The organism is Streptomyces sp. NPDC017940 (genome assembly GCF_044328435.1).
In the GTDB taxonomy this organism is placed as follows: Bacteria; Actinomycetota; Actinomycetes; order Streptomycetales; family Streptomycetaceae; genus Streptomyces.
Genome location: NZ_JBIRHJ010000005.1, coordinates 227,043 through 342,385 on the forward strand (window position 1 = coordinate 227,043; position 115,343 = coordinate 342,385).

General features: G+C 72.7%; 76 protein-coding genes and 1 pseudogene (2 of these 77 cut by a window edge). 32 read left to right on the top strand and 45 right to left on the bottom strand.

Features of this window, described 5'->3' with window-relative positions:
* The 9 genes from ACH4DX_RS19175 to ACH4DX_RS19215 form a co-directional block, all read right to left on the bottom strand.
* A protein-coding gene (locus ACH4DX_RS19175; protein ID WP_398155969.1) for a hypothetical protein crosses the window boundary here: on the bottom strand, positions 1 to 449 show its 5' end (the start). It extends 568 nt beyond the left edge of the window; 449 of the gene's 1,017 nt are visible here — the first part of the coding sequence; it begins with the start codon at positions 447 to 449; its stop codon lies off the left edge, out of view.
* Positions 450 to 1,323: 874 nt separating this feature from the next.
* Complete coding sequence (locus ACH4DX_RS19180) at positions 1,324 to 2,358, bottom strand: zinc-binding dehydrogenase (RefSeq protein ID WP_398155970.1); 1,035 nt, start codon at positions 2,356 to 2,358, stop codon at positions 1,324 to 1,326.
* Between the two features lie 108 nt (positions 2,359 to 2,466).
* Positions 2,467 to 3,834 carry a wax ester/triacylglycerol synthase family O-acyltransferase gene (locus ACH4DX_RS19185; RefSeq protein ID WP_398155971.1) on the bottom strand — a complete coding sequence of 456 codons (1,368 nt, stop codon included), beginning with the start codon at positions 3,832 to 3,834 and terminating at the stop codon, positions 2,467 to 2,469.
* Positions 3,831 to 4,985, bottom strand: a complete 1,155-nt coding sequence (locus ACH4DX_RS19190; RefSeq protein ID WP_398155972.1) for a Gfo/Idh/MocA family protein — start codon at positions 4,983 to 4,985, stop codon at positions 3,831 to 3,833. The genes ACH4DX_RS19185 and ACH4DX_RS19190 overlap by 4 nt, the downstream gene beginning before the upstream one ends.
* Positions 4,982 to 5,992 (bottom strand): hypothetical protein, encoded by a 1,011-nt coding sequence (locus ACH4DX_RS19195; RefSeq protein ID WP_398155973.1) that lies wholly within the window; start codon positions 5,990 to 5,992, stop codon positions 4,982 to 4,984. The genes ACH4DX_RS19190 and ACH4DX_RS19195 overlap by 4 nt, the downstream gene beginning before the upstream one ends.
* Positions 5,989 to 7,050 (bottom strand): hypothetical protein, encoded by a 1,062-nt coding sequence (locus ACH4DX_RS19200; RefSeq protein ID WP_398155974.1) that lies wholly within the window; start codon positions 7,048 to 7,050, stop codon positions 5,989 to 5,991. Before ACH4DX_RS19200 ends, ACH4DX_RS19195 begins: the two co-directional genes overlap by 4 nt.
* A gap of 57 nt (positions 7,051 to 7,107) precedes the next feature.
* Entirely contained in the window at positions 7,108 to 8,271 is a 1,164-nt protein-coding gene (locus ACH4DX_RS19205) for a type III PLP-dependent enzyme (RefSeq protein WP_398155975.1), read from the bottom strand.
* Positions 8,272 to 8,389: 118 nt separating this feature from the next.
* Positions 8,390 to 9,604 (bottom strand): CynX/NimT family MFS transporter, encoded by a 1,215-nt coding sequence (locus ACH4DX_RS19210; RefSeq protein ID WP_398155976.1) that lies wholly within the window; start codon positions 9,602 to 9,604, stop codon positions 8,390 to 8,392.
* Between the two features lie 285 nt (positions 9,605 to 9,889).
* Positions 9,890 to 10,813: an ABC transporter ATP-binding protein gene (locus tag ACH4DX_RS19215; protein ID WP_398155977.1), complete on the bottom strand. Its 924-nt coding sequence runs from the start codon at positions 10,811 to 10,813 to the stop codon at positions 9,890 to 9,892.
* A gap of 125 nt (positions 10,814 to 10,938) precedes the next feature.
* Between ACH4DX_RS19215 and ACH4DX_RS19220 the strand changes: the two genes are divergently transcribed.
* On the top strand, positions 10,939 to 12,024 hold the full coding sequence (locus ACH4DX_RS19220; RefSeq protein WP_398155978.1) for an ABC transporter permease: 1,086 nt from the start codon (positions 10,939 to 10,941) through the stop codon (positions 12,022 to 12,024).
* Positions 12,025 to 12,085: 61 nt separating this feature from the next.
* On the opposite strand, the gene ACH4DX_RS19225 is transcribed toward ACH4DX_RS19220, so the two are convergent.
* From ACH4DX_RS19225 to ACH4DX_RS19255, 7 genes are all read right to left on the bottom strand, one after another.
* Positions 12,086 to 13,585, bottom strand: coding sequence for a B12-binding domain-containing radical SAM protein (locus ACH4DX_RS19225; RefSeq protein WP_398155979.1), 1,500 nt, complete (start codon positions 13,583 to 13,585; stop codon positions 12,086 to 12,088).
* 123 nt (positions 13,586 to 13,708) lie between these two features.
* Positions 13,709 to 14,389, bottom strand: coding sequence for an HD family hydrolase (locus tag ACH4DX_RS19230; protein WP_398155980.1), 681 nt, complete (start codon positions 14,387 to 14,389; stop codon positions 13,709 to 13,711).
* A 72-nt stretch (positions 14,390 to 14,461) separates the two neighbouring features.
* Positions 14,462 to 15,007: a hypothetical protein gene (locus ACH4DX_RS19235; protein WP_398155981.1), complete on the bottom strand. Its 546-nt coding sequence runs from the start codon at positions 15,005 to 15,007 to the stop codon at positions 14,462 to 14,464.
* A gap of 105 nt (positions 15,008 to 15,112) precedes the next feature.
* Positions 15,113 to 15,742, bottom strand: a complete 630-nt coding sequence (locus ACH4DX_RS19240) for a hypothetical protein (RefSeq protein ID WP_398155982.1) — start codon at positions 15,740 to 15,742, stop codon at positions 15,113 to 15,115.
* A gap of 30 nt (positions 15,743 to 15,772) precedes the next feature.
* Positions 15,773 to 16,789 carry a hypothetical protein gene (locus ACH4DX_RS19245; protein ID WP_398155983.1) on the bottom strand — a complete coding sequence of 339 codons (1,017 nt, stop codon included), beginning with the start codon at positions 16,787 to 16,789 and terminating at the stop codon, positions 15,773 to 15,775.
* A 217-nt stretch (positions 16,790 to 17,006) separates the two neighbouring features.
* Positions 17,007 to 17,897: an alpha/beta fold hydrolase gene (locus ACH4DX_RS19250; protein WP_398155984.1), complete on the bottom strand. Its 891-nt coding sequence runs from the start codon at positions 17,895 to 17,897 to the stop codon at positions 17,007 to 17,009.
* A gap of 250 nt (positions 17,898 to 18,147) precedes the next feature.
* On the bottom strand, positions 18,148 to 19,284 hold the full coding sequence (locus tag ACH4DX_RS19255) for an amidase domain-containing protein (RefSeq protein WP_398155985.1): 1,137 nt from the start codon (positions 19,282 to 19,284) through the stop codon (positions 18,148 to 18,150).
* Between the two features lie 333 nt (positions 19,285 to 19,617).
* Here ACH4DX_RS19255 and ACH4DX_RS19260 point away from each other — a divergent pair, with 333 nt between their 5' ends.
* Positions 19,618 to 21,603, top strand: a complete 1,986-nt coding sequence (locus tag ACH4DX_RS19260) for a transglycosylase domain-containing protein (protein ID WP_398155986.1) — start codon at positions 19,618 to 19,620, stop codon at positions 21,601 to 21,603.
* Positions 21,604 to 21,696: 93 nt separating this feature from the next.
* Here ACH4DX_RS19260 and ACH4DX_RS19265 read toward each other — a convergent pair whose 3' ends face one another.
* The gene (locus tag ACH4DX_RS19265; RefSeq protein ID WP_398156219.1) at positions 21,697 to 23,004 is read right to left on the bottom strand and encodes a hypothetical protein; all 1,308 of its coding nucleotides are present in this window, start codon (positions 23,002 to 23,004) and stop codon (positions 21,697 to 21,699) included.
* Positions 23,005 to 23,248: 244 nt separating this feature from the next.
* Here ACH4DX_RS19265 and ACH4DX_RS19270 point away from each other — a divergent pair, with 244 nt between their 5' ends.
* On the top strand, positions 23,249 to 23,857 hold the full coding sequence (locus ACH4DX_RS19270) for a DUF6328 family protein (protein WP_398155987.1): 609 nt from the start codon (positions 23,249 to 23,251) through the stop codon (positions 23,855 to 23,857).
* 38 nt (positions 23,858 to 23,895) lie between these two features.
* Here the strand turns inward: ACH4DX_RS19270 and ACH4DX_RS19275 are convergent, their stop codons facing one another.
* The 3 genes from ACH4DX_RS19275 to ACH4DX_RS19285 form a co-directional block, all read right to left on the bottom strand.
* Positions 23,896 to 24,411 (bottom strand): lytic polysaccharide monooxygenase auxiliary activity family 9 protein, encoded by a 516-nt coding sequence (locus ACH4DX_RS19275; RefSeq protein ID WP_398123672.1) that lies wholly within the window; start codon positions 24,409 to 24,411, stop codon positions 23,896 to 23,898.
* Positions 24,412 to 24,711: 300 nt separating this feature from the next.
* Positions 24,712 to 25,443: a S1 family peptidase gene (locus ACH4DX_RS19280; RefSeq protein ID WP_398123673.1), complete on the bottom strand. Its 732-nt coding sequence runs from the start codon at positions 25,441 to 25,443 to the stop codon at positions 24,712 to 24,714.
* 301 nt (positions 25,444 to 25,744) lie between these two features.
* Positions 25,745 to 26,179 carry an SPW repeat protein gene (locus tag ACH4DX_RS19285; RefSeq protein WP_398123674.1) on the bottom strand — a complete coding sequence of 145 codons (435 nt, stop codon included), beginning with the start codon at positions 26,177 to 26,179 and terminating at the stop codon, positions 25,745 to 25,747.
* Positions 26,180 to 26,724: 545 nt separating this feature from the next.
* Here ACH4DX_RS19285 and ACH4DX_RS19290 point away from each other — a divergent pair.
* Entirely contained in the window at positions 26,725 to 27,261 is a 537-nt protein-coding gene (locus ACH4DX_RS19290; protein WP_398123675.1) for a nitroreductase family deazaflavin-dependent oxidoreductase, read from the top strand.
* Here the strand turns inward: ACH4DX_RS19290 and ACH4DX_RS19295 are convergent.
* Together ACH4DX_RS19295 and ACH4DX_RS19300 are read right to left on the bottom strand one after the other, a co-directional pair.
* The gene (locus ACH4DX_RS19295; RefSeq protein WP_398155988.1) at positions 27,225 to 30,389 is read right to left on the bottom strand and encodes an ATP-binding protein; all 3,165 of its coding nucleotides are present in this window, start codon (positions 30,387 to 30,389) and stop codon (positions 27,225 to 27,227) included. The two genes, ACH4DX_RS19290 and ACH4DX_RS19295, sit on opposite strands and share 37 nt — an antisense overlap.
* A 20-nt stretch (positions 30,390 to 30,409) precedes the next feature.
* Positions 30,410 to 30,889 carry a hypothetical protein gene (locus tag ACH4DX_RS19300; protein ID WP_398155989.1) on the bottom strand — a complete coding sequence of 160 codons (480 nt, stop codon included), beginning with the start codon at positions 30,887 to 30,889 and terminating at the stop codon, positions 30,410 to 30,412.
* Between the two features lie 378 nt (positions 30,890 to 31,267).
* On the opposite strand from ACH4DX_RS19300, the gene ACH4DX_RS19305 reads away from it, so the two are divergent.
* The 7 genes from ACH4DX_RS19305 (at position 31,268) to ACH4DX_RS19335 (ending at position 52,029) form a co-directional block, all read left to right on the top strand.
* Positions 31,268 to 32,434, top strand: coding sequence for an alkaline phosphatase PhoX (locus ACH4DX_RS19305; RefSeq protein ID WP_398155990.1), 1,167 nt, complete (start codon positions 31,268 to 31,270; stop codon positions 32,432 to 32,434).
* Between the two features lie 339 nt (positions 32,435 to 32,773).
* Positions 32,774 to 35,677: a S8 family serine peptidase gene (locus tag ACH4DX_RS19310; protein WP_398155991.1), complete on the top strand. Its 2,904-nt coding sequence runs from the start codon at positions 32,774 to 32,776 to the stop codon at positions 35,675 to 35,677.
* A gap of 1 nt (position 35,678) precedes the next feature.
* Positions 35,679 to 40,319, top strand: a complete 4,641-nt coding sequence (locus tag ACH4DX_RS19315; RefSeq protein ID WP_398155992.1) for a DUF6603 domain-containing protein — start codon at positions 35,679 to 35,681, stop codon at positions 40,317 to 40,319.
* Positions 40,320 to 40,373: 54 nt separating this feature from the next.
* On the top strand, positions 40,374 to 41,549 hold the full coding sequence (locus tag ACH4DX_RS19320; protein WP_398122422.1) for a kelch repeat-containing protein: 1,176 nt from the start codon (positions 40,374 to 40,376) through the stop codon (positions 41,547 to 41,549).
* A complete protein-coding gene (locus ACH4DX_RS19325; protein ID WP_398155993.1) occupies positions 41,546 to 44,917 on the top strand; it encodes a hypothetical protein in 3,372 nt (1,123 codons plus the stop codon). Before ACH4DX_RS19320 ends, ACH4DX_RS19325 begins: the two co-directional genes overlap by 4 nt.
* Entirely contained in the window at positions 44,904 to 50,165 is a 5,262-nt protein-coding gene (locus ACH4DX_RS19330; RefSeq protein WP_398155994.1) for a hypothetical protein, read from the top strand. The genes ACH4DX_RS19325 and ACH4DX_RS19330 overlap by 14 nt, the downstream gene beginning before the upstream one ends.
* Positions 50,158 to 52,029 (top strand): hypothetical protein, encoded by a 1,872-nt coding sequence (locus tag ACH4DX_RS19335; RefSeq protein WP_398155995.1) that lies wholly within the window; start codon positions 50,158 to 50,160, stop codon positions 52,027 to 52,029. The genes ACH4DX_RS19330 and ACH4DX_RS19335 overlap by 8 nt, the downstream gene beginning before the upstream one ends.
* A 33-nt stretch (positions 52,030 to 52,062) precedes the next feature.
* Here the strand turns inward: ACH4DX_RS19335 and ACH4DX_RS19340 are convergent, their stop codons facing one another.
* Positions 52,063 to 52,482 carry a CBS domain-containing protein gene (locus ACH4DX_RS19340; RefSeq protein ID WP_398122418.1) on the bottom strand — a complete coding sequence of 140 codons (420 nt, stop codon included), beginning with the start codon at positions 52,480 to 52,482 and terminating at the stop codon, positions 52,063 to 52,065.
* A 263-nt stretch (positions 52,483 to 52,745) separates the two neighbouring features.
* Here ACH4DX_RS19340 and ACH4DX_RS19345 point away from each other — a divergent pair.
* A pseudogene (locus ACH4DX_RS19345) lies at positions 52,746 to 52,850 on the top strand (ATP-binding protein); the annotation flags it as partial.
* A gap of 26 nt (positions 52,851 to 52,876) precedes the next feature.
* Here ACH4DX_RS19345 and ACH4DX_RS19350 read toward each other — a convergent pair.
* From ACH4DX_RS19350 to ACH4DX_RS19370, 5 genes are all read right to left on the bottom strand, one after another.
* Positions 52,877 to 54,316, bottom strand: a complete 1,440-nt coding sequence (locus ACH4DX_RS19350) for a DoxX family protein (protein WP_398155996.1) — start codon at positions 54,314 to 54,316, stop codon at positions 52,877 to 52,879.
* Between the two features lie 93 nt (positions 54,317 to 54,409).
* Complete coding sequence (locus tag ACH4DX_RS19355) at positions 54,410 to 55,126, bottom strand: class I SAM-dependent methyltransferase (protein WP_398155997.1); 717 nt, start codon at positions 55,124 to 55,126, stop codon at positions 54,410 to 54,412.
* Positions 55,127 to 55,203: 77 nt separating this feature from the next.
* Positions 55,204 to 56,892 carry a glycosyltransferase family 4 protein gene (locus ACH4DX_RS19360; RefSeq protein ID WP_398155998.1) on the bottom strand — a complete coding sequence of 563 codons (1,689 nt, stop codon included), beginning with the start codon at positions 56,890 to 56,892 and terminating at the stop codon, positions 55,204 to 55,206.
* Positions 56,889 to 58,685, bottom strand: a complete 1,797-nt coding sequence (locus ACH4DX_RS19365) for an asparagine synthase-related protein (RefSeq protein ID WP_398155999.1) — start codon at positions 58,683 to 58,685, stop codon at positions 56,889 to 56,891. The genes ACH4DX_RS19360 and ACH4DX_RS19365 overlap by 4 nt, the downstream gene beginning before the upstream one ends.
* 9 nt (positions 58,686 to 58,694) lie before the next feature.
* Complete coding sequence (locus ACH4DX_RS19370) at positions 58,695 to 59,009, bottom strand: hypothetical protein (protein ID WP_398156000.1); 315 nt, start codon at positions 59,007 to 59,009, stop codon at positions 58,695 to 58,697.
* 342 nt (positions 59,010 to 59,351) lie between these two features.
* Between ACH4DX_RS19370 and ACH4DX_RS19375 the strand changes: the two genes are divergently transcribed.
* Positions 59,352 to 60,317 (top strand): hypothetical protein, encoded by a 966-nt coding sequence (locus ACH4DX_RS19375; RefSeq protein ID WP_398122412.1) that lies wholly within the window; start codon positions 59,352 to 59,354, stop codon positions 60,315 to 60,317.
* A 55-nt stretch (positions 60,318 to 60,372) separates the two neighbouring features.
* Here the strand turns inward: ACH4DX_RS19375 and ACH4DX_RS19380 are convergent, their stop codons facing one another.
* Positions 60,373 to 61,335 (bottom strand): FAD-dependent oxidoreductase, encoded by a 963-nt coding sequence (locus ACH4DX_RS19380; protein ID WP_398122411.1) that lies wholly within the window; start codon positions 61,333 to 61,335, stop codon positions 60,373 to 60,375.
* A gap of 240 nt (positions 61,336 to 61,575) precedes the next feature.
* On the bottom strand, positions 61,576 to 63,966 hold the full coding sequence (locus ACH4DX_RS19385; protein WP_398156001.1) for an ATP-binding cassette domain-containing protein: 2,391 nt from the start codon (positions 63,964 to 63,966) through the stop codon (positions 61,576 to 61,578).
* A 173-nt stretch (positions 63,967 to 64,139) separates the two neighbouring features.
* On the opposite strand from ACH4DX_RS19385, the gene ACH4DX_RS19390 reads away from it, so the two are divergent.
* Together ACH4DX_RS19390 and ACH4DX_RS19395 are read left to right on the top strand one after the other, a co-directional pair.
* Positions 64,140 to 64,898 (top strand): TioE family transcriptional regulator, encoded by a 759-nt coding sequence (locus ACH4DX_RS19390; protein ID WP_398156002.1) that lies wholly within the window; start codon positions 64,140 to 64,142, stop codon positions 64,896 to 64,898.
* A 98-nt stretch (positions 64,899 to 64,996) separates the two neighbouring features.
* Positions 64,997 to 66,808 carry a non-ribosomal peptide synthetase gene (locus ACH4DX_RS19395; RefSeq protein ID WP_398156220.1) on the top strand — a complete coding sequence of 604 codons (1,812 nt, stop codon included), beginning with the start codon at positions 64,997 to 64,999 and terminating at the stop codon, positions 66,806 to 66,808.
* On the opposite strand, the gene ACH4DX_RS19400 is transcribed toward ACH4DX_RS19395, so the two are convergent.
* The gene (locus tag ACH4DX_RS19400; RefSeq protein WP_398122408.1) at positions 66,778 to 67,965 is read right to left on the bottom strand and encodes a cytochrome P450; all 1,188 of its coding nucleotides are present in this window, start codon (positions 67,963 to 67,965) and stop codon (positions 66,778 to 66,780) included. The two genes, ACH4DX_RS19395 and ACH4DX_RS19400, sit on opposite strands and share 31 nt — an antisense overlap.
* Positions 67,966 to 68,152: 187 nt before the next feature.
* Here ACH4DX_RS19400 and ACH4DX_RS19405 point away from each other — a divergent pair, with 187 nt between their 5' ends.
* On the top strand, positions 68,153 to 68,848 hold the full coding sequence (locus ACH4DX_RS19405) for a tryptophan 2,3-dioxygenase family protein (RefSeq protein ID WP_398122407.1): 696 nt from the start codon (positions 68,153 to 68,155) through the stop codon (positions 68,846 to 68,848).
* Positions 68,849 to 68,891: 43 nt separating this feature from the next.
* Here ACH4DX_RS19405 and ACH4DX_RS19410 read toward each other — a convergent pair whose 3' ends face one another.
* From ACH4DX_RS19410 to ACH4DX_RS19440, 7 genes are all read right to left on the bottom strand, one after another.
* The gene (locus ACH4DX_RS19410) at positions 68,892 to 69,299 is read right to left on the bottom strand and encodes a helix-turn-helix domain-containing protein (RefSeq protein ID WP_398122406.1); all 408 of its coding nucleotides are present in this window, start codon (positions 69,297 to 69,299) and stop codon (positions 68,892 to 68,894) included.
* A gap of 185 nt (positions 69,300 to 69,484) precedes the next feature.
* Positions 69,485 to 79,051 carry an amino acid adenylation domain-containing protein gene (locus ACH4DX_RS19415; protein ID WP_398156221.1) on the bottom strand — a complete coding sequence of 3,189 codons (9,567 nt, stop codon included), beginning with the start codon at positions 79,049 to 79,051 and terminating at the stop codon, positions 69,485 to 69,487.
* 8 nt (positions 79,052 to 79,059) lie between these two features.
* The gene (locus tag ACH4DX_RS19420) at positions 79,060 to 87,141 is read right to left on the bottom strand and encodes an amino acid adenylation domain-containing protein (protein ID WP_398156003.1); all 8,082 of its coding nucleotides are present in this window, start codon (positions 87,139 to 87,141) and stop codon (positions 79,060 to 79,062) included.
* Positions 87,142 to 87,416: 275 nt separating this feature from the next.
* Complete coding sequence (locus tag ACH4DX_RS19425) at positions 87,417 to 87,755, bottom strand: antibiotic biosynthesis monooxygenase family protein (RefSeq protein WP_398156004.1); 339 nt, start codon at positions 87,753 to 87,755, stop codon at positions 87,417 to 87,419.
* Positions 87,746 to 89,182, bottom strand: coding sequence for an FAD-dependent oxidoreductase (locus ACH4DX_RS19430; RefSeq protein ID WP_398156005.1), 1,437 nt, complete (start codon positions 89,180 to 89,182; stop codon positions 87,746 to 87,748). Before ACH4DX_RS19430 ends, ACH4DX_RS19425 begins: the two co-directional genes overlap by 10 nt.
* An 89-nt stretch (positions 89,183 to 89,271) precedes the next feature.
* Positions 89,272 to 90,306, bottom strand: a complete 1,035-nt coding sequence (locus ACH4DX_RS19435) for an isocitrate/isopropylmalate dehydrogenase family protein (protein ID WP_398156006.1) — start codon at positions 90,304 to 90,306, stop codon at positions 89,272 to 89,274.
* A 7-nt stretch (positions 90,307 to 90,313) separates the two neighbouring features.
* Entirely contained in the window at positions 90,314 to 91,060 is a 747-nt protein-coding gene (locus tag ACH4DX_RS19440; protein WP_398156007.1) for a thioesterase II family protein, read from the bottom strand.
* 185 nt (positions 91,061 to 91,245) lie between these two features.
* Here ACH4DX_RS19440 and ACH4DX_RS19445 point away from each other — a divergent pair, with 185 nt between their 5' ends.
* The gene (locus ACH4DX_RS19445) at positions 91,246 to 92,862 is read left to right on the top strand and encodes a (2,3-dihydroxybenzoyl)adenylate synthase (RefSeq protein WP_398156008.1); all 1,617 of its coding nucleotides are present in this window, start codon (positions 91,246 to 91,248) and stop codon (positions 92,860 to 92,862) included.
* A gap of 31 nt (positions 92,863 to 92,893) precedes the next feature.
* Here the strand turns inward: ACH4DX_RS19445 and ACH4DX_RS19450 are convergent, their stop codons facing one another.
* Positions 92,894 to 93,343, bottom strand: a complete 450-nt coding sequence (locus tag ACH4DX_RS19450) for a carboxymuconolactone decarboxylase family protein (RefSeq protein WP_398156009.1) — start codon at positions 93,341 to 93,343, stop codon at positions 92,894 to 92,896.
* 105 nt (positions 93,344 to 93,448) lie between these two features.
* Here ACH4DX_RS19450 and ACH4DX_RS19455 point away from each other — a divergent pair, with 105 nt between their 5' ends.
* Entirely contained in the window at positions 93,449 to 94,327 is an 879-nt protein-coding gene (locus ACH4DX_RS19455) for a sigma-70 family RNA polymerase sigma factor (protein ID WP_398156010.1), read from the top strand.
* 214 nt (positions 94,328 to 94,541) lie between these two features.
* On the opposite strand, the gene ACH4DX_RS19460 is transcribed toward ACH4DX_RS19455, so the two are convergent.
* The gene (locus tag ACH4DX_RS19460) at positions 94,542 to 94,745 is read right to left on the bottom strand and encodes a cold-shock protein (RefSeq protein WP_030559969.1); all 204 of its coding nucleotides are present in this window, start codon (positions 94,743 to 94,745) and stop codon (positions 94,542 to 94,544) included.
* A gap of 205 nt (positions 94,746 to 94,950) precedes the next feature.
* Positions 94,951 to 95,343, bottom strand: a complete 393-nt coding sequence (locus ACH4DX_RS19465; RefSeq protein WP_398122397.1) for a hypothetical protein — start codon at positions 95,341 to 95,343, stop codon at positions 94,951 to 94,953.
* Positions 95,344 to 95,649: 306 nt separating this feature from the next.
* Here ACH4DX_RS19465 and ACH4DX_RS19470 point away from each other — a divergent pair, with 306 nt between their 5' ends.
* Together ACH4DX_RS19470 and ACH4DX_RS19475 are read left to right on the top strand one after the other, a co-directional pair.
* Positions 95,650 to 96,873, top strand: coding sequence for a hypothetical protein (locus tag ACH4DX_RS19470; RefSeq protein WP_398156011.1), 1,224 nt, complete (start codon positions 95,650 to 95,652; stop codon positions 96,871 to 96,873).
* 165 nt (positions 96,874 to 97,038) lie between these two features.
* Positions 97,039 to 97,992, top strand: a complete 954-nt coding sequence (locus tag ACH4DX_RS19475; protein ID WP_398122395.1) for a YihY/virulence factor BrkB family protein — start codon at positions 97,039 to 97,041, stop codon at positions 97,990 to 97,992.
* 107 nt (positions 97,993 to 98,099) lie between these two features.
* On the opposite strand, the gene ACH4DX_RS19480 is transcribed toward ACH4DX_RS19475, so the two are convergent.
* Positions 98,100 to 98,339, bottom strand: a complete 240-nt coding sequence (locus ACH4DX_RS19480) for a DUF3253 domain-containing protein (protein WP_398156222.1) — start codon at positions 98,337 to 98,339, stop codon at positions 98,100 to 98,102.
* 501 nt (positions 98,340 to 98,840) lie between these two features.
* On the opposite strand from ACH4DX_RS19480, the gene dapB reads away from it, so the two are divergent.
* The 8 genes from dapB to ACH4DX_RS19520 all read left to right on the top strand — a co-directional run bounded on the left by dapB (position 98,841) and on the right by ACH4DX_RS19520 (position 104,958).
* Positions 98,841 to 99,590, top strand: coding sequence for a 4-hydroxy-tetrahydrodipicolinate reductase (gene dapB, locus ACH4DX_RS19485; protein WP_398156012.1), 750 nt, complete (start codon positions 98,841 to 98,843; stop codon positions 99,588 to 99,590).
* Between the two features lie 49 nt (positions 99,591 to 99,639).
* A complete protein-coding gene (locus tag ACH4DX_RS19490; protein ID WP_398156013.1) occupies positions 99,640 to 100,893 on the top strand; it encodes an isopropylmalate synthase in 1,254 nt (417 codons plus the stop codon).
* A gap of 27 nt (positions 100,894 to 100,920) precedes the next feature.
* A complete protein-coding gene (locus ACH4DX_RS19495) occupies positions 100,921 to 101,106 on the top strand; it encodes a lysine biosynthesis protein LysW (RefSeq protein WP_398156014.1) in 186 nt (61 codons plus the stop codon).
* Positions 101,107 to 101,172: 66 nt separating this feature from the next.
* Positions 101,173 to 101,967 carry a RimK family alpha-L-glutamate ligase gene (locus ACH4DX_RS19500; protein ID WP_398156223.1) on the top strand — a complete coding sequence of 265 codons (795 nt, stop codon included), beginning with the start codon at positions 101,173 to 101,175 and terminating at the stop codon, positions 101,965 to 101,967.
* Complete coding sequence (gene argC, locus ACH4DX_RS19505; protein WP_398156015.1) at positions 101,964 to 103,016, top strand: N-acetyl-gamma-glutamyl-phosphate reductase; 1,053 nt, start codon at positions 101,964 to 101,966, stop codon at positions 103,014 to 103,016. The genes ACH4DX_RS19500 and argC overlap by 4 nt, the downstream gene beginning before the upstream one ends.
* Complete coding sequence (locus ACH4DX_RS19510; protein WP_398156016.1) at positions 103,013 to 103,816, top strand: acetylglutamate kinase; 804 nt, start codon at positions 103,013 to 103,015, stop codon at positions 103,814 to 103,816. Before argC ends, ACH4DX_RS19510 begins: the two co-directional genes overlap by 4 nt.
* A gap of 11 nt (positions 103,817 to 103,827) precedes the next feature.
* Entirely contained in the window at positions 103,828 to 104,391 is a 564-nt protein-coding gene (locus ACH4DX_RS19515) for a type 1 glutamine amidotransferase (protein ID WP_398156017.1), read from the top strand.
* Positions 104,392 to 104,619: 228 nt separating this feature from the next.
* Positions 104,620 to 104,958 (top strand): hypothetical protein, encoded by a 339-nt coding sequence (locus ACH4DX_RS19520; RefSeq protein ID WP_398122388.1) that lies wholly within the window; start codon positions 104,620 to 104,622, stop codon positions 104,956 to 104,958.
* 225 nt (positions 104,959 to 105,183) lie between these two features.
* Here ACH4DX_RS19520 and ACH4DX_RS19525 read toward each other — a convergent pair whose 3' ends face one another.
* Positions 105,184 to 105,918, bottom strand: a complete 735-nt coding sequence (locus ACH4DX_RS19525) for a hypothetical protein (protein WP_398156018.1) — start codon at positions 105,916 to 105,918, stop codon at positions 105,184 to 105,186.
* Positions 105,919 to 106,477: 559 nt separating this feature from the next.
* Complete coding sequence (locus ACH4DX_RS19530; RefSeq protein WP_398156019.1) at positions 106,478 to 107,566, bottom strand: LuxR C-terminal-related transcriptional regulator; 1,089 nt, start codon at positions 107,564 to 107,566, stop codon at positions 106,478 to 106,480.
* A gap of 539 nt (positions 107,567 to 108,105) precedes the next feature.
* Between ACH4DX_RS19530 and ACH4DX_RS19535 the strand changes: the two genes are divergently transcribed.
* The gene (locus tag ACH4DX_RS19535) at positions 108,106 to 108,699 is read left to right on the top strand and encodes a helix-turn-helix domain-containing protein (protein ID WP_398156020.1); all 594 of its coding nucleotides are present in this window, start codon (positions 108,106 to 108,108) and stop codon (positions 108,697 to 108,699) included.
* 18 nt (positions 108,700 to 108,717) lie between these two features.
* Here ACH4DX_RS19535 and ACH4DX_RS19540 read toward each other — a convergent pair whose 3' ends face one another.
* Positions 108,718 to 111,750 (bottom strand): LuxR C-terminal-related transcriptional regulator, encoded by a 3,033-nt coding sequence (locus ACH4DX_RS19540; RefSeq protein ID WP_398156021.1) that lies wholly within the window; start codon positions 111,748 to 111,750, stop codon positions 108,718 to 108,720.
* Positions 111,751 to 112,001: 251 nt separating this feature from the next.
* Here ACH4DX_RS19540 and ACH4DX_RS19545 point away from each other — a divergent pair, with 251 nt between their 5' ends.
* From ACH4DX_RS19545 to ACH4DX_RS19555, 3 genes are all read left to right on the top strand, one after another.
* The gene (locus ACH4DX_RS19545) at positions 112,002 to 113,606 is read left to right on the top strand and encodes a S8 family serine peptidase (RefSeq protein WP_398156022.1); all 1,605 of its coding nucleotides are present in this window, start codon (positions 112,002 to 112,004) and stop codon (positions 113,604 to 113,606) included.
* A gap of 347 nt (positions 113,607 to 113,953) precedes the next feature.
* Positions 113,954 to 114,208 (top strand): peptidase inhibitor family I36 protein, encoded by a 255-nt coding sequence (locus tag ACH4DX_RS19550; protein ID WP_398156023.1) that lies wholly within the window; start codon positions 113,954 to 113,956, stop codon positions 114,206 to 114,208.
* 328 nt (positions 114,209 to 114,536) lie between these two features.
* Positions 114,537 to 115,343, top strand: the 5' portion of a protein-coding gene (locus tag ACH4DX_RS19555; protein ID WP_398156224.1) for a response regulator transcription factor. The gene runs 27 nt beyond the window's last position; 807 of the gene's 834 nt are visible here — the first part of the coding sequence; the start codon lies at positions 114,537 to 114,539; the stop codon falls past the right edge of the window.

Below are 115,343 nucleotides of genomic sequence, written 5' to 3' on the forward strand. Positions count from 1 at the left end.
GGTGGCGGAGCCATGTGATGCTCCGGGTGGCGTTCCGTCGTGTCCGTCTCGGCGAGGGCCAGGCGGCAGAGCCAGGGCACCGAGTCGTGGGGGTTGTCCTCCGCCGCCCTGTGGCAGGCCTGCCGGGCCCGGTCCGCCAGTTTCTCCAGGTCCCGCGCGTGCTGGGTGTCGTGGGTCCCGTGTCTGCGGTGGGCTTGCAGGACCCGCTCGGTGGCGACCCTGGCGTACATCACCCGGGCGGCGAGGCTCCCCGGTTCCTCCTTCAGCCACAGCTCCACGACGTTGGTCTGCGCGGCGGCGACGCCGAGGACCTGGGTGCGGGACGTCCACTGCGGCCAGCTCTCGGTCCGTGCCAGGACCTGACGCATCTGCATCCAGTAACCCGCCTGGATGTCCTGCACGGCCGCATAGAGGTCCCTGTCCCGGCCTGCGGGGCTCGCACCCGCCATCAGTGCCCCCTTCGGCCGGTCGGGCACGGGGCGGAACGCACCCGGCGGCGCACGGTACGGCGCGGCAGGCCGCGGAGGCTCACGCCGAAGGGCCGACCCTTCCGCGCGCGGCGTCTTGACGCCCTGGGCGCCTTCACTGAGCACGACACCGAACGGTGTGCGCTGGCGGCCATAGGTGGAGGACCCCTCGAACAGATGGGACAGGGTGGCACGGTCGTGCCAAGGACAGCTGCACGGGCTGACGGGCAGGTCGGAGACGACCGCCGGTGCAGCATCCGGCTGCGGCCGTCGCCCTTGGCTAGTGCGAATGCCTGACAGGTACTTAAGTGCCTGGAGAGGCGCATGACCAGAGAATCCCAAGATTGTCCCGTTGCTCGGGCGTGGGTTTCGGCCATGCGGCGGGCGAGCGTCGCCATCCGTGACCGGACCCCTCGGGCACAGCACTCGGACGGCGCGCCGCGGCGGCGCCGGATCCGCTCGGGCTGGCCGGACCGCGATTCCTCGGCACGGGTGAGGGCCGCGGGGTCGGGCGGCGAGATCGTGCGTCGGCGCCGTCGAGTTGGCGGGATGCCCTGCGGCGGTCCTCCTCGGGGCGGCGACGCCGCACCATCGCCCGGCGATACATCACCGTAACGCCCCTTCTGCGGTGGTCGAGTTGTGCACGTTGCGGTGTGCCGAGGGTGTGCAGGGTCGTACGGGACCTCTGTGTTCCGGCGTGCACCGGTACTGCGGTGACGGCTTCCGAGACGCTGGATCATTCGGCCAGTTCGGTGCGGTGGTCACTTTCTGTGATCACGTGACATCGTGGCGGAATCGCGAGGGGGTGTGGGAGGAGCGGGCGAGGCGGAGGGCTTGTCCGGCTCACGAACGGGGGTCACGGAGCGACGAGGACCTTCAGGGCCTCGCGGTCGGCCATCGCGCGGTAGCCTCCGGGTGTCCCGTCGAGGCCGGTGGTGTGGTCGAAGACCGTGCCGGGCTCGACGCGGCCCTCCAGGACGTCGGGGAGCAGTTCGTCGATGTAGGCACGGACAGGGGCGACACCGCCGGTGAGGGTGATGTTCCGGAAGAAGTCGCGGGCGCCCGACGCCACCTGCGCGTACTGGGGTACACCGACGCGGCTGACCACTCCGCCGTCGCGGACGACGGCGAGGGCCGTGTCGACGGCCTCGGTGAGGCCGACGCACTCCAGCACCGTGTGAGTGCCGTCGCCGCCGGTCAACTCGCGGACCCGCTCGACGCCTTCCGCGCCGCGTTCGGCGACCACGTCGGTGGCGCCGAAGGTGCGGCCGAGGCCCGTGCGGCCAAGGTGGCGCCCCATGAGGACGACACGCTCCGCGCCGAGCCGCCTCGCGGCAAGCACCGCGCAGAGACCGACCGCTCCGTCACCGATGACGGTCACCGTCGTACGGGGGCTCACGCCCGCGGTCACCGCGCAGTGGTGACCGGTGGGGAAGACGTCGGTGAGGGTCAGCAGGGAGGGCAGCAGCGCGGTGTCCGCGCCCGGCGGCAGCTTGACGAGTGTGCCCCGTGCCTGCGGCACCCGCACGGCTTCGCCCTGGCCGCCGTCGACGCCGTCCGCGGCCCACAGGCCGCCGTGACGGCAGGAGGTCTGTAGTCCTTCCTGGCAGAAGTCGCAGGTGTTGTCGCACCAGACGAAGGGCGCGACCACCAGGTCCCCTCGGCGCAGTCCGTCGGCCTCGGCCCCGGTCTCCTCGACGACGCCGAGGAACTCGTGGCCCATGCGCGTGCCTTCCTCGGAGACCGGCATGGAGCGGTACGGCCACAGATCGCTGCCGCAGACACTCGCGCGCAGCACCCGCACCACCGCGTCGCCCGGATGCTGGATCCTCGGGTCGGGCACCTCCTCGACGCGTACGTCACCGGCACCGTGCATCACGATCGCTCGCATGTCGTGTCATCTCCTCCGTCGCTACTCCCGCGCCTGCTCTCGGTGTTCCCTGTCGGTCCCTGGGGCGGGGGAAGGAACGAGCGCGGGCCTTCGGTCCGTGCTCGGCGGTCACCCCGCCCTGCGCATCAGCTCGTCCAGCGCTTCATCGGTATGGACGCGGAGCCTGCGCAGGTCCGGAAACGTGTCCCGGTCCGCGGTGATCGTCAGGTGGAGGCGGCCGTTGGAGGAGTACGCGGCCATGAAGAGCGCCGTTCCGTGGCAGAGGCTCCCGAGGGCGTAGACCGCCTTGAGGGGCGCGCCGAGGAAGTACGACGGCCGTCGGCGGCCCGGCACGTTGGACACCACCACGTTGTACGGGGGTGGGACCCGGCCCGCCAGACCGACGAGGTGCTGGAGGGCCAGGGGAACACTGATGTGTGCTCCGTGGCGCTCGGCCGCGGACCGCGACATGGCGCGCAGGTCCGACTTGGCCCTGTCGCTCGCCCCGGCTATCCGGCGCAGGCGTTCGACGGGGTCGGCCACGTCGGTCGCCAGGTCGATCACCATGAGGGTGAAGGCGTTGGCCGCGCGCAGGTCGGTCGGCTCGCGGACCGACATCGGGACACCGGCCGAGAGGCTGTGCCTGGGCAGGTCGCCCCGGCCGTCCAGGTAGGCACGCAGGCCGCTGCCGCACACCGCGAGGAGGACCTCGTTGACGGTCGCTCCGCCGGCCCCGGCCACGGTGTGCAGCCGGTCGAGGTCGTAGCTGCTCATCGCCACGGTCCTCGCGGGGCCGATACGGCCGTTCAGGACCGACGGTGTGGCGGCCGAGGGCAGGACGCGCCGCCGTCGCCGCCGTCGGCCGGGGCTCTCGTCCGGCTCGCCCGGGAGCGGGGCGGTGACCGTCCTTGGCGCCTCGTCCGGCAACCCGGCCGGTGCGGGCGTCGGGACCACACCCCACAAGGGACGCATCGCATCGTCCGCCGGGTCGGTGCTCAGCATGTACCGCAGCCTCCGCAAGCAGCCCTCGCCGTCCAGGAGCGCGTGGTGGAACTTGAAGTACAGGGCGAAGTGCTCGTCGGCCGACGCGTTCAGTCCGCCGATGAGGTGCAGTTCCCACAGGGGGCGCGCCGGATCGAGCGGGCTCGAGTGCAGCAGGGAGACGGCGCGTGCGAGTTCGTTCATGTCGCCCGGCGGGCGCAGTGTGTGGCACCGCACGTGGTGGCGGAGGTCGATCGCGCTGTCCGCCACCACTTCCCAGGCGCGTGCCAGCCACGGTGCGCGGCGGCGCGGGAGGCGGTAGTTGAAGGGCGGCGCGACGGCCTGTGCGGCACGCATCCGCCACAGTGTCCGTCCCAGGTGGCCGGGTTCGGCGCCGTGCGGCAGCCCGAGCGTGGCCACGAACGCGACGTGCTGGCGGGTGCGGGGCGTGTCGAAGGCGAGGAACATCCGGTCCCTGCCGCCGATGGTCGTGGCGATCCCGCTGCTCGTGGTCATGGCGCTCCCGGTGTCGCTGCCCTGATCATGTCGGTCATGAGGTGGATGTCCGCCAGCGCGTCCGCACCGCTGGTGACCGGTCGGGCGGCCGTGGTGACGCAGTCGTGGAAGTGCCGGAGCTGGGCCCGGAACGGCTCGTCGTAGGAACCGCTGACCGTCTGTTCGACGACGCTCCCGAGGGTCTCGGCCGCCGAGCTGCACGCCCGCCCCGCCGCGGCCGTGCCGTCGCTTGCGTCACGTACCGCCGCGGCCGTGTCGTCATGGGTGACGCGTACCGTCGACGGCGTGTGGCGGAGAAAGGGGTTGGAGACGTTCACCGCGACGATCCTGTCGGTCCCCCACACCGTGAGCTCCTCCTCGAACCGCCGTACGGACGTGGCCCCGCACTGGACCACGGTCCGGAAGCCGTCCTCGTACTGGAGCAGGGCGCCGAAGACGCTCCCGTCGGGCGAGACATGCGCCTTGATGGAGTCGGGAGAGCCGGGGAACGCCGCCCGGTAGAGGTTGATGTCGTGGCTCCACACGCCGAACATGTTCATGTACGCGGTGAAGACCGTGTCGCCGAGCGGGCCGAGTTCGCGCAGCACCTTCGGTCGCCGCCCGTCGGCTTCGGGAGTTGTTACGGGCTCCGCCGGGCGGTCGAAGGTCGCGACCTGCGGCACGATCCAGTTGCCGTGGTCCGGTCCGACGACGATGTGCACCCGCGCCATCAGGGGCTTCTCGATCCGCCCGATCTCCTCGAGACCCCGCCGCACGCCGCTGTCATGGCGCTTCATGTACCCGACCATCAGCTTCGCCCCGGTGCGCCGGGAGACGGCCACCAGTCGGCGGGCCTCCGCCTCGGTGTAGCACAGCGGCTTCTCCGTGAAGGTGTGCTTGCCGCGCTCCAGCGCTGTCAGCGCCACCTCGAAGTGGTCCCGGTCGAGTACGAGGACGGCGTCCATGTCGGGGTGGGCGTCGAGCATCCGCTCGCACGACCCGTAGGTGTGCGGCACCCCGAAACGCGCTGCGACGCGCCGCGCCAGGTCCTCCACCCGGTCGCACACGGCGACCGTCGTGAAGCGGTCCCGCAGTTCGGTCAGATACGGCAGGTGCATCAGCTGCGCGATCATGCCGCAGCCGACGACACCCACGCGGGCCCTTCGCGTCATCGCCCCTCCGTTCCGGATCGCTCGTCGCCGCCGCTGCTGTGGGCGCCGCCGCTGCTGGGGTCGTGGCCACTGCCCGTGTCGCGGCGGCCGCCCGTGTCGTGACGGCTCCCTGTGTCGTGGTGACTCCCCGTACCGCGGCGGCCGCCCGTGTCGCGGCGGCTCCCCGTGCCGTCGCCGCTGCCCGGCGGGCGCTCCTCCGTGGCCACGCGTCGCAGCACCTCCTCGGCTCCTGCCGCCCCCGGCCGGGCGGCGGCGTGCCAGCAGGCGCCACGTACGGCGGCGGGCACGTTCGCGTCCGCGACGAACGCGCAGCGGACCCCGGTGCCGGGCGGCACCCAGTCGGCCAGGGAGTCCCCGACCATCACGACCCGGTGCCCCGCACGGGCGAGTTCGGCCAGCACGCGGCGCTTGCCGGAGCGCAGCGGCACACAGGAGTGGACGCCGAGATAGGAGTGGCAGGGTGCCGCGTCGACGGTGAGGCGTGCCCCGGCACGGCGGCCCCAGCAGGTCAGGGACCGGGCCCAGGCGGTCACCGGGTCCGGTGGCGCGAAGACACTGACGGACGACCGCCGGTTCGCCCCGAAGGCCCACGCGTCCCCCGGCGGTCTGCCACCGCCGAATTCGGGCCCGACGACGTCCTCGCTCTGCCGCAGTCCCGCCACCCGCGCCCAGCGGGACACCACCGCGCGGACGGCCGCGCGGTGCGGGAAGGGCCGCGTCGGCCGAAGGCGCCCGTCCCAGGCGACGACGGCGCCGTTCTCCGCTACGACGGGGAACCGGCCGGGCGGGCCCAGACCGATGTGGTGGCCGAGGGCCAGCAACTGTTCCAGCGGCGAGTCCGAGCACAGTCCCACGCACACCCCCGCCCCGTGTGCGAGCGAGACGGCGCGGGCGAGGCGGTCGGCGGTGCGCGGCGGGGGCGGCCCGGGGGTGTCGTGCGGGACCAGGGTGCCGTTAACGTCGAGCAGGACGACGGTGCCGCCCGGTGTGCTCTCCGGGCCCGTCACGGCAGGAGCCTCCTCGCGGAGGCACGCGCGTGCGCGGCCTCCCAGGAGCGGGCGGTCTCGGTGTAGCGATCGAGACCGGCGCGCAGGGTGTCGACGGCTGTCAGGACGGGGGTGTCCGGCGAGGCCATGTCCAGGGAGCACAGCAGGCGGGCCACTGAGGGGTTCAGGTGGCGTACCCGTACGGGGACGCGGAGCTGTCGTTCGACGCGTGCGTAGAAGCGGGCGTTGGCCGTGAGCATCGCGAGGGCGAAGGGGCGGTCGTGGTGGGCGTCGCGCAGGCCGACACGCGCCGCGGTGCGCACGAAGGGCAGCCAGTAGGGGGCTCGCCCCCAGGTGCCGTCGGGGAGGAGTACGGCAAGTCCCGAGACGCCGAGCAGGAAGTTCCTCGGATCGGCGAGACTGATCCGGGCGGCGGCGCCCTCCCGTTCATCGGGGTACCGGTAGGCGATGACGGGGGTGACGGGCACTCCCGTGACGGCTCGCCGCAGCCGCTCCGTGGTACCGAACTGGATGCCCGAGACGATCCTGCTCACCGTGATGTCGGCCGTGTGCAGCAGCCGCACCGCCGCGCCGACGGTTTCCGCGGTGCAGATGTCGTCGTCGAGGAGCGTGCAGCTGCCACCGCCCCACCGGGCGCGCAGAGCGCCCAGTTGTTCGCCGATGGCGCGCGCTCCCGGTCTCGCCACGAGGCCGACGGAGCGTGTACCGCCGAGCAGGAAGCCGCGGGAGAGCCGCAGCGGGGCGACGGCGCGCCGCACCAGCGGGTCGAGGCTGATCACTCTCCCGCCGCCGCCCGCGCTGTGCCGCACGGCGCGTTCGAGCGCGGACGCGTCGACGAGGTGGAACTCGGCCCGCTCCGGCCGGTCGGCGGCCGCGTGCAGGGCGGCGCGTACCTCCGCCTGGAAGCGCTGGTAGCCCGTCGTCAGGGCGGCGGCGAGCGTGGCGGCGGCGCAGTCGGTGTCCCGGGCGATCCAGGCGGTGAGCCGGCGGACGCAGTAGTGCGTGTCGTCGCGCATGACGACGGTGAACGGCGCCGGTGCCGGTGCCGGCGGCGCCATCGTATGGAGTGATCCCGGGTCGGGGGCCAGGGAACGTACCCGCACGGCGGCCACGGTTCAGCACCGTTCCCTGTGCACGCCGATGCGGCTGCGCTCGAGCTCCCGGCCGCCGTCGACGACGATCTCCAGGGGCATCGGGTGCGCGTGGAACAGCGTGAGCGAGGCGTGCAGTCCGTACGCTCCCACGTTCTCGACCGCCAGCAGGTCGCCCTCCACGACCTCCGGCAGGCTGGTGCCGATCGCCCAGCGGTCCCGCGGATGGCAGAGGCGGCCGGCCACCAGGGTGGGCCCGGGGTGCGGCGGGCGGGAGCCCGTGGTCCGCAGTACCGGCTCGATTTCGTGCTCCCTGCTGAGCCCGGACATGCCGCCGAGGTGATGCACTCCGGAGTCCACGACCACGACGCGGCGGCCGTGGGACACCTTCACATCGAGGACCCTGGTCACCAGGCGTCCGCATGCGGCAGTGAGGTAGCGGCCGGATTCGAAGGCCACGCGCCGGTGCGGTGAGCGCCAGCCGGGCCGTCTGTCGTCGAGCAGACGCCGCAGGGGCTCCCGCAGTCCGCCGAAGTCACCGAGCGGTCCCGGCCGTGCGTAGGGAGCTCCGAACCCTCCGCCCAGGTCGGTGACGGGGAGGTCGCGCCGCAGTGCTTCGCGGACCTGCCGGGCTGTGTCCAGTGCGTACGAGAAGGTGGCGAGGAGGGCGCTCCGGCTCGTCAGATTGCTGCCCATGTACAGGTGGAGGCCCCGCACCCGGGCGTGTGCGTCGCCCTGGAACTGCTCGGGGCGCTCGCGGATCCATGCCAGGTCGGCGCCGAACTGGGAGGGTCCGCCGGTCATGGCCAGTCCCGCTCCTTCGGGCGGCAGCGGCTGGTTGACGCGCAGCAACGCGCGCGGCCGTACGTCGTGTCGGCGGGCGATCCCGGCGAGCTGGCGCAGGGCCACGGGCGAGTCGACGGAGAACTCGGCGACTCCCGCGTGGAGGGCTCCCGAGATGTCCGCATCGCGTTTGCCGGGGCCCGTGTAGAGGACCTCGCCGGGGCGGAAGCCCGCGTGGAGGGCCGCGTGCAGTTCGCCGGGTGAGCTCACCTCGGCGCGGCAGCCCAGTGCGGCGAGCTGGCGCAGCACCGCCGGGTGCGGGTTGGCCTTGAGGGAGTAGTACAGGACGCTGGGCTGCGGCAGGGCGGCGGTGAGCTGCCGGTGCGCCTTCCTGACCTCGGCCAAGTCGTAGACGTAGGCGGGGGTTTCCCCTGGGTGGGCGTCAGGGCCGGCGCGCGCCGGGGAACCGGTCTGTGCGCGGGGGTGCGGGCGGGGCCCGTGGGGGACGGGGGCGCGGCCCCTGTCATCTCCGGTCTTCATGGACGCCTCCGGGCGTGGGCCGTGGTGTGTCCTGCTGTCGGCGCTGGTGCTGGTGTTGCTGGAGGCCGGCGGTGCGGTCGGTGTGGGAGGACCGCCACAGCAGGGTGGCGCCCGCCGTGGTGAAGGCGAGCGTCGCCAGGGCCATGCCGGGCCAGCCGACGCCGGTGACGGCCGCTCCGAAGGCGGGCGGTCCGAGGAACGTGCCGAGGCTGCCCGTCTGGGCGACGAGGCCGTTGGCGACCTCCACGTCCCGGCTACGGCGGCAGACACCGGGTACGGCGGCGAACATCGCCGAGACCAGGAGGCCGTTGACGGCGAGCGCGCAGCACGCGAGGACCGTGCCGACCGCTGTCGGCACGGCGGCCGAGAAGGTCAGGAGGACCGCGACGGGCATGACCGCTGCCAGGGGCACCATCCGGGCGAGCGTGGCGCCTCTGCGCAGGGACCATCCGGCCAGGAGGCTGCCGACGGCGCTGCTCAACGAGACGGCCGCCGTGGCGGCGCCGCCGGCCGCGGAGGACACGTCCCGCTGCTCGGTCAGGTACGTCGGCAGGAGCACGACGACCGCGACGGCGATGAGGCTGACGCAGGCGAAGGCCACGGCCAGAGTCAGCGGCCCCTGCCAGGAGACCGCCGTGGGCCGCGGGTTCGGGGTGGGCGGCGCGGGTGCCAACCGGGGCAGCAGGAGCGCCACGGCCGGGGCGAGCGACAGCGGGGCGAGCGCCGTGACGGCAAGCCAGCCGCGTACCCCCAGATCCGGTGCCACGGCGCCGCCCAGGCCGCTCGCGACGGCGAGCCCGACCGGGATGCAGGTACCCCACAGGGCCAGCGCCACCGACCGGGTGTGCCCGCTGGTCGTGCGGGTCACGGCGATGGGCCCGCCGACGAAGACGAGGAGGTAGCCGAAGCCTTCGACGACGCGCGCGGTGAGGAGGCCGGGCCACACCCCGGCGAGGAGGGCACCGCCGAAGCCGGCGGACGCGATGACGACGAGACCCGCGCAGACCGCTCGGCGGGCGCCGACCCGCAGGATCCACCAGCCCGCGGGCACCCCGAGGACAGCGCTGACGGCGGTCATGCCGGAGGTCGCCCAGGCGACGGTGGCGAGGGACAGTCCCGTCTCGTCCCGCAGAACGGAGCTGATGGGCGCGACCGCGCCGAGGCGCACGGCCGCGAGGACGCCCGCGGCCCAGATCACGAGGACGTGGCGCCATGGGCGGACGTCGCCGTCCCGGCGACCGCGGCCGCTGCCTGCTTTCGCCCCGTACCTCAATGCCTCTCCCGGGCACGCGCCGCACGAGCCGGCCGGCCCGGGCGCCGCGCCGTGCGTATGGGTGCGCGCCTTCGGGCCACTGCTGCCAGACATGCTGCGGGACGCGCGCGAGAGGGTCAACGACGGGCCGGTGCCGGGCCTTCGCGGTCGGTGGATTCCGGCCTAGATCCGTGTCGGGTACGGGTACGGGCAGTTCGGCAGGGGAGCCCCTCAGTCGCGCAGCTGCCGACCGGTGAGGGCGAGGAAGACGTCTTCGAGGGTGCTCCGGCGGATCGACAGCGTGGAGGGTGGCGTCCCGGCGTCCTCCAGGCAGGCCAGTACGCGCTGGACGGTGGCCGGTACGTCCGCCGCGCGCAAGACACAGCCGTGGGGAGTGGCCCGCGCGGACCGGATGCCGGGCAGGGCGGCCAGCCGGTCGAGTGGCACCGGTCCGGGGGCGGAGAACTCGATCACTCCGTCGCTCGCCACCTCGCAGATCAGCTCCTCGGGTCGTCCCTGCGCGACGATCCTGCCGTGGTCGATGACCGCGAGGCCGTCGCAGAGGCGCTCGGCCTCGTCCATGTAGTGGGTGGTGAGCACGATGGTGCGGCCCTCCTCCGCGCGCAGCCGCCGCAGCAGTTCCCACAGCTGGAGGCGGGCCTGGGTGTCGAGCCCGGCGGTCGGCTCGTCGAGCAGCAGCAGCTCCGGCCTGCCCATCAGGGCGCAGCCGAGGGCGACCCGCTGCTGCTGGCCGCCGGAGAGACGGTCGTAGCGCACGGTGCGGCTCCCGGTGAGGGCCACGGCCTCCAGGGCCGTGTCGATGTCGGGGCCCTCGCGGTAGAAGGACCGGAACAGTCGCAGCAGTTCGACGACCGTCAGCTTCTCCGGCAGATGCGTCTGCTGGAACGCGACGCCGACGCGTTCCCTCAGCTCCCGCCGCTGTGAGGACCAGCTCCTGCCGAGCACCCGAACCTGTCCCGCCGTGGGCTCAAGGAGGCCTGCGACGATCTCCATCGTGGTCGTCTTGCCTGCCCCGTTGGGGCCGAGCAGGCCGAAACACGCGCCCCGGGGGATCGTCAGATCGACCCCGGCGACGGCACGGACCGCACCGTACTCCTTGACCAGGCCGCGCAGGGCCACCGCCATGCCTTCCATGCGCAGGGAAACTAGCAGCGGGCAGGCGTCGCCGCAGGGCCGCGGCGGACGCTTCTTGACCGGTGGCGGCCCAGCCTGCAAGCTGACCGGCGAGTTGTCCCCACGGCGGCGGGAGATCCCCAGTCATGCGCCAACGCCCCTCCCCCGCCGCGCAGTTGATGCTGACCAGGCTGCGTACGTACTATCGCGAACCCGGCAGTGTCTTCTGGACGTTCCTCTCGCCCGTGCTGCTCGCCCTGGTCCTCGGAGTGGCCTTCACGGACCGGCCCGCCGAGCCGATCGACGTCGCCGTACGGGATGCTCCCGGTGCCGGGCGGACCGTCTCCCTGCTCGACGCGGATCCGCAGTTGAAGGCGCGCACGCTCGACCGCACGGCGGCCGCCGCGGACCTGCGCAGCGGCGCGGTGGCCCTGGTGGTCGTCCCCGGCGACCCCCCGGAGTTCCACTACGACCCCCGGCGCACGGAGTCCCGCCTCGCGCGGGAGCTCGCCGGCACGGCGCTTGGCACCCGCCGCTCCGAGGCGCCCGCCACGGCGCCGGGAGAGACACCCACGGTACTTCCGGGCCCTGCGGTGGACATCGCGATCGATGTGGCGGAGCGCGCGCCCGGTTCACGGTACGTCGACTTCCTCATCCCCGGGCTCATCGGGATGGGGCTGATGTCGAGCGGGTTGTGGGGCGTGGGCTTCTCGATCGCCGAGATCCGGCTGCGCAAGGTCCTCAAGCGACTCGTGGCGACCCCCATGCGCCGGAGCCAGTTCCTGCTGAGCTTCGTCGTGGTGCGGGCGTCGTTCCTGCTCCTGGAGCTGCCGCTCCTGGTCGGCTTCGGTGCGCTCGTCTTCGACACTCCGGTGGTCGGGTCGTTCGCGCTGCTCGTGCTGCTCACGGCCCTGGGGGCGTTCGTCTTCGCCGGCATCGGCCTGCTGGCGGCCGCCAGGGCCACCAACTTCCAGACGGTCAGCGGCATCCTCAGTGTCGTCAGCATGCCGATGTACGTCGGTTCGGGGGTGTTCTTCTCCGCGTCCCGCTTCCCGGACCCGTTGCAAGGGCTCGTCCAGGCCCTGCCTCTGACGACGCTCAACGACGCGCTGCGCGGAGTGATGCTGGAGGGGCAGACCCTGGCGGACGTGGCTGTTCCCGTGGCCGTGCTCGCGCTGTGGGCGCTGGGGAGCTTCGCCGCGGCGCTGTGGCTCTTCCGCTGGTCCGACTAGCGATCGCCGGTTTCCGACCTGGCGGGGCCCTCAGGGTCGTCAGGCGGGGTGGGCAGGGTCGTCAGGCGGCTCCGTGCGCGGCCGAGGCGGCGACGGACGGCTTCAGGTGGCAGTTGCGTTCGACGTGCACGACCTCTCCGGTACGGTCGAAGCCGAGCATCCGGTCGTAGACGTCGAGCACCGCGGCGTAGTCGACGCCGAGCACGGGTCCCTGCCCGGTGCGCCGGACCTCGGCCGCCGTCCAGCTGTGGAAGTCGTCGGGGGCCCGCAGCGACCCGGGCGCCGCGCACTCGTCGTACAGCGCCGTGCCGGGCAGTGGGGTGAGGATGTTGGGGTTGGGGCTGTAGGGGCGTGCCTCGCTCAGGAAGCGCAACGTCAGTTCGTGGTCCTCCGGGGTCTCACCGGGAACGCCGATGAGGAGGTTCACGCCGAAGCGGATGCCCCGTTCGTTGCACATCCGGGCCGTGCGGCGGTTGCCGCGGGCATGGCCGGGTTTCCGCAGCCGCCGGGCCATGCGCGGTGAGGCGGTCTCCAGGCCGAACCACACCAGGCAGTTGGCGCCCTCCAGCAGGTCCGCCACTTCCCGGGTGAAGTGGACGGCTGTGGAGTTGAAGCTGAACTCGACGGCGGGAAACTCGGTCTTCATCAGTTCCACGAACCGGGGAAAGTGCGTGTAGGCCGGTGCGATGGAGTCGACGACGATCACATAGTTGGTGCCGAACCGTTCCACGTAGTGGCGTATCTCGTCACGCACGGCGTCGAAGGGGCGGTGCCGCGGACGCTTCGGCGAGAACCAGTCGTTCTGGAGGGTGCAGAAGCGGCAACGGAAGGGGCAGCCGCGGCCCAGCTCCAGGTAGATCGAGCGGAACTCCCGCCGCAGCGGGAACAGCTCGGGCGCGAGGCGGTGCAGCTCGCTCACGGGAATGGCTTTCCGCGTCGGCCCGGCAGCTTCCCCGGTGACGCCCAGAAGGTGCCGCAGGTCGCCTTCCGGCAGTCCTGCCAGGCGGGCCGCCTTGGGCATCGTCAGAGTCTCGGGCGGCCGGTAGACCTCCCGGTAGAGCGCGACGTCGCGCAGCGGCGGGTAGTGGTCGAGCACGAACGGCTCGCCCTCCACGACCCTGCCGCTGTCGCTGTCGCCCCGTGCGTGCCGCAGCTCGTTCAGTACGTCGATCAGTGCCCGTTCCCCCTCACCGCGCACCACCACGTCGAACAGCCCCGTACGCGCCAGATCGCCCGGCCGTACCGTGGCGTGCGGTCCGCCCGCGACAGTGCGGCGGCCCGCGGCGCGGCAGAGCTCCGCGACCCGAAGTCCGTCAGCACGCGAGTGGGACATGAAGCTGATGCCGACCACGTCCCCGTCCGTCGCCGCCAGCCGGTCCGCCAGGGCCCTGTCCCACTGCGGTGTTCCCGGCGGATGCTCCAGGAGACGCGTGTCCAGCAGGTCCACCTGGTGGCCCGCCGTCGCCAGCCGTTCGGCGAGCAGGGGGGTGGTCAGGGGCGCCGTCCACAAGGCGCGCCCGACCTGCTCGGGCTCCGCGACGAACACCAAAGTGACCTTCACGGCACGTCCCGCGTCGCTGCCCGCGCACGTCGGTGGGTCGTCGCCCGCGCACGCCTGTGCGTCGATGCCCGTGCTCCGGTGCGAGAACCGGGACAGAGAGCGTGCCGCACCAGGCGACAGGCCTCAGTCACGCGACACCCCCGGGCCACTCAGCATCCCCCTGCGCCTCGCGTCCTCGATCAGCGCCTCCGTGAGGGGCCACAGCTCGGGCCAGAACGTCCTGATGCTGCCCGTGACCCTGCGCTCCTCCGCGGCGCTCACCCCTCGTTCCCGCCATACCTGTCCGCCCGCCGCCCAGTGCATCAGGACGGGCTGGAACCGGTCGACGGCACGGGCGAAGCGTGCCTCCGGGGTGGTGGCGTCCTCGAACTCCTGCCAGAGCCCGCGCAGCCGGCCGCCCTGGTCGCCGGGGAGCCTTCCGTAGAGACGCTCGGCGGCCACGGCCTCGCGCTCGCGGGCGGCGGCACGCTCGTCGTCCAGGTAGATGGGCACGTCCCCGGCTTCGATCTCGACGAGGTCGTGCAGGGTCAGCATGGCGGCGACCCGCGCGAGGTCCACGTCCGGGGCCAGTGCCTCGCCGAGGACCATCGCCATCAGGGCGAGGTGCCAGCTGTGCTCCGCGCTGGACTCGCCGCGCTCGCCGTCGAGCAGCCGGTTCAGGCGGTAGATCCCGGCGAGCCGGTGTGCCTCGACGAGGAAGTCGAGACGTTGCCGCAGCCGCTCCGGGCTCGACCGGCCCTCGTGGTCCCCGCCGTCGCCGCTGCCGGGCAGGCGCAGCGTGGAGAAGTCGGGGCCGTCGGTCATGCGGGTCTCCCACCGGGTCGTGTCCTTGCGTGCCGCGTTCGGTCCTGTCCGTACGTCACCGAGTCTGTTCCGTCATGCCGTGCGCTTTTGGAGCAGCTTGTTGGACTGGTAGAAGCATTCGACGCTGAAGGGCTGCCACCAGCCGGTGAGGAGGGGGCGCACGATGAGGTCGGGCCGGTGGAAGGGCAGCCGTCCGGAGTCAAGGGCCGCTCGTGTCCTCCCGTGCGGCGCGTCCTCCTCGCCCTGCCCCGGCGCGCGCACGCGCAGCAGAGCGTCCCCTTCGAACCAGCGGCCGAGGCGCACCAGGACCCGGCGCACGGAGATGTCCTGCAAGTGCGTGGCCGGGGAGGCCTGTACGGCGTAGTCGAGGCCGGAGGCGGTGTCCCGCTCCTCCTCGTCGTACACGTCGCGCGCGCATCCGACCAGCGTGTCGAGCAGCTTCTGGTCCTGGGAGAGCGCGGCGAAGTACGCGTCCTCATAGAGCGCCAGGGCGCCGTCGAGGCCGTGGCAGACGGGCCCTGCCTGCCACGCGAGGCGCCAGTTACCGGGCCCGTACTCCTGTGTCCAGCGTCCGACCAGTTCGTCACGGCGCCGCCCCAGCCGACCCGGGCGGCCCACCGTGACCCACTGTCCGGACGTCTCACCGGCCCTTCCCGCCCCGCGTCCTGCCCCGCCTGCTCCCCCGCCCTCTCCCCCGTGTCGCATCCTGCCGCCGAGCCCGTCTCAGCCGGTGACGAAGGAGGGCAGGGGGAGAACGGGCCGGGTCTCGAGTTCGGTCTTGCCGAGGGGGACGGCGTGGCCGGGCCTGCGGACGGCGACGGCGTCGGTCTCGAGGAGCGGAATCGTCAGGTCGAGTCCGCTGTCGGCCGAGGTGCGCCCCGAGGTGACCAGGAGAACTCCCGCCGACTGCTCGTCGACCCGGATGACCCCTTCGGAGGAGCCGTGCAGGACGACTGTCTCGCAGTGGGCGTGCTCAGTGCTGCCCGCTGCCCACGCCTTGGTGAGGTGCGGGTACTCGGTGTAGATGCGGTGCACTTCGCGGCCCTGGACGGTGGCGTAGGTGACGAAGGAGGTACGGGCGGGCGCGAGGGACCTGATGTCCAGTTCCGTGCCCAACGCGAGCGACCATTCGACCGCCATGTCATAGCCGGTGATACCCACGTCTGCGACACCCAGTGACACCAGCCGCGGCACGTCCGTCCCCCGGCACAACAGCAGATCGACACCCGGGGCGACGGATCTGGTCAGAGTCCGCCGGGTGAATTCCAGGTCCATGTCTCCGAAGGCGTCCAGCAGAACTGTGAGAACTCCCTCGTGGAGGCGGCTTGTGACGCTCGGGATGGCTATGCGCACGGCGGTTTCCTTCCTTTCCTCCGTCCGCTGTCAGATCAGTGCGACGGCGTGCCGGGGCTGCTCCATATAGGAGACGCCGAGGCGTTCTTGGAGAATTCCCTCCCAGAGCAGCGACGGAGCGTCCGAGTTCTCGTCGAGCTGCGGCAGACTGCGCCGGTCACGCAGGATCTCGTACGAGAGGATGAACGGGCGGACGGCGAGGCGCAGGGGAAGGCCGGGAGCGATGCCGCGCAGGCTCTCGAAGAGCACCACCATGTCCTCGCGGGGCCAGTCGGCGCCGCCGATGGCCGGATACACGTCGAAGCCGAGTTCGACGGCCGCCGCCAGTCCCTTGACCACGGAGTCCCAGTCCCGGCCGCCCGGGCGGGAGTGCAGGGTCACATGGAGGGTGATGTCGGGTGCCGCGGCGCGCAGCGCCTGCCGTTCCCTCGGCTCCATGCGGCTCATGGCGAACGGCAGGGCGCTGGCGTTGCTCTCGGCCTTCAGCACCACCTTGGTGTGCAGCAGTTGCCGTCGTACGAGTTCGCCGTGGACACCCACCAGGAGCCGGGGCGCGAGCAGGGGTTCGCCGCCGCTGATCCGGAGGATCGCCAGGGTGCGCCCCTGCTCGCGCAACCGGCTGCGCAGTACGAGGAATTCGTCGACCACGTCGGCCGGTGTCGCGGTGAACGCGTCGTGTCCCGCCAGGTGCCGGAAGTCCACGTAGCAGTAGGTGCAGCGGAAGTTGCAGGCGGCCACTTGTGTGATGGCGGCGAGGTTGTAGTCGGACCAGCGTCCGCCGAGGCGGGCCGCCGCCGTGACCGGGCTGTCCGAGAGGTTCGCGAAGTGCCGCAGCGTACGGAATTCGGGCAGGGCGGTCGGCAGGCGCATGCGCTGCTGCTTCACCGGGACGAAGAGCCGGAAGAATCTGTTCTGCTCGTCACCGATGCGCGTCTTGGTGAGGTCCGTGAAGGCGAATTCCGCCGGGCCGACATTGACGATGCGGTAGGCACGCGCCATGGCAGGCGTCGACTCGTGTTCCTGGAGCGCTGGGGGCAGAGCTGTCACGATCACTCCTTGCAAAGGGTTTTCGTGATCTGCGGGTTTCATGATCTGCGGGTTTTCGTGATCTCATTCGGTGAGCGAAGTCCACGATCCCACTTCGTGATCTCACTTCGTGATCGAATAATTTACTGTGTGATGCTTCCACTCCTGCGCGGGAGACGTCAACCCTGTCACTCTCGCGTCTTTTGCAGCTTTTCTTCGTTAATCATGGCTGGTTTTATCACCCGCGCGCGTCCGGCGTGGGGGCCGGGGTCGCGCGCGATGGGCCGCCCGCGTGCCGGAGCGCGTCGGCGCAGGTCTCCTCGACCGCGGTGACGACTTTCGAGGAGTGGCGGGTGGGCAGGCGATGGCAGCCGCTCGGGACCACGCGCAGCCGGGCGTTCGGGATGTCGGCGGCAAGGCGGTGGGAGTGCAGCGGCGGGATGGTCGGGTCGTCCTCCCCCACCAGGATATGCACCGGGATGCGCTCCAGGACGCCCAGGTGCTGAGTCACGTCGTGCCGCATCAGTGCTTTGAACCAGTGGGCCGCGACGTCGATGGGCGGTTGCGTGTCGAGCCGGGGCTGCCAGAGGTTGTGGAGCCGGTGCGCCGTGCGGGGCGCGCGGATGCACAGGCTTGCCACGGCGTGGCGCATCAGGCCGACCAGGCGCGTCCGTGGCGGGTGTGCCGCGGCGGCGAGGTCGAGTCCTCCGCCGCTGGATGCGACCAGCAGGGCCGCCTTGACCTTGTCCCCGATGAGGCCGGGCCGGCTCGCGGCGAGGGCGAGGACGGCCGCGCCGCCCATGGAGTGACCCGCGAGGACCACGGGGGTGTCCCCGGGCGCGGTGGCGGAGATGACCGCCGCGAGGTCGTCGGCCAGGAGGGGTATCTCCGGCCGTGCGGTGCCGGTGGAGGAGCCGCCGTGTCCCCGTTGGTCGTAGCGGACCACCAGGGTTCCGGGGCGGGTGAGCTGTTCGACCGTCTTGTCCCAGATGGCGGCGGTGGCCTGCCAGCCGTGCGCCAGGACGAGGACGAGGTCGGGTTCACGTGTCCCGTGCAGGTAGAGGCTGAGGCGGGCGCCGTCCGGTCGCAGCAGCTCGGTGCGGGTGCAGGGGCGGGGCAGCTCGGGCACGGTCGTCTCCTCCGGGGTCGGCGCACACGAACAGGAGACGCGGGAAGGTGCCCCGCGGGTTGTAGTGGGCCGTCGAGTTCGGGTGCGGCGCCGCGCCGCCGATCGCCGGCCGGTCCGCCCCCTGGGCAGGCCGTTGTGGTGTGCCATCAGGATGAGCCGGGCCGGTGCGACCTCGGCGGAGGAACCCGCAGGCCCGAAGGCCCTCCCCGGCCGCGCCTGTGGCCGGTGTGCGGAGAGGGCCTTCGGCCTGTCAGGTGCGGTAGGCGAAGTAGCGCGCGGTGGGGTAGGACGCGATGATGCTCGCGAGCGACCGCCGGTAGGTGTCGGTGGAGTGGTAGGTGAGGTACGGCATGCCGCGGCTGTTGCGGTAGCTCACCAGCATGGAGTGGTCCTTGGACCCGTTCTTGTCGAAGTCCATTTGCAGGACGTCACCGACGTCCAGCTGGTAGACGTTCGTCAGGTTGGGGGCCCGCCGGTTGGAGAGGGTGAACCAGGCCCACTCGTTCGTGCCGACCCAGGAAGTGCTCTGGCGCGTGCCGTCGTGCCACCAGTTCCGGTAGTCGGACGCGGAGCCGGGGACGTGCTTCCAGCCCCCCGCCTTCAGCGCCTGGCTGAGGAAGTTGGTGCAGTCGCCGCCGGCCCCGTTGAACCGCGCGTAGGCCGGGTTGTAGTCGCGCCAGTACTTCTCCGCGTACCGCGCCATGGCAGCGTAGTTGTAGCTGCCGCCGGTCTTCCTCGGCGTCGGGCTCGTGGGGACCTTGGTGGAGGCCGGGGTGCCGTCCGGGTACTGCTTGCCGTCGTCCTTGACGGTCTTCGTCCCGGCCGCGAGCGGCTCGGCGACGGCGACGGGGCCGGTGTCCCGGGAGGCGATCGAGGTCAGCTCCCAGCCGCCGCCGCTGGTGCCGGTGAGTTTCAGCTCCTGGCGCGTCGAGAAGGCGGTGGTCCTGGGTTCGTCCCCGCGCAGCTTCTTGTACGTGAGTGTCGAGGACGCGGTGACCTGGACGGTCGCCGTCCTTCCTGTGACGGTGGCGCGGTCCACGACCACGCGGGTGTCCGCGTCCGTGTAGGCCTCGCCGAGCTGCGCCAACCTGGACTTGCGCGCCCGCAGCGACTTGAGCGCGGCGGTCTCGTCCTTCTTGAGCCGCTGGGACAGGTGTGGCGTGGAGGCGCCTGCGTCCTTGGCGCCGCGCCCCTGGACCAGGGTTTCGGCGCGCCGGGAAAGAACGTCCTCGGCGATGCGGGCGAAGGTGTCGACCGTCTCACGGTCGGCCTTGCGCGGTGCGGCGGGGGCGGTGTCGGCGTGCGCGGAGTACGCGAGCGTGGAGCCGGACATCACAGCCACGGTCAGACCGGCGACGACGGCGGGTCTGCATCTCTTCGATATCACTCTGTTTCCTCTTTTGTTGCCCGGTCGACCAAGGCCGGGGGACGGAATCGTCGCACAACTCGGCCCTTTTGTAGATCCTTTCGCCCCGCCTGAGGTGCGGTGACCGTCGAAGGACCGGGCCAGTGCCCCGTCCCGCCCCCTTCCACGTACCTCTAGGGTGTGCCCAAAGGGGCAGCGGAGGAGGCATGCGGAGTGGGTGGGAGGAACACGGGCACAGGGGGGCAACCGAGCGGCCGGTGGGCGGCGTTCGGGGGCCGCGGCAGGCCGACGGGGCGGCGCAGGAAGCCCGGGCAGCGGCGCAGGCTCTGGTCCGGCGGCGGCACACCCGGCCGCATGTCCGGCGCGCTCGGCGCGGTGCGCAGGCAACTGCGGCGCCTGCGTCCCGCGTACCCCCGCCCGGGCCGCAGCGGATGGCAGCGATGGGTGCCCTCGTGGCGCCAGTCCCTCGGTGCCTTCCTGTATGTGACCGTCGGTCTGACCGGCTTCGTCGCGTTCGCCTACGCCACCACGGACATACCGGATGACCTCAACTCGTTCGCCACACAACAGGACAACGTGTACTACTGGGCCGACGGCTCCGTCATGGCCCGCACCGGCTGGGTCATCCGGCAGGAGATACCCCTGGACAAGGTGCCGCCCAAGGTCCAGGGCGCCGTCCTCGCCGCCGAGAACGCCAGCTTCTACTCGGATGCCGGGGTCTCGCCGACGGGTGTCCTGCGTGCCGTGAGCGCGGCGGTGACCGGCGGGGAGACCCAGGGCGGGTCCACCATCACCCAGCAGTACGTGAAGAACGTCTACCTGAGCCAGGACCGCACCCTGTCCCGGAAGTTCACCGAACTCCTGCTCGCCGTGAAGCTGGACAACCGGACGAGCAAGGACACGATCCTGCGGAACTACCTCAACACCAGCTGGTTCGGGCGCGGCACCTACGGCATCCAGCGCGCCTCGCACGCGTACTACGGCAAGGACGTCTCCCGGCTCAACCCCAGCGAGGGCGCCTTCCTTGCCGCCCTCCTCAAGGGGGCCGGGCTGTACGACCCGGCCATCAGCGAGGCGAACCGCAAGCGGGCCGTCGAACGGTGGAGCTGGATCCTGGACCGCATGGTCGAGACCGGCCACCTCACGCGTGCCGAACGGGCCACGTACACGAAGTTCCCGGAGCCCACGGGGCCGGGCACCGGCGGCATCCCGGGCGCGCAGACCGGCTACCTGGTGGAGCTGGCGAAGCGGCACGCGATCAGGGCCGGGCACATCGAGGCCGCCGACTACGACCTCGGCGGCTACCAGATCCGCACGACCTTCGACCGGGCCCGCACGAAGGCCCTCACCGCCGCCGTGCACAAGGCGGACAAGGACTTCGACGCCGAGCGGCGGCCCCGCACCGACAAGTACGCCAGGATCGGGGCGGCGTCCGTCGCCAGGGACGGAAGCCTGCTCGCCATGTACGGCGGCGCCGACTACCTGAAACAGGGCTTCAACCAGGCGAACGCGACGACCGTACCGGCCGGCTCCGCGTTCACCCCGTTCGTCTACGCCGCCGCGCTCGACGAAGGCGTCCAGCGCACCCGCGGAGCGGCCCGTACACCCGTCTCCCCCACCAGCGTGTACGACGGCAACGACCGGGTCGCCGTGCGGACACCGGAGGGCCCGTACTGGGACCGCAGCGGCAAGGTGGTGCGGGGCCGCAACGAGGGCGGCCGCGACTGGGGGCCGGTGACCCTGCGGCAGGCCGTCGCCGACTCCGTGAACACGCCCATGCTGCAACTCGGCCTCGACGTCGGCCTGGACCGGGTGGAGTCGCACGCCCTGCGCGCGGGGCTGCTCGAATCCAGCCTCGGGGAGCGGATCCCGTCGTTCGCGCTCGGGGAGAACTCGACGCCCAGCGCCATCCGGATGGCCGGCGCGTACCGGACCTTCGCCGCCGGAGGCACGCACACCGAGCCGTACTCGGTGCGCTCGGTCACCCACGCCGGGGCCGCGGTGCCGCTCGACAAGCCGAAGCCCGCCCGGGCGGTGTCCCGGCGGACCGCCCTCGCGGTGACGGACGCCCTGCGGGCCACGATGACCGAGGGCTCGGCCGCGGCGGCCGGGCGGGCGCACCCCGGCGCCGTGGGAAAGACCGGGACGACCACCGCGAACACGGCGGGCTGGTTCGTGGGAGGCACCGAGGCCGAGACCACGGCCGTGGTCGTCTACCGCATGTCGCTGACCGACCTGGTGCCGCTGCCGTTGCGGGGCCTCGGCGGCGACTCCCCCGACACCCCTGGCAGCGAGCGTGCGGTCGACCTGTGGGCCGACTACATCAAGGCGGTGGAGTAGGCGGCGCCCGGCGGCCCGGACCCGAACTCGGAATCGCAACCGGAACCGGGACCGGAACCGTAATCGGACTCGGACTCGGAATCGGCCCGTGCGCTACTTGACGAGTGACTTCCAGTCCGGCGCCTGCGCCGGGTCGAGCATGCGCAGCCGGGCCAGGACCTTCGGATCCTGGACGTCGAGCCAGTCCGCGAGCTCCCGGAAGGACACACAGCGGACGCCCTCGCGCGGGCACACGTCCCGCATCACGTCCTCCACGGCGTCCATGTAGATGCCGCCGTTCCAGTCCTCGAAGTGGTTGCCGATGAACATCGGCGCCCGGCTTCCGTTGTAGACACGGTTGAAGCCGTTCAGGTACGAGGCCCGGACCTGTTCCTTCCAGGCCGGGAACTTCGCCGGGTCGCCCTGGGTGCTGTCGCCGGACTGGTGGTAGAGGAAGTTGAAGTCCATGGAGAGGACCTGCACCTCTTTGCCCTGCAACGGCAGGAGCTGGAGGGGAAAATTCCATATGCCGTCCATCTTGGACGGCCATATCTGGAAGTCCCCCGCCGAGCTAGCGTCGTAGCGCCAGCCGAACGGCTTGATAGCGGTCAGCAGGTTCTTCTGCCCCTCCAGGCAGGGCGCGCGGCCGCCGACGATCTCCCGGTCCGGGTCGAAGGGCAGCGGCGCCTCGCTCGTGAAGCCGGTGTTGGTCTTCCAGTTCTTGATGAACGCGTACGTCTGGTTGATCTCGCTCTTCCACTCCTCGGGGCTCCAGTCCCCGCCGCCCTTGGAGCCGCAGAAGTGCCCGTTGAAGTGTGAACCGATCTCGTTGCCGTCCTTCCAGGCGCCGCGCAGCTGCGCGAGCGTGGTCTGCACGTGCGGGACGGTCGGGTAAGAGATGGCGGCCGACCCCGGGTTGTGCTGCGGCGGGCGGTAGAGCTGCTTCTTGCTCTCCGGCAGCAGGTAGATGCCGGTGAGGAAGAAGGTCATGTGGGCGTTGCTCTCCCTGGCCACCTTGCGGAAGTGGGAGAAGCGGCGGTCGTCGCCCTCCAGCGCGCCGTCCCAGGAGAAGACCACGAACTGGGGCGGCTTCTCCCCGGGCTTCAGCTTCTTCGGCTTCAGCTGCCCGGTCTGCGGCCCGGCGTACGAGGTGGAGCCGTCACCTAGGACCCGGACCTTGCCGTCCCAGTCCTCCTCGTCGTCCTTTTTCGCACGCTTCACGGCACCTGCCCCCTCGGCGGCGTTGTGCATGGCCGTGGGTGCCGCGCGCCGGGGGTCGCCGCCGCTGCCGTCCGACGAGTCCCCGAGCGTGAGCACGTAGGCGGTGGTGGTCCCACCCAGGACGAGCACGGCCGCGCCGGCGCCCAGGCGCTTGCGCTTCCGAGCCTTCTCGCGCGCCTTGCGAGCGGCGCGGGACTCCACCGGGGCTGGTGTGGTTCTGTCGGTGTCAACCACTGCGGTCCTACCCAGTGTTCATCGCAGCAGGGCCGCGCACGGATGGTTTGTATGAATATAGGACCAGGTGGAGTGACTCCGGACTCCGGGTTGCTCACAGAGCCGCTGCCGACGACCCTCCCCCGGTGTCGCAGTCGGCTCCCGCGCGTCTCGGACCTGCATGGGAAGGTCCGTACGGGGCATCAGATCCCTCTGTGACGGAGAGGATGCCATGACCATGACGGAGCGGACGGCCGAGCCGGCGGAGAAGGACACCGCCGACTGCCTGCGCCAGAACGACCACGGTTCACAAGCCGGGGGCCACGATGGCGCGGATGTCCGGAGCGCCGAGGGCGCCGAGGGCGCCGAGGAGCCGGAGAGCGCGCGTGAGCGGGCCAATCGCCGCTGGCACGAGATCCTTCAGGAGACGCGGGTCGCCCAGACCGGTGTGCAGATCCTCTTCGGGTTCCTGCTCAGTGTGGCCTTCACCCCCCTGTTCCGGGATCTGGGCACGTTCGATCGCACTGTCTACGTCATCACCGTGGTTCTGGGGGCGGCCGCCACGGGGTCACTGATAGCCCCCGTCTCCCTGCACCGCTTCCTGTCGGGTCAGCGCATGAAGGACGAAGTGGTGGAAACCGCCGGCCGCTTGATGATGTGCGGCATGGTCCTGCTCGCGCTGACCATCGGCTGCACCCTGCTCCTAATCCTGCGCATCGTCATCCCCGGCCCGCTCGCCGAAGCCCTCGCCGGCGGGGTGATGCTGTGGTTCGCCATCTGCTGGTACGCGCTGCCGCTGCATCTGCGGCGCCGGTCCCAGGGCGCACGGAAAGGCGCCTGACCCGGGCTTCGCCCGTCAGGCGCCGTTCCCTGGATCGGTCAGCGGATGTTGACGTCGATGCACGCGTAGAAGGCGTTGGCCGTGTCACCGATGTTCCACACCGCGAGCACCTTGTGCCTGCCGGTGGCGTTACCGAGGTTGATCTGGTGCGAGACGGTCGACGGCGGCTGCTGGTTGTTGCCGTTGACGGTGGCGACCTTGGTGCCGTCGACGAAGTACTCGTAGTTCAGGGTGCGGTGCCTCGCCGTGAACGTCCAGGTGAAGGTCTGCGTCCTGCTGACGTCGCTGACCTTCCAGCCCTTGCTGTCGTTGTCGAGGTCCGCGAACCTGGCGTTGCCGCCGCTACAGCTGCGCAGACCCTTGGGGCCCTCGACGCTCTGCGGTTCGTACTTGATGTCGCCGCACGCCACCGTGCGCGCGGCACACTGCGCCTGGCGGCTCGCGGGCGCGTTGACGTACCCGTGCGCGCTGGCCGAACCGGTCGGCAGCGTGAGGGCGAGGACCGGTGCCAGTGCGGCACCGATCACGGCGGCCGTCTTGCGCTTCTTGTCCATGCGTACTCCTTCACGGCGGTGCATCGGGGGGGCGTGAAGTGCTCGTGGTGGTGGGGGGGCGGGGGGAGAGTGACGTGGGGGGTGGAGTCGAACCGAGGGGCCAGATGTTCGCGACGGCCGATTAGTCTGGACCATAGACTTTGGCAGACCACGGTCAAGGGTGGTTTCGCGCCAACTCGACAACGGCTCGTCGCGCCACCCCTGCAACGGCTTGCCGGGGCGCCCCCGCAACGGCTCGTCGCGGCCACCCCCGGACCGGACCGTCGGGCCGCCCCGACGGCGGCCCGACGCGTACCAGGACTATCGCCGGGTGACGGAACGGATCCAGGCGAGCTGCTGGGAGATCTCCCCGGCCTGGGCGACCTTCTCCCGGTCGGAGCCGTTGAAGACGCCGAGGAGGGTCTCGGTACCACGGGGGCCGACGCTCATCACCGGGCCTCCGGAATCGCCGCCGGCGGGAATCCCGGACACCCGCTTCATGCAGAAGTCCGGACCGCCCTCGATGACGTAGCCCTTGCAGCGGGGGGTGTCCGGCGACACGACCCGCAGCTTCGACTGCTTCAGTACGCGGGACTGGCAGGCGTTCTCGTCCCCGGTGCAGGTGGCGCCCCACCCGTACTGCCGCACGTTCTGACCGAGGCGGACCGGGCCCGTGGCCAGGCGGGCCGTCTTGACGTTCATGCGGGACACCTTGATGAGCATCATGTCGGCGTGCGCGCTGCCCGCGCGCTTACCGACCGGCCGGACCTTGGTGCCCTTGCGTACGTCGAGGTCGCCGACGCGGAACGAGATCCGCCGGTCGGCGACCGGCCGCGCCTGCTCGTAGAAGCAGTGCGAGGCGGTGAGGATCCAGCGGCTCGTGACCGCCGTTCCGGTGCACGCCGGTTTGCCGTCGACGAACATGCGCACCGCCCACGGACCGTAAGTGCTCTTCGACCCGCCTATGACGGCAGCGGCCGGCGCACTCGACATCACGGAGCCCGACAGCAGCAACAGGGCGGCCAACAGCAGCACCTGGACTCGACGCACCATGCGGAACGATTCCTCTCAACGGGGGGGACAGACTTTCCAGGTGATGAGATACCTGGCCGGCCGAAATGGTTCCGTCGCGAGGCCCCAGGAGTTGGCGCTTGTCCACCCGCCGTCCGTGCACCCCCTGCCGTCGGGCAGTCCGTACCGCACAGCACCGCACGCGCACACCGGAAACGACCCCGCCCCCGCGGGTACGAGCCGCGGGGGCGGGGTCGTGTGGACGGGGGCTTCTCGCCGCCCTGGTGTGGTGCCTGCCTCTGTCCTCCCGGTTGTGCCGTTCTGCCTGTCGGACGCCTCAGATCTACCTGTGGGACGCGTCGGACGAGTCCTTGGCCCGGGCGGCCGCGCCTGCGGCCAGGGCGAGGATCGTCGCCACTGCGCCGGTGATGACGTTGCTGACCACGGTCCTCGTGGTACTCATGTCACCCGCTATGACCCAGGGCGCGACGATCGTCCAGAGGCCCAGCGCACACGCGGCCCACGCCATGCCGTGCGTGCGGTCGTAGGCCCGGCCGAAGCCGCCGCTCATCAGGAGGGCGTAGGCGAGGCCGACGATCAGGTTGACGACCGACAGCCGCGTCAGGCCGTTGAAGCCCGCGATCCAGGGCGACGCGGCGAGGTAGAGACCGGTGAGGAAGGCCAGTGCGTCGACGGCCTGCACCTTGGGAGTGCTCGCCGCACGCTCGGCGGCCACGTGGCGGGCACGCATGTCCACGATGTCGGGGTGCGTGTCCATGGAGGACGGTCCCCCGGACGGCGCCCCTGACATCGGGGTGTGGGCCCCTGACATCGAGGACGCGGATTCGGACGGGGACCTCGGGGACGTTGTCACTGCTGCCACCTCCAACTAGGCGGTTGCGGGTGTGAGCGGGTCCGGGTCGGGCACGGCTCCGGAGACGGTGCGGCGGGGGCGCCGGGGCGCTGTCGCTGGGGGCGCCGTCGCTGGGGGCTCCGGCGTCGGGGGCCGAGCGGTGCGGAGCGGGCCACGGGCCTCGTCGGAAGCGGGACGGGGCTCAGGGGCGGGCTCTGTCGGTGGGTGCCGTCGGCCGCGCGCTGTGTTCCTACCCGAATGTTCCTACCCGATCAGAATACGCGCCGAATCCGTACGGCGCCTCGGGACGGGAGCACCGCCGCCGGCCCCTGCCGCCGCCGGATCGACACCTCGCGGCGGTGACGTTTCCACCGGCCCCGCGCATGGCACCCGCCACTGGTCGGGGCACAGCGCCCCACGCGTCGAGCACCGGGACCGCTAGGCTCCCCCGCGTCTCCAGGAAGGCGACGATGGCACACCGGGAAGGCACACCGCAGTTCTCACAGCCGCCCACAGGGTGGCGTCGCACCCTGGCGCGGCTGCCGATCCGCATGTTCCGCGCGGGGCTCGGGCCGGTCTTCGGGAAGCGGCTGCTCCTGCTGCACCACACCGGACGGGTGAGTGGCAGGCGCCGCCAGGTGGTCCTCGAAGTGGTCGCCCATGACTCCCGGCGCGGCAGCTGGACCGTCGCGTCCGGCTTCGGGCCCGGGTCGCAGTGGTACCGGAATCTGCGCCGGGAACCGCACACGGTCATCCAGTGCGGCAACCGTCGCCATCCCGTCACCGCGACCTTCCTGTCCCCCGACGAAGGGGCCGACGTCATGGCGCGCTACGAGTCCCGGCACCCCGTGGTGGCACGCGTTCTGGGTGTCTTCACCGCACTCCCCACCGACGGCGGCGAGGAAGCGTTCCGCGAGGCGGCACGGTCCATCCCCTTCGTCCGTCTCGATGCCACGCGGGGGCCCGGAGATCAGGAGGAGCGCCCCGTGGCGGCCGCCGACGGGTAGACGCGTTCGACTCCGGTGTCGAGCGTGCGCTGCTTCCCTCCCGTATCCACCGCCAGGGTGAACGCGCCTCCGTCGGCCGTGCGTGTGATCCGCTTCCCGCCGCCTACGGCCAGGGTCCGGGAGGGTTCGTTCACCGAACGCTTCCAGGACTCGGCGCCCGGCGCGAGGGTGTAGCGGACCGGTGCGCGGCTGGTGTCGACGGAGCACGTCGCCGTTCCGGTGGCCCTCTTCTCCGCCCGGTAGACCACATGGGCCGTGCCGTCGGGGTCGAACCACGTCTCGTGGACACGCCACCCGGCGCCGGGGCCCTTCAGCGGGTCCGTGGCTCCGGAGGCGATGTCGAGTCCCGCCATGGGGTAGCTGGCCTCTCCGCACGAGTTGTACGCGGCCTGCCCGGCGGGCGGGTCGATGACGGCCCTCCCACCGTCCGGGCTCACCGCCCAGACCCCGCCCGCGTAGTCGAGCCGCGGGAGTTCCTCGACCTGCCGGGCACGGGTGGGCGAGTCCAGTTCGAACAGGAGGGTCCGCTCCCCCACCGTGCCCACCCTGGACACGGCGTACGTACGCAGACGGGAGCCGTTCCAGGAGGTGAGGAGCGTGATGTTGGGCGGTCCGTCGTGTGCGGGACCGGCCGGGATCTCGGGCAGGTCCCTGGTCCTCGGCTCACCGCCGTCGGCGGGGTGGTGCCGGATGTCCAGGCTTCCGGAGACGAGTTCCCCGTCCACGAAGGCGATCGTGCACGAGTAGCACGTCCACGACCGCTCTTTCCCGGTCTTGAGGTCGCGCAGCTTGACCGTCGTGTCGTCCCCGAAGTCCTCTGGCGCCGCGGTCCGCACTTGCGTCCATGCCACCTTGGTGGCGTCCTCGGACCACACGACCTGGCCCGGCCGCTGCCCGCTGCTCAGGGACGCGAGCACCTGCGGGCGGGCGTTCGGCCCGGCGAGGACCTTGACCTGGGTCTGCGTCGTCCAGGCGAGCGGACGGAACGCGACGGTCGGGGCGGCGGAGTTCGTGAGCTTCGCGCACCGTCTTCGGGCGCCTTCGTCCTCGGCGCTGGTCGTGGTGGCGCACACATGCCGCTCGCCGTCGGCGGTGACCGAGCAGGACTCCGCCTGCGGGCCCTCGTCGCAGCCCCAGTAGACGAGGCTGACCCCCGCGGGCAGCGGCTGGGCGGGGTCGACGGAGACCGGGCCCGACTCGCCCTTCTTGGACTCGACGACCCTGGTGCAGTCCGTCGCCCCGCCCTTCACCACGCAGCGGCCCTCGGGGTCGCCGGGCATCGTCGCCTCGAGGACCCGGGTCGCCACGGTCACCCTGACCGGCACGGTGTCCGCGTCGGCCTGCTGGCTGATGACGACTCCGCCCGCGGTGACCGACGCGGCGAGGCCGCCGCCGATGACCACCTTGGCGGACATGGTCATCCCGGTCTTGGCGGCAAGGCCGGTCTTGGCGGCCACCCCGCCCTTCGTGGCCACCGCCATGGAACCCGGGTCGAACGGCGGCGCCGAGGAGACGACTTGCGACGTCAACTCGTGCCCGAGGTCCGCCGCGGAGCCCGGGTCGGCGGAACCCTGGCCCCCGGGGACCAGGGCGTCGGCGCCGGAGTCCACGCCGGGGTCGGGCTGCGTCCCGCCGTCCGGGGAAGCGCCGGGGCCTCCAGCTCCGCCCGGGTCCCCGCCACCGGCGGAGTCCCCCGTACCGGCAGGGTCACCTCCACCGGCAGGGTCACCTCCACACGCGCGCGCCGCGTCGTCCGCCGCGGCGGCGTGCTCCCCGCTGCCCAGCTCACGCCAGTAGGCGGCGGCCGCGGCGAAGGCGGCCGCCGCGAGCAGCCGCTTGCCGGTGACCAGCTTGCGCACGCCGTCCTCGTGCGTCAGGTAGGCCGCGATGTCCCGCAGACCCGCGCGCTCGGCGGCCTCGATGCCGCGCTCCAGGACCCGCCCCCAGGCTCCGGTACGCAGGGAGCAGGCAAGGGCGGGGGACGCCGCACGCGCGAGCCGCGCGGCCTCCTGCGGGCGCCCCGCCGCGGCGGCCGCGTCGATCGCGGCCGTGAGGAACGCGGCGTCCCGGGCCACGGCTGAGGGCTCCGTGCCCGTCGCCGAGACCCACTGCGTCAGTCGCAGGGCGAGTGCCGCGAGCTCCGCGGGCCCGGCCCGCAGGGCCGTGAGCTGCCGTCCTCCCACCTCCGGCGCGAGGCGATGGCCGTGCTCGGTGGCCACGAGCACGCCGCGGGCGGCGAGCCGGTCGCACACGGCGGCGAGTCCGGTGACTCCGCCGAGCAGAACCGTGAGCAGACGGGTGCTCACCCCGCCGTCACGGGCGACGGCGAGGATCTCGACGACGTCGCGCTCCGCGCCCGACAGTGCCGCGAGGAGTTGGGGCAGCAGGCCGTCGAGTTCGGCTGCGGCTCTCAGCCGATCCGGCACCGCCGCCCGCAGCAGCGGCAGCGGGGCGCCCGCCGTGGTCCGCCACAGCTCTTCGGCGATCGGTTCCTCGGCGGAGGTCAGGGGGCGCCCGAGGCTCCGGGACAGCAGCTCGAGGGCGTCCTGGTGGCCGAGGCCTCCGAGCGCCAGGGCCCTTCCCCCGCCCAGCAGCGTGCGCCGCCCGCTCGCGCACAGCAGCACCGATGAGGGGAGCGCGTCGAGCACGCCGTCTAGGCCGGCCGTCCCGGTCTCCAGGTCGTCGAGGACGACGTCCACGGTGACGCGGGCCATGAGGCGGCGGAGTTCCGTGGGTGCGGGCCGGTAGCCGGGGGCGTCGTAGCAGGCCTCGAAGACGTCCTGGAGCACGTCGCCGGTCTCGCGGCCCGCCGCGTCCACGAACAGCACCGGACGGTCCTCGTCGGCGAGCCGGTGGGCGGTCAGGCGCAGCAGGGTGCTCTTGCCGATGCCGGGCGGGCCGTGCACCTGCCAGGCGTCGTGGTCGGCGAGCCCCCGGACGATCTCTTCGAGTTCCCGCTCCCGCCCCACGGCCGCGCGCGGGCGCCGCGGCAGCAGCGTCACGTCCTCGCGCACGGCCGGGACGGGGCGCTGTGCCGCGTTGACCACCTGGACGTACGAGCGGTCGCCCGACACCACGATGTTGTTGTCGCCGATGGTGACGTTGCCCCGGACGTCATGGATCTCCACGGACGACACCGGTCCCGGCATCAGCCCTCACCGGAGGCGAAAGACCCGAAAGTCTGCGTCAGCCCGTGGAATCCGGCGGCGGCCTCGTCGCCCGCCGCCTGCACGAGGAGCGCGATCGTCGGGTGCAGCAGAAGGCCGGTGACGGTCTCCAGCATCTCGGGCAGCTTCTCCGCGAACCAGGCACGCACCCTTCCCATGGCCCGTACGTCGGGTTCGTCGTCCGTGGCTGCCGCCTCCAGCTCTTCGAGGCGGTCCACGGCGGCGCCCTTCTCGCGCTCGCTCACACCGTCGAGGTCCTCGATCAGCTGCCGTACGCCCGCGAACTCGCGTCGCAGCTCCTCCCGTTGTGCTTCCGTGACCTCGCTCGACTGCCCGGCCGTGGCTCCGATGCCGCCCACGACGCGGTTGTTCCGGCCGACGGTCGTGTGCCCGGTGACGTTCCGGACCGTCACTCGGTACGTGCTGTCGTCCCTGTCCTGCGGTTCCCCATGACTGGCCATCCGACGTGCTCCCCCTAGGTACGCGACAAATCCGCCCGGGGCGCGGCAAGTTGACGCCACGTCATGTCGTCCGCGGCCGAGCGTGTTCCGAGGGTAGTGTTTCGGTCACGCGTGACGCAGGGATTCGCCGGAGCCCGTCACCGTGCCGAGGGCCGCTGTCGCCCGGTGGTCCGAAATCTCCCGCACTTCGTCCACCAAGGTTCCCCAACCGTTCACTTGGTACCGGACTGAAGGATTCCGCACCGTACGGGCGCACCGATTGGCCGAACAGAGTTGGCCGACCGGTCCCTGCTCCTGCCCGTCCGGGCCCCCTACGGTCCCTGTGACCAGTCGGCGACGCCCAAAAGTCATCATTCGCTCATCGGTGAGGGAGTACCTGTGGAACGTCGCAATTTCCTGCGTGGCGCGGTGATCGGCACCTCCGCCGCCGTCTTCGGTGGCACGCTCATGCACGGCGCCGCCTACGCGGCCCCGGCCCAGAACGGCGCGAGCCCCTACGGTGGCCTCTCGGCCGCGGACGCCAACGGGATCATGCTGCCGTCCGGCTTCAGCAGCCGCGTCATCGCCCGCTCCAGCCAGCGGGTTCCCGGCACCTCGTACACCTGGCACGGCGCACCCGACGGCGGCGCCTGCTTCGCCGACGGAACCGGTTGGATATACGTCTCCAACTCCGAGACAGCCACCGGTGGCGGTGCCGGCGCCGTCAAGTTCAACTCCTCGGGTGCCGTCACGGGCGCCTATCGCATCCTGTCCAACACCCGGAACAACTGCGCGGGCGGCGCCACCCCGTGGAACACCTGGCTCTCCTGCGAGGAGGTGAGCCGGGGCTACGTCTACGAGACCGACCCGTGGGGTGTGAAGGCCGCCGTCCGCCGCAACGCGATGGGCCAGTTCAAGCACGAGGCGGCCGCCGCCGACCCGGTGCGCAAGGCGATCTACCTGACCGAGGACGAGTCGGACGGCTGCTTCTACCGGTTCATCCCCACGACCTGGGGCGACCTCTCCTCCGGCACCCTCCAGGTGCTGGTGGCGGGCAGCGCCACCTCCGGCTCCTTCACCTGGACCAACGTGCCCGACCCGGACGGCTCCCCCACCCAGACCCGTGACCAGGTCTCCGGCGCCAAGATCTTCAACGGCGGCGAGGGCTGTCACTACGCCACCGACGCCGTCTGGTTCACCACCAAGGGCGACAACCGTGTCTGGAAGCTCGATCTGCGCTCCCACACCTATGAACTCGCCTACGACGACAACCTGGTCACCAACGGCGCCGCGCCCCTGACCGGCGTCGACAACGTCACCGGCAGTTCCTCCGGCGATCTGTTCGTCGCCGAGGACGGCGGCAACATGGAGATCTGCATCCTCACCCCCGCCGACATCGTCGCGCCCTTCCTGCGCATCACCGGTCAGTCCGGCTCGGAGATCACCGGTCCCGCCTTCTCCCCCGACGGCAAGCGCCTGTACTTCTCCAGCCAGCGCGGCACGTCCGGCTCTTCGTCCGGTGGCATCACCTACGAGGTCACGGGCCCCTTCCGCACCACCGCCTGAGCCCACCCCGGCGCGGACGGCCACGCAGCCGGCGTGGCCGTCCGCCCCAGCGGCCGGGCGACAATCGAGGCATCAATCCCGCAAGAAGGTGGAACAATTCACAGCGGCTGAATCCTTTCGGTGCATGACGCCGGTATTCGCATAGGAGTTCTGCGCACACCAGTTCCCGTACGCATGGGTGACAAGTGTGCAGATATGGCTTGGGTGCCGGTCATTGACAGCCGAGTTCACCGCCCACCATTCTGAGCAGCGGCCACCGGGAAATGCCGTGACGCGACCTGACGCCGCATTTCGCGCGCCTCCCGCCGAGAAACCGTCAGGCAGGGATGGGAGTGCCGGATGGCACACGCCAAACTCGACGTGGAACTCGCCGCGCGCGTCCAGGCCCTGAAAGGCGCGTCCTTCCGCGACCCGGGGGACGAGCGCCGCAGGCTCGGCGAGCACATCAAGGTGCTGCTGCGGTACGAGGGAAGTCTCGCGCCCCTCGAAGCGGCGGGTTTCTGCTCGCACATCCACACGGCGCGAGGCGCCATGGGCACCGTCGCGGTCGGTGACCTGGAGCGTCTCGCCGAGGTTCCGGGCGTCGTGGCGGTCGTGAGCGACCGTGTCGCCCGGCCGCTGGCGGGGGCGCGGACGCCTCCGGCCGGTCCGCTCCTCGCGGGGGAGGCTTCAGGGGCTCCCGGGGTGGGGGAGCCCGGGAGCCCCGGGGCGGGGGGATCCGGGAGTTCCGGGGAGGATCTCGGCGCCGCCACGGCACTCCCGCCGCTGCCCGCCGGATATACGGGCCAGGACGTGGTGGTCGGCATCATCGACACCGGAATCGACATCTTCCACCCGGCCTTCCTCAAAGCGGGAACCGGAACGGGCGGAGTCCCCCCGCAGACCCGCATCGTCTCGCTGTTCGACGTGACCCTGCGCCAGACCATCACGGTGACGGGGAATCCGACCGGCGGGGATATCGCCTTCACCTGGGAGGCACCCGGAATGCCGGAGGAGTTGACCGCGCCGCTCTTCCTCCCGGTGCAAGCAGCCACGTTGCAGACCGCTCTGGAGGCCTTCGCCTCCATCGCGGCCGGCGATGTCCAGGTGACGGGCGGCCCCCTGCCCGCCCAGCCCTTGGTCGTCGAGTTCACCGGCAACTACGACGGCTCGCGCATCGAGAGCGAGACGATCCAGGACATCCGATACCTGCCCGCCCTGGAAGGCGGTACCGACCCGAAGGTCAAGGTCACCCGCGGCCGGGTGTTCACCGAGGCCGAGATCAACGCCGCACTTCAGGCACCCACGCGCCCCCCGTTCCCCTCCCGCGACACCCGCCTGCACGGCACCGAGGTCGCGAGCGTCGCCGCGGGGACCGGCACGATCGTCGGAGGCTGCTGTGTCTCCAACCGGCCCCTGGGCGTCGCACCCCAGGCAGATCTCGTCGTCGTCCACACGAACCTGAGCTACTCGCAGGACACGCAAGGAGTGGAGTACATCCTCGCCCAGCCGTGGCTCGCCCCCGGGGCGCCGAAGAAGTGCGTCGTGGTGAACATGAGCTTCGGCGGCACCGAGACCGCCCATGACGGGACCGACCCGTTCGAGGTGATGCTCGATGACCGGCTCGCGGGCTCGACACGGCGGTCGATCGTGGCCGCGGCGGGCAACGAGGGCGACTTCCACACCTTCGCCACCCCGGGGGGACCCCTGGTCATCCCCAAGGCGCAGCCTAGCGGCGGACTGCACGCGTTCGGCCGGGCCCCCGCGCGGGGGCCCGCGTTGCAGAGGCGCTTCGTCGTCGAGTTCGCCGACCTCGAGGAGAACGACCTGCACCTGTGGTACTCGGGTCCGGGGGTGCTCCAGGTGGATCTGGTGCCGCCGCCGAACCTCGCCGGGACGCGAACCCTGCCCGCGCCGCTCGACCCGGACCCCAACAACGGCGGGGGGAGCCACCGGGCGCGCCTCGGGCCCCCCGGGGACAGCGCCCACGAGCACACGATCCGATGGAACTACCTGCTGACCACGGAGCCGCACGACAAGCGGCACCTCACGCTGTCCATCGTGCCTCCGCCCCACGGCCACATCGCCATCGGCACCTGGACGCTCACGCTCCGGGAGACGGCCGGGTTCGAGACCGCCTTCGACATCTGGTCCCTCAAGACCGTGGGGGGCGACCCGCCCGCCCGGTTCCTCCGCTGCGACCAGGACAGGACCCGCACCATCGCCACCCCCGGAGCGGGCCTGCACCTGCTCACGGTCGGCGCGTACCACCCCGACGACAACTCGCTCGCGCCCTTCTCAAGCCGCGGCCCCACCACCGACTTCCGGCTCAAGCCCGAGGTGTGCGCGCCGGGCATGAAGATCACCGCGGCGCTGAGCGGGGCACAGGCACCGGCGCAGTACACGGTCACCCAGGGCACCAGTGTGGCCGCTCCCTACGTCGCCGGAGTCGTCGCGCTGATGTTCCAGGCGAACAGGAACACCGACCACGACACGATCGTCGGCACACTCGTCGAGACCTGCGACAAACCACCGCCGCCGCGCAGCCTCGACGACGGCTGGGGCGGGGGCCGGGTGCACCCCGAGCGTGCCGTCAACGCCATCAGGGGCAGGTCGCGCGCGGACGAGGCGGCGGCCGGGGACGGACCGGGCCCCGACGAGGCGGCGGTCGGGGGCGAGGTGCGCGACGGCGAGCCGGTGGTGCTGCCGCCCGCCGCCTACCCCGCGGCCCGGCTCCCGACGGCCGTGCGGTTGCGGCAGGTGCGCGAGCGGGCCGAGCGCAGCGCGGCGGGGCGGCTCGCCGTCCGGCTGATCGCCGCGCACCACGACGAGGCGCGCCGCCTCACCGCGCGGGACCGGCGGGTCCTGGTGGCCTGGCACCGGGCGCAAGGGCCGCTCGTCCTGCGCAGACTGCTCCTGAGCGACCTCGACCCGGACGTACCGCTGCCGCGGAGCCTCGGCGGCACTCCCCTGGCAGACGGCCTCGCCCGGCTCCTCGACGCGTTGGAGCGCGCGGGCAGCCCGGCCCTGAGGGCCGACGTCGCCACCTACCGGGACTTCGCCCTCGCCCTTCCCGGGGCCCGGCTCTCCGGGCTCGACACGGCGCCGTACGAGAGCGACGAAGAGGCTGCCCCTTCCGTGCCGGACGGCTCCGTGGCGGACGGCTCCGCGGCGGACAGCCCCGCCCGGGACAGGCCCGCGCCGGACGCCCCCGCGACCGACACCCCCGCGACCGACACCCCCGCGACGGACGAGGTGAGCTGACATGGCCGCAGCCGGCACGGTGGAGCTCGTCGCCCGTGAGATCGCGCGGGCCCTGAGCCCGCTGGCCCAGCACCTGGAGGCCACCCGCAGGGACGACTTCTTCGAGGAACTCGGCTTCTGGCTGCCGGGCGGCTTCGCCCCGGCGGCGGAGGCCGCCGGGCGCATCGCACTCCAGGCAGGGGGCCTTCCCGCGATCGTCGCGCGCCTGAGCGACGCCATCCGCGACGACAAGCCCGTCCTCATCGTCCAGGAGGGCGCCGCCCTGCTGGGGGCCCTCCAGGGAGTGCTCTCCGCGATCTCGGCCCTGGAGCCCGCGCTCGACGCGGCGGTCACCGGCTCGGGCGGCCTCACCGACGCCCAGCGGGCGCGGCTGCGCACCGAAGTGGAGCAGCTGCCCAAACGCCTGCTCGACCACAGCCTCATCGCCTATCTGGAGGGCAGGAGCGGCGCCGTGGTCGAGGCCCTCACCCTCATCGGCATCATCGAGGACCTGCCTCCGACGATCGACCCGCAGGACCCCACGGTGCTGCCGGTGCGCAGGCGGATCCTGCACTTCGACCGGCTCCTGACCCTCTTCACCGACCCCGGTGAACTGCTGCGGGAGGTCTTCGACTTCGGCTCGACGGCCTTCGACGGCAGTAAGCTGTTCCGCGTCGTCGCGGAGCACCTCATCAAGCACGGCCGCACCTTCCACTACACCGGCCCGCCGGAGGCGCCGCCCGGCACGCCGCCCACCCTGGATCTGTACCTGGCGCGGCTGAGCGTCCTGCAAGGCCCCTCGGGCCCTGCGCTCAGCGGTGTGCTCGACGTGCTGGCGGGCGAGAAGCTCACCCGTACCGTGGCGCTCGGGCCGCTGTGGACGTTCAGGCTGGACGCCGAGGCCCGGCTCTCCCCCGGTGTGGAGGCGCGCCTCGTACCGCCGTTCAGCGTCGAACTGCGGCCCGGGGCACCGCTGTTCCTGAGCGCGTCGGCCGGTCTCAAGGCCGAGCGGGCGGACGGCAGGCCGATGCTGCTGCTCGGGCAGACCAAGGGCTCACGCCTGGAGATCGGGCGGTTCGCCGCCGCGCTCGGCCTGAGCGCGCAGGCGGGCCCCGGCGGCAGCGCCACCGTGGAGCCGTCCGCCCGGATCGAGATCGACGGGGGGCACCTGCTCGTCGACCTCTCGTCGGGCGACGGATTCATCTCCACCGTCGCCGGCGGCGTGAAGATCGAGTCGGCCTTCTCGCTGCGCGCCCTGTGGGCGCCCTCGACGGGTCTGCAACTCCAGGGCAGTGGTTCCCTCGACCTGGCGCTGCCCGTGCACCTCGAACTCGGCCCCGTCGAGATCACCACGCTCTACCTCAGCGCGGGCCTGCGCGAGGGCGGCGCACTGCCTCTGGAGGTCTCCGGCGCCTTCACCACGGAACTCGGCCCGGTCAAGGCCACCGTCGACCGGGTCGGCGTCATCGCCACCGCCCGCTTCCGCGACGACGGCGGCGGCAACCTCGGCCCCCTCGACCTCGGCTTCGCCTTCAAACCGCCGAGCGGGGTCGGCCTCTCCGTCGACGCCGGTGTGATCTCCGGCGGCGGCTATCTGTACGCCGACCCCGAGCGGGGCGAGTACGCCGGTGCCCTGGAGCTGGAGTTCGCGGGTCTCGTCGAGCTGAAGGCCATCGGCCTCATCAGCACCCGGCTGCCCGACAAGCCGGACGGCTTCTCGCTGCTCATCGTCATCACCACCGAGTTCGGCACCGGCATCCAGCTCGGCTACGGCTTCACGCTGCTCGCCGTCGGCGGTCTGATCGGCCTCAACCGCTCCATGAACCTCACCGCGCTCGCGGAGGGTGTGCGTACCGGGCGGGTGGAGTCGGTGATGTTCCCCGACGACGTGGTCGCGAACGCCCCCCGCATCCTGAGCGATCTGCGGGCCTTCTTCCCGCCCGAGGACGGCACGTTCCTGATCGGGCCGATGGCGAAGATCGGCTGGGGCACGCCCGCGCTCATCACCGTCTCGCTCGGCGTCATCATCGAGATCCCCGGCAACATCGCCGTGCTGGGGGTCCTCACCTGCGCCCTGCCCAACAAGGAGCTGCCCCTGCTGCTCCTCCAGGTCAACTTCATCGGCGCGTTCGAGTTCGACAAGTCACGCGTGTGGTTCTACGCGGAGCTCTTCGACTCCCGCATCCTCTTCATGACGCTGGACGGCGGCATGGGGCTCCTCGTCGCCTGGGGCGACAACCCCGAACTGGTGCTCACGGTCGGCGGCTTCCACCCCGCCTTCACCCCGCCGCCGCTGCCCTTCCCCGTACCCGACCGGCTGTCGATCGACATCCTCAACAGCCCCGGGCGACTCATCCGAGTCTCCGGCTACTTCGCGGTCACCAGCAACAACGTCCAGTTCGGTGCCCGCGCGGAACTGCGGTTGATGTTCGCGGGCTTCGGCATCGAGGGGCACCTCGCCTTCGACGCCCTGTTCCGGTTCTCTCCGTTCGCGTTCGTCATCAGCATCTCGGCGGGCGTCAGCCTCAAGGCGTTCGGCGTCGGCCTGTTCAGCATCGATCTGCGCTTCCAGCTCGAGGGGCCCTCCCCCTGGCGGGCGCACGGGCGGGGCTCGATCTCGCTGCTGTTCTTCGAGATCTCCGCCGACTTCGACATCACCTGGGGCGAGGAGCACCACACCACGCTCCCCCCGGTCGAGGTCCTGCCCGTCCTCGAACGCGAGATCGGCAAGACCGAGGGCTGGCAGACGCGGCTCCCCACCGGCGGCGCCGACCCGCTGGTGACCCTGCGGACGCCTCCCGGCACCGAGCTCGTGCTGCACCCCCTCGGGACCCTGTTCGTGCGCCAGCGCTCGCTGCCCCTCGGGGTGCGGATCGACCGCGTCGGCGCGCAGCGCCCCAGCGACATCAGACGCCTGACCGTCGAACCGCACCGCGACAGCGGGCTCGTCAAGGTCTCCACGCCCGACGAGAAGTTCGCCATGGCCCAGTTCCAGGACATGGACGACGCGGCCAAGCTGTCCAGGCCCGCCTACGAGGACCAGGACGCCGGGCTCGAACTGACCGCGGACAAAGGGGCGTTCGTCTCGGTACGGGCCGTGCGCCGCAGCGCCCGCTACGAGCTGCACATCATCGACAGCCGCCCCACCGGCGACGGCTCCCCGGCGGCCCTCGCGGAGACCCCCGCCGCCCCGGCGAGCGGCCCCCGCCGCTTCCAGGACGTCGGCACCGCCGTCTTCCGCCGGCTGCTCGACGGCAGCAGCACCAGCCGCTCCCCGCTCTCGCAGCGACAGGCGCGCGCCAAGCAGCCCTTCGCGGCCGAGGACACCGTACAGATCACGGGGCAGCGGTTCGTCGTGGCGCACGTACGCAACAACGTGCAGGCGTTCGCGCCCACCGCGGGCACCACGCAGGGCACGACGACCTTCCGCAGCCGGGCGACGGCCGAGGACGCGCTCGCCGACTGGGTGGAGGGGGATCCCCGGCTGGCCGGGAAGCTGCACGTCATCCCGGAGTCGGACGCCGCGGGGCCGCTGCCCGCGCCGGGCGGCTGGACGGCGTGCGGGCCCCTGTCCGGGCCGCGCGCCGACATCGACCCGGTGCTCCTGGCGGGCGGCGGCGTCCTCGTCGCCGGAGGCAGCGCGAGCACCGGGGCCGCCCTCGCCACGACCGAGGTGTTCGACCCGGTCCGGGCCGTGTGGACGCCCGTACGGAACCTGATCACGGCCCGCACCCTGCACACCGTCACCCTCCTTCCCGACGGCCGGGTCCTGGTGACCGGGGGCCGGGGCGCGGACGGCAGGCCGCTCGCGTCCGCCGAGATCCACGACCCGGTCGCCGGTACCTGGACCGCCGTCAAGTCCCTTGTCACCGCGCGGCACTCGCACACCGCGACCCTGCTACCCACCGGGGCGGTGCTCGTCACCGGGGGTCTCGGGGCCCGCGGCGAGGGCGAGCACGCGCTGGCGTCGGCCGAACTCCTCAACCCGCGGGCCGCCGTGCCCACGGGGCCCGCGGACAGCACCTGGACGGCGACCCGCACGCCGATGGCCGACGCCCGCCACGGCCACCGGGCCGTGGTCCTGCGGGACCGGCGTGTCCTGGTCGTCGGCGGGGCCCTGGCCACGGGAGGCGCGCCAGCCCCGCTGGCGTACTGCGAGTTCTACGACCCCGACCGGGGCGTCTGGAGCGCGGCGCCGACGCTCACCACACCGCGTGCCGGTCACGAGGCCACGCTCCTCGCCGACGGCTCCGTCCTGGTCACCGGCGGCGAGCCGACCGGCACCCCCACCGAAGGGCGCTTCCCGGCCGACGCCCTCACGGCCACCGAACGCTTCACCCCCGCGACCGGCTGGGAGCCCGCCGCGCCCCTGCCGCAGGGCAGGACCGGGCACCGGGCCGTGCTGCTGCGGGACGGCCGGGTCCTGGTCCTGGGCGGCGCCAAGAGCGCGCATGGCACCGGGTACCGGGGCGCCCTCGTACGGGACGCCACCACCGGCGTCTGGAGCCACACGGGCGCGCTCGCCACCGGACGGCGCTCCTTCGCCGCCGCCCTGCTCGCCGACGGCCGCGTCCTCGCCTGCGGCGGCGTCGAGCGCTCCGGTCCCGCGACCCCCGACGGTGCCGACGTCCGCACCGCCGCCACCGAGATCTTCACCCCGTGATCGACCGAGATCCTCACCCCGTGATCAGGGGCACCCCAGAAAGGGATCGACGCCATGACAAGTCCCGCAGTGGCGGCCACCGGAGCGTGGACCAAGGCCGGTGACCTGCCCGCGGCAGCCGCCTGGCACGGACAGGAAGACGGCGCCGTCGTCCTCAAGAACGGGCAGGTCCTGCTGACGGCGGGCGTGGACGTCTCCTCGGCCGCGACCGGCAGGACAGCGGTCTTCGACCCCGCGGGCCGGAAGTGGACGGCGGGTCCGCCCCTGTCGTTCCCGCGCAGGCTGCACACCGCGACCCTGCTCGACGACGGCAAGGTCCTCGTCGTCGGCGGCACGAGCGGCGCGGGCCCGCTGTCACCGCCGCTGACGGCCGTCGAACTGTACGACCCCGCTGGTCCGTCCGGGCCCGCCTGGGAGACCGTCGGGGACCTGCGTGAGGCGCGCAGCGGTCACAGCGCGGTGCTCCTCGCCGACAAGCGCGTCCTGGTGACGGGCGGCACGGGCGCGCGCTCCGGCGGCTCGGTGCGGGCGCTGTCCTCGGCGGAGGTCTACGACCCGGTGGCCAGGACCTGGTCGGACGCCCCACCGATGACGGACGCCCGCACCGGGCACTGCGCCCTGCGGTTCAAGGGCGGTCAGGTGCTCGTCGCCGGCGGGTCCGCGCCGGTCTCCGACGGCGGCTCCGCGGCCCTCGCCTTCTGCGAGCTCTACAGCCCCGAGCGGAAGCTCTGGACGCCCACGGGCAGCCTGTCGCGCCCCCGCAGCGGACACCGCGCCGTCCTGGTCTCCGACACCACCGTCCTCGTCGTCGGCGGCGCCACACCCGGCATCGCGGGTGACGGCACCTACGACGCGTATCACGCCCTCACCGGCGAGAAGTACGACCTGCCGAGCGGTGTCTGGACGCCGATCCCGTCGACGGCGGGCGGCCGGGGCCTGCACCGGGTGGCCCCGCTCGGCGCGGGGCGGTTCCTCGTCGTCGGCGGCACCGCCGACCGGGACGACGGCGTCGGCTACCGGAGTGCGGTGATCTACGACGACGGGACGCGGAAGTGGGACACGGCCGCGGGCCTCGGCACCGGCCGGTGGGCGTTCGCGGCAGCTCCCCTCGGCACCGGCAAGGTCCTCGTCGCGGGCGGAGTCGTCGCCTCCGGTGTCGCGGGCGGCGACCCGCAGGGCAGCGAACTCACCGCCACCAGCGAGATCTTCACCGCGGAAGGTGTCTCGTGACCGCGAACGCGTACTCGTTCCTGCCGTGGCTGCGCACCGGCATCTCCACGAAGATCACCGGTGCGCCGGGGACCGAAGAGATCCGCGCGTCCCTCGCCGTCAAGCTGGTCGTGTCGGGCGACCCGCTGGAGGGCACCCGACGGCTCGAACGCACCGTGGACCGGCCCGTCCAGCTCTACGGTCCCGGGGACATCGTCGGCATCGACGCGAAGGCCGTCTCCCGCACCGAACCCCGCCCCTGGGTCACCAACGCCGAGCCCAACTACCTGGCCCACATCGAGTTCTACGACGAGGACCTGCCCTGGCGGTACTCCCCCACGGGCCAGCACCCGGAAACCGGACGGCTGCCGCCCTGGCTCGCCCTGATCGTCCTGGAGGGGCCCGGGCCCGCCAAGGACAGCAGACCGGAGTTCGAGGACGGCACGCTGCCCGGACGGCCGCTGCCCTACATCACCGTCCTCGACCCGGCCACGACACTGCCGGACCCCGCGCACCTGAGCGCCTGGGCCCACGTCCACGTCAACGGCGCCCTCGACGACGTCGTCCTGTCCGAGGAGGAGCGGCTGCCCGGCGCCCTGGCCACGCTGCGCGGTGTCCTGCGGGCCAACCCCGACCTCGCCTGCTCACGCCTGATGTGTCCCCGCAAGCTGCTGCCCGACAAGCCGTACCACGCGTTCCTCGTACCCGCCTTCGAGACCGGACGGCTCGCCGGTCTCGGCTTCGACCCGAAGCTCGCCGCCCGGCGCGAGGCGGGCGCACTGCACTCCAGCTGGGGCCCCGCGTACCCGGATCGGCCCGCCGCCGGGCAACTCCCCTACTACTACCGCTGGTTCTTCGGCACCGGCCCCGCGGGGGACTTCGAGCACCTGGTCCGGCTGCTGCGCCCGCGCAGGCCCGATCTGCGGGTGGGCCGGCGCGACATCGACGTACGCAACGAACCCGGCCCCGCCCTGCCGGGCATCACCACCCCCGCGCAGCTCGGCGGGGTGCTGCGGCTCGGCGGAGCCCTGAAGGTCCCCGGCCGGAGGCGGGACATCTGGGACAACTGGGATGCCCGGTTCCCGCCGCCGCCCCCTGCGCCCAGCGATCCGCCGCCCACCTACCCGCACGCGTTCCAGGAGGCCCTCGCCGCGCTGATCAATCTGGCCGACGCCTATCTGGAGACCCCTCCGGCCCAGGCGCACCGGAAGCTGGCCACCCTCACCGGGGCGCCCGACGCGCACTACCTCGCGGGCCGCGCCGTTCCGGTCGTCACCCCGCCCCTGTACGGGAAGTGGCACGCGCGCACCTCCCGGGTCCTGCGCAGGGCCGACGGGACACCGGTGCCCGCCCCGGAGAACCGGAACTGGGTGCACCGCCTGAATCTCGACCCCCGCTTCAGGGTCGCGGCGAACTTCGGCACCCAGGTCGTCCAGACGCGCCAGGAGGAGTTCATGGCCGCAGCCTGGCAGCAGGTCGGCGACGTGATCGACGCCAACAACCGCATCCGCGCCGCCCAGTTGGCCCGCGAGGTCGGGCACGTGCTCCACGGCAAGCACCTCGATCCGCCGGCGGCGCCGGGGGTCCTGGCCGACGACGGGACGCGCCCGGCCCGCTCCCTGCGTCTGACCGCGCCCGCCCTGTCCCGGGTGACCGCCGCCGCGCGGGGCGCCGCGCTGCGCGGCGCCCTCGACGGGACGGGCGACGCCGTCGCGTTCCAGGTCGCCGGGAGCACCATGGCCGCGGCGCCGCTCTCGCCCGAGATGCGGCGCATCACCCGGCCCGGCGCCCGGCTCACCCGGGCCGTGCCCGCGGGCGCGCCCGTCCTCGACACCCTGCTGGCCAAGATGGACCTGCCGACGGCGCCGGTCACCGCCGCCCCGGCCAAGGCCGTACCTGCCGCCGTGGTCACACCGGAGGAACTCGACGGCGTCCTGCACCCGCCGGGCCCGGGCGCCCGCACCGACACTGTCGCGACGGACGTCTCGCCCGGGGACGCGGCGGGCGGCCCGGTGCCGTCGGCGGACCGGCACCGGACGCCCGGCCCTGACGGCTCCCCGGGGGAGCCCTACGCCCCCGCGGCGGAGCAGGACGACCCCGTCTCACGGCTGCCCACCAGCAGCGCCTTCGTCATCAGCCTGCCCGGCGAGGGCGTCGTCCCGCCGACGGGAGGCGCCGACAGCGAGGAGGCACTGCGCTTCAAGGAGGCCCTGCGCGACGTCCACCGCGCCTACGGCGACGCCGCGGTCGGCGGCAGGGCGCCCGTCCGTGAGCGTCTGGACGTCCCCCGCGCCACCGGCGAGGCCCTCGCGGGACTCGCCGCCGACGCGACCGTGCCGCGGTCGCTGCTGACCTCCGTACGGCTGCCCGAGCGGCTCACGCACTTCGCGGACGCGTTCCTGGAGGCGATGGCCCACCCGGTCATCGACCTGCCGATGTACCAGTCCCTGATCGACATGTCGGTGGACACCTTCGTTCCCCACCTCCATCTGGTGCCGCCCGACAGCATCACGCTCCTGGAGAGCGACCAGGAGTTCATCGAGGCCTACATGACCGGCCTCAACCACGAGTTCGGCCGGGAACTGCTGTGGCGCGAGTACCCGACCGACCAGCACGGCACGCCCTTCCGGCAGTTCTGGGACCCCCGCCCCGCGCTGTCGCTGCCCGGCGAGAGCGCGGCGGAGAGGCAGGAGCGGCTCTACGACATCGCGCCGATCGCCTCCTGGACCGCCGACTCGCTCCTCGGCGCGCACGACAACCGCGACCGGGGCGGCGCACAGCAGGAGGAACTCGTCCTGGTCATCCGCGGCGAACTCCTGAAGAAGTACCCCACGGCCGTCGTCTACGCCCACAAGGCCGACTGGGCCCGCGACGACGACGGCACCCCGCACCCCGAGCGCGAGCGGGTCCTGGCCCGCGTCGCCGACGAGGAGCACCCGCCCGCCCACCTGGTCAAGCTGCCCCTGTACGAGGCGAAGGTCGAACCGGACATCACCCTGCTCGGCTTCGACCTGACCAAGGAGGCGGCGCGGGGCCACATCCCCACCGAACCCGGCTGGTTCTTCGTCATCAAGGAGCGCCCCGGCGATCCCCGCTTCGGCGCCGACGACGGCGAAGGCACGGCCGTCGAGGTGTGGAACGACTTGTCCTGGAAGGACATCGCCCCGAACGGGCGCTTCCTCGAACTCGATCCGGCGATCCAGGTGCCGCTCGTGCCCTTCGACGGCTCGGAGGACGACCCGGAGAAGGAGGTCCAGCGCCGCGAGGACATCGCCCTGCCCCTGTGGGACCACAGGCTCAGCTCAGCCGACGTGGCCTACATGCTCTTCCAGGCCCCCGTCCTGATCGCCGCCCACGCACAGGAGATGCTGCACGATGCCCCTGAGTGACGACTACCCGGTGCTCCTCGGGCCGGTCAGGGTGGAGACCCGCTTCACCGAGACCGAGCTCCTCGTGCGGATCTTCCCCGACGAGTGGGCCATCGACAAGTTCGAACCGCTGCCGAGCCGGGCCGAGGCCGACGCCCTGCGCGCCTACTGGACGGGGCTGTGGCGGACGGGTGGCCGCGCGGCCGCCGAGCAGGCGGCGTGGCAGGAGTTCACCACCCGCGTCCCCGCGGGCCGCGCGGTGTGGCTGGCGGACCAGTACCGGCCTGCGAACCTGGCGGACAGGCCCACGGGCGTGCCGGGCAGCACCACCGTCCTCGTCGTCGTCACGCCCACCGCGCTGGCGCCCGCGGACGTCCAGCCCACCGTCGTCCACTGGAGCGCGGTCTGGCGCGCCCACGGCGACCCCGCGAAGCTGCGTGCCGCGGAGGCGGCGCTCCTCACCGCCGTGGGGCCCGCCCGCGCCCGCGCCATCCGCGCCCGCACACCGGTCGGCGTCGAGGACGCGGCCCGATCGGAGTCGGACGCCGTCCTCGTGAGCGTGCTCGTGCTGCCCGCCCCCGCCCGCACGACCCCCGACTCATGGACGACGCCCGCCGTCGCGCACCTGCTGCCCGACCGGTTCACGGTCGTCGGCTACCACGGCGACGAGCAGGTCCTCACCGTCACCGGGGAACCCGTCCCCGAGCGCCTCGCCGTCAGCCCCGACCCGAGCTCCAACGACCGGATGCGCCTCGACGAGGACACCGGTGAACTCACCGTCCCCGCCGACCTGAAGTGGCTCACCGAGTTCCGGGAAGCCGTCCGGATCGGGATGGGCCTGCGGATCCCGCGCACCGGGCCCGCCCGCGACGGCTTCGACCGCCTTGTGGTCATCGGCCTGCGCGAACGCACCCCGCAGGCCACGGACACCGCCCGCGAACTCGGCGAGCTGATCACCCGCCAGCTCCACAGCCCCTCCGGCTACGCCCTGCTGCCGCAGGGCACCCCCACCAACAACACCGCGCAGGCCCCCGCGGGCACCGGCCCCCGCGAGGAGGCCGACGCCGCGCTGCGCGCCCGCTCGGCGGCCGGCTCCCTTGCCGCGGCCGGTGACGGGGCGGCCAAGTCCGACGGCCAGTGGTTCGCCGAACTCCTCGGCCTCGACCCGAGCGTGCTCACCGGCATGCCGCACGCGGACGGCACCGACCAGAGCGACGCGCGCGCCGCCGACACCGCCCTGTGGCCCGCCACCTGGGGCAGCTATCTGACCACCGCCCTCCACCCCGTCCTCACCCCGCAAGCCGTCGAGCAGACCCGGGAGTTCTTCCTGCGCCATGTGTCGGGGCGGGGCCCGGTGCCCGCCGTGCGGATCGGCCGGCAGCCGTACGGTGTCCTGCCCACGACCGCCTTCTCCCGCCTGACCTGGCCCGAGAACGCCACGCACCGGCGCGCCCTCGCCAAGGTGCTCGACGCCGTCCAGGAGGACTGGCGCAAGGCCGCCGCCAAGGTCGCCCACGTGGTGCCGCCCGCCGAGGCTCCCCCCGGGCACGACCCCCACCAGCGGCTCCTGGACATCCTCGCCCTGCATCCGACGTCCGCCGAGTACCACCAGCGATACGCCCGCAGCGTGGAGGACATCTACAACCAGGAGAACCTCGGCGCGACCGGGCCCGCCGTCATCGCCGCGCTCGAGGAGCAGTTGCGCATGCCGCAGCCCATCCGCGCGCTCCTGACCCGCCTCGGCCACCCCGCAGCCCCGCCGACGGTCCCCGACCCCGACCTGGTCAGGCGTCTGTTCACCGGCGCGCAGCACCCGCTGCTCGGCCCGCTCGTGGACGACCGGCCGCTGTCGGAGACCGAACCCGTGCGCGCCTACACGGCGGCGCCCCAAGCCTGGAACTACCTGCGCTGGCTGGAGCGGCACGGCCGCCGGGACCTGGACACCGTACGCCTGGAGAACGGGTTCGACGGGGGCCGGGCACCCGCCGCGCTGCTGTACCTGCTGCTGCGGCACGCGGTGCTGCTCGGCTGGGAGGAGGCCGGGCACCGGCTCGCCGCGGCAGCGGGCCGGACCGTGCCCCCGGCCGTCGACCCGCTCTTCATCCACGTACGCACCCGGCGTGCGGGCGAGCCGCACCCGCCGCCCAGCGAGAGCCGCTACCGGCAGCTGTACGCCCCCGACCCCGAGCTCACGCACAACCCCGACCCGTCCTTCCTGCTGCACCAGCACATCCCGGCCGTCCTCGACTCCAGCCCCGCCACCGCCCGCCTCAAGGAGCAGCTCGACGCCGTCGCGCACCTCGCGGATCTGCCCACCGCCCGCCTCGAACGGCTCTTCGCCGAGCACCTGGACTGCGCGACCTACCGCCTGGACGCCTGGCGCCTCGGCCTCGCCAACGAAAGGCTCCACCAGCTCCGGTACGGCGCCGACGGCACCGCCGCACCCAAGCAGGGCGTCCACGTCGGCGCGTACGGCTGGCTCGAACAGGTCCGCCCCCGGTGCCGTCCCACCACCGAGGTCCGCCTCGGCCCCGAGCTCACGAAGGTCCTCGGCACCCCTGCCGTCCCGCACGAGAGCGGCAACGGCGGCTACATCCACACGCCGTCCCCCGCCCACGCCCGCACGGCCGCCGTACTGCGTGCCGGGTACCTCGCCAACGGGTCCCGGCGCGACCCGGACGCCTTCGCGGTCAACCTCAGCTCCGAGCGCGTGCGGGCGGCGCTGTCCCTGCTCGACGGGCTGCGCCAGGGGCAGTCGCTCGGCGCGCTCCTCGGCTACCGGTTCGAGCGGGGGCTGCACGAGGGGCACCCGCGGTACCCCGACGTAGAGCTGGACAAGTTCCTTCCCGCCCTGCGGGCCGCGTTCCCGCTGCGGGCGCGGAAGCTGTCGCACGTCCTGGAGCAGCCGGACGGCACCGAGGACGTGGTGGAGGCCCGCAACGTCGTCGACGGCCTCGCCCTCGTGCGCCGCGCCACCCGCCCGCCCAAGGCCGCCACCTGGCCGTTCGGCGCACGGAACATGCCCGCCGCGACCCCGGACGAGGCGAGCGCCATGAACGAGGAGCTGAAGAAGCTCCTCGCCCTCCACGACGCCCTCGGTGACCTGGCCGTCGCCGAAGGCACCCACCAGGCTCTCCTCGGCAACCCCGAGCGCGCCTCCGCCACCCTGGACGCGTACGCCAAGGAGGGGTTCCCGCCCGACCCCGCGGTGGTGCAGACCCCGCGCGGCGGCACCACGCTCACCCACCGGTTCGCCCTGAGCCTCACCCCCGGCCTGTCCCCCGGGCTCACCGACAGCCCCCGCGCCCGGGCCGAGCCCGCCGTCGAGGACTGGCTGCCCGCGCTGCTGCCCGCCGCGCAGGACGTGGTCGCCCTCGTCACCTGGACCGACCCGGTCAGCAAGCGCCCGCGGGAGCGCGTCGTCAGCCAGCGCGACGCCGACCTCTCGTCCATCGATCTGCTGTGGGCGCTGCGCCCGGCGGGCGAGGCCGCGATGAGCGACCTCGACGACCGCATCGTCGGGGCGGTCGTGGACCGGGACCAGCCGCGCCCGGACGCCGAGCTGACCGTCAACTACACCGTACGCGTCGACGACAAGGTCACCTTCTTCGAGCTGTCCCCCCTGGTCGACGCCCTGCGCACGCTTGTGACCACGTCCCGCCCGCTGCGCCCCACCGACCTCGTGCCGGCCGCGGGCGGCACGGCCGTGGACCGCCGCGCCGACGAGGCCGTGACGATCTCCAAGGACCGGCCGCTGGCCGTACGGGACGCGCTGAGCGACCTCGGCGAGGATGTCGCCGCCTTCCTGGAGGACCTCGCACCGCTCTACCCGCCCGAGCCCGCACCACCCCGCCGCGCCGAGGTGCTCGACGGGATCGACGCCTTCCTCACCACGTACGCCACTCTTGTCACCAGGGCGGGCGCCTTCGGCATGCTCCGCAGCGGGTGGGGCGAGCTGACCCAGTGGCGGCGCGCGGTGTTCACCGATGTGCTCGCCGCCGTGGCCGAGACCGCAGCCCGGATGCGGCGCGCGCTCGACGAGGCCGACGGGTTCATCGGCCGCCATGACGCGCTGCCGCACTCCGCCCCGGACGAGGAGCGCTTCACCCTGCTCGAACAGGCCGAGCGGCTGCTCACCACCAAGCCGACCAGCCCCCGGCCGCAACACCCCGCCCTGCTGCGTGCCACCGTCGCGCAGCGCCGCTCGTCGTTCGACAGCCGACTCGGTGGTCTCGAAGGAGTGGCGGACACCGGGCGTGCCACCCTCAGCGGGCTGCTCGCCCAGGTCCGTGCGCTGCTGCCGCTGAGCGAGTTCGACGCCCTCGGTCTCGACCCGGGCCCGTTCGAGGACCGTGTCGTCGCGCAGGGCCGTGAGCTGCTCACCCGGGCCACGTCACTGGACGCCGACATCGCCTGCCGCGTCAAGGACGCCGATGCCGCGCTGACCGCGTACGACTCGGCGGTCACCGGGCCCGACCGGGTCCAGTGCGCCCGGGACGCGCTCACGGCGATGCTCGGCGACGACGTGCTCGTGGTGCCCGAGTTCACGGCGTCGACGGCACTGGCCGCCGAGTGGAAGAAGGCCCGCGACGACAGTGCCCGCCTGGTCGGGCACCTCACCGCGGACTTCCACCGGGACTTCCCCGTGGACGACTGGGTGCACGGGGTCGCCCGGGTACGGGACAAGCCGCGGCTGTGGGAGAAGGCGATCCACCTCGGCGACGCGCTGCGGAGTTCCGGCAGCCCCTTCGGCGTGCTCACCGGCTGGGAGGAGCCCCAGCTCACTCCCGTGCAGTTCCCCTACCGCAGGGACGACGCCTGGCTCGCCATGGAGTTCCGGCGCGGCACCGAGATCAACGAGGACAAGCTGCTCTTCACCGCGCACTACGCCGACGGGCCGCTGCCCCTGTCCGCCCAGCGGTGCGGGCTGCTCCTCGACGAGTGGACCGAGGTGGTCCCCGCCGAGCGCGAGACCACCGGCATCGCCGTGCACTACGACGGACCCGACGCCGAGGCGCCGCAGGCCCTGCTCCTCGTCGTACCGCCCGTGCGGCGCCCCGGCGGCTGGGACACCGGTGACCTGCTCGCCGCCGTCAACGAGACGTACGACCTCGCGAGGATCCGCGCCGTGGAGCCGGGCCACCTCGACGACACGGCGTACGCGCACCTCCTCCCGGCGACGGTGCTGCCCGCGACACGGCAGCCCATCACCCTCTCCACCGATCTGGCCGTGTCCAATCTGCGCTGGAAGGCCGAGGCCCATGACTGAGCCGCGTATCGAGAACCTCCGTGCGGCCCTCGACGGCCGCGAGGCGCCGACGGTGGGGCTGTGGAACCGCCTCGAAGGGCGGCCCCGCACCACCGACTTCGCGCGGGCGCTGCGGGTGGAGGCGCGTGACGCGCTGTGGATGCTCACGCGGCAGTGGCAGCTCGGCGAGTTCCGCGGCACGGACGCCGGCTCGCCGGTCACCGCGGCCTACTCCGTCGACGCCACCACCCCGAGCCGGTTCCGCCCCGCCGGGGGCTTCGCCGAACCCCTGCCGGGCGACCGGCCCCTGGAGGCGGTCGCCGAGCGGCGCGCCCTGCCCTTCGCCTTCGGCGAGGACCGGATCGCCTTCGACCTGCGGCTCGCCATCGGCCGCCGCTGGATGAAGCTGCTCGACACCGACCCTCTGCTCGGTGTGCTCGTGCGGCAGAAGTTCGTCGACCGCTGGCCGATCGCGCTCCCCGACCCCGAGGCGGACGCCGACACCCCCCGCGTGGCGCACCCCGAGGTGTGGGCGGCGATGCAGGCGGTGGCGGGCCGCCGCATGGACGGGTACGAGTTCTACCGCCACCTCAAGGAGGGCGGCCCTGCCCACGGGGGCATCCCGGACCTCCTGGGGGCACAGCGTGACGCCCTGGTCCCGCTCGCGGCACGCCTTGTCACCTGGTTCGACCGGCAGCTGTTCGAGCAGCCCTCCACGGACGAGGAGGGGCGAGCCGTCAACTCCGCCTGGGACCCGGCCCGGCTGGAGCACCGTTTCTCGGTGGCGGCCGCCGTGCCGGGAGCGGGCGAGAAGGTGCTCACCGCGCAGGAGTATCCCGGGGGCACCCTGGACTGGCACGCCTTCTCCCTGGACCCGGACACCGTCGTCGGCGGCGCCTCCCCCACGGCGTCCACCTTCCACCGGACGGTCTTCCCCGCGCCGGTGCGGTTCTCAGGGATGCCGCTCGCCCGGTGGTGGGCGGTGGAGGACGGACAGACCAACTTCGCCGCGGTCTCGCCCGACAGCACCGACCTCGCCCGACTCGTCTTCCTGGAGTTCGCGCTGGTCTACAGCAACGACTGGTACCAGCTGCCGTGCGACCTGCCCGCCGGGACGTTCGCGACGATCCGCGGCCTGGTGATCACCGATGTGTTCGGTGAGCAGCAGTGGATCGCTCCGGCCGGGACGGGCAGCGACGAGGACTGGCAGCGCTGGTCCATGTTCACGCTCGACACCGTCGGCGAGGACGACGTCCCCGCGGACACCGGTCTGCTGCTGCCACCGAGCGTCCCCAAGGTCGCGGTCGGACCGGTGCTCGAGGAGGTCGCCCTCCTGCGCGACGAGACCGCCAACATGGTGTGGGGCGTCGAGGAGACCGTGCGGACGGCGACGGGCGACTCCCGGCGCGGCGGGGAGATCTCCGCCGAGGCGCGCGCCCATCTGCTGCGCCTGCATCCGCCGACCCGGCCCGCCGACCCCGTGGCGGCGGTGGCGTACCGGGCCATGAACTCCGTGCCGGAGCACTGGATCCCGTTCATCCCCGTGCACGTACCGCCCAGGCAGCGGGCGGTGCGGCTCCAGCGCGCCGCCATGCCGAGCGTCGTCGACGGCGAGCCGGTCCTGCCGCGCACCGCACTGCTCCGCGAGAATCTGGACGACGACCGGCGACCTCCCGTGCCCGACGACGAGCGGCAGTACTACGTGCACGAGGAGGAGGTCCCCCAGACCGGCACCCGTGTCGACGTCGCCTACCACCGCACCCGCTGGCGCGACGGGCGGGTCTCGGTCTGGCTCGGCGCCCGGCGCGGCACGGGCCGCGGGGAGGGTTCGAGCGGGCTCGCCTTCGACTTCATCGAGGACACGGGCAAACGCCCGGGGGCGTGAGCGGGACCGCCCGGCGTGACGCCGCCGGGCGCCTCAGGCGTTGGGGTCGGCGGCGCTGATCCGGCCGAGAGCGGACTCGGGATCGCGTTCGACGGCCAGATCTCCCAGGGCGACGATCCCGACCGGCTTCCCGTTGTCCACGACCGGCAGCCGCCGCAGCGCCTTGGCCCGCATGAGGCGCAGCGCCTCGTCGACGTCGTCGTCGGGGGCGACGGTGACCGGTTCACCGCTACAGGCCTCCACCACCGTACGGCCGGACACGTCGCCGCCGTCGGCGAGGATGCGCACGGTCAGGTCCCGGTCGGTGACCAGGCCCCGCAGCCTGCCGTCCTCGGTCACCAGTACCGCGCCGATGCCCTCGTCGCGCATCGCCGTGGCGACCTGGTGCACCGGGGTGTCGGGCTCCACCGCGGTGGGGTGGCCGGTCATGACGTCCCGTACCTGCCGAGCCATCTGTCCTCCTTGTCGTACCGCACCAGGTCCACGTGCCGCTGGCGCCGCGCGTGGACCGGCGGACCCGGTGGTCCGCATGGTGCGAGTACCACGGGTACGGGCCCCTCACCCAGGCGATCCGGAATTTGTTCGCCGGGCCCCCACCATCGGAGTAACCCGGGTGACCCGGTACCGGTCCTGTACCGTGCCCGTTCCCTGACCTACTCGGCACCGTCCCGCGGTCCGCGCCGCACTGGCGTCGGATCTCATGATCGTATGGCTCCCTGGTCGAGCAGTACTGGCGCGAGATCAGTGCGGGCCTCGCCGCGCACGGCATCCCGGTGCGGCACTTCGTCCTCCACGCCGACCAGGACACCCTTCGCAAGAGGTGGCCGGACCCCGCGGCCGGGCTCCGCTATCGCAGGTACGAGGTGTCCTGCACCCAGTGGAAGCCGCGGCTGACCAGGGGGACCGTGTCGAGGGCGCGGCGGCGCAGATGCAGGCGCAGGTCGGAGCCGTCGGCCTTGGCCTCCACGGTCAGGCGGTCGGCCGCGGGACGCCGGAAGGTGAGGGTCGCCTGCCAGGTCGGGTCGGCCATCCTGGTCAGCGCGATCGAGCCCGCGGCCATGTCGATCACCGCCATGCAGGCGTCCAGCGAGTCGTCCATGCGCTGGATGGTCACCGCGTTCGCCGAGTCCACGACGAGGCGGCGCCAGCGCCTGCCGTCGGTCGTCAGGGGCGGGTGCTGCTCACCGTCGGCCGAGAAGTCCTCGACCTCCCAGATGCCGTACAGCTCGGGCTTCTCCTGCCCGCCGCCGTACGTCCTCCAGAACTCCCAGTCGTTGCGCAGCTGCGCGCGGAGCAGCCAGAGCCCCGCACCGATCTGGAGGGCCGCGGCCGCCCGGTTCGCGGCGCGGGAGCGGAAGAGGTCGCGGCGGGCGGCCGATGGGAGGGCGCGGTCGGTCACGAGGGCCCCGGCCAGACGGGCCGTCTCGGGGGCGAGGAGCAGCAGGCTGAGCAGGAGCAGATTCAGGGAGTGGGCCTTGACCGGCACGTCGAAGGTCATGTTGAGGATGACCACCTGCGTCATCTCCACCGCCGAGAGCAGCGCGCCGAGCGCCGCCGTGCGGGGCACGATCAGGAGCAGTCCGCCCGTGATCTCCGCGCAGCCGAGCAGGATCTGGTACGGCTTGGAGAAACCCGTCTGCGCCCACAGCAGGCTCATCGGGCTGAGGTCGCCGAGGGGCTGGACGAGCTTGGACGGCGGCAGCTGGAACTGGAGCGGTACGGCCTTGGCGGCGCCGTAGGAGAACATCTGCCCGGCGAGGCAGAAGCGCACGGCCAGGCGGAACCACTTGTCGAGTGTCGCGTAGTCCGTCCGGTGGCGGTCGAGGACGGACCAGACGGGGGTGACCGCGGCGGCTCCCGCCAGCCAGCAGAGCTGGCCCGCCCAGGTGTACGGGTCGTCTCCGCCGTCGAAGCGGTTGTCGCCGAGTTCCCTGTTCAGGACACGGGTGGCCATCCACGCGCGCGCGGGGCGGACCGTCCAGCGCTTCGCCCACGTGTCGGCGGCCTCCTGGAGCCGTCCCATGCCGCCGCCGCGCAGGGCCAGGTAGATCTGCGGGGTCGTCAGGCAGTAGACACCGGCGTAGACGAAGCCGAAGCGGAAGGCGGTCCGGGTGGCGCCGCTCCAGCGCGGGGCCGTCGGCGGGACTCCGGTGGGCAGGAGGGTCGGCGGGACTCCGGCCGCCAGGCCCCTTCGTCGTCGGATGGCTCGGTTGGCCGGTCCTCCGGCCGCCCGGGTCACCGGTGAGGACGCGAGGGTCCGCAGCCACTTGCCTACTCGCACCTTCATCGTTCCTCGCCTTCGCAGGAGCCGTGGCGGACGTGTCCGTGGGGCTCGGGGCGGATGTGTCCGTGTCCGTAGGTGTCGGGGGCCGCCCGGGGTTCAGTCGCGTCGGAAGCGGCCGAGCCAGGCGTGCAGGTCGAGCACCTCGGAGGTGGCGGGGACGATCCCGCGCATGCGGGTCTCGGTGAGGGACTCGACCGTCCAGCCGTCGGTGAAGCCGGTGCGCAGATGCTCGGCGGAGCGCTCCATGTCTGGTGCCGCCGCGTCGTCGTCCGGGAGCCGCGCCGGGATCTCCTCGATGGCCTCGGCGAGCCGCGCCTGCATCCGGGCGGCGCCGCGGTCGCTGATCGAGAGGATGTGGGCGACCGCGCCGGTGCGGCAGGCCCGGTGCAGGGCCGCCGCGTAGGCGCGCAGCCGCTCGGCCTCGAAGGTGTGGGCGAGACCGGAGTCGATCACGGTGTCGAAGCGGCCGTCGTGTCCTACGAGTTCGAGGGCGTCGGCGACTTCGAAGGCGGCGTCGAGCCCGCGCTCCCCGGCCTTGTCACGGGCGATGGCTATCGCCGTCGGCGACAGGTCGAACCCCGTGACCCGGTAGCCCTTGCCCGCCAGATGGAGGGCGTCCTCTCCGGTGCCGCACCCCGCGTCGAGCACCGCGCCCGCGATGAGCCCCGCCTCCTCCAGGGCGACGAAGGCGGGCTGGGGCGCCCCGATGTCCCAGGGGGGTCGCTTGCCGAACGGGCTCTCGCCGCGGTAGACGGCGTCGAAGACCTCGGTCATCACGTCGGTTCCGTCGGCCGGGCCGGCAGGTTCAGTCATGGTCCCCATGATTGCTTCGCCGTCGTACGCGCCCCCGGGTTCTTGCGGACTTCTGTCATCGGCGCGGAGACCTTCGCTCAGCCGTCCCGCGGTCGCAGCATGGCTTGTTTGAGCAGCCATAAGAGGTGGTCGGTGATCCGGGCCGCGGGCTCACCGGTGCGTTCGCCGACGACGTCGGTGAGCTCGTCGAGGGCCAGCGGGCCCTGTCGCACCGCCACGGACAGGGCCGTCCTGAGGAGTTCGAGGCGCAGCACGCCGATGGCGGTGACATACGCGGGGACGGGGAACGCGCCCGAGGCCGCCGCGGCGCCGTAGGAGGTGACGGTCACCTCGGTGGTGCCGTCCAGCGTCCGGGTCGGACAGTGGGCGAACACCGCCTTGTGGTCGATCATCGTGTGGTCCGTCCGCCTCGGTCCGGCCCACGGGAGCCGGTCGGCGACGGCTTCCAGTTCGGCCCACAGCCGTTCGTGCGCGCCGATCACGCGGGGCCAGGAGTAGTGGGTCAGAGCGCGGCGGCGCGATGCCTCGCCCATCCGGGCCCGCAGGTCGTCGTCACTGATCAGCGTGTGCAGCGCGGCGCGCAGCGCCTGCGGGTCGACCACGGTGGACTGTGCGAGGAGGAGGTGTTCGGGGAGGTCACCGCTGTCGTAGAGACCCTGCCGGGCGTAGGCCTCGTCGCCGGTCGGACTCCAGTAGGTGGGCACGAGGAGGCCGGTCCTGCCGTGCACCACGGTGTCGCGGTAGCCGTCCCAGTCCGACACGACGTGGGGGAGGCCGCACGCCATGGCTTCGACCACGGTGATGCCGAAGGTCTCCTGTACGTTGTCGACCGGTGACACGAAGAGGTCCGCGGCGGCGTAGAACGTCCGCCGGTCCGCGGGGCGCACGGGCTCGACGATCCGTACGCGGTCGGCCACGCCGAGCCTGGCGGCCCAGTCGCGCAGCGTTCTCCCCCACCGGGGCGGCCCGCCCCCGGCGAGGAGCAGGAGGAGTTCGCGCTCGGGGTGGTCGGCGACGAGTTGCCGGAACGTGGTGACGAGCGGCAGCAGGTCGGCCTTGTCGTCGAACGCGAACCGGCCGAGCCACAGCAGCACGAACGCGTCGGGTGGCACGCCGAGGGCGGCGCGGGCCGCCTCCCTGCCGCCCGGGCGCAGCGCTTCGGTGTCCACTCCCAGGGGGATGACATCGAGACGGCCGCGGAAGCCCAGGTCCGCGCCGTGGTGGGTGCGGAGGTTCGCCGCCACCGCCTCCAGGAGGTTGTGCGCGGACCGTCGGGCGCTCTCGCTGGTGCAGATCACCGCGTCGCAGGGGGCGGTGTCGGCCAGGAGCAGCCTCAGGGCCCACTCGTGCGCCAGTTCCGGGTAGCTCAGTACGTGTGGCGTGGCGGTGATCGGATAGCGGCGTGCCGCATACCGGGCGCGGAGTTTCACCGCGGTGGCCAGGTCGCCGTCGGCGTCGTGCCAGATCCTGAAGGGGTGCCCGGCGAAGTCCCGTACCAGTGCGGGGAACTCGGCGACGGTGAGCTCGGTCCCGGGCCGGTCGCGCTCGTTCCCCGGCCGGTCGTGGGCGGCACGCAGACGCGAGCGCGCGGCGGTGGCGCGGTCGTGGAAGACGTAGTAGCGGCCCGGAGCGCCGTGGCGGAGCAGGGCGGGCCAGAACGCGTCGACGGCGACGCGCGCACCGTAGACGGAGCGCCCGGCGGGGGCTCCGGGAGCGGGCAGCGGGTCGTCGTGCAGATAGGTGGCCACGCGGGCGGGGGAGGTCACAGCGCGTGCTCCCGTCGGCTCGCTTCGACGGACCGCAGGGTCAGCTCGAGTATCGCCGCGGAGTAGAACTCCATCTCGTGTCCCGGCCCGCCGTCCGCCCACGCCAGGTAGCGGGAGAGCAGGACGCGCTGGTCGATGAGACGGGTGTCGGCGAGCAGCGGAGCGGTGAACAGGTCGGTCAGCAGGGGACGGGCGGGGCCGCGCAGGGCAGTGACCATGGCCGGGGAGAAGTCGTCCGTTCCGCCGGGGCGACCGATGGCGGGCAGGCCGATGGCGGTGAGCAACTCGCGCTGCACGGTGCGCCCGGACCGCCACTCCCCCGGCAGGCGACGGCACAGCCGGGCGAGTTCTGGCGTGCACAGCGGGTGGATCGGCCAGATGCCGTGCCGCAGGTAGAGGGCGGAGCCGGAGGTCACCGACTCGATGGCGGAGTCCGCGACGTGTCCCCGCGGGGCCAGGTCGAAGGCGGACTCCTGGTCGGCCGTCGTGTCGTGGAGCAGCTCCTTCGCGGTGCGGGAGAGGTGCCCCGGGACGGGGTCCGGCCCCGGGGACGTGCTCATGGGTCCGTTGCCCGCGGGTCCAATGCCCGTGGGCCCGTTGCCCGTGGGCCCGTTGCCCGTGGGCCCGTTGCCCGTGGGCCCGTTGCCCGTGGGCCCGTTGCCCGTGGGCCCGTTGCCCGTGGGCCCGTCCCCCGGCCCGGTGAGCTTGTCGTGGGGATGCGGCGCGCACAGCTCGTCGCCGCCGAATCCGGTGAACAGGGACCGGACGCCGTCGGCGGCGGCGGTCCTGAACAGGGCGCCGACCGACTCGTGGTAGCACTCCTCCCAGGGGACGACGCCCCGCGCGTGTGCTCTGGCGCCGCCCGGCGAGAGCAGCGGGTCGGCGGCGAGAGCACGGGTGGTGTCCACCGCGCCGAACCGGTCGATCAACTCCGCACGCCGGACGCGCTGCCCGGCCCGCTGCTCTCCCGGCATGGTGAGCCCGTAGGTGCGCGGCGGCCGGCCGGTCAGGGTCGCCGCACACGCGGCGACCAGGGAGGAGTCCAGGCCGCCGCTCAGCTCGTAGGCCGTCGGGGCCCCGTCGGCGGCGCCACCGGACCCGACCCAGCGCCGCATGGACGCCCCGAGCGCCCTCCAGAAGGCGTGGGGCACGTCGGCGCCCGGCGCCGTCCGGCCGGTGCGGGGCAGGTTCACCGGCGGCGGATAGGTGACGGACAGGGGCTGCGCGGGGTTCCCGCCGGTCGGCCAGGTGCCGCGCGAGCCCGCGGTGAGCAGCCACAGGTCACGCAGGAGCGTGCGGCGCGAGTACGGGGTTTCGGACCAGGCGAGGAATGCCGCGGCGCGCAGGGGGTCGAGGCAGTCCCGGGCGAGCAGGTGGTACAGCCGGCTCGGATCCCAGTCGGCGTGCAGTTCCTCGCCCTCGGCGGCGGCGTAGAGGGAACCGGTGCCCCACAGGCCACAGTGCACGTCGAGCGCGCCCGGCGAACCGCCGTCGTCCCCGGCCCGGACGACGACCGTCATCGATTGCAGCGGCCATGCCAGGGCCGCTGCCAGGGCCCTGTCCCACTCCGGTACGGAAACGGCGACGCCGACCCCGCGGGAGGGAAGGTCCGGCGGCGTACCGGCGCAGCGCTCCCGAACCGTCAGGAGGAACCTGCCGGGTCCCCGGCTCGCCACTTCCTCCAGGGCGGGATGGCGCAGGGGGTTCAGCCGGCTGCGGCCGGCCGACCAGCCGTCAGGGGTCGGTTGCCACAACCGCTTCAGGTCATCGCGGCGCACATGAAAGCGGAGCATCGACCGGTTTTACCCGTTCTCCCTTCGCTGCCTGTCCCTGCTGCCCACCAGTTTGCCGAATGTACGCCCGGTCGCGTCGTCGCCTGATTGTTCTCCGGTCGGCGAGCCGGATTCTCCCGACTCTTCCGGCTCGAACAGGTCCTCGGCGGCTCCCACCAGATCATCGGTGGCATCCGTGGATTTCTCCGCAGAGGCCGAAGGGTCTCCCGCGGGGGTCGAACGGCCTTCTGCCGGGGTGGAAGACTCTTCCGTCGGTACCGACGATTTTTCCGCCGGAACCTCGGGTTCGGCCGGGGGTTTCTTTCCTTTTTCCTCGCCGCCCATGATCCCTCTCCAGCTCCGCAGTTGGCTTTCCCGAGAGTCTCCAATGCCGGACTGGCGGACAACAGCGCTAAATTCAGTCAACGCGGCACGGACCAGCAGGCGGCTCGACGGACCGCGGCACGAGTGCCGTCGGGTCGGACGCGGGGGCGCGCGTACGCCGAGGTGGCGATCACTCCCCCGCTCCGCCCGGTCGACAATGGCCAGGACACGTATTGCGGCGCATCTCAGCACGGGCGGAGACTTCAGGGGCCGACGGTCGTGCCGCCCGTCGTCGACGCCGCAGCGACGCAGGGCGGCACGACCCGTTCCACCTCGATCCACCACTCACAGATCGGGAGAGGTATGGCCACTTTCACTGTGCAGATAACAGCCAGCCAGGAACCGAGCAAGTGCTGGATAACGGCCACCGGGGAGCAGATCCACACGATCAACGACACGGAAAGCAAGGCCTTCGGATTCGACGACTACGACAGGATCAGGCGGGCTTGCGGAAACATCATCGGAGAGGCTCCGGACGAGTGGTTCCTGCACAACCCGACCAAGCCGCACCCCAATCCGGGTGACCATCGGTACGACAACGCGTACGATGTTTTCGGCTGGACGCCCGTCACGGTGACCCTGCGTCCGGTGAAGGCCGAATGGCTCGGGGTCGACACCAATCCCGTGATCGCCTATCACGTCGAGTGGGACAACGAACTCGACCACACCGCCACCTATTCCGCGGACATGTCGGTCACGAAAACCGAGAGCGTCAGCCACACCATATCGTCGAGCACATCGATCGGTGTGGGCACCACGATCAGCTTCGGCATCGGCATCGAGGGCATCGGGGACGTCTCCAGGGAGGGGAGCTTCACCTTCACCAAGGAGTGGGGGGACGCCACCACGGACACCCAGGACATCATGGTGGGCGCAAGCGCGCAGGCCTACGACGACGTTCCGGCCCACTCGATCGAGACCGCCTACCTCTGGTCCAGCCTGGGCAGCGCGCGATTCCGGGTCACCTACCAGGCCAGTCTCAGCGGCTGGCTGATGACCATCAACAACGACTGGTACGGCGGACATGGCTACCGAGGCCTCGGCCCCGGCTCCGTCCTCGGGAAAGCGGGACTTCCCAGTACCGTCACCGTCCAGTACGACCACACCGTGGGTTTTTACTCCGGCGCCCAAGTCGACCTGGCGCAGGGCCCGTACGACCCGAACCACAACCCGCCGCAGGGATCGCTCTCCCGCGCGGTGATCTTCGCGCCGGGGGGCACCGCAGCCCCGGGACAGGCCCCCGGGCAGGCCGGGGGCGCCTCCTCGTAGGTGCGCCCGCACCCGGGCCGAGGCCGCCGCGTACGAGGCCGTCGCCGGTTCGGGTTCAGTGCCGGACGGCACCCAGCAGGGCCGCCATGTGCATGGCGTCGGCGGCCGCGGCGCCCGCCGCGGTCGCCGCAGTGATCGACTGCTTCCAGCGGTCCGCCAGGTCCCCCGCCGCGTACAGGCCCGGCACGGAGGTGCAGCGGGAGTCGTCGACGCCGACGAAGCCCGCGTCGTCGACCGTCAGCCCCAGCTCGTCGGTCGCCCGCCGCACGACCGGCTGCTGCCGCTGGCGCGGTGTCCACACCAGCGTCTCCCGCTCCAGCGTGCGGCCGTCGTCGAACTCGACGGCCTTCAGGGCTCCTTGTACGTGGTGCAGGCGACGGATCGTACCGGTGACGACGTCGCCCCCCATGCTTCGCGCGGTCGCGCGGGCGGTGTCCAGGCCGGGCATGGACTCCTCGCAGATCGCGACCGTGTCCTTGCTCCAGGCGCGGAAGGCCACAGCGGAGAGGCCCGCGAGTTGCGCGTTGTCGGCGACCGTCGCCCAGCGCCCCCCGGCGTTCTCCTCACCGAGGCAGAACGGGCAGTGGATCACTGAGCGGCCCCAGCACTCCGAGAACCCGTCCACGCCTGCCGGGTGCTCGTCGACGACACCGGTCGCGAGCAGAACGGTCCGCGCCTCGACGGACTCCGCCGTCGCGCCGCCGACGGCCGCCGCACCGCCGAGAACGACCCGGAAGCCGCCGTCCCCGGTGGTGAGCACCTGCTCCACATCGGCCTCCAGCCGTTCCACGGTGGCGTACCGGGAGAGTTCGCGCCAGGCGCGCGCCCGGAACTCGGCGGGCGTGACACCGTCCATGCCGACATGGCCGTGCACTCCCGTCGACGCGCCGTTCCGCGGCGCCCGGGGGCTGTCCACGACGGTCACCGGGTGGCGGTACCTCGCAAGGCCTAGGGCGGCGGCGAGCCCGGCGGGTCCGGCTCCCACGATGACGGTGGTCTGGTCGGTGGGTGAGGGCATCGGGCGTGGTCCCTTCCGTCAGGTCCTGCGGGCGGGACGGACACGCCCCGCCCGCGGGAATTGTGGTCACGGCCGCGGTGACGGAGGGGTGCGGGTGAAAGAGGTGCGCCAGAAGTCGCGGGGTCGCCGCGGCCCGCGCACGGAGGTGCCGGACCACGCCTTCCCGGCGGACGCCCCGCCCCCGTCGCCGGGGGAAGGACGGGAGCGGGGCGCGTTCAGGTGCGTGGCCACCGGGCCACGTCAGGCTCCGACGTACTGGGCGAGATGCTCACCCGTCAGCGTGGAGCGGGCCGCGACGAGGTCGGCGGGGGTGCCCTCGAACACGACCTTGCCGCCGTCGTGACCGGCGCCCGGGCCGAGGTCGATGATCCAGTCGGCGTGGGCCATCACCGCCTGGTGGTGCTCCACGACGACGACCGACTTGCCCGCGTCCACGAGCCGGTCGAGGAGGGCGAGCAGTTGCTCGACGTCGGCCAGGTGCAGACCGCTGGTCGGCTCGTCGAGGATGTAGACGCTGCCCGATCCCGCCATGTGCCCGGCGAGCTTGAGCCGTTGCCGCTCGCCGCCGGAGAGGGTGGTGAGCGGCTGGCCCAGGCTGAGGTAGCCGAGGCCGACTTCGGCGAGCCGGTCGAGGACGGCGCACGCGCTCGGCGTGCGCGCGGGCCCGGCGCGGAAGAACTCGGCGGCCTCGGCGACGGGCATCGCGAACACCTCGCTGATGTTCCGGCCGCCGACGCGGTACTCGAGCACCTCCGCCTGGAACCGCTTCCCCGCGCAGTCCTCGCAGGTGGTGGCAACCCCGGCCATGATCGCCAGGTCGGTGTAGATGACTCCGGCGCCCTTGCAGGCGGGGCAGGCGCCCTCGGAGTTGGGGCTGAAGAGGGCGGGCTTGACGCCGTTGGCCTTGGCGAACGTCTTGCGGATGGCGTCGAGCATGCCGGTGTAGGTGGCCGGGTTGCTGCGCCGGGAGCCCTTGATGGGTGACTGGTCCACCGTGACCACGCCGTCCCGGCCTGCCACGGAGCCCTGGATCAGGGAACTCTTGCCGGAGCCCGCGACGCCGGTGACGACGGTGAGGACGCCGAGGGGGATGTCGACGTCGACGTCGCGCAGGTTGTGGGAGTTCGCGCCGCGCACCTGGAGGGCACCGGAGCGCTTCCGCACCGACGGCTTCACCCGGGCCCGGTCGTCCAGGTGCCGCCCGGTGAGGGTGCCGCACGCGCGCAGGTCTTCGACGGTGCCCTCGAAGACGACCTCGCCGCCTTCCGTGCCCGCGCGCGGTCCGAGGTCGACGACGTGGTCGGCGATCAGGATGGTCTCCGGCTTGTGCTCCACGACGAGCACCGTGTTGCCCTTGTCGCGCAGGCGCAGCAGCAGGTCGTTCATGCGCCGGATGTCGTGCGGGTGCAGGCCCACCGTGGGCTCGTCGAAGACGTACGTGACGTCCGTGAGCGCGGAGCCGAGGTGGCGGACCATCTTGGTGCGCTGCGCCTCACCCCCCGAGAGCGTGTTCGACGACCGGTCGAGCGAGAGGTAGCCGAGGCCCATCTCGACGAAGGAGTCGAGGGTCCCGAGGAGGACGGAGATGAGCGAGCGCACCGACGGGTCGGTCAGGCCGCGCACCCAGACGGCGAGGTCGCTGATCTGCATGGCGCAGGCGTCGGCGATGCTGACGCCGTCGATCTTCGCGGACCGGGTGGTCTCGCTCAGCCGGGTGCCGTGGCACTCGGGGCAGGCAGCGAACGTCACCGCCCGCTCCACGAAGGCGCGGATGTGCGGCTGGAGCGTTTCCTTGTCCTTGGTCAGGAAGGACTTCCGCACCCGTGCGAGCAGGCCCTCGTAGGTGGTGTTGATGCCCTTGACCTTGACCCTGACGGGGTCCCGGTGCAGGAAGTCGTGCCTCTCCTGGTCGGTGTAGTCGCGGATCGGCTTGGCGGGGTCGAGGAAGCCCGACTCGGTGAAGGACTGCACGACCCAGCCGTCGGGCTTCCAGCCGGGCACGGTGATCGCCCCGCCCGCGAGGGACTTGGAGTCGTCGAAGAGCTGGTCGGGGTCGATGTCGGAGATCGTGCCCATGCCCTCGCAGCGCAGGCACATGCCACCGACGACGCTGAACCCCTTCTCGATCCTCTTGCCGTTGACGACCAGGACGCCCGACGCGTCGGCCGACGCGACGTTGAACGCGAACGCCTTCTGCGTACCGATGTAGGGCTTGGCGAGCCTGCTGAAGAGGATGCGGAGGAGCGCCCCGGCGTCGGTCGCGGTGCCGACGGTGGAGCGGGCGTGGGCGCCCATCGGCTGCTGGTCGACCAGGATCGCGGTGGTCAGGCCTTCGAGCACCTCGACCTCGGGGCGGGCGAGGGTGGGCATGAAGCCCTGGATGAAGGCGCTGTACGTCTCATTGATCAGCCGCTGCGACTCAGCGGCGATCGTGTCGAACACCAGGGAACTCTTACCCGATCCCGACACTCCGGTGAAGACCGTGAGCTGGTGCTTCGGGATGTCGACGCTGACGTCCTTGAGGTTGTTCTCGCGCGCCCCCCGCACCCGGATCAGGCCATGGTTCGCGGCGCGCGGCGCGGGCCCCGGGGTGTCCGTGCCGTTGGCGACCGTGCCGTTGACGACCGTCATGGGGCCCCTCCCGTGCAGCGCGTGTGACATGTCTTGTCCGTACGACGGGGTGACGGATTCCTGGACTTCCCGTTCTTGAACTTCCCGGTTCATATGACTCAAGCGTATACCTGCAAACTCGGTTGAGACTTTTCCCGCGAGAGCTGGGTTTCGCTCGGTTAAAGTCTCCAACCATGAAGTACCTGCGCCCCTTCGATCTGGCCCGCGAGCACGGCATTTCGACGCAGGCCGTCCGCAACTACGAGCGGGACGGTTTCCTCCCGGCGGCCGGGCGCACCCCCTCGGGCTACCGGACCTACACCGAGACCCACGCGACGGCGCTGCGGGCCTATCTGGCCCTCGTCCGGGCGCACGGCTACGCCGTCGGGGGTCAGATCATGCGGGCGCTCAACGACGGTGAACTCGACGCCGCGCTGACGGCCGTCGACCGCGGCCACGCCCAACTGCTGCGCGACCGGGGGACGCTGGACGCGGTGGGGCAGGCCGTGGCGGATCTGACCTCCGGCACCGGGGCCGCCGAGCACGCGCCGCTCGGCGGTGCGCCGCTCAGCATCGGCGAGCTCGCCCGGCGCCTCGGCGTCACCGCGGCGACCCTGCGCAACTGGGAGGCGGCGGGCATCCTCGCCCCGGCCAGGGAGCCGGTCACCGGACACCGCTCGTACGGCGCCCAGGACGTCCGCGACGCCGAACTCACCCATCTGCTCAGGCGCGGCGGCTACCCACTGGAGCACATCCGCACGGTGGTCGTGCAGATCCGTACGGCGGGCGGCACGCAGGCGCTGTCCGCGGCCCTCGACGACTGGCGGCGCCGGCTCACCGCCCGCGGCGTCGCGATGCTGGACGCGGCCGCGAGGCTCTCCGGGTACCTGGCCCTGGTGGACGTCGCGGCCCCGGCCCCGCCGCGCCCGGGGCCGCCGGGTGAGGCGGACTGACAGGAACGGGACGGATTCGCCGGGCAACCCGGACGAACGGGGCTAGATTCGCCGTCGATCAGGGACTCTCCCGAAGGAGCTGATGGCGGTTGAACACGGTGGTGGAACTGTTCGAGTCGACCGTCGCCGAGCGAGGCACGGAACCCGCCCTCGTCGACGAGGCGGGCACGCTCGGGTACGCCGAGGTGAACGCCCGGGTCAACCGGCTCGCCCGGGCCCTGATCGCCCGCGGCGTCGGCCCCGACACCCTGGTCGCGGTCGCGATGCCGAAGTCGAACGACCTGGTCGTGGCACTCCTGGCGGTACTCAAGGCCGGTGGCGCCTACCTCCCCCTCGACCCGGGCTATCCGGCGGAACGCCTGGCGTTCATGCAGTCCGACGCCCGGCCGGTGCTGCTCCTGCGGCCGTCCGCGGTGGCGCCCCTCGGTTCGCGCGTACCGGAACTCGTCGTCGACGACCCGGAGTTCCGTGCCGCGTGTGCGGCGCTGCCCGGGCACGACATCACCCCGCGCGAGCGCCTCGCCGTCCTGCGCCCCGCGCACCTGATGTACGTGATCTACACCTCGGGGTCGACCGGAACGCCCAAGGGGGTCGCCGTGCCGCACGGCGGCGTGCGCGACATGGCGGCCACCCAGGCGAACGTACTGCGGGCAGGACCTGGCGACCGTGTGCTCCAGTGGGCGTCCATCAGCTTCGACGCCGCCTTCTGGGACGTGACCCTGGCGCTCCTCTCCGGCGCGACCCTGGTGATGGCACCCGCCGAGGACCTGCTGCCGGGCCGCCCGCTGCGGGACACCCTGCTGAAGTACGACATCACGCACGCCGTGCTGCCCCCGGTCGCGCTCAGCGAGACAGAGGCCGAGGACGTCCTCGCCGGCGGGACCGTCATGTCCACGGGCGACAGCTGCACACCGACGCTGGTGCGCAAGTGGGCGCCGGGACGGCGGATGTACAACGGCTACGGCCCGACCGAGGTGACCGTCGGGGCGACCGTCGGCGGTCCTGTGCGCGCCGGTGATGACGTCGGGATCGGCACGCCGTGGATCGGCAACGAGGTGCACGTCCTCGACGAGCGACTGCGTCCGGTGCCGGACGGGACGGAGGGCGAGCTGTACATCGCGGGCAGTGGCCTCGCCCGCGGCTACCTCGACCGGTTCGCCTCGACGGCGGCGAAGTTCGTGGCCGACCCGTTCGGGCCGCCCGGCAGCCGGATGTACCGCACGGGAGACCTCGGCCGCAGGGAGCGGAACGGCGAGCTGTTCTTCGCGGGCCGGGCGGACGGGCAGGTGAAGCTGCGCGGCTTCCGCGTGGAACTCGGCGAGATCGAGACCAGGCTGGCCTCCCACCCCGCCGTGGACGTCGCCGTCGCGGTGGTCCGCGGCGAGCTCGCGGACGCGCACGTCGTCGGCTACGTCACCGCGGCCGCGCCGGTCGAGCCCGGCGAACTGCGCGCCCACGTCGCCGCGGCGCTGCCCGCGCACATGGTGCCGGCCCAGGTCGCGGTGCTCGACCGGTTCCCCACGCTGGCCAACGGGAAGATCGCCCGGGAGGCGCTGCCGGTGCCGGACGTGTCGGTGGGCCCGCGGGCGGACGCGGCGCTGGGCGCGCGAGCGGACACGGCCCTGCGGCGGGCGGACGCCGAGGAACCGGCGGGCGACGGGGCGGACGGCTGTGCGGCGGAGGTCTGCGCGATCGTGCGGGACGTCCTCGGCATCGAGGAAGCGCGGCTCGGCGACAACTTCTTCGGGCTCGGCGGGCACTCCGTGCAGGCGACCAGGCTGGCGACGCGGATCCGGGAGCGGTTCGAGGTCGCGCTGCCGATCAGGGCCGTTCTGGAGGCGGCGACGATCGCCGATCTCGCCGCGGCTGTCGAGGACCGTCAGCGGAAGGCGACCGGCAGGCTGCTGTAGCCGTTCAGGAAGTTGGAGTAGATCGGCGTGGGCGGACCGCACAGCTCGATCTCGGTGACCGTCCCGATCAGCGCGCCCAGCAGGGCGCGCAGTTCGGCACGGCCGAGGAAGGCGCCGACGCAGAAGTGTGGGCCGTGGCCGAACGACAGGTGCTTGTTGGGCGAGCGGGTCACGTCGAACCGGCGCGGCCGGTCGAACACCTCCTCGTCGTTGTTGGCGGAGGTGTTCCACAGGGTCACGATGTCGCCCGCGCGCACGCGCCGGCCGCCGATCTCCAGGTCCCGGACCGCGGTGCGCGCGAAGTGCATGGCGGGCGTGGCCCAGCGCAGCACCTCTTCGACGGCCCCGTCGACGCCTGCCGAGCCGTCGCGCAGCGCCCGCCACTGCGCGGGGTGTTCGGCGAGGGCCCGCACCGCGCAGATCGCGGACACCCGGGAGGACTCGTCGCCGCCGAGCACGAGGCTGTAGCAGTTGAGCGCCACCTCCTCCAGGGTCAGCGGTCCTTCGCCGACCCGTGCTGTCGCGATCATGCTGACGACGTCGTCGCCGGGGTCGCCGCGGCGCTGCCCCGCGAGGTCCATGAAGTAGCCGACGATCTCGTTGCGGGCCTCCAGGGAGTCGAGCGGGTCGGCGTCCGCGTCGTGCGCGGAGAGCGCCAGCTTGTTCCAGCGCAGCAGCTTCCCGCGGTCCTCCTCCGGGATGGAGAGCAGATCGCAGATGGTGTTCATCGGGATGTGCTCGGCGACCTCCGTCGCGAAGTCGAAGTCGCCCTGCCGGGTGACGCTCTCGATGAGCCGCGACGTCCGCGCCCGCACCCCGCTCTCGACCGCGCCGAGCACCCGTGGGGAGAAGGCCCGCAGCATCAGGTTGCGCAGCTCGCGGTGGCGGGGCCGGTCGGTGACCGCGAGCATCTTGCCGCCGGCCGAGTCACCGCCGCTCAGGAGCACGTCGAGGACGGTCCCGCGGGCGGAGCTCAAGGAGGCCGCGTCGGCGTAGCAGGACAGCACGTCGGCGTGGCGGGCGACGACCCAGAAACCGGGGTCCCCGGCGTGCCAGTACACGGGCCTGGACATCCGCACTTCGCGCCAGAACTCGTGCGCGTCGTGCCGTACGAAGGCGGTGGCGTCGGTCAGGTCCAGTTCGGTCCGCATGGTCATGCGGAAATCGTGACAACGGCGGCGGCCGGGACGCGGATTTCTTACCCAGGTCTTTCCTCTTGAATGAGAGAGGAAAGATTGCTGATCAGCCCGTTCATTTCCGTGGCATGCTCCTGAATACGGTCGCTGGACGCACCGGAATAACCGGCGGTTGCCGACCGGACACCCCTGACGAGGAGGCGGCGTCTTGAGCACTCTGACGTATGCGGACTATCTCCGGATGGAGACTCTGCTTTCGCTGCAAGAGCCGCGCACCCCAGCCACCGCAGGCCGTGCGGTGGTGCTGGCCGAGCAGTTCTTCATCATCACCCATCAGTCCTGCGAACTGTGGCTGAAGCAGCTCGGCGCGGACCTGGACGCCGCCGCGGAGGCGCTCGTACCGCCCTGCGACCCGCACGACCTGGAGCTGGGCCTTGAATTCCTGCTGCGGTCCTGCGAGTTGCTGAAGGTGTTGAAGGAGCAGGTACTCGTCCTCGAGAAACTCCCGCTGCGCTATTTCGCCGACTTCCGGCCCCGCCTCGACACGGCGAGCGGCGCGCAGTCGGCGCAGTTCCGGCGGCTGACCGTGCTCCTGGGCAACGAGCACCACGCGGGCAGTCTGTACGAGGCGTTCGCGGCGGCGACCGCGTACCACGGGCAGTCGGTGGACGGGGTGTGCCGGCGCGGGGTGGAGGCGGGTGTCCTGCACCGCCTCGCGGAGGCGCTCGTGGACATGGGGAACGGGTACTGGCACTGGAAAGTGGCGCACCTGGCGCTGGTGTCCAAGATGGTCGGGGAACAGGGCGGTACCGGCAGGTCGAGCGGTGTGGACTTCCTCGCCCGCCGAGTCACCAGGCCCTTCCCCGAACTGCGTCGGCTGCGCGGGAAGGTGCACCACCCCTAGGGTCTGCCCGACCTGGCGAACAGACCCTGGCGTCGGGCGGCGGCTAGCCGACGTCGGTCTCCAGCACATAGCCACGGCCCCAGGCCGTACGGATGACGAGGTCGATACGGGACAGACGCCGGCGGAGCCGCATGATGTGGAGGTCGAGCGAGTTCCGCGTCGGCCTCTGCACGCGTTCCGCCAGTCGTTGGGTGAGTTCGTGCCGGTACACCACCTCCCCGAAGTGCTCGATGAGCAACTCCATCAATTCGGTCTGGACGTTCGAGATAGTGATCGAATGCGGGCCGAAACACAGCGTTCCGGCCGAGTCGAGGGTCGGGACCTGACGGCTGTCGAGCCGGTTCTGGAGCGCCCGGACACGGGCGTCCAGGTCGTCGCGCGAAATGGGCGCGCGGACCCAGTCCTCGAAGGGATCGTTGCAGATCGGCGGACGGGCACCCCCCTCGACCACGAGGAGGCGGGGTACACCGTCCCTCTTACATCGGTTCCTCAAGTCGATCTGTGCCGGCCAACGGACAAACATGACATCTTTGTTGATGCCTCCCACAGCACACGCCTCCCCGTCACCACGCATGTCCGGTCAGTGTCTTCGTATGCAGACGGCGTTCCGCGGGGAACGGCCCAGGCTGGTCTTCCTCACCCATGTCCTCCGGTTCTCTCGGCACCGTTCTCGGTCGAATCGGTGTGGCTGCCTGTCCGCAGAATCCGGTTGAGGGTGCGGCTGATCTCCGCCACATTCCGCGGCCAGTACATCTCGTTGTGCGCGCACGCGATGTCGACGCGCTGCACTCGTCCGTCGACGTGCTCCTGCCAGAGCACCTCGAGTTCCTCCTCGAGTTCCCGCTTGTCGTGGGTCTCGGGGTCGAGGAGTGCGTTGAAGAAGACGATGTCCCCGCGGTACCGCGGTGAGGTGAACCGCCGCATCTGCTCCATCTGTCCGACGAAGATGGAGGACGCGGTGGCGACCAGGGAGGGGTACTCCTCCATCCCGGCCAGATGCCCCATGTAGTTGGCGAGGAAGCGGCGGACCATGGCCTCGTCCAGGGCCTCCAGGTCGGTGAAGTGGCGCGAGGGCGCGGCGTCGAGCAGCGCCAGGAGCGCCACCTCGTGTCCGCGGCGCTGGAGCTCGGCGGCCATGGCGTGCGCCAGGGTGCCGCCGAAGGACCAGCCCAGGAGGTGGTAGGGGCCGTTCGGCTGGACCTCGAGCACCTGCGCGAGGTAGTCCTCGACCATCTCGTCGATGGACCCGGCCGGCGGCGTCGTCCCGTCGAAGCCGCGCGCCTGGATGCCGTACATCGGCCAGTCCGGGTCCACCTGGCGGGCGAAGCCGAGGTAGGGCCAGCTCAGTCCGCCGCCCGGGTGCAGCCACCACAGCGGGGGGCGGTGTCCCTCGGTGCGGATCGGGAGCAGCACGGCGAACGGGTCCTCGAAGGCCGCCTCGGTGTCGGCGGACATCTGTACGGCGAGTTCGGCGACGGTCGGGTACTGGAACACCGTACGGATGGGGACGTCCACACCGAGGTCCTCGTGGATCCGCCAGACCAGGCGGGTCAGGCGCAGGGAGTGGCCGCCGCTGGCGAAGAAGTCGTCGTGGACGCCGATCCGGTCCAGGCCGAGCACCTCGGCGAAGAGCGCGGCCAGCTCCTCCTCGCGCGGGGTGCGCGGGGCCTGGTGGTCGCCGCCGACCGGGTCCGGTGCGGGCAGCGCGGCACGGTCCACCTTGCCGTTCTCGGTGAGGGGCAGCCGGTCGAGGACGACGATCTCGCCGGGCATCATGAACTCCGGGAGCCGGCTCGCGAGCCGCTCGCGGAGCACGGAGGGCAGCCGGGACACGCGCCGGGAGACCGCGGGCACATTGGTCTGCCGGGCCGAGGGGGCGCCGGCGGGCCGGTAGAGGCCGTCGCAGCAGACCGCGTCGACGTCGGGGAGGACGGCAGCCTCGAAGCAGTCGCCTGCGCGGGCCGACCAGGTGCAGTACACCGCGATCCCGCGCCGCGCGCCCCACTCCTCCAGGTCCGCGGGGTCGAGGGTGCCGCCCAGTTCGGGGGTGGCCCCCCACTCGGCGGCCTCACCGGCAAGGCGGGCGTTGGGGATCCCGGTCAGGCGAAGGCCGCCGCCGTGCCGGGCCAGGGCGGCTTCCAGGCCGTCGAGGCCGCGGACCTCCGCTCCCCACACCGCCTCGGGCAGCTCGCCGAGGTGCAGCGGGGACGCGGGGGCCTTGTGCAGCACGACCTCGTAGCGGTGGCGAGTCAGTTCGTTGTGGTGGGTGCCCCGCTTGAGGCGGATGTCGGTGGCGACGGCGTCCGGCCTCGCCTCGGCCCAGCGGACGAAGAAGCCGGGGTCGGCGAGGAGTTCCTTCTCGCCGAGCACCGCGCGTTCGACGGCGGCCTGCACGGCTGCCGGTCCGTCGTCGGGCCTGCGGCAGCGGTGCACGGCGGCGCTGAACGCCCGCAGGGTGCGGTGGTTGCGGACGTCGCCGATCAGCACGCGGCCCCCGGGTGCGAGGCGGTCCATCGCGAGGTCCAGCACCCGGGTGAGGTAGTCGGCGTCGGGGAAGTACTGCACGACCGAGTTGAGGACGACCGTGTCGAAGTGGCCCGCGGGCAGCCCCTCGGGGTCGTCGGCGGGCTGGCAGCGCAGGGTGATCCGGCCGTCGAGCCGCGAGTCGGTCCCGGTCTGGGCGCGCAGCCGCTCGACGACGGGCGCGGAGAAGTCCGTGCCCCAGTACTCCTCGGTCTCCGGTGCGAGCGGGCCGAGGAGCAGACCGGAGCCGACGCCGATCTCCAGTACCCGGCGCGGGCGCAGGGCGCGCACCCGCCGCAGGACGGCCTCGCGCCAGTCCCGCATCTCCTCCAACGGGATGGGGCTGCCGGTGTAGGAGCTGTTCCAGCCGGTGAAGTCCTCGCCCACCCCGTCGGCCTCGACCGTCGTGCCGCCGTACATGGTGTCGTAGATCTCGCGCCACTCGCCGATCTGTTCGGCGGCGTCGCGGCCGGTGGAGGCGGAGCCGTCGGGCACCACGTAGGCGACCATGCCGCGGTCGCCGAGGCGGTCGCGGCGCACGGCGACCACGGCGTTCGCCACGCCGTCCTGGTCGCGGAGCACCGTCTCCAGCTCGCCCGGCTCGACGCGGAAGCCGCGCAGCTTGATCTGGTCGTCGCTGCGGCTGACGTAGTGCAGCCGCCCGGCGGCGTCCCAGCGCACCAGGTCGCCGGTGCGGTACGTACGCGATCCGGGCGGCCCGGAGGGGTCCGGCACGAACCGGGTGGCGGTGAGCCCCGGCCGGCCCGCGTAGCCGCGGGCCACGCCGTCACCGCCGATGTACAGCTCGCCCACGACGCCGGGCGGCACCGGCCGCAGCCGGTCGTCGAGCACCAGGAGCCTGCTGCCGTCCATGGGGGTGCCGATGGGCAGCGGGTCGGTGCACTGTGCCGACGCGGCCACCCGGTGCCGGGAGGCGAAGGTGGTGGTCTCGGTCGGGCCGTAGCCGTTGACGACGGTGGTGCCGGGGCAGGCGTCGAGGACCGCGCGGACCGCGGTCGGCGAGAGCACGTCGCCGCCCGCCCACACCTCCCGCACGGCGCGGAAGCACGCGGCGTGCTGCTCGGCCATCACCGCGAAGAGGCCCGCGGTCAGCCACAGCCCCGTCACCCCGCGCTCGGTGATCGCCCGCGCGAGTTCCGCGGTGTCCGGCCGTCCGGCGCGCGCGACCACCGCGGTGCCGCCGCCGAGGAGCGGCACCCACATCTCGTACGTCGACGCGTCGAAGGTGTGCGGCGAGTGCAGCAGGACGCGGCGGTGGGCATCCCCGGCGAAGCAGTCGTCGAGGGCGAGGTCGACCACGTTGCGGTGGGTCACCTCGACGCCCTTGGGGCGGCCGGTGGAACCGGAGGTGTACATCACGTAGGCCACGGCGTGCTCGCCGACGCCCGCGGTGTCCGGCGGTGTGGCGGGCAGCCCGTCGAGGTCCGCCTCGGTGAGGGTCTCGTCCACGGTCAGGGCCGGGTCGAGGTCGGCGAGCAGGAAGTCGACGCGCTCGGGCGGGTGCGTGGGGTCGACCGGCACATAGGTGGCGCCCGCCTTGAGGACGCCGAGGACGGCTGCGACCAGGAGCGGTGAGCGTTCCAGGACGAGCGCCACCCTGCTGTGCGGAAGGGCGCCCCGGGCCCGGAAGTGGTGGGCGAGGCGGTTGGCCCAGCGGTCGAGCTCGGCGTAGGTCCAGGTGCGGGTGGCATCCGCGGTGACGAGCGCGGTGGCGTCGGGGTTCGCGGCGGCCGTGGCGGCGAATCGTTCGTGCAGGGTGCCCGCGGCGAACCGGGCGTCACGGCCCCGGCCGCCGAAGCGGGTCAGCGCCGCGCGCTCGTGCCCGGCGAGGACGTCGACGGCGCCGATGGGCGTGTCCGGGGCGGCGACCACCTGGCGCAGCAGGTGCAGCCAGCGGTCGAGCAGCGCGGTGACCGTACCGGCGTCGAACAGCTCCGTGGCGTACTCCGCGAAGCCCTCGATGCGCGCGGGCGCGGCGGCGTCGTCGTCGTGTTCGGTGAGGCTGATGAACAGGTCGAAGCGCGCGGTTCCCAGGGCGAACGGCTCCTCGCTCACGGTAAGGCCCGGCAGGTCGAACTCGGGCCGCGCGTTGTTCTGGAGCGCCAGGCACACCTGGAACAGCGGGTGGTGGGCGGGCGAGCGGACCGGGTTGAGCACCTCGACGAGGTGCTCGAACGGGATGTCCTGGTGGTCGTAGGCGGCCAGGCTGCTCTCGCGGACCCGGCCGAGAAGTTCGGTGAAGGCGGGGTCGCCAGAGGTGTCCGCGCGCAGCACCCAGGTGTTGACGAAGAAGCCGACGAGACGGCCGAGCGCCTCGTCGGTGCGTCCGGCGATGGGCGAGCCGATCGGTACGTCCGTGCCCGCGCCGAGCCTGGTGAGCAGCGCGGCGAGGGCGGCCTGGAGCACCATCGAGACCGTGGCGCCGTGCTCCTGGGCCAGCCGCCGCACCCCGTCGGTGAGCCGGGGGTCGAGGGCGAGCGGCACCAGGTCCCCCGCGTACGAGGCGACGGCGGGCCGGGGCCTGTCGGCGGGCGGCGAGACGGTCTCGGGAAGACCGGCGAGCTGGGTGGTCCAGTAGTCGAGCTGGCGCCGGTAGCGGCTACCGGGGGTGGCGTCGTCGCCGAGGAGTTCGCGCTGCCAGAGGGTGTAGTCGGCGTACTGCACGGGCAGCGGCTCCCAGCCGGGCGCCCGGTCGGCGCGGCGGGCCTCGTACGCGGTGGTGAGGTCCTGGGCGAGCGGCAGGGCGGACCAGCCGTCGGCGGCGATGTGGTGGGCGCCGATCAGGAACACCGCGTCGTGCTCGCCGGTGCGAAGGAGCCAGGACCGGAAGGGGATCTCCGCGGACAGGTCGAAGGGGCGGCGCGCCTCCTCCCGCAGGAGGCCGGGCAGTTCGGCCTCGGTGACCTCGCGCTCCTGCCAGGGCACCGTGACGGCCGCCGGTTCCAGGATCCGCTGGTGGGGCTGTCCGTCCGCCTCGCCGAAGACGGTGCGCAGCGACTCGTGCCGTACGACGACGTCGTGCACGGCGCGGCGCAGGGCCGCCGCGTCGATGTCGCCGCGCAGGCGCAGGGCGAGGGCGATGTTGTAGGTCGCCGACGCGCCTTCGAAGCGGTGGATGAACCACAGACGCTGCTGGGCGTACGACAGGGGCAGCCGCTCGGGCCGCTCCCGGGGTGCGAGCGGCGGGCGGACGTCGCTGAGGGTGGTCAGGTGGTCCGCGAGCTCGGCGACGGTGGGCGACTGGAAGACGACCCGGATGGGGATCTCCACGCCGTGTTCGCCGCGGATGCGGCTGACGAGGCGGGTGGCGAGCAGTGAGTGGCCGCCGATGGCGAAGAAGTTGTCGTCCACGCCGACCCGGTCGAGTCCGAGCACCGCGGCGAACAGCGCGCACAGCGACTCCTCCGCGGCATCGGCGGGGGCCCGTCCCGCGCCGGCGGTGTAGTCGGGGGCGGGCAGGGCGCGCCGGTCGGGCTTGCCGTTGTCGGTGAGCGGCACGGTGGCGATGGGCACGACGGCGGCGGGGACCATGTACTCGGGCAGGGACTCGCGCAGGTGGGTGCGCAGGGCGGGCAGCAGCGCGGTGACGGCCGCGGCGGCCGCGGGGTCGTTGGCCCGGGGGCGTTCGTCCGTGGCGGCTCGGCAGGTGCCGGTGAGGGCGGTCCCCGCCGTGGGCTCGCGGAGCACGACGACGTCGAGGAGGTCGACCGCGTCGGGTGACCAGGTCGGCACCGCCTCCCAGCCGTGCCGGGCGGCCCAGGCGGTGATCTCCGCGGGGTCGAGGGGCGGTGTCGTCGGCGGCACGGAGTCGTCGAGCCCGAGGGCGCGGGCGGCGGCGGCCTCTTCGGTGAGGCGGGCGTTGGGGACCCCGGTGATCCGTAACGCGGGTCGGCCCGTCCCGCGCACCCGGTCGGCGAGCCGGTCGAGGTCGCCTTCCCAGGCCAGGGCGGGTATGTCGGCGAGCGGGTGCGGGGCGCCCCCAGGTTCCGGTCCGCGCGGCTTGTGCAGCACGACTTCGTAGCGGTGCCGGGTCAGCTCGTTGTGGTGGGTGCCGTGCTTGACGCGTACGTCGGTGCCTGCCGCGCCGGCCCGCCGCGCCCAGCTCAGGAACCATTCGGGGTCGACGACCAGTTCCTTCTCCAGGAGGACGGCCTGTTCCACGGTGGTGCGCAGGACGTCCGGTGCCGCGTCGGGGTGCTTGGCCCGCTGGACGCCCGTCTGCAAGGTGGGCAGGGAACGGGCCCGCCGGAGGTCGCCGAGGACGATCCGGCCGCCCGGCGCGAGCAGTTCCCAGGCGCCGTCCAGGACCCGGGCGAGGTAGCCGTCGTCGGGGAAGTACTGCACGACCGAGTTGAGCAGCACGGTGTCGAAGCCGCCCGGGGGCAGCCCGGTGACGTCGTCGGCCGCCTGGTGGCGCAGCCGCACCCGGTCCCCGAGGCCCGCCGGGTCGACCTGGGCGCGGAGCCGCTGGACCGCGGCCCGGGAGAGGTCGGTGGCCCAGTACTGCGCGACGTGTCCCGCGAGGTGCGCGAGCAGCAGGCCTGAGCCCGCGCCGATCTCCAGGACGCGCTGCGGCGAGTGCCGCAGGACGCTGTCGACGGCGGCGTCGCGCCAGGCCCGCATCTCCTCCAGGGGGATCGGCGTACCGGTGTAGGAGCTGTTCCAGCCGGTGAAGTCCTCGCCGAAGCCGTGGCCGCCGTCGTCGGAGTACGCCTGGTCGTAGACCTCCTGCCATTCGGCGACCTGGTCGTCGCTGCCGCCCGCGGGCACGGGGGCGCCGGGGTCGGGGACGACGTAGGCGATCAGGCGCAGGTCCCCCGGCCGGTCCTCGCGCGCGGTGACGATGGCCTGGCGGACGGCGGGGTGGCGGACCAGGGTGTGCTCGACCTCGCCGGGCTCGACACGGAAGCCGCGCAGCTTGACCTGGTTGTCGGCGCGGCCGAGGAAGCAGATGTTGCCGTCGGGGAAGAAGCTGGCGCGGTCCCCGGTGCGGTAGAGCCGGTCTCCGGCACGCGCGCTGAAGGGGTCGCGGACGAAGCGTTCCGCGGTGAGTTCGGGCCGGTTGACGTAGCCGACGCACAGGCAGTCGCCGCCGATGTAGAGATCGCCCTCGACGCCGACGGGACACGGCTCCATGTCGTCGTCGAGCACGTAGTAGCGGGCGTTGTCGATGGGTTTGCCGTACGGGATGCTGCGCCAGGAGGGGTCGATCTCGCGGACCCGGAAGTAGTTGGACCACACCGTCGCCTCGGTCGCGCCGCCGAGGCTCACGATCTCGGCCCCGGTGAACACCCGGCGGACCTCGTCGGGCAGGGACAGCGGGGTGTAGTCGCCGGAGAGGAAGACCAGGCGCAGGTTGTCGGTCCCGCGGTAGGTGTGGCCGTCGGTGAACTGGGACGCGACCTGGTTGAGGGTGGTGGGCACCGAGTCCCAGTAGGTGATCGGCTCGGTGAGCAGGACGTCGAGCAGCAGTTGGGGGTCGCGCTGCTGGACGCCGTCCGCGATGTAGAGGCCGCCGCCGCAGCCGAGCAGGCCGAAGACGTCGAAGACGGAGAGGTCGAAGCCGAGCGAGGTGACGCACAGGGCGACGTCGTCGGGGCCGAACGCGAAGGTGCGGTAGCACCAGTGGAGCAGGTTGAGCACCGGGCGGTGGGTGACGGCGACGCCCTTGGGCTTTCCGGTGCTGCCCGAGGTGAAGATGATGTACGCGGTGCTGTCGGGGCCGGCGGTGGGCTCGGGGTTGCGGTCCGCGGCGGTGCGCTCCGGGGTGCGGCGCTCCGGGGTGCGGCCGGGTGCGGCGTGCGGCTGCGGATCCTGGTCGGCGCCGGACGGGCCCGTGCCGGTGGCCTCGGCCCACGTGCCGGCGGCTTCGGCCCAGGTGTCGGCCACTTCGACCAGGGCGACGCCGTCCGGCACGCCCCAGCGCTCGGTGTCCGGCGAGGACAGCACGAGGGCGCACCCGGCGTCGGCGAGCATCCCGGCCACGCGGTCGGCGGGCAGTGCCGGTTCCAGGGGCAGATAGGCGCCGCCTGCCTTCAGGACGCCGAAGACGGCTGCGATCATGGCCGGGCCGCGGCGGATGCCGATGCCCACGACCGTCTCCGGGCCGACGCCGCGCTCCTTGAGGTCCCAGGCGATGTGGTTCGCCCACCGGTTCAGCTCGCCGTAGGTCAGCGTGGAGCCGCCCGCCCAGCGCAGGGCGATCGCGTCCGGGCGCAGTGCGGCCTGCTCCTCGAACAGCAGATGGACCGGGCCGGGGCAGGGGAAGGCGCGGGCGGTGTCGTTCCACTCGACGAGGACCTTGCGGCGTTCGGCGTCGTCGAGCCGGGCGCCGGACCCGCCCCCGTCCGGTACGCCGACGACGGTGCCGGGGTCGGCCACGACCTCGTCGACGACCGCCACGAACCGTGCCGCGATCTCCTCCACCGTGGACCGGTCGAAGAGGTCCGTGGCGTACTCGATCTCGCCCACGGCCGAGCCCGTGGCACCGTCGGGCGCCAGGTTGAAGAACAGGTCGAACTTGGCGCTGTGGGTGGGCAGCGGCTCCATCGTCACCGTGAGACCCGGCAGGTCCAGTCGCGGCGGGGTGTTGTTCTGCCAGGCGAGCACCACCTGGAACAGCGGGTGGTGCGCGGTGGACCGCTCCGGGCGCAGCAACTCGACGAGCCGCTCGAACGGCACGTCCTGGTGATCATAAGCAGCAATCGCTTTCTGCCGGACCTGTTCGAGAACCCATCCGAAGGTCCGTTCCGAATTCAACTTCAAGCGCAGCGCCCAGGTATTGACAAAGAATCCCACCAAATCGTTCAGTGCCTCGTCGGTTCGGCCCGCGATGGGCGAGCCTATGGTTATGTCTTCCTGCCCACTCAGGCGATGCAACAACACCGCCAGAGCAGATTGCAGGACCATGGAAACCGTCACACCCCGCGCCTGCGCCAACTCCTCGACCTCGGCGAACAGCGAATCAGACAGACCGACCGGTACGGTTTCGCCGCGGAAGCTCGCGACCGCGGGACGCGGCCGGTCCAGGGGCAGCGGAAGGGGCCGGGATATCCCGGCCAATTCCTCGCGCCAATAGGCGGTCTGGGCCGTGACGACACTGTCCGGGTCGTTCTCGTCGCCGAGGAGTTCCCGCTGCCACAGCGCGTAGTCGGAATACTGCACGCGAAGTTCGGGCCAGTCGGGGGCGGTGCCGGACACGCGGGCCCGATAGGCGGCCGACACGTCGCGGGCCAGCGGCGCGAGGGAGCCGCCGTCTCCGGCGATGTGGTGGATGACCAGGACGACGAGGAATTCCTCGTCGGCACTGCGCACGACGCACCCGCGCAGCGGCACGTCGGCCGCCAGGTCGAACCAGCTCCCGGTCACCGAAGCGATCACACCGGACACGCGCTCGGGCGCCACCCGGCCCCAGTCGGTCCAGGGCAGCTCCAGGTCGGCGGGGTCCAGGATGCGCTGGTACGGCTGGCCGTCGACCTCGGTGAACACCGTACGCAGCACTTCGTGACGTGCCATCACGTCCTGGAAGGCGGCCCGCAGCGTGGCCGTGTCGAGCGGGCCGCGGCAGCGCAGCAGGAGCGGGATGTTGTAGGTGGCGGAAGGGCCCTCGAAGCGGTTGATGAACCACATCCGCCGCTGCGCGTACGACAGGGGAATCATGATGGTCACTACCTTTCGGTCATCTTGCGCAGCGGCTTGCGGGAGGTCGCCGACAGCTCCTGCCAGCGGGCGGCCAGTTCGGCCACGGTGGGTGCGGTGAAGAGGGTCTGCATCAGGACTTCCACACCCAGTTCCGCGCGGACCCGGGCCACCAGCCGGGTGGCGAGCAGGGAGTGCCCGCCCAGGGCGAAGAAGTCGTCGTCGACACCGACGCGTTCGGCGCCGAGCACCTCCGCGAAGAGTGCGCACAGGGCCGTCTCCCGCGGGGTCCGGGGAGCCCGGTAGCCGTCACCGCCGAACTCGGGGCGCGGCAGCGCGAACCTGTCCAGCTTGCCGTTCGGCGTCAGGGGCAGCTCGGTGAGCGTCACGAACGCGGCCGGGACCATGTAGGCGGGAAGGCGCTCCCCGACACTCGCCCGCAGGAGTTCCGGCGCGGGCGGCTTCGCCCCGGGCTCCGGCACCACGTACGCCACCAGGCGGTGGTCGCCCGGGCGGTCCTCGCGGGCGATGACGACGGCCCGGCGGACGGCGGGGTGGCGGGACAGGGTGTGCTCGATCTCGGCGGGTTCGATCCGGAAGCCCCGCAGTTTGATCTGGTGGTCCGAGCGGCCGAGGTACTCCACCTCACCGCCCGCGGTCCAGCGCGCGAGGTCGCCGCTGCGGTACATCCGCGTGCCCGGCGGACCGAAGGGGCAGGCCACGAAGCGCTCGGCAGTGAGCCCGGGGCGCTGGTGATAGCCGCGGGCCAGGCCCGAACCGGCGATCCAGAGGTCGCCCGTGGCACCGGGCGGTACCGGGCGCAGCGCGCGGTTCAGGATGAGGATCCGGGTGCCGGGGACCGGGCCGCCGACGGCCGGGGGCATGCCGCGGGTGCCGGGGAGCAGCCGGGCGGCGGTGGCGTAGACGGTGGTCTCGGTGGGGCCGTAGAGGTTGGTGACCTCCGCGGCGTGTTTGCACAGGGTTTCGGCTAGCGGCAGGGGCAGGGCCTCGCCCGTGGAGATCACCCGCAGTCCGGTCAGGCAGCCAGGCGCGTGGTTGACCAGGGTCTGCCAGAGCGCGGGGGTGGCCTGCATGACGGTGACGCCGCCGCGTTCGACGAGGTCGAGGAGGGCCGGGGGCCGGGTCAGGTCGTCCTTGGCGGCGAGGACCAGGCGGGCGCCGGACAGCAGGGGCAGGAAGAGTTCCAGGGCGGCGATGTCGAACGCGACGGTGGCGCAGGCGAGGAGACGGTCCTCCGGCGTCAGGGAGAACCGATCCTGCATACCGGCGAGCAGGGTCGCGAGGGAGCCGTGCCTGATCACCACGCCCTTGGGCCTGCCGGTGGATCCGGAGGTGTAGATGACGTAGGCGGCGTGGTCGGCGCCTACTGGGAGTTGGGGGCCGTGGGCGGGGCCGTGCGGGGCGGCGTCGCCGACCGCCGTCTGGGGGCCGTGAGCGGGGTGCTGCGGGGCGCCGTCGCCGACCGCCGTCTGCGGGTCTCGACCGGCGTGGGGCGAGCCGGTGGACAGGTTCGCCGCGGCCAGCCGTTCCGCGTCCAGGACGAGGACCGGTGCGCTGTCCTCGACCACGGCCCGCACCCGCGCGGCCGGATACTCCGGGTCCACCGGCACATAGGCGCCACCCGCCTGCCACACCGCGAGCAGGGCCACGACCAGGTCGACCGAGCGGGGCAGCAGCACCACGACCCGCGACTCCGGGCCCACGCCCTGCCCCGCCAGCCAGTGCGCAAGCCGCCCCGCCCGGTCCGCGAGGTCCCGGTAGGTCAGGCGGTGGCCGTGGAAGTCGACGCAGACCGCGTCCGGTGTGGCCGCCGCCCGCGCCGCGATCAACTCGGGAACGGTCTGCTCGGGCGGTGCGACCGCGGTGTCGTTCCAGCCCTCGAGGACCTGTTCGCGCTCGGCCTCGGACAGGACGTCGATCGCGCCGACGGCTGTCCCGGGTTCGGCGGCGAACGCCCTGAGGACCCGTACGAGACGGCCTGCGACCGCTTCCACGGCGGCCCGCTCGAAGACGTCCCGCCGGTACTGGAAGGAGATCCGCAGCAGCGGGTCGGCCGCCGCGATCACGGTGAGCGGGTAGTGCGGCGGGGCGTACGGGCGGATCCCGGTCACCACCGGGACGGCCGTCCCGTCCGCCGCGCGCCCCGACGACCTGTCCACGGGGAACGACTCGAACACCACGAGCGTGTCGAACAGGGCGCTCAGACCGGTGGCCCGCTGGATGTCGGCGAGCCCCATGTGGTGGTGGTCGAGGAGCCTCGCCTGGGCTTCCTGGAGCCTGCCGAGGAGATCCGGAACCGGGTCCCCGGGGTCGCACCGCACCCGCACCGGCACCGTGTTGATGAAAAGACCGATCACGCTGTCCACACCGGGGAGCCCGGAGGGGCGGCCCGCGACCGTGGCGCCGAACAGCACGTCCGCACGCCCGGTCAGCTCGGCCAGCACCACGGCCCAGGCACCCTGCACCAGGGTGTTGGGCGTGACGCCCCACTCGGCGGCCCTGCGCGCGAGGGCGGTGGCGACCTCGCCGGTCAGCGCCGCGTCGAGCTGCCCGCTGCCGTGGCCGCCGCGGCGGGCCGAAGGAACCGTGGGCGCGAGCAGGGTCGGCTCCGCGACGCCTGCCAGTTCCTCGGACCAGGCCCGGGCGGACTCCCCCGGGTCCTGCCGCGCGAGCCAGCGGAGGAAGTCCCGGTAGCCGTGCGGGGCGGCGGGGCCCGCGACTGGACTCATGACTGGACCCGAGGCCGGACCCGAGGCCGGACCCGCGGCCGGACTCACGGTTGGACCCGCGGCCGGTTCCGCGGACGTTCCCGAGGCCGGTCCCCGTGCGTGGTCGCAGGCGGCGTACAGGTCCATGAGTTCGCGTGCGATCAGCGGCACCGACCAGCCGTCGAGCAGCACGTGGTGGGCCGTGAGGGCCAGTTCGGCGCGTCCGGGGCCGAGCGTGACGAGGGTGAGGCGCAGCAGCGGCGGGCTCTCGGGCCGGAAGCGGGTCTCGCGCTCCTCCGCGATCACCGCCTCGAAGCGTGCTTCGGCCCCGGCCTCGCCGCTGAGGTCCACGTGCCGCCAGGGCAGCGCGACGCCGTCCACGACGATCTGTACGGGCTCGCCGCCGGCGCTCGGCAGGAACGCCGTCCGCAGGTTGGGGTGCCGGTCGAGCAGGGCCTGGCCCGCGGTCCGCAGACGAGCGGCGTCCACCGGTCCTTCGAGCCGGAACACGAACTGCGTCTGATAGGCCTCGGACGCGGTGTGCGCGAGCATCGTGTGGTAGAGCAGGCCGTCCTGGAGCGGGGTGAGCGGCCAGACGTCCCCGACGCGTCCGAAACGCCGCTGCCAGTCGTCCAGTTCGTCCTGACGGACGCGCACCATGGGGACGTCGGACGGGGTGAGGCCGTGGCCGCCGTCCGCGACCCGGCGGTGCAGACCGCGCAGCGCCGCGCACCAGGTGTCGGACAGGGCACGGACCTCGGCGGCGCTCAGGACGCCGGTGGCGAAGGTGAAGAGGGCCGTGAGGCGGGCGTCGGCGCCCGCGCCGGTCACCAGGGAGTTCAGTTCGAGGGCGCTGGGCGCGGGCATGTCGGGGGCGGGAGCGGCGACCAGTTCTGCGCACTCGGGCGCCGGGGTCCACGCCGAGCCGCGGACGGTGTCCTGACCGTGCCCCGCCGGGCGTCGGGTGGGGCCGAAGGAGAAGTGCCCGAGGAAGTTGAAGCCGATCTCGTCCGCCGGGTACGGGCGCAGCAGCGTCGCGGTGTCCTCGTTGAGACAGCGCAGCAGGGTGTAGCCGATGCCCTGGTCCGGCAGCGCGCGCCGCTGCTCCTTGATCCGCTGGAGAGCCTCTCCGGCGGCGGCACCGCCCGCGAGGGCGTCGTCGACGTCGATCCCGGAGATGTCGAAGCGGACGGGGACGACCGTGGTGAACCAGCCGACGGTGCGCGACAGGTCGGCGCCCGGCACGAGCTCGTCCTGACGGCCGTGGCCTTCGAGGCGTACGACGGTGGCGCCGTCGGTCACGCCCCGCCGCCGGTGGGCGAGGGCGAGCACGAGGGCGGTGAGCAGCACGTCGTCCGCGCCACTGCGGTAGGCGGCCGGGATCGAGGTCATGACGGCGTCGGTGAGATCGGCGGGCAGCTGGACCCTGACGGTGTCCGTGCCGGCGGTGAGGTCCCGCCGCGGGTCGAGCGGCCGGGAGCCGACCGGTGCCACCGGTGCGGCGAGGAGGTCGCGCCACAGCGACACCTCGGCCGTGCGTGCGGGCCGGGCGGCCTCGTCGCCCAGGGCCCGCAGCCAGCGCCGCAGGGAGGTCCCCACCTCGGGCGGCGCGGGCGTGGCGCCGTCCTCGACCTGCTGCCAGGCCGTGGCCAGGTCGGACAGCAGCACCCGCCAGGAAAGACCGTCGACGACCAGGTGGTGGGCCACGACCAGCAACCGGCCCGCGGTGTCCGGGGCCGCCTCGAACCGGACGAACCGCAGCATCCGGCCCGCCCGGGCGTCGATGTGCCCCACGGCCTCGGCGGCCTCGGCGCGCAGCAGGGCCTGCCAGGTGTCGCCGGCCCAGGGGTCGGGGCCCCGGTGTTCGGTGCGGTCGACGTGCTTGACCAGGGCGGTGGCGTCCAGGGCTCCGGGCTCCAGCACGAGGAGGCCGTCGTCCGTGAGCCGTGAGCGCAGCACGTCGTGCCGGTCGATGACGGCGCGCAGGACGCGGGTGAGGCGCTCGGGGTCCGCTCCCGCGGGCAGTTCGAGCACCAGCCACTGGGCGAGCCGGTCGAGGCCGGGGCCGCGCTCGGCGTACAGCCTCGCCAGCGGGGGCAGGGGCAGCAGGCCGACGCCGCCGCCGTCGAGTTCGGCGAGTGCCGCCGGGGCGGTGTCGCGGGTGGCGGCCAGGGCGAGCGCGGCGACGGTGCGGCACTCGAAGACGGTGCGCGGGCTGAACGCGAGCTTCCCGGCGCGGGCGCGGGCCACCACCTGGATCGCCCGGATGCTGTCGCCGCCGAGCGTGAAGAAGTCGTCGTCGACACCGATCCTGCTGAGTCCGAGCACCTCGGCGAACGCGGCGGCGAGCAGCCGTTCGTCCGCGGTCCGCGGCGGCCGGTGGACGCCCGCGGTGAACTGCGGTTCGGGCAGGGCGGAGCGGTCCAGCTTGCCGTTCGCCGAAAGCGGCAGCCGGTCCAGGGGGACGAAGGCGGCCGGTACCAGGTGGGCGGGGAGCCGGGCGGCGACGAAGCCCCGCAGTTCGGCGATGTCGAGCCCGGCGTGCAGATCCCAGTCGGTGCCGGGATCGGTCTTGGCGCCGGTCGTCGCGGGGACGACGTAGGCGATGAGTTGCGCGGCCCCGTCGGCGCCGCGGCCGGTCCTTGCGACGACGGCCGCGCGGAGCACCCCGGGGTGGTCGGCCAGGGTGGCCTCGATCTCCTGGGGTTCGACCCGGAAGCCGCGGATCTTCACCTGGTCATCGGCGCGGCCCGCGAACTCGAGTTCGCCGTCGGCGTTCCAGCGCGCCAGGTCGCCGGTCCGGTACATGCGCCGCCCCGGCGGGCCGAACGGGCAGGCCACGAACCGCTCCGCGGTCAGGGCGGGCCGTTCGTGGTAGCCGCGGGCGAGTTGGGCGCCCGCGATGTAGAGGTCGCCGAAGACCCCCGGCGGCAGTGGCCGCAGCCCGGCGTCGAGGACGTACAGGGCGGTGTTCCAGACCGGCGTGCCGATCGGGACGGTGCGCGCCCCCGGCCGGTACTGCCAGGCGGTGACGTCGACGGCCGCCTCGGTCGGCCCGTACAGATTGTGCAGCGGCACGCCGAACGTCTCGTGGAAGCGGGCGGCGAGGTCGGCGGGGAGGGCTTCGCCGCTGCACACGACACGGCGCAGGGGGGTGCGGGCGGTGGCGTTCCCCGCGGTGGCGAACTCGGCGGTGGCGTTCTCCGCGGTGGCGAACTCGGCGGTGGCGTTCTCCGCGGTGGCGAACTCCGCCAGCATGGAGGGAACGAAGTGCGCCGTGGTGACGCCGGTGCGCCCGATCAGTTCGGCGAGGTAGGCCGGGTCCCGGTGTCCGTCGGGCCTCGCGACCTCGAGGGTGGCGCCGGTGACGAGCGGCCAGAAGAACTCCCAGACGGACACGTCGAACGAGGCGGAGGTCTTTTGCAGCACCCGGTCGGAGCCGTCGAGCCGGTAGCGGTCCTGCATCCACAGCAGCCGGTTGACGATCGCGGCGTGCGTGACGACGACGCCCTTGGGCCGTCCCGTCGACCCCGAGGTGTAGATCATGTACGCCGGGTGCTCGGCGCGGCGCGCGGCGCGCGGGACGGGCCCCTCGGTGAGCGGGGCCTCGTCGACCGTGATCAGGGGGACGTCCGTGGGAGGCAGCCGGTCCGCGGTGTCCTTGTCCGTCACCAGGAGCGCGGGGTCCGCGTCGGCGAGCATGAGGGCGACGCGGGCGGCCGGGTAGTCCGGGTCGACGGGGACGTAGGCGGCCCCGGCCCTGAGCACCGCGACCAGGGCGACCACCAGGTCCAGGGAGCGGGGTACGGCGACCGCGACGAAGCGTTCGGGCCCGGCGCCGCGCTCGGCGAGGAGCCGGGCCAGGCGCCCGGACCGTTCGGAGAGTTCGCGGTAGGTGAGGCCGGCGTCGCCGAAGGCCACCGCGACGGCGTCCGGGGTGGCGTCGGCCTGGCGGTCGAGCAGGTCGGTCAGGGTCACGGGCGGGAGGTCGACGGTGGGTCCCGCGTACTCGGTGAGCAGTGCGCGGCGTTCGGCGGTGCCGAGCACGGACACGTCTCCGACGGGGGTGCGCGGGTCGGCCAGGGCCGTGCGCAGGAACGTCACGAACCGGTCGGTGAGCCCGGCCACGTCGTTCTCGTCGTACTCCGCGCGCGGCGCGTCGAAGCGGATGTACAGATCGCTGTCGGCCCGGCCGTCGGTGTAGACGCAGACCATGACCTCGTCGACCACGCCGAAGGTGCCGCCGGCGAAGCGCCCGGTGGCCCCCGCGAGGTCGAGCGCCTCGACGAAGGGGATCACGTTGACGACGGCGCCGAAGGGACCGCGTGTCTCGGCGGTGCGGCCGATGGCCCGTCTGATCAGGGAGACGTCGTGCCGGGCGTGCCGCAGGACGCGGCGCCGCTCCTCGCTGAGCGTCTCGGCGAGGGCCACGAAGTCGGCCGCGGGGTCCACGCGGGGGCGCAGCGGCACGCGGTTCGAGAGCAGGCCGAGGGAGCGCCGCAGGGCGCCGACGCGGTGGTTGACGGTGATGGTGAGCAGCGGCTCGGAGAGGCCGCACAGGTGCCGCAGGAACGCGGTGGCGGCCGCGGCGATCAGCTCGGGCACCGTGCTGCCCGCGGCGTCGGCGGCGCGGGCCCAGGCCGCGTGCTCGGCCGCGGGCACCGTCGCCGTGCGGGTGGCCATGCCCTGGCACGCGGTGAGCGCGTCCCAGTACCCGGGCGCGGGTGCGGGCGTGCCGGCGGGCGGGCGGACGCCCGCGGGCAGCCTGGCGGCGGGCGGCTCACCGGCGAGGTAGTCCCGCCAGAACCGCTCGGCGTCGGCGGACCGTGCCGATGCCCGGTAGGCGGCGTCCTGTGCCACCGCGTCGCCCGGCGGGTTCGGGGCGCCCTTGGGCACGGGCGAGCCCGCGCGCAGCGCGCGGTAGATCTCCGCGATCCGCCGGGACAGGAGGGTGAGGACGCCGAAGGCGTCGGTGAGGATGTGGTGGAACACGAGGACGAGCAGATGGCGGTCCTCGCCCACCCGGATCGAGCCGATCCGCAGGAGGGCGTCCTCGGCCAGGTCGAACGGGCGGCCCACCAGGTCGGCGACGACGTCGCGGGCCGCGGCGCCGGGGTCGGCGGCGCCGGTGACGTCGAGGTGGAAGGGCTGCCACGTCCCGGCGTCCCTGGCACGGGACCGGAGCACGTCGTCGTGCCTGCGGAAGTTCACCGTCAGCGCCCCGGCCTCCGCGACGGCCGCGCGCAGGGCGGCGGCCAGCAGACCGGTGTCCAGGTCGCCTTCGATGTCCCACAGGGTCACCACGTTGTTCGGAGCGGACGGAGCGAGCTCCTGCGCGAGCCACATGGCTTCTTGCGCGGATGTGGTGCCGGTACAACCCATGCAGGTTTCCCCCCAGCAAGCGTGGTTCCAGGTCAACGGCCACTCGCCGTGCCGAATTTTGTCGTGGGCATGTGCCCCGGGAACCGGGGTGAAAGATGTTGGCCAGACTAGGAAACGGAATTGGCCATCACCCGGTGTGTCCTCGCCATATCGAGCGGAGCCGGATTCTGTCCGGCAGGAGGCGCAACCCCGCCCGCGCCGAGCGGCCCGGGATCGGTCCCCCGCTCCGCCGCAGCGCGGGAGGGCGGCGGTCGCACGCGTGGTCACCGCGGTCGTTAACGCGCTTCCCCGGCCTCCGCGGCCGCGGTCCCCGTCTCGTGGGAGCTGGTCCGCAGCACCTCGGCGACGGTCAGTTCGTAGGCCGAATACCACCGGTCCTTGCCGAGCTTCTGCGCCACCTGGTGCTCGGGGTCCGTCCGCCACTCCTCCAGGGTGGTGGCGTTCTCCCACATCACGACCGCGAGACGGTCGCCGTCCTCACCGGTGTAGTGCTTGACCTCCACGAGGTCGGTCCCCGCGATCTCACGGACCCGCTCCCGCATCCGGTCCTCGGTGGCGTAGTAGTCCTCGCCCGCGTGCTCGGAGAGGCGCGACTTGAAAAGGATCACGAACATCCGGAGTCCTCCAGGGTGACTGCGTTCGAGGTGACGGTGTGCGAGGTGGCCGCGTCCCGGGTGCCGGCGCTCGGGGTGAGTGCGGCTGCGATGAGGGGCAGCACGCAGGCGCGCAGCCGGTCGTCGGGTGCCGGGGCCAGCTCCGCGCCGTGGCGGTCGAGGAGCCGCGCCACCAGGTGGTCGAGGTGCTGGTCGTCGCGCAGCACCGAGGCGTAGCTCTCCTCGGTGAAGGCGCAACTCTCGTACAGCGGTACGAACCGGTCGGGGAAGAGGTCGAGGAGCCGTCCGCGCAGCACGTCGGCCGCGGTCTCCTCGCGGGGCGGGTTGGCCATCGTGAAGTAGTGCCGGTAGGAGAGGTGGGAGATCGCGTCGGCGTCCTCGGTGCGCGACTTCTCGTACGCGGCGAGGCCCGCCGCCCAGTCCGAGGCCGCGTCGAGGCAGTCGACCAGGATCCGGGCGTCCTCGAAGCCGCAGTTCATGCCGTGCCCCATGAAGGGGGCCATGGCGTGGCAGGCGTCGCCGAGCAGCGCGAACGTGTCCTGCCAGACCCAGCGGTCGCAGCGCACGACCGAGAGGGTGGAGACCGCTTTGGCGGCCAGCTGTCCTGCGATGTCGGGGATGGCCGCGGTCGGTTCGGGGAAGTGGGCGGCGAACATGTCGAACAGGTCCTGGCCGGCCGCCGCGGCGGCGTAGGAGGGGGCGGGTCCCTCGCGGCGCATGAACAGGGAGCCGGAGAACTCCCCCGACGGCATCGGGAACGCGGCGAACATCGCGTCCCCGGTGGGCCAGTAGTGCATGGTGGCCCGGTCGAGCCAGCCTCCCGGCACGTCGATCTCCTGGTAGGCCAGTTCGAGCTTGCGCAGCTCGGCGCGGGCGCCGCGGGCCTCCAGGGCGGCCCGGGCGGCGGAGTGCGCGCCGTCGCAGCCGAGGATCCTGCGGCAGCCGACGCGGCGCCGTCCGTGCCGGTCCTCCACCAGGACCGCGGGGTCGTCCAGGTCTACGGAGCGCACGCGCTGCTCGAAGCTGACATGCACGCCGGGTAGCGCCTCCGCGGCGTCGAGGAGGATGCGGTGCAGCCGTTCGCGCTCCACCGACCAGATCGGCTGCCGGTCCCTGCTGTAGGGGGTGACGTGGCTCCGTCCGTCGGGCGTGTGCCCGCAGCGGCCGTGCAGGGGTACGCAGATCTCGCGCACCGCGTCCGCGACGCCCAGGTCCGACAGGACGCGCCAGCCGCGCGCCGACAGCATCACCGTGAGGGAGCGCCCTTGTCCGCCGGTTCCCCGCCTCGGGTCCGCCCTCTTCTCCAGGAGGGTGACGGGGCCGAACCGGGGGGCGAGGTAGAGCGCCGTGACCGCGCCCACCAGACCGGCCCCGACGATGACGGTTTCCGGGTTCCCGTCCGTGCGTCCTGTGTCGTGTCCGTGCATGGCGATCCCCGCCCCTCGTCCGTTCTTCCGACTGCCGGTCGTTCGCCCGTCCGTGCTCGGGCGCTGCGGTGCCTCGGTGCCCGCGCCCCCTACGGCCGCTCCAGTTCCGCAAGGACGGCGGCGCCCGCCTCCTTCGTCCCCAGGGTCCCGCCGAGGTCGCGGGTGACGTGTCCTTCCGCCACGGCCGCGGCGACGGCACGGCGGACCGCGTCCGCCGCGTCCGCGCGCCCCAGGTGCTCGGCGAGCAGGGCCACGGAGAGGATCGCGCCGAAGGGGTTGGCGGCGCCGGTGCCAGCGATGTCCGGGGCGCTGCCGTGCACGGGCTCGAAGAGGCCCTGTCCGGTGGCGGGGTTGAGGTTCGCCGACGCCGCCACACCGAGGCCGCCGGCGAGCGCGGCCGTGAGGTCGCTGAGGATGTCGCCGTAGGAGTTGTTGGTGACGATGACGTCGAACGCGGTCGGGTCGGTGGCGATGCGCATCGCCGCGGCGTCCACGTAGAGGTGCGAGGTGGCGATGTGCGGATGGCGGGCGAGTGCCTCGTGCCAGCAGCGCTGCCACAGCTGTCCGCCGTTGCGGACGGCGTTGGCCTTGTCGACCAGGCACACCGAGGTGCGTGCCACGGAGAAGGCGTAGTCCAGGACGCGCGCCACCCCGTGCTGGGTGCTCAGGTCCACGTCCATGGCGACCTCGTGGGCGGTGCCGGTGCGCGTGCTGCCGCCGATGCCGCTGTAGAGCCCTTCCGTGTTCTCCCTGACGATCACGCAGTCGATCGCCCTGCGGGCGGCGTCGCGCAGGGGGCTGAGCCGGTCGTGCCAGAGCTTCGCGGGCCGGTAGTTGACGTAGAGGTCGAGTTCCACGCGCAGGGTGGTCAGGATGGAGCGTACGTACGCGGTGTCGCCGAGCCGGGGGTCCCCCACCGCGCCGAGGAGCGTCGCCCGGCACGGCCTGATCCGGTCCAGGTCGGCCTCGGACAGGGCGTGGCCGGTGCGCAGGTAGGTGTCGGCGTTGACGTGGTCGAGGACGTCCGTGCGCACACCGAGCCCGAGGGCGTCGAGGACGTCGAGCGCCGGCGCGGTGACCTCCGGGCCTATGCCGTCACCGGGGATCACGGCGATGGTGGTCAAGGCCGCCTCACCTCCGGCCCTGGGCGAGGACGTCCGCGACGAGTTCCGCGGTGTCGGTCGCCACGTGGAAGTGCCCTCCCGGCCGTACGGTCAGGCCGAACGCGCCGGAGGTGACGCGGGACCAGCCCGCGAGCTGCGCCTCGTCCACCAGGGGGTCGCCCGTGCCGTGGTAGCAGCGCACCGGGCAGGACAGCGGGCGGGCACCGGGGCGGGGTTCGTAGGTCGCGTGCGCCCGCAGGTCCGAGCGGAGCGTCGGCAGCAGGAGCTCGCGCAGCTCGGCGTGGTCGGCGACACCGGGTTCGATGCCGCCGAGTGCGCACAGCTTGGCCCAGAACTCGTCGTCGGGCGCCCGGTGGATGTCCCGGTCCCGCATCTGTCCGGGCGGCAGCGCCGCCGACACGCAGAGCGCCAGGGGCTCCTCACCGGCGTCCCGCAGCAACAGGGCGGTCTCGTAGGCGACGAGCGCGCCCAGGCTGTGCCCGAACAGGATCCGGTCGCCCGGTGGCAGGCGCAGCAGCTCCGCCGAGGCACACCCGGCCATCGCGGCCACGTCGTCGACGGGCGGCTCCGCGAAGCGGTCGCCGCGGCCCGGGTACTGGACGGCCAGGAGCGCCGCGCCGGCCGGGGCCGCTGCGGACCACGGGCCGAAGGCGATGGCCGAGCCTCCCGAGTGCGGGAAGCACACCACCCGGACGTCGGGCCGGTCGACGTCGGTCAGCGACCGCACCCAGCCACGTTCCCGTATCCGGCTCATCGCCCCGCCTCTCTCGTCCCACTCGTCGGCCCCCGGTTCACCGTTCCCATGTTTTTCCCTTCGCTGGCGATTCGCGGTGTACGAGACAGATGTCGGCAAGAGATCGAGGGGGCGCGGGGCCCCGGAGATGACCATGCGGGAGGAGACAGGACCAGCCCCGACGGCCCCTGGAAGGGAACGTGATCATGCTCGACGGATGTGTGCCCTGGCCCGAAGACCTCGCGGCGGACCTGCGCCGCACGGGGATCTGGCGCGGCCGGCCCCTCGGAGACCTGCTGCACGAGTCGTGCGGACGCAACGCCGAGCGCGTGGCCGTGGTCTGCGACGGGCACCGCATGACGTACGCGGAGCTGTCCCTGCGCGCGGACCGCCTCGCGGGCGGCCTGATCGGCCTCGGCATCAGACCGCTGGACCGGGTGGTCGTGCACCTGCCCAACATCCCCGAGTTCGTCGTCCTGGTCTTCGCTCTGCTGCGGGCCGGGGCCGTGCCGGTGCTCGCGCTGCCCGGGCACCGAAGAGCCGAGATCGAGCATCTGTGCGCCCACTCGGGGGCGGTGGCGTACGTGGTGAAGGATCGGTTCGGCGGGTTCGACTACCGCGGGATCGCACGGGAGGTTCCGGGGGTTCCGCGTGTGCTGGTCAGCGGGGACGCGGAGGAGTTCACGTCCCTGGAGTCCCTGGAGTCCCAGGGGTCCCTGGCATCGCGGGACGCGGCGGGAGGCGTCGCCCTGCCGCGGGTGGACCCGTCCGAACCGGCGCTGTTCCTGCTCTCCGGTGGCACCACCGGGCTGCCGAAGCTGATCCCGCGGACCCACGACGACTACGCGTACGTCATGCGGGCCACGGCGGAGGCGATGGAGGTGGACAGGGACGGCGTGTACCTCGCCGTCAACCCGGTGGCGCACCAGGCGGCCCTGGCCTGCCCCGGGGTGCTCGGCACCCTGCTCCTGGGCGGCAAGGCGGTCCTCACCTCGAGTGTGCGGCCCGACGAGGTGTTCCCGCTGATCGAGCGCGAGGGCGTCACGGCGACCACCCTCGTGCCCTCGGTCCTGCGGCTGTGGGCCGACTCCGGCAGGCCGCCCGGTGAGTTGTCCCGCCTCCTCGTCCAGGTCGGCAGCGCCCCGCTCGATCCGGCGCTCGCCGACCGCGCGGGCCGCGTCCTGGGCTGCCGCGTCCAGCGGTGGTACGGCATCAGCGAGGGGCTGCTCACCTACACCCGACTCGACGACCCGCACGAGGTGGCCGTCAACACGGACGGCCGACCGATGTCACCCCTGGACGAGGTCCGGGTCGTCGACGAGTCGGGGGACCCGGTGCCCGCGGGAGAGGCGGGCGAGATGCAGGTCAGGGGCCCGTACACGATCCGCGGGTACTACCGGGCCCCCGAGGAGAACGCCCGCTCGTTCACGCCGGACGGGTTCTTCCGCACCGGTGACCTCGTCCGGCGCGGCCCGGACGGCAACATCGTGATCGTCGGACGGATCAAGGACGTCATCAACCGGGCCGGTGAGAAGGTCTCGGCGGAGGAGGTGGAGCGTCAGCTGCGCACCCACCCCGACGTACGGGACGCGGCCGTGATCGGGGTGGCGGACACCGTCCTCGGCGAGCGGACGTACGCGTTCGTCGTCCTGACCGAGGCCGAGGTCCGTGCCTCCGCCATGAAGCAGTTCCTCCGCGAACGCGGCCTGGCCACCTACAAGATCCCCGACCGGCTGGTGCCGCTGCCGAACCTGCCGCGCACCCCGATGGGGAAGGTCGACAAGAAGGCGCTGCGGGCGCTGGCGGCCTCCTCCGCACGCTGACCCCGACACCGAGGGCGGGGCCCCGCAGGGCTCACCAGGTCTTGCCTGCCTGCTCGCGCAGCGTGCGGTTGATCCGGTTGAAGAAGTTGGTCGTCGCGATCTCCAGGATGATCGTGCCCAGCTCCTTCTCGGTGAAGTGGTCGGCGGCGGCGTCCCAGATGGCGTCGGTCACTCCCGGTGCGCCGTCCTGGATGCGGGTGGCGGCCTCGGTCAGGGCGAGTGCTGCCCGTTCCTGCTCGGTGTAGAAGGGCGTATCGCGCCAGGCGACGACGTTGTGCAGCCGCTCCGGCGTCTCACCGGCCTTCGTCGCCGCCTCGATCGAGGCGAAGACGCAGGGGCTGCACCCGTTGATCTGGCTGGTCCGCAGATGAATCAGCGCGAGCAGGTGCGGGTCGAGGCCCCCGGTGTGAATCGCCTTGTAGAGGTGCTGGATCGCGGTGGTCACATCGGGATCGGCCGGACTGGTCATACGTGCTTCCATCGGTGCTGCTCCTTCATCGGTCCGCCAGCGGTCCGTCGTCGGTTACCTTCGCGCTTCCGAGCGCGTCATCACCCATGACGGAGCAGCGCCGAGGAAGGTAACAACATGTCCGAGAGCAGCACGAAGGACCCGCTGGCCGAGGCGTTCGAGGTCGAGCGCGACCGGATGCGCGCGGTTGCCCACCGCATGCTCGGCTCGCACGCCGACGCCGAGGACGTGGTCCAGGAGGCCTGGCTGCGCCTCTCCCGCCAGGACGCTTCGACCATCCACAACCTCGGCGGCTGGCTGACCACGGTGGTGGGCCGGATCAGCCTCGATCTCCTGCGCTCGCGCCAGGCACGCCCGGAGGCGTCCTACGACGACCGTCTGTCCGAGTTCGTGGTGACGCTCGACGACGGCCCCGTTCCGGAGGACGACGCGGTGCTCGCCGACTCGGTCGGGCTCGCGCTGCTCGTCGTCCTGGAGTCGCTCGGGCCGAGCGAGCGGCTGGCGTTCGTGCTGCACGATCTGTTCGCGGTGCCGTTCGACGAGATCGGCAAGATCCTCGGCAAGTCCACCGCCGCCGCCAAGATGCTCGCCAGCCGCGCCCGCAGGAAGGTGCGGGCGCGCCGACAGCCGTCCGGCACGGGGCAGGAGCAGCGGGAGGTCGTCCAGGCCTTCCTGAGGGCGGCTCGACGCGGCGACTTCGAAGGGTTGCTGCGGGTGCTGGACCCCGAGGTGGAACTGACCGTCGACACCCCCTCCGGCGTCGTGGTCACCCTCGGCGCCACCAAGGTCGCAGCAGGGGCGCAACTGTCCGCCGACGCGGCCGCACAGGGGCGGACGGTGCTCGTCAACGGCCTGCCGGGCGTCGTCTCCTGGCGCGAGGACGGCTCCCCGCTCTCGGTCCTCGCGTTCACCGTCGCCGACGGCCGGATCGCCGCCGTCACGGTCGTGATCGACCCGGCGAAACTCGCGCTGATGAGCCTGCCGGAACCGGTGTGAGGGCCGTCTTCCCCACCGGGCGGCTGCCCCGGCGGCCTGGCTGCCCCGGCGGCCTGGCCCTCGGGCCGGGTCGGGCTGAGTTCGGGCCGAGTCGCGTTGGATCCGGCCCGAGTCGGGCTGAGCCGGGCGTCACCCGGCGCGCACCCTGGGGCGGGCACGCCGAGGCCCCGGAGCGGGATTCGCTCCGGGGCCCGACGCTCACCTGGCCGCGTGGTCAGCTGGGGGTGATGTTCTCCGCCTGCGGGCCCTTCTGGCCCTGCGTGATGTCGAAGGTCACCGCCTGGCCCTCCTGGAGCTCGCGATAGCCGGTGCTGTTGATGTTCGAGTAGTGCGCGAAGACGTCCGGACCCCCGCCGTCCTGCTGGATGAAGCCGAAGCCCTTTTCGGAGTTGAACCACTTCACGATTCCGCTGGCCACGCCGGTACCTCTCAGTCGATATCGGGCCCGCACCGCGCGGACCCGTAGGTGTCGTCCTCGTCCGCAGCCACTGCACAGCAAAAAAGCCCACGCCACCGCGTGGGCAGAACTGCGAACCACGACATCCAGCAACGACGCTACACCGGGACAGGACGCACCACCAGAGAGCAACTGTCATTCCGCTCTCGGAGGACGCGGGGTGCACTCAGGGCGTGCACGCCCTGGTGACCTTCCCTGCCGCCCGTACGATCGGAGTCAGATCGGGAGTCCTGTCGCCGTTGTCGACGGCGTCCTCCACATTGTTCACGGCCTCCTCCATGTCGTCGACGGCCGCTATCACGTCCTTGTCGCTCTGCTTGTCCCTGATTTCACCGAGGTTGTCCCTTATGTGGTCGAAGGCCCTGTCGTCCTCGTTCGGGTAGAGCACCGCGTCCTGCGCGGCCTTCCTGAGCAATCCGACGCTGTCGGACGCCGCGTCGGCCGCACGGACACAGTCCACCGCGTCGCCCGGGTCGCACCCGGCGAGCCCCATCCCCACGGGGGCGACGAGGAGGGCGGAGACGAGGGCGACAGTGATACGCCGGTGACGTGCGGTCATGCGAAGGTCCCTTCTGGGCGCAGGCGCGCGGGCGCGCAGGCATACGGGTGTGCGGCACACCGGCACACCCGCCTCTAAGAACGCCTGGTCCGGGTGAGAAGGTTGTTGCCCTCCGCCGAACGCCCTCGTGCAAGCCATTCTTTGTCCGGAAGCCGCCCCTGGAGCTGTCCACGCGTGCGTTGACCCACGACGTACTCCGCGCTTTCATCGCGGGAGTCCTCCGCACGCACCGTGCCGGGGGCGTCGTCGGGCACGAAGGCATGAGGGGCGACCGTGGTCCTCCTCGGCCGAAGGGGGAACCACCTGATGAGACCTTCCGCGCGCGTTTCCGTGACCGCCGCTGTGGCGGCCGCTCTCACCTGCCTCACCGGTACCGCGGCGGGGGCGGCGGGCGAGGAGCGGGCCCCGCGCACCGAGCGGATCAGCGTGGCGCCGGACGGCACCGGTGGCAACCACCACTCGGTGGATCCGACCGTCAGCGCGGACGGACGCGTCGTCGCCTTCATGTCGTCGGCGACCAATCTGATACCTGGAACGGACGTGCCCACCAGCGTCTATTACCGGACGGCTCCTGGTGCGCCCCTCGAGCGCGTGGTGGTGCCTGGCGAGTCGACGATGGTGCCGAGGGTGTCCGACTCGGGCCGCCATCTGACGTTCACCTCGTACTCGGCCACGACCCAGAAGTACTCGGTCCATGTGCTGGACCTGCGCACCGGACGGGTCGAACCGGTGGCGCCCGCACTTCAGGGCGGCTACCGGGCGGACTACGGCGCCGCCCCGCTCAGCGCCGACGGACGGTACGTCGCCTTCGTGGCCGAGACCGCCGCCGACGACAACGGGAGGTCCCGCTGCCGGGTCGTGCTCCTGGACCGCCGGACGCAGCGGGTGTGGCGGGCCGGTCCTGCCACGGACCGCGACTGCCAGGACGTCTCCATGAGCGCCGACGGCCGCAAGGTGGCGTACCGGGTGGGCTATTCGGGGCCGTCGGACGGCGACGAGGCGGACATCCTGGTGTACGACCGTGTGACCGGGCGGACGGTGCAGGCGGACACCACCCACGACGGGGCGCCCGCCGACAGGTCGGCGCTCTCCCCGGTCCTGAGCGCCGACGGCTCCAAGGTCGGCTTCAACTCGGTGGCCACGAACCTGGTCCCGGGCACCGACCCCAACGGGGACACGAGCACGTCCTGGAACGCCTTCGTCCGCGACCTGCGCACCGGCGCCCTCCAGCGGCACGACGGCCGTTCCCCCGCCGATGCCACCCTGGTGTCGGACCTCTCGGCGGACGGCTCGAAGCTGCTCCTCAACACGGCCGACGCGGACCGCAGGACGCTGGGCCTCGTCCTGCGCGATCCGCGCACCGGACACGAGGAACTGCTCTCCCCGGGCCAGGACGGCAAGCCCGTCACCGTGGGCCGCGCGGCACTGAGCGCGGACGGGGCAACCGCCGTCTTCGACTCCTACCACCCCCATCTCGTCCCTGACGACACCAATCTGATCGGAGACGTCTTCGTACGCACCCTGAGCTGAGCCACTCCCCTTCCGGTGGCGCCACCCGGCACACGGGCACCGTGCCCGGCCCGGCCTGCCCGCCGATCGCGCCGCAGTGGGATTGCGGCGGCGGCCTCGGGGCACCGGGCACGGGTACGCAGGAACTTCCTGCCGACGCGCAACGGACAGATCGGGAGTCAAGGGATGGGCACGGCGACGGCGGTTCCCGAGACGCGGGACATGGAGGGCGAGGAACTCTCCGGCGACGAGGCATTCGTGGCGCTGCGTCACTACGGGGGCTGGAGGCTGCTGCGCGACGCCTTCGTGCGGTTCCGCTACGCCGACGGGTTCAGTCACTCCCGGGCGCTGGCGCTACAGACGGTCCTCGCGGTCGTGCCGCTCGCGATCGTGTTCGTCGGCCTGTCGAGCGTGCTGCACACGCAAAGCATCGGCAGGTTCGCCGAGGAGGTCATCCACCGCATCGCCCAGGGGCCGAGCGCCGATGTCGTCGACGAGGCGCTGGCCCGCAGCCGCCGGACCGCGGGCGGTGGCACGCAGGTCGCTCTCTGGTTCGGGCTCGTGTTCTCCCTGGCCAACGTCACCACGGCGATGTGCCAGATCGAGCGCGGCGCCAACCGGATCTACGGAAACGAACGCGACCGGCCCTTCCACCGGAAGTACCTGCGCGGTCTGGTGATGGCCGCCACCGCGGGTCTGCCTCTGGGCCTCGGCTTCATCGTCATGGTGGCGGGCCGCGACCTGGCGGCCGCGGCGGTGACGGTCTTCGGCGTCGGGCACGAGGTGAGCAGCGTGTTCGGTGTGGTGCGCTGGCCGTTGGGCTTCGTCCTGGCGCTCGTCTCGGCGAGCATCATCTTCCGGCGCTCACCCCGGCGCCGCCAGCCCGGCTATACGTGGCTGGCGTTCGGCGCGGCGGTCTACCTCCTGCTGTGGACGGCCCTGACCGGCCTGCTGAGCCTCTATCTCTCGGTCAGCGGCTCCTTCGACACCGTGTACGGACCGCTCAGCGCCTTCATGTCCTTGCTGCTGTGGGCCTATCTGACCTCGATCGCCCTGTTCCTTGGCCTGTCCTTCGCGGCCCAGCTGGAGGCGGCCAGGGCCCTGCACCCCGGCCCCGTCGAGGCCGATCCGGGAGTCTGACGCGGCGGGGGCGGCTGTGAGCTGGCCGCCTCGTTCCCGATGCCGCCGGGCACGGACGCGCGACCCGGGACACGTACGGCGTCCGCGCCTGCGGGTCCGGGGGTGCGTCAGCGGGCGCGGCGGATGCGGATCGGGCCGCGCGCCTTCGCCGGGTCCACCGGGCGGCCGCCCTGGGTGATGTCCACCTCGCCCGCCGTGACCAGGCGCCGGGCCGCGCGGCGGGCCGGTTCCATGAGGGCGCGCCAGCCGTCGTCGTCCCCCGAGTACACCGCCCGGGCGGCGTCGGAGGGGCAGATCGTCGCGGCCGGGTCGCGGTGCTCCAGCAACTCCAGGATGGCCCGCTCCAGGTGCCGGTCCGTCCGCCGTTCACCGGCCGTCCGCTGTTCGTCGTCCGGGTCCCGTTCGTCGTCCGGGTCCCGTTCGTCGTCCGGGTCCCGTTCGCTGTCCGCGCGCCGTTCGCTGTCCGCGCGTCGTTCGTCGTCGGTCACTTCGCCAGTGTCACACCGGCACGCCTGTGTCTCATCCCGGGACCGGGACCGGGACCGGGACCGGGACCGGGACCGGGACCGCAACCGGGACCGGACCCGGCGCCCGGCACGCCACAGGCCCCGCCCCGCCCGTCCCGCCCGGCGGCGCCCCCGGCCCTGTGCGTCCGCTCCGGGACTGCCCGCGTTTTTTGACAACCGGCATCAGGAACCAGCCGCAGCTCCGCAGACGTCGGGTGATCTCGCCCGGTGACGGGAAGGTTCCCCGCGGCCGTCGTTCTGCGGTGCGACCTGCCGATCGGCAGGTCCCCACCGACGGGCCCTCGCGCCATGGACAGCCGTCGGGCCGTCGGAAGGAGCAGCATGGGCGCCATCCGAGTGGGAGTGATCGGCGCGGGCGGCCGCATGGGCCGCGAAGTGGTCGCGGCCGTCGAGGCCGCCGACGACCTCGAACTGGTGGCGGCCCTCGGCCGCGCCGACGAGCTGGACCGCCTCACCCGGGCCGGCGTCCAGGTCGCCGTCGAGCTGACCCACCCCGACGCGGTCATGGCCCACCTGGAGTTCTGCGTGGGCCAAGGCATCCACGGGGTGGTCGGTACCACCGGCTGGACCGACGAGCGCCTTGACACCGTGAGAGGCTGGCTCACCGGCTCTCCCGGGACCGGCGTGCTCGTGGGTCCGCTGTCCGTCGGCGCGATGCTGACCATGCGTTTCGCACGGTCAGCGGCCCGCTGGTTCGATTCCGTCGAGGTCGTCGAGAAGCACCACCCCGACAAGGCCGACGCCCCGAGCGGGGCCGCCGTGCGGACGGCCCGGATCATCGCCGGAGCTCGTCGTGCGGCAGCCAGGGCCGCGCAGCCGGACGCCACCGCCACCGCGCTGCCCGGCGCTCGTGGCGCGAACGTCGAAGGGGTTCCGGTGCACGCCGTGCGGGCGCGCGGCCTCGTGGCCCACCAGGAGGTCGTCTTCGGCGGCACGGGCGAGACGCTCACGATCCGGCACGACTCCACGGACCGTGCCTGCTTCACCCCCGGCTTCCTGCTGGGGGTGCGCCGCGTCGGTTCGGTCCCGGGGCTGACCGTGGGTCTTGAGTCCCTCATGGGCTGGGACTGAGGCCTAACGGCCCCGCCCGTCGCACCGTCCGAGACAAAAGGGGCAGCACATGGCAACAGAGATGCCGGAGAGCATGCCGCGGCCGCCGCACATATCGGATGCCACCCTGCGGGACGCCGCCCACATGGCGGGGGTCGAGTTCCGCCCGAAGGACGCCGCGGCCATCGCGGACCTGCTGGTCAGGACCGGCGTGGAACGGGTCGAGGTGGGCATGGTGTCGGGCCCGGACAGCAAGGACGCGGGCCTCGTCCTCGCCACCCACGAGGCGGTCGGACCCGAGCGCAGCATGACGCTCGTCGTCGTCCGTGACCGTCGGCAGGTCACCAGGGCACTCGACGAGGCCGCGCGCCTCGGCGTGCGGAACATCATGTGCTCCATCCCGACCTCCGAGCGGCACGCCGCGCTGAAACTCGGCTCGACCAGCCTCGCGTTCCTCCAGGTCCTTGCCCGTTCGGCCGTCGCCCAGGCCAAGGACCGCGGGTTCCACGTCACGTTCAGCGGTGAGGACGGCGCGCGGACCCCCACCGAACGGCTCGTGCCCTATGTGACGGCCGGGTTCCGGGCAGGGGCCGACCGCTTCCGGCTCGCGGAGACCGTCGCCTGCCTCTCGCCCTGGCGGATGGCGGAGCTGGCGGCGCGACTCGCGGCGATCGACCACCGCGCAAGCGACCACCGCGGAAGCAATCACCGCGGGAACGACCACCGCGCGATCGACCGCCCCGGAAACGACCGCCGCGGAAGCGACCACCCCGGAAGCGACCACCGCGAGATCGAGGTCCACTCGCACAACATGCTGGGCATGGCCGTCGCCAACTCCCTCGCCGCCGCCCGCGCGGGTGCCCGGTGGATCTCCACCACCGTCGCCGGCATCGGCGAGCGCGGCGGCAACACGCCGCTGGCCGAACTGCTCACCGCGCTGCGCGTCCTGTACGCGGACACCCGGTTCGACCTCACGCACCTCACCGAGCTGTCCCGCCTCGCGCTGCGGGGCTCAGGCCTCGGGGACGCCTTCCAGCCCGGTCCGGCCACCCGCCACGCGTTCGCCTACGAGTTGGCGGGCCAGCTCAGCCACCCGGAGGCCTACGAGACAGTGCCCGCCGAACTCCTCGGCAACGAACGCACCCTGCGCGTGCGCAGCCGCCTCACCCCGACCCTGGTGGGCTGGGCGCTGGCCGGCTCGGGCATCGAGGTGGACGTCGAGGCCTTCACCACATGGCTCGGCGAGCAGCAGGAGCGGGACGGCAACCCGGCGCTCGACCGGGACGCCATCCGTACGGCCGCCGCGGCCTACTCGTCCGCCTGACACCCCACCGGCGACGGAGGTTCCCCCATGCCGAGCGACACGCTCGCCGGTACCTGCCCCGAGTGCGAGACGGACCTGACCGTACCGACGATGGTCGAGGGCGAGACCCTCGCCTGCCCCGAGTGCATGCTCACGCTCCGCGTCGAGGACGTCTCCGGGAGGCGGATCACCCTGCGCATGGTCGAGACCCGGCTCCGCGACTGGGGCCAGTGACATGCCGCCATCGGTCGGCGTCGCCGTCGCCGTCGCCGTCGCCGGATCGGCTGGGAGGAACGCCGGCTGATCGCCGTCGCCCCCGCCTTCGGTCTACGTCTGGAGTGGGTCAACGACGAGTCGATGTGCCTGGGCCACCCGCGCGTGCCGTCGCTCGAGGGGTACGACGCCCTGCTGGTGCGCAGCCGCAGCTACACCCGCGGCGGCCTGATCGCCACGCTGGCGGAGGCCGCCGCGATCCGCACGCTGAACACCGCCCGTGCGATCGGCATCTGCCAGAACAAGGCGGCTCTGCGCACGGTGCTGCGCTCCGCGGACATCCCCGTCGTGGACTTCCGCCTCGTCCTCTCCCGCGGGGACTTCGAACGCTGCCTGACGGAACTGCCGCTTCCGCTGGTCCTCAAGCCCGTGTTCGGCGGCATGGGCAGACGCGTCACCCTGCTCCGGCACGCCGACACCGCCCCGTCCGTGTACGACTACGTCGAGGACCTCGGGCACGCCTTCGAACAGGCGTGTCTGGTGGAGCCGTACCTGGGTGACACCTCGGTGCGCTGCCTGGTCGTGGGCGACGAGGTGCTCGGTGCCGTCGAGTTCACCGGCGACGCCGGTGACTGGCGCTCCAACGCGGCGTTGGGCGCCCGGGCCCGCCCAGCGGCCCACGACCCGGACCTGCGCAAGATCCTCGGCGGTGTGGTGTCCGCGCTGGGGCCCGGTGTCCATGGCGTCGACCTCTTCCGGACACCGGACGGGTATGTGGTCAACGAGGTCAATCACGCGCCGGGCTTCAGGGCGCTGGCCTCGGCGACGGGGGTGGACGTCCCCTCGGCCGTCGCCCGCTTCCTCCGGGAGGTCCTCGCGTGATCCGGGCGGGGGTGATCGGCGCCTCCGGGCTCGCCGGGGGTGAACTCATCAGGCTCGTGGCCCAGCACCCCGCCCTGGAGCCGGCGTTCCTCGGCGGTGCGGCCAGCGTCGGCATGCGCATGGGCGAACTCCATCCCGGCCTGCGGATCCATCCGGGCCTGACCGTGCGGCACGTCACCGCGGACATCGCCGACCGGCTCGACGTGGTCTTTCTGGCCACACCCGCGCCCGTCTCCGCGCGGTGCGCCGCGCTGCTCGCGGACCGCGTGGTCGTCATCGACCTCAGCGGCGCCTTCCGGATCCGCGCCCGGCGACTCCATGACCGCTGGTACCCGGAGGTGGAACGCCCCGAGGACCTCGTGGACCGCTTCGTGTACGGCGTGCCGGAACTGGTCGGCGATCAGCTGCGCGAGGCCGCGCTGATCTCCCTGCCCGGTTGCTACGCGACCGCGATCACCCTGGGCCTCGCCCCTCTGGTCCTCGGTATGGGCCTGCGGGCGGACCGGGTGCTCGTGGACGCCAAGGGCGGTTCGAGCGGCGGCGGTCTGCGCCTGCGTGCCGCCGGTCTGCATCCGCTGCGCAGCGGCGCCATCACCCCGTACGCCCCGAACGGGCACCGGCACGCCGCGGAAGTCACGGACTTCCTGCGGCGGACGCGACCCGGCGCGGTCGGTTCCCTGACCATGTCCGCGTACGGCGTCCCCACCGTTCGGGGTCTGCTCGCCAGTCTGTACGTGTTCACCGACCGGGCCGTCGACCGACGTGAGCTGGAGCGGGCCTACCTCCGCTTCTACAGAGGGCACCCGTTCGTGAGAGCGCGGCGGCACACCGAGACGCGGATCCCGGTGCCCGACCCGCAGGCGGTGCTGGGTTCCAACTTCTGCGACGTGAGTGCCTTCGTCGACGAGGACGGGGGCCACCTCGTCGTCCTCGCCGCCCTCGACAACCTCGTCAAGGGGGCGGCGGGCCAAGCCGTGCAGGCGGCGAACCGGCGGTTCGGGCTTCCCGAGGAGACGGGTCTGACGATGCAGCCGGTGATGCCCGCATGAGCGCGACGCCGCGCCGGACGACCCTCTGCGTGATCAAACTCGGCGGCAGCCGCCTCGACACCCTGGACGACCCCTGGTGGGACGATCTGGCCCGCCTCGCACGGGAGCGGCCGCTGATCCTCGTACACGGCTGGTCCCGCCCGCTGCGGCGGCTCGCCCCCCGCCACCGCGGCCCTTCGGCGATCCTGCGCGACCGGTACGGCAACCAGAGCCGCTGGACGACGCCGCAGGTCCTCGACGACATCAAGGCCGTCAGCTCGGCGCTGGGCGAGCAGGTCGCGGAGCGGCTCCACGGCCGCGCCGTCACCACGGAGCGGCTGCTCGGCAGCGAGGGGCTGATCAGCGCGGGCCCGGGCGAGCGCCTGTGGTGGCGGGGCAGGCAACTCGTCGAGCTCGACAACCTCGTCGGTCCCCCCACCGGCGTGCACACCGCGCCGTTGCGGCACGCACGCCCTGGTCACATCCCCCTGCTGACCCCGCTGGCACGCGACCCGGCGGGACGGGAGGTCAACACCGACGCCGATCGGGCCGCCGCCGCCGTCGCCGGTGCCGTCGGTGCCGCGGACCTGGTCCTGGTCACCGACGTCAGCCACCTCGTGGTCGACGGCAGGCCCGTCCAGCGCCTCGGTGAGAGGGCCGCGGCTGACCTGCGCGACACGGTCACCACCGGCGGGATGCGCAAGAAGCTGCGGGCCGCGTGTGAAGCCCTGGAACAGGGTGTGGGAAGGGTCGTCATCGGCGACGCGCCCGTCACCGCCCTGCTCGCCGCCCGCACCGGAACCCTGATCACCCGAGGCTAGGGAGCGCACACATGCTCCGTCCCCGCGTCCTGCTCGTCGACAACGGCACCCTGTCCCTCCCACAGCTGCGCCGGTGCCTGGAGGACCTCGGATCGCACACGGACATCGTGGACGCGGCGTCGGTGCCCTCCCGGCTCCGGGGCCGCCATCAGGCGATCGTGCTGAGCGGCGCCAAGGTGCGCGCCCATGACCGCGAGCACTACAGGCCCGTCGTCGACCTCGTCATGGCCGCCGACGTGCCCGTGCTCGGGATCTGCGGCGGGATGCAGGTCCTGGCGGTCGCCGCGGGCGGCCGGCTCTCGGTGGGACCGGGACGGGTCGGACGCAGCGAGGTGGCGGTCGACATGGAGGATCCCCTGTTCACGCACGTGCGGCCCACGGTCACGCTGTTCCAGCGGCACACCCTGTACGTACGGCGGGCCCCCGAGGGCTTCCGCGTCATCGGCCGCTCCGCGCAGGCGCCCGTGGAGTTCCTCCGCTCCGACGACGGCCGGCTCCTCGGCTCCCAGGCCCATCTGGAGTACCGGCCCGACGGGCGGGAGATCCTGCGGGGCTTCACACGGTTCTACCAGTAGACGCGCACCGCCGGGGGCGTCCGTGCGCTCCGGGCGGGCTGCTTTCTCGCACAGTCACCCACAGGGGCCGCACAAGGCACCCCGAACACCAACTCGGTACCCCACTCGAGTGAGTCCCGATTGGTACGCATCGCCTCGGGCATGCCCTGTTCGGCGTGGTGACGAAGACCGGACGGCCCTGCCCGCAGCAACGGGCGGGCCCTACCCACAGCAAGGAGACAGCACCCGATGTCGCAGACTTCCGCACGGATCCGCCAGACCGGCCTGGCCGTCGGCGCCGCACTGCTCCTGTTCGGCTCCTTGGGCTTCAGCCCGCAAGCGGCGGCTCCGGGCGAGTTCGAGTACCTCAGGGCGGACAACAACCGCCCGGACACCATCTCCGACCCCTCAGCGGGCTGCAAGTCGATCCCCGGCGGGGCCGCCAACGCCAGCAACCGCACGGCCTTCACCGCTACCGTCTACAAATCCCCCGGCTGCGGCTCCGGGAAGATCCAGGACATCGACCCCAACGGCGGGACCTGGAACGGCGTGCCCCTGACCGTCGCCCAGTCGGTGAGGTTCAGCTGAGACGCCGGTGACCGGGCGCCATTCAGCCGGGGCCTTGCCGAGTCCGGTCTCCGTGAGCCCGCGGACCACGGCATCCCCCAGCGGCAGACCCCTCGGCGTCTTCGCCGCGGCCGCCGCGGCAGCGCACGCGCCACTGCGCCTCCGGCCTGTTCGGCAGGGCCGGAGGCGGTCTCGGCTTCCCCCGCCGCGGTCGAAAGAGACAGGAACAGGACGCGACTTGGCGGTCTAGCCCTCCCGCAGGCGGACCGTCGCGCGTCCTGACGCCGGATCACGTTCCAGCATGACGTAGCGGCTGAGGACGGCGAGGGCGACGAGGCAACCGCTCATCTCGAAGCCCTCCTCCACGATCGTTCCCAGCATGAGCGAGGTGCTGTGGCCGTTCGCGTGCGACCAGCCGTTGATCGCCTCGATCACGAGCGCTCCGCCCAGATACACGGCGAGGGCGCCGAGCAGCCCGTACCGCAGGTCCCGCGGCAGCTTGCGCGCCCACAGCACCGCGCACACGGTGCCGACGACGGCGAGGACCGCGCCGGGCAGCACCCAGGCGTGCGTGGGCAGCGAGCCCCCCGCCCACTCCTTCCACGACTTGCCGACCTCGCCGAGGCGTTCGTGCAGCGAGACCGTCTCGTCGATGCTGAGCAGCGCGGTCGCGGCGGCGAGCCCCAGCCAGGAAAGCCGGCCGGGGCGCACGTCGCGCCCGCTGAGCAGCGCGGCGGTCAGCGCCATCCCCGTCACCGCCAGCAGCAGCGTGCTGTTCCACCAGGTGGCCAGGTTGGCCTCGACGTCGACGTTCACCAATTCGCGGACGGTAGGTATGGGGTCGTAGTGGTGGTAGGCGCGCGTGGCGAGGTCGGCGACGAGTAACGCCGCGGTGGCGCCCGCGGCTGCCCGCAGGACGCGGTGGGCCCTCAGTCCCGGGCGCTCCACCACGAGTTGGTCGTGGGTTTGCATATCGGTCATGCGTACGGAGGCTAGCGTCTTGACCGGAACCCGAAGCGCCCGGGGCACCGCGCGGGGTGCGTATCCGGACGTCGGCAGCGGCTGCCGGTGCGAGCCGCCGTCAGCCCGGTGTCAGCGGCGGCGGGGAGCATCTGGCGCCGTCATGCCCGCGTCCCGGCGGGCGGAGCCGGGGGCCCGGGCCGCCGGGCGGGGCACTGTGGTATCTGAGGGTGTCGTCGGCCTACAGCGGGGCGGTGCAGATCGTCAGCGTCCTCAGCGGCACGTGCATGGCCGTGGCGGACTCCGGCGCCGGCAACGGGAGCGCCGTGGTGCAGTCGGACTGCGGTGACCAGCCCGGCACGGCACGGCGCTGCGCCAGTGGACGTGCGACCGCCAGCCCGGCGCGAACTTTGTCCAGGGGAACTTCCGGGGGCTCCAGGGGGGCTGGATCCACATCCGCCCGGGCAGCGCCGGGCCTGTGCATGACCGAGGGGCGCGCCGGGTTCCTCGACGTCCCGGTCGCCGTGCAGCGTTGATGCCGACGGGAGGACTGCCGTGGTCCGCAGTCCTGAGCGGGTCGTCACGTGAGTGCGGTGAACAGCTCGTCACGTCCGGCGGCGCCGGTCTTGCGCAGGACCGATTTGATGTGGTCGTTGACGGTGTGCGCCGACAGGGACAGCCGGCGGGCGATCTGTTTGGGCGGCGTGCCGTCGCACAGGTGGTGGACGACTTCGCGTTCGCGGGTGGTGATGCCGTACCAGTCGCAGAACGACGGCAGGAGATGCTCGCGCGCCGGTGCGTGCAGTACGACGGCCACGTCGCCGTCGCCGTCGCCGCCTTCGCCCTCGCTCTCGCCTTCGCCATGGCCCTCGCCATCGAGGAGTTGGGCGTGGCAGCCGATCCAGGTTCCGTAGGGGGCGGCCGGGCCGATGAGCAGTGGTGGACCGGTGCCGTGGCCGCGCCCGTGGGCGCGGGCGTGACTGGCCAGGCCCGCGAGGAACGGGGGCCCGGCCCACTCCGGCACCCCGCAGGCACGCAGCCGCTCGTGCCAGGCGTCGGCCTGCGGGGTGCCGGCGCGGACGCCCCCGTCGGGGCCCACGATCACGATGCCCGGGGGCGGGGCGGGGGCGGCCGGGGTGAGCGGGCCGCCGATGACGTACGCGCGCAGGAACTCCCGTACGACAGGACCGAGACGGGCGGCGCGGCGGATGTCGTCCTCGTCGAAGGTCCGGCCTCCTCGGGAGCGCAGCAGCGCGAGGAGCCCCCAGACGCCGCCGCGCGCGTCACGGAGCAGCACCCGGAGTTCGCAGCCCACACCGAGGGCCGCCGGCGTGGGGTGGGGTGACGGGTCCTGCTCGGCGGCAGCGGTGGCCCCCACCACGCCGACGGGGAGCGCCAGCCGGGCCAGCAGGTGGGCGGGGAACGGGTCCTGTCCGCCGTAGAAACGGTGCATCAGGGCCTGTCCGAGACCGGGTTCGACGCGGTGCCAGAAGCTGAACGCGGGGATCCCGAGGCCCATGACGGGGCTGGTGGCGATCAGGCTCGACGCGTCGTGCGGCACGATCGGGGCGATCCACCGCGAGAGCACGGCGGCCAGCTCGTCGACGTCGGCTCCCTCGCGCACGGCGGCGAACAGTTCCCGCCCCGTTCGGTCCGCCCGTCCTGCCACCCGAGCAGTGTGTCCCATGCGGGTGTCGGTCAGCAAAGGTGCCTGAGGTAGATGTCGGTGACACGCCGCGGGTGCCGGGGTACGAGGTTCGTGGCGTCCGACGCGAAGGCCACCTGGCATCCGCCCCTGGCCGGGGCGGCGCCGTCCGCCCCGTGGTCGGGAAAGCCGCCGTCCGCGGCGACACTGACCCGCCGGTTCGCTGCGGGCCCCTGCCGCCGCGGGTCGCGCAGGTGGACCGCGGCCCGGCAGTCCGGTTCGCCGGTGGCGCAGGCGGCCGTGGTGTGCGCGACGTACCGGCGGTATCCCCTTCGCCGATGCCGTCAGGGGCCCTGCGCCACGACCCGCGAGGCCGGTGTGGCGGGCCCCTCGACGCAACCGCATCGCCGGGGCGCCCACAAGGGAGCTTTGCGCCTGCCGCCGGTCGTCGGCCGGGGGGCGGAACGCCTCGTTGCGCGATCAGCCCCGGTCCGGAGCCGTACCGGCCGGGGCGGGCGGGCTCCGCCGAGCGCGATGTGCCGGGTGCGCATAGGGTGCCGCCCATGACGCAAGGCGCCGACGAGCTCGACAGCCTCGTACGCAAACGCATCCGCGCGCTGCGCGTGGCCCAGGGCTGGTCCCTGGAGGAGCTTGCCGTGCGCGCCGGGCTCAGCCAGTCCACGCTCAGCCGCATCGAGAACGGGCAGCGCCGCCTGGCCCTGGACCAGCTGGTGACCCTCGCGCGTGCCCTCGACACCACCCTCGACCAGCTCGTCGAGACCGCGGCCGACGACGTCGTCCGCCACCCGGTGGTCGACACCGCCCACGGCCTGATGCGCTGGCCCGTCAGGGCGGAGCCCGGCATGACCGTCGTACGGCGGCACATGACCGACCCGCCGCCCGACGATCCCTCGCGCATGCGCGCCCACCCCGGCCGCGAATGGCTCGTCGTCCTCTCCGGCACCGCCACCCTGCTCCTCGGCAACCGCCGGCTGCGCGTGGAGACCGACCAGGCGGCCGAGTTCCCGACCATGCTCCCGCACGCCATCGGTGCCGAGGGCGGACCGTGCGAGATCCTCGGCATCTTCGACCGCGACGCCCGGCGCGGCCACGAGCGCGGCGACGAGGCCGGGCAAGACGCTTCCGCGGCGACCTGACCGCCCTCGCGGGGCCGTTCAGTGCAGGGCGATGTCGGTCCTGGACGTGACGTTCAGCTTCCGCATGATGCGTGCCACGTGGTGTTCGACGGTACGGGTGGAGAGGACCAGGCTCTCGGCGATGTCCCGGTTGGCCCGGCCCTGGACGACCAGGTGGGCGACTTCCTGTTCGCGTGGGGACAGCTGGCTGCCGTAGCCGAGCCGGCCGCGGCGGTGGGTGACGACGATGTCGTGGCGGCGCAGCAGCCGTTGGCAGCGCGCCACGTCCCAGCGTGCGCCCAGCTCCCGATAGGTCGCGAGCACCCGGTGGATGTCGTCGGCCGCGGTCTCGCGGTGCCGGTCGAGCAGGCAGCGCCCGCGGGCCTCCGCCGCCCTGGCCGCGTCGAAGGGCCTGCCCAGCCTCAGCCACCGGGCCTCCGCGTCGGACAGCAGGACGGCGGCCTCGTCCGGCCGGTCGTCGGCTTCGGCCAGCAGCGCCCGGCACACGGTCAGGGCCGTCGCCGCGGCGGGCGCGTCACGGTCCTCGGTGGCGGCCGCGAAGGCGGCGACGAGCCGTTTGGCCCGCGCGGTCTGGTCGCTGCCGTGCAGGGCCGCCACGGCGGTGGGCGCCACCTCCCCCGCCCACACCCAGCCGCCGGTGCGCTCCAGCAGGTCCAGTGTCTCCCCGAGGGCCTCGCAGGCCTGCCCCGGCCTGCCCGCCTCCAGGTGGATGCGGGCAGTGGCCGCGGCGGATGCGGTGAGGATGACGCCGGTGTCGTAGCGGGTGATGCGGGCGGCCCGCGTGAGGTCGTGGCGGGCCCGGGGCACGTCGCCGAGCACGTGCAGCGCGGTCAGACCGCGGACCAGCATGGCCTCGGCGGTCAGGTCGGGTATCTCCTCGTAGAGCCGGGTGGTGAGGTCGGCGGCCCGGTGCAGTCCCTCCCAGCGGCCCTCGTGCCAGGCGAGCACGAGACCACCCGTCCGGTGCAGGCCTTCGAGGTACGGGCTGCTGCTGTCGGCGAGCCCTGCGGCGGCCCGGTCCAGGAACTCGTGGGCCCGTTCGCCGTATCCGAGGGCGGCGGCCGCGTGCGCCAGGTTGGTCCAGCCCCGGGTCTGGTGCGCGGCCTCCATCGCCGTCGCGGCCAACGGGCGCAGCGCCTCGGCGGCGGCCCAGGCCCGCCGGTCGCCGAACAGCATCAGGGCGGTGGCCCGGTTGGCGGCGACGGCCGCACGCGCGGCGGGCTCCACGACCTGTCCTTCGAGTTGCTCGCAGCGCGCGAGCCAGTGCTTGTGGCGGTCGATGGGCCAGCCCTTGAGGGAGGGGATGGCCGCGACCGCCATGGCGCGGACGGCGGTCTGCGGGTCGGACGTCTCCAGGTCGGGGATGGCGCGGGCCACCTCGTTCAGGCTGTCGAGGGCCCCTCCGCTCTGGTTCCGCAGGACGACGCTCAGATGCAGCCGGATCTCGCCGCGCAGCCGGGGCGGCGGGTCGTCCTCGTCGAGGACCCGCCGTACGGCGGCCACCACCTGCTCGCCCGCGCGGGCCAGTTGGGCGGTGCGGGCCAGCTTCGCGGCGGCGCGGACACGGCCGTCGGCGCGTGGGTCCTCGGTGACGGCCTGGGTGTAGAGGCTGGTCGCCGTGGCGTAGTCGCCTGCCGCGGCCGCCCGGTCGCCGGCCGCGACGAGACAGCGCAGGGCCGCCCGGACCCGTCCCGCCTCCCGGTAGAGCCGGGCCAGGTCGGTCAGCGGCAGCGGTCCTGCGCCCCCGTGGTGCAGCGCCCGCGCCGCGCGCAGACCGAGCCGGGCCCTTCGCGGCGCCGGCACGTGTGCCAGCGCGGTCCGGTGGTCGAGGGCGCTGCGGAAGGCGGGGCAGGCGCCTTCGACCCGCAGTGCCGCACCGCGCAGGCACTCCTCGACGGCTGCCTCGGCCCGCAGGGGCTCGAATCCCGCCACGTCGGCGAGCACCTCCACGGGCACCGCGAGGCCGACGACGGCCACCGCGTCCACGATCCGCCGGGCGTCCTCGGTCAGCCGCTCGTACCGGTGGGCGAACTCGCGGCGCACGCGCGGCGGTACGCCGGCCTTCCGCACGGCTGCCAGCACTGTTACCGGTTCCGCCCCCGGGTCGTGCTTCCCCGGCGCCGGTGTGCCGGGATAGGGCGCGGCCTCCGCACGGCTCTCCCGCAGGAGTTCCGCGGCGGACCGCAACAGGGCCGCGGCCGCTCTCGGCAGCCCGCCGGTCAGCTCGTGCACCGGGGCGGCCAGGTCCGTGTGCTCGGGGAGGTGTGCGGGGAGGTGTGCCTCCATCCAGCGCCGTACGAACTCCCCCGTCTCCGCCGGGGTCCAGGGCCGGACGCGGATCTCCTCGACCACTGCTCGCGGCGGGGCGGCGAGGACCGGTAGGCCGGGCGAGGTGTCCTCGGTGACGACCAGGCGCAGCCCCGGTGGCATCGCGCCCAGGAGGCGGTGCAGCAGGCTGAGGGTGGCGGGGTCCGCGCGGTGGACGTCCTCCACGACCAGGACGGTGTCGCCGCACGCCGCGAGCAGCGCCCCGACGGCGCGCGGCAGCAGCCCGCGCCACACCTCCGGGTCGGCCGCCGACAGGGGCGGGGGCGGCAGCCGGTCGGCGATTTCGGGTACGACGATGCCCACGACCCCGGCCAGGGACGGGAGTCCGGGGCCGGGAACGCCGGGCCGGTGGGGCAGCCCGGCCAGCGCGTCGACTAGGGGCCCGAACGGAATCACGTCCTCCGCGTCGGGGTCCGCAGTGTGGGGACATCGTCCGCGCAGCTGCGTCCATCCCACGAACTCCGCCTGGCCGAGGACCTCGTCGACCAGCCGGGACGCTCCCGCCCCCGCCTCCGCTCGCACCACCGCTAGGCCCGGCCCTTCCCGCAGCGCCCGCCGCAGCCGCCGGGCCTCCTCGTGCCGTCCGACGAACCCGTTCCAGCGGGTCGTGGGTGTGCCGCGCGCGTGTGTGCCGTTGTGGTGTGTGCCGTCGTCGTGCGTGCCTCCGTGGCGCGTGCCGTCGTCGCGCGTGCCGCCTCCCGCAGTCGGGGTGAGTTTCTCCACGGCTGTGCCTCCCACCCTGCGGTGTGTGGTGCGTACGTGGTCTACCGCTCGGACTGCCCCCGTCGCAATAGGGGTTCACCACCTACGCAATACCGCCGCCCCGCGGTGCCCACTCTTTGGGTAGCGCGTACGGATTGCTGGGCCCGGCCCGCGTGGCCGAAGCTCTGGCCGGTCCGGCAACGCCGTTCCCACCCCCACACCCGTGCCCGGCAGTCGCCTGGCGGGCCCGGACAGCTCTCAAGGGAGAAACCATGAAGCCAGACGTCCGCGCCTTGCGGCGTGTGCTCGCCGTCGGAGCCAGTACCGCCCTGCTCGTCGGGGTCGCAGCCACCGTCGGCGCCGCGGCGTCACCCGTGCCGCCGGGCGACGGCGACGGCCGTATCGTCGGCGCGGACCGCCCCGGCGCCGTCGACGGCTCCTACATCGTCACCTTCGAGGACTCGGTCGCCCGCAAGGACATACCCGGCGCCGCGAAGTCGCTGGCCGCGCGGCACGAGGGCAGCCTGCGGTACACCTACACCGCGGCCCTGCGCGGCTTCGCGGTGCGGATGTCGGAGGGCGAGGCCGAGAAGCTGGCCGCGGACCCCTCGGTGGCCCGCGTGGAGGCCGACGCCGCGGCGTACGCCGTCGACACCCAGACCGATCCCCCCTCGTGGGGCCTCGACCGGGTGGACCAGCGCGACCTGCCGGTGGACAGGAAGTACACGTACGGCACCACCGCGTCCAACGTGAACGCCTACGTCCTGGACACCGGCATCCGCATGAGCCATCGCGACTTCGGCGGCCGCGCCGTCAGCGGCTACGACTTCATCGACAACGACTCCAACGCCTCTGATTGTCAGGGGCATGGCACTCACGTGGCGGGGACCGTCGGCGGCGGCTCGTACGGCGTCGCCAAGGGGGTGAAGCTCGTCGGCGTGCGGGTGCTGAACTGCCAGGGCAACTCGGGCAGCACCTGGGCGCCGGTCCTCGCGGGCATCGACTGGGTCACCAAGAACGCGGTGAAGCCCGCCGTGGGCAACATGAGCATCGGCGGCGGCAAGACCCAGTCGGTGAACGACGCGGTGGCGACCTCCATCGCCTCCGGTGTCACCTGGGTCGTGGCGGCCGGCAACAACAACGCCGACTCCTGCTCCTACTCCCCCGCCTCCACCCCCGCGGCCATCACCGTCGGCGCCACCAACAGCCGGGACGCCCGCGCCACCGGCTGGAGCAACGGCCAGGGCTCCAACTACGGCTCCTGCCTGGACATCTTCGCCCCGGGCGACAGCATCACCTCCTCGTCCAACTCCGGTGACAGCACCGCGCAGTCCATGAGCGGTACGTCCATGGCCTCCCCGCACGTCGCCGGCGCGGCCGCGCTGCTGCTCTCCGCCAACCCGTCCTGGACCCCGGCCCAGGTCCGCGACAAGCTCGTCGCGGACGCCACCTCCGGCAAGGTCACCGACGCCCGCTCCGGCTCCCCGAACAAGCTCCTGCACACCGGCGGTGGCGACACCAACCCGCCCACCGGCAAGAAGTTCGAGAACGCCGACGACCACCAGATCCGTGACAACGCCACCGTCGAGTCACCCCTGACGGTCACGGGCGTCACCGGCAACGCGCCCTCCGACCTGGCCGTCACCGTCGACATCCGCCACACCTTCCGCGGCGACCTCAAGGTCGAGCTCGTCGCCCCCGACGGCACCGCCCACCTCCTGAAGGACTACAACAGCAACGACAGCGCCGACAACGTCCAGGCCGCCTACCGCGTCGACGCCTCCGCCGAGACCGCAGACGGCAGCTGGAAGCTCCGGGTGAGCGACAACTGGACCAACGACACCGGCTACGTCGACGCCTGGTCGTTGCAGTTCTGACCCGCACCGCTCCGCCCGCCCGGGGGGCGGGCGGAGCCCCAGGGTGCCGACCCACGCTCGTTGCCGCGTGGGTCGGCACCCGCTCACGCGGTCCCGCTACCGCAGGTTTCCCGCGTCGGGAGCGGGACGGCCGCGTTGCAAAGTGGCGGATTTGCGGTGACTCGGGGTCACCAGTGCCCGAGCAAAGTCCGGGGTCCGATCACGTCGGCCGACGGAGAGAAGAGCGGGAAGGGCCGTCAAGAGTTCATAACAGTCATCATCGGGACAGACGGAACATTCCTCTGCCCTATCCCATTGCTCTATGTTTTACTACGAAACGCGGAACTCCACGTGCCATTTCCACCGGCGTGTTCGTCGTCTGGCCGCACCCCGACTTCGGCGGCCAGCCGCGCTGCTTCGAGGGCAACGATCCGGATCTCCGGAACATCGGCTGGGACGACTCCGTCAGTTCCATGCAGAACAACACGGGCCACGCGGTGAAGATGTATCCGCACGCCAATTACACCGGCACGCCGTACTTGGCCAAGGCGCACAGCGAGGACAAGAGCCTCATCAACAACAATTTCGACGACAGCGCGAGTTCCATTCTCTTCTGGGCGTAGTCGGGCGGCAGGCTGTTCCTGTTCCGCACCGCTGACGCCTCTCCCCGCTCGCGCGGAAAACCACGAGTTCCCGCGGGTGGAGGCGTACTGAGTGCTGATACGCGGCTGATACGCGGCTGATACACGGCCGAGCCCTCACGGAGGCACCGCTCCGCCCCAGCGGAAACCGGCATCGCGCAGAGTGGCCCCGGTGCGTCGGCGCGGCGCACTGTACGGCGGAAGGGCCCCGCGCATGCCAGGACACCCCGGCCGGGAGGCACCGGAGGCCTCGCAGGACCGTGACGGCATGATGGAGGCCCCTGCCACCCCCTCGAACAGGCCGGAGACGATGTCCCACTCAGCTCAAGGCGCCGGTGCGGGCGCTGCCGCTCCCGCGCCCGTCACGATCCTCCTCGTGGAGGACGACGAGGTGATCCGCAGGTCGGTCGCGATGGCCCTGGAGCGCTACGGCTACCGCGTCGTCACGGCCGAAGACGGTCTGACCGGCCTCGAACTGTTCCGTGACGGACGGCACGACCTGCTGCTCCTGGACGTGATGCTGCCGGGCCTCGACGGCATCGGCCTCTGCCGCCGGATCCGGGAGACCGGCACGGACCCGATCCTGCTGATGTCTGCGCGCGGCGACGCGCTGGACGTCGTCTCCGGCCTGGAGGCGGGCGCCGACGACTATGTCGTCAAACCCGTCGACACGGCCGTGCTCGTGGCCCGGATCCGTTCACTGCTGCGGCGGGCCACCTTTGCACCGGCTGCCGCAGCCCCTGCTCGACCGGGCCCGACCGGCCGTCCGGACCGGGCGGACTCCGTGGCCCGACTCGCCCCGCCCGCCGAGCCCGACCTCTCCGGTCCACCCGGTCCGCCCGGCCGGGCCCCGCGGCCTGCCCGGCTCGTCTTCGGGGAGCTGGCCATCGACACCGGCGGCCTGGAAGTGACCCTGTCCGGCGAGCGGGTCGCGCTGGCACCCACCGAGCTGCGGCTGCTCCTGGAGTTCGCCGCGAACCCCGGCATCGTCCTGGACCGGCAGACCCTGCTGCGCAACGTGTGGGACTACGGCTGGGACGGCGACACCCGCGTCGTCGACCTGTGCGTGCAGCGGCTGCGGAAGAAGATCGGGGCCGAGCGGATCGAGACGGTCCGC

Coding starts and splice junctions, on each gene's coding strand:
- ACH4DX_RS19180 (WP_398155970.1), bottom strand. CDS start 2,358: ATGCGAGCGATCGTGATGCACGGTGCCGGTGACGTACGCGTCGAGGAG.
- ACH4DX_RS19185 (WP_398155971.1), bottom strand. CDS start 3,834: ATGACCACGAGCAGCGGGATCGCCACGACCATCGGCGGCAGGGACCGG.
- ACH4DX_RS19190 (WP_398155972.1), bottom strand. CDS start 4,985: ATGACGCGAAGGGCCCGCGTGGGTGTCGTCGGCTGCGGCATGATCGCG.
- ACH4DX_RS19200 (WP_398155974.1), bottom strand. CDS start 7,050: ATGGCGCCGCCGGCACCGGCACCGGCGCCGTTCACCGTCGTCATGCGC.
- ACH4DX_RS19215 (WP_398155977.1), bottom strand. CDS start 10,813: ATGGAAGGCATGGCGGTGGCCCTGCGCGGCCTGGTCAAGGAGTACGGT.
- ACH4DX_RS19220 (WP_398155978.1), top strand. CDS start 10,939: ATGCGCCAACGCCCCTCCCCCGCCGCGCAGTTGATGCTGACCAGGCTG.
- ACH4DX_RS19230 (WP_398155980.1), bottom strand. CDS start 14,389: ATGACCGACGGCCCCGACTTCTCCACGCTGCGCCTGCCCGGCAGCGGC.
- ACH4DX_RS19260 (WP_398155986.1), top strand. CDS start 19,618: ATGTCCGGCGCGCTCGGCGCGGTGCGCAGGCAACTGCGGCGCCTGCGT.
- ACH4DX_RS19270 (WP_398155987.1), top strand. CDS start 23,249: ATGACCATGACGGAGCGGACGGCCGAGCCGGCGGAGAAGGACACCGCC.
- ACH4DX_RS19275 (WP_398123672.1), bottom strand. CDS start 24,411: ATGGACAAGAAGCGCAAGACGGCCGCCGTGATCGGTGCCGCACTGGCA.
- ACH4DX_RS19280 (WP_398123673.1), bottom strand. CDS start 25,443: ATGGTGCGTCGAGTCCAGGTGCTGCTGTTGGCCGCCCTGTTGCTGCTG.
- ACH4DX_RS19285 (WP_398123674.1), bottom strand. CDS start 26,179: ATGGACACGCACCCCGACATCGTGGACATGCGTGCCCGCCACGTGGCC.
- ACH4DX_RS19290 (WP_398123675.1), top strand. CDS start 26,725: ATGGCACACCGGGAAGGCACACCGCAGTTCTCACAGCCGCCCACAGGG.
- ACH4DX_RS19300 (WP_398155989.1), bottom strand. CDS start 30,889: ATGGCCAGTCATGGGGAACCGCAGGACAGGGACGACAGCACGTACCGA.
- ACH4DX_RS19310 (WP_398155991.1), top strand. CDS start 32,774: ATGGCACACGCCAAACTCGACGTGGAACTCGCCGCGCGCGTCCAGGCC.
- ACH4DX_RS19315 (WP_398155992.1), top strand. CDS start 35,679: ATGGCCGCAGCCGGCACGGTGGAGCTCGTCGCCCGTGAGATCGCGCGG.
- ACH4DX_RS19320 (WP_398122422.1), top strand. CDS start 40,374: ATGACAAGTCCCGCAGTGGCGGCCACCGGAGCGTGGACCAAGGCCGGT.
- ACH4DX_RS19330 (WP_398155994.1), top strand. CDS start 44,904: ATGCCCCTGAGTGACGACTACCCGGTGCTCCTCGGGCCGGTCAGGGTG.
- ACH4DX_RS19335 (WP_398155995.1), top strand. CDS start 50,158: ATGACTGAGCCGCGTATCGAGAACCTCCGTGCGGCCCTCGACGGCCGC.
- ACH4DX_RS19340 (WP_398122418.1), bottom strand. CDS start 52,482: ATGGCTCGGCAGGTACGGGACGTCATGACCGGCCACCCCACCGCGGTG.
- ACH4DX_RS19350 (WP_398155996.1), bottom strand. CDS start 54,316: ATGAAGGTGCGAGTAGGCAAGTGGCTGCGGACCCTCGCGTCCTCACCG.
- ACH4DX_RS19355 (WP_398155997.1), bottom strand. CDS start 55,126: ATGACTGAACCTGCCGGCCCGGCCGACGGAACCGACGTGATGACCGAG.
- ACH4DX_RS19365 (WP_398155999.1), bottom strand. CDS start 58,685: ATGCTCCGCTTTCATGTGCGCCGCGATGACCTGAAGCGGTTGTGGCAA.
- ACH4DX_RS19370 (WP_398156000.1), bottom strand. CDS start 59,009: ATGGGCGGCGAGGAAAAAGGAAAGAAACCCCCGGCCGAACCCGAGGTT.
- ACH4DX_RS19375 (WP_398122412.1), top strand. CDS start 59,352: ATGGCCACTTTCACTGTGCAGATAACAGCCAGCCAGGAACCGAGCAAG.
- ACH4DX_RS19380 (WP_398122411.1), bottom strand. CDS start 61,335: ATGCCCTCACCCACCGACCAGACCACCGTCATCGTGGGAGCCGGACCC.
- ACH4DX_RS19385 (WP_398156001.1), bottom strand. CDS start 63,966: ATGACGGTCGTCAACGGCACGGTCGCCAACGGCACGGACACCCCGGGG.
- ACH4DX_RS19390 (WP_398156002.1), top strand. CDS start 64,140: ATGAAGTACCTGCGCCCCTTCGATCTGGCCCGCGAGCACGGCATTTCG.
- ACH4DX_RS19400 (WP_398122408.1), bottom strand. CDS start 67,965: ATGACCATGCGGACCGAACTGGACCTGACCGACGCCACCGCCTTCGTA.
- ACH4DX_RS19415 (WP_398156221.1), bottom strand. CDS start 79,051: ATGATTCCCCTGTCGTACGCGCAGCGGCGGATGTGGTTCATCAACCGC.
- ACH4DX_RS19420 (WP_398156003.1), bottom strand. CDS start 87,141: ATGGGTTGTACCGGCACCACATCCGCGCAAGAAGCCATGTGGCTCGCG.
- ACH4DX_RS19425 (WP_398156004.1), bottom strand. CDS start 87,755: ATGTTCGTGATCCTTTTCAAGTCGCGCCTCTCCGAGCACGCGGGCGAG.
- ACH4DX_RS19430 (WP_398156005.1), bottom strand. CDS start 89,182: ATGCACGGACACGACACAGGACGCACGGACGGGAACCCGGAAACCGTC.
- ACH4DX_RS19440 (WP_398156007.1), bottom strand. CDS start 91,060: ATGAGCCGGATACGGGAACGTGGCTGGGTGCGGTCGCTGACCGACGTC.
- ACH4DX_RS19445 (WP_398156008.1), top strand. CDS start 91,246: ATGCTCGACGGATGTGTGCCCTGGCCCGAAGACCTCGCGGCGGACCTG.
- ACH4DX_RS19450 (WP_398156009.1), bottom strand. CDS start 93,343: ATGGAAGCACGTATGACCAGTCCGGCCGATCCCGATGTGACCACCGCG.
- ACH4DX_RS19455 (WP_398156010.1), top strand. CDS start 93,449: ATGTCCGAGAGCAGCACGAAGGACCCGCTGGCCGAGGCGTTCGAGGTC.
- ACH4DX_RS19465 (WP_398122397.1), bottom strand. CDS start 95,343: ATGACCGCACGTCACCGGCGTATCACTGTCGCCCTCGTCTCCGCCCTC.
- ACH4DX_RS19470 (WP_398156011.1), top strand. CDS start 95,650: ATGAGACCTTCCGCGCGCGTTTCCGTGACCGCCGCTGTGGCGGCCGCT.
- ACH4DX_RS19475 (WP_398122395.1), top strand. CDS start 97,039: ATGGGCACGGCGACGGCGGTTCCCGAGACGCGGGACATGGAGGGCGAG.
- dapB (WP_398156012.1), top strand. CDS start 98,841: ATGGGCGCCATCCGAGTGGGAGTGATCGGCGCGGGCGGCCGCATGGGC.
- ACH4DX_RS19490 (WP_398156013.1), top strand. CDS start 99,640: ATGGCAACAGAGATGCCGGAGAGCATGCCGCGGCCGCCGCACATATCG.
- ACH4DX_RS19495 (WP_398156014.1), top strand. CDS start 100,921: ATGCCGAGCGACACGCTCGCCGGTACCTGCCCCGAGTGCGAGACGGAC.
- ACH4DX_RS19510 (WP_398156016.1), top strand. CDS start 103,013: ATGAGCGCGACGCCGCGCCGGACGACCCTCTGCGTGATCAAACTCGGC.
- ACH4DX_RS19515 (WP_398156017.1), top strand. CDS start 103,828: ATGCTCCGTCCCCGCGTCCTGCTCGTCGACAACGGCACCCTGTCCCTC.
- ACH4DX_RS19520 (WP_398122388.1), top strand. CDS start 104,620: ATGTCGCAGACTTCCGCACGGATCCGCCAGACCGGCCTGGCCGTCGGC.
- ACH4DX_RS19525 (WP_398156018.1), bottom strand. CDS start 105,918: ATGACCGATATGCAAACCCACGACCAACTCGTGGTGGAGCGCCCGGGA.
- ACH4DX_RS19535 (WP_398156020.1), top strand. CDS start 108,106: ATGACGCAAGGCGCCGACGAGCTCGACAGCCTCGTACGCAAACGCATC.
- ACH4DX_RS19545 (WP_398156022.1), top strand. CDS start 112,002: ATGAAGCCAGACGTCCGCGCCTTGCGGCGTGTGCTCGCCGTCGGAGCC.